A 93,070-nucleotide genomic window follows, 5' to 3' on the forward strand; every position below is an offset into this window, starting at 1 on the left:
TGCCGCTGTTATAGTCCAGTGCATTACCCGATAATGTCGTGATTGTTCCGTTATCATAGGTCAGTTGATCACCACTCAGGGTATCCACCGCGCCGCTGTTATAGTCCAGCGTGTTACCCGATAATGCCGTGATTGTTCCGTTATCATAGGTCAGTTGATCACCACTTAGGGTATTCACCGTGCCGCTGTTATAGTCCAGTGCATTACCCGATAAATCAGAAATTGCACCACTAATATAATCAAGAGTATCACCATTAATCGAAGTAACCGTTGCAACCCCAATAACCCCCCTCGAATAGTTAAAAAAATCCCCCCTCAGGGTATCCACCGTGCCACTGTTATAGTCCAGTGCATTACCCGATAATGTCGTGATTGTTCCGTTACCATAAATCAGTTGATTACCACTTAGCGTATCCACCGCGCCGCTGTTATAGTCCAGCGTGTTACCCGATAATGCCGTGATTGTTCCGTTACCATAGGTCAGCTGATCACCACTCAGGGTATCCACCTTGCCGCTGTTATAGTCCAGCGTACTTCCACTCAACGATGTAATATCACCAGTAGTCGCAGAAAGATTAGTAAAGTCACCAGCATTAGCCTCCAAGCGGTCAAAGCCGGTGATATCATTACCATTACCTACTATATTTCCGTTCATAGACAGGTTCGCATTCATACGAACCGTACCGGCATTCAAATTAAGTTGATTACCCGCATAAGTGATACTGTTATTGCCAAGATGAATTGATTCAGCTTCAACCCTGTCAATATTTGCCGTGGTAATTGTCGCATTTGTAATGGTTGCCTGATTAGCATCCATTTCATCGATATTGTTGAGATTGTTGTTATTTACATCGATGTTTGTACCAGGTGCTAACTGATTACAATCAGCACAACCGGCAACCGCTTTACGCGCAAGAAAGAATGACTGAATAGCTTCTCTTGATGGTGTTCCCATTTCAGTGCTAACGGTTTCACCATCAGCCGCCACGTTACCAAACGAAACTTTACCAGCGAGCATGTTTGCCAACTGATTCCGGTTAGTATCAATGCTAACAACCAAGTTATCGCCATTCGTCCCAATGACATAGTTAGTACCAAACGGTGATACACCTGAACCTGTGTAATAGCCTGTGGCAATCAGCTCGTTTACAGATGCAGGCCACGCACGATTTTCCATGTAATAACCATTCGCTGCCGCTTTGAGCTCTGAAATATCATTTTTGGCATCATCAGCTTGTGATATTGGTTGTTGCTGCTGAATTAACTGGGGACCATATGTGACCGCAAGGCCAGATAGAATTGTCAGCACAAGAATCAACTCTATAAGCGTAAAGCCCTGTGACTTTTTATTAATTTTCATAATCAAACTCCTGCTTAACACAATGGCGTACCAAAGGCTTCTCTATCCAACTGCTTACGAACCCCATCAGCTGTGCGGCTAAAGGTACTATTTGCCGTCCATGTAACTGTCGAACCGGCGACTGTTGCATTCTCTGAAAATCCAGCAACAAAACCGGCATCAGTGGCGTTATTAAAAACGACTGAAACCCGCAATAGCGGGTTCCTTGGTCTGATTCGGTCAATTACTAACTGGTAATTACCGCCCCAGGGATTATTGAACCCCCCGCCAACAAGGATTCCTTCAGCCCTCAATTGAGCTTCTGTGATGGCGGGGAAAACAGCTTCAGTGCAATGGCTATGGTAATACTGATTCATGGACTCAAGTAATAACTGTGCATCTTGATCTAACCGTTTTGCGGTAAAGACCCTGCCATTTACTTGACTAAACGAGCTTGCCCAAATCAACATTCCCGCACCGATAGCAATGGTGATAAATAGCTCTATTAACGTAAATCCACGAACCCGCTTCATGACATTAACCCTGGAATGTAACTGTCATAGTTGTACCGTTGAAATCGGCATTTACCGCAGATGTCGCATAGTCAGCGGCAAGTTGCGCCCCAATGTCAGCGTTTTGAATACCAGTAACTGTAACCGTGTAACGTGTAGCATCAGCTGCATCTACCGCGATAGTGTAGTTACCACCCCAAGGATTACGCGCTGTACCGTCAGCCATACGATCAGATACATAGCCTTGGTCATCCAAAACAGTCATTGAGATACCGGTAAACACGTTATTTCGTTGCTTATAAAGCGCTGCACCATTTTGGATTTCACTGATTTGTGTTCGCGTCTTGGCTGCATCACCAATACCAAACATTTGAGACAATTGAGGCCACATTGTAATTGTCAAACCGACAATCAAAATCAACACAATTGATAACTCGATTAGGGTAAAACCCTTTTGCTTTTTCATCATTTTCACCTTTCGGCTCCTTACTTATCGATATGACATATTAAATAGAGAAGATATAACGCCCATAAACGAGCTAATCACCATTAACAACGCAAGAGACATTATTACCCATAGAAAGAAAGCCACGAACTGACGGGTTCCGATAAGCGCCCGAACCGCTTCATCCCCGCTTCTATCCGCTGCAATCGATATTGCAGACTTCTTTCTATCCTGGTCCGGTGAATTTGCAGCGTTTCGCAAACGAAACATGAGGCGCTTACTCAACAAACCAGAATTCAGAGCTTCACCCAAATCACTTTCACCAAACTGCGTCTCGCGAATAATGTGATTAAGATGATGAACCATGTAGCCATTAGAATTACGTTTAAGCTCAGTCGCTGCTTTATGAAGGTTGTAGCGAGTCTCAACGAGAATCCCCAGCGTCTTCATCGTTTTCATGGCCGCAAAGTTTTTGTAAATATTCAAAGGGAAATACCCATCAAGAGACAGGCGCATTTTTGACGTGTTATTAGTGACAAAATGAAGCGCCGCCATAAACATCACCAAAAACGCCAGAAGCACATAAGGCCACATCACTTTCACCCACTCGCTAAAGCCAAGAACAAAACGAACAGGAAACGTCATTTTTTCCGGTGGCATTAGATCAGAGAATTGAGGCAACACGAACAAACCCATCACCATCATGAAAGCAAGAACCATCAAGAAATATGTCAACGGTTGTTTAACCGGTTTCCAAAACTCACCCTTCGCTCTTTTAATCTCAGCCTCTTGCTTCAGATACTCATTCACCACGCGAGTTAAGGCCTTAGAACCGGCTTGCTGCCCAGCATCAAAAAGCGTAACCACTTCAGGGTCAAACCAATCCACCATACCTTCACTGATAGACTGACCACGCTTCAACGCTTCATAAATAGAGGTCGCAGCATTCACTTCTTGCTGCAAGCGCTTATCACCCTTACCAGCCTCCATTATTGAGCGACACGCTTGACTAGGACTACACCCATCGTTTAACCAGCTAGAAAAGTCTTGCACAAACTCAAATTGACGTTGCTTGCTAAATCCCCACGTTCTGAAAAAACGCCTTACACGGTCCCAGGTCTGGTAATTTATGCCAGCGTACTCAAGTACGATTAACGCACCCCGCTTTGCAACATCTTGTATTTGCTCTTTAGACAGCGCCATAAAAGCCCCCTTAATCTCAATGAATCCATTGTAAAGCGCCTTTTTGAAGAATGAGCCGGAAAAACAGGGGTAACTTTCGGGGGGTTTTTTTTGAATCGCATTTTTGACGTAAAAATCGAGTCGTCACATAGACGTTTTTGACTATGCTCGATAGAAAAAAGGCCCTAAAAGGGCCTCTTGAAATTAGGCATGCCTAATTATTATTAAGCAGGCTCTAACCCGTTATTGACGAATTCAACACTTGGATATTTAACAGCGGTTTCTTCAGCAAAAAGATTAGTAACATGCTTAACAGCTTCATACGGGTCAATAATTCCCTGCTCTATCCGCATACGAGCTCGCGCAGCCATACCTTTCCAACCGTTATCCAATAGGTGCTTCTCAAGAGCTGCAAGGTCATGATTTGCAATATGTTCACGGCATTTGTCGTCAAACATGATTAACTCCGCAATAAGTACCCTTCCCTTAGTACCAGTACCACCGCAATGTTTACAGCCATGCTCACTTCTGACATATGAATTTGTGAAGCCCTCTACCGGCTTCTTGACTCTACACTTGGGACAAAGCGCCGGTATCAAACGTTGGGCAACGATGCAACGAAACAAGTTACGTTCAGCAAGCACTTTAGGGCTTACACCTTCATCAATCAAACGGCTTATACCACCAATCGCATCATTGGTATGAAGCGTTGAAACCATCAAGTGACCTGTAAGCGCCGACTTAATAACAATTTCAACAACTTCTTTAGAACGCATTTCACTGATACCGATAATATCAGGGTCTTGACGAAGGGCGTTTTTAAGGTGGTCAATAAAACCCTGCCCTTTGATTTCTGGAAACACCGGTTTTTGCACTGTATTTTTACGCTTAATTCGATACTCAACAGGATCTTCAAGTAACAGAATTTTCCGCTCATCATCTATCGTTTCATAGAGCGCGGCTAAAGTTGTAGACTTACCTGAACCCGTTGGGCCGGTAAGCAGAATTATCCCTGTAGGTGCTTCTGTAGACCGGGTAAGCATACTGCGAATATCACCGTCCATGCCAAGGTCAGAAATGGTCTTCTTAGCCTCCTGAGACGTTCTAATTACACGCATTACCGTGTGTGGTCCTTCAAGCGAGCCACTTTTAGAGGTACGAAGATTGATTTTTTCACGTTTAGGCTTCTGACCGCCTTTTGGATCAGGCACTTCAATATTCATATAGATTGAAACATCAGCCATTTCATTATCGTCTGTCACAGAGCGATAATCCGGTGACTTTGTATTCAGACCAGCGGCGATAATTGAGATAGCCTGCTCTCTTCCCAAGGGGGTACTTTGACTAAATAAACCATCAATACGAAATACAGCCTCCGCACGGTCTTCATAAACATAAAAATGAATATCAGACGTACCGGTTACTACCGCCTCAGTAACAATATTTTCCAAATCCTGCAAAGCCGCACTATGCGTTTCATCAGCTTCAGACTTTTCGCCTTTCCCTTTTTTTGAATTCGCGTCATGTAAGATGGCGTGAATATCTTTAGGGTGCGAATAAATTACAGACACATTACTAATTGAATGCTTCGACGATAAAAGCGTTTCGATATTTTGAATTTCCAAAGACTTTCTATCGTGAGCACGGCGCGTAGTCATAATCAACGCCGTTTTGTCAGTACCAGGAGGAATGATAACAGCAACAAAAACTGTATCTTCATCTTCTTGGTCGCCACTGCCCTCATACGCCATACAAACATCCAACAGAGGCTTGAAAAAGCGATATCCATTGTCTTTAAATGTGTTGTAGTTTAGCTGGGCAGCGCCAGAGATAACTTCTTTTACTGTAGCCATAATGCGCCCTTAATAAGCATAAAGCGTAACTTCATCAGAGCCTTTCATAAGGACCACTTCATTTGATGAAACGCTCTTCACATCGACTTTACCAAAAAGGGTATACCCTTCCTTAGCTGGCACGTTTCGGTCGCCATAAGCGAGCCGAGCAACATAGTCAGGGCCTTCTTTGATGATTGCCCTTAAAGCAAAATCAGCAAGGGTTATATCCTTTTTAATATCACTCAACTGGCTTACCTGTTGACTAACCGGTGCATTACCTTGATAGAGATTTTGACCAGCTTGAGTATCAACGGACCCTTTTTCTGCCTCTCTCGCAAGCTCGACATCAATTTGTCCACGTTTACGACTCCAAAGGTCTGCATCGTATTGAGCCTTTGCCTCTTCCGCACGTTCTTTTGCGCGACGAGCTCGTAGCTCTTGAATACGATAGGACTTCGCTTCAACAAGAAACGTGAACGCTTCTTCCTGGTTAGGGGAGTTAGCCACTATTTGTCGCGCAAGGGAATCAATGCTTTGAGAAATATGCCCCTTATCAGGCACTCTCACCACCGATTTAACTTGAGGCTTGGACTCTGTTGCTCTATTTGCTTCAGGGCTGTACTTCGACGTAGCAACGGCACTTCCAGCATTGCTATCATAAACCCGATAACCTATTGCAGTTGACAGAATGACCGCCGCACCTATCGCTAATACTTTGGTACGCTTGTTCATAATTTCTCTCCAAATACTGATATTTTTAAGCCGCCGGTAAAGCGCTCACTGTCGATGATGTATTGACCAGCATTAGGGTCTGCGCTATCACCACCGATGCTTACAGGCAGGTTTTTTGTAATTGCGCCCAAGGTCATCAAGTCTTCTTTGTATATGCCCCTGAACTGAAACATGAGTTCCCGTATCGTCCACTTTGTATCTGTACCTTTAGGCACGTCACGAATAAAAGTAAGTTCTGCCCCAGGAATATATTCATTCACCGCATCCCGAAGGAAATGATGCACCTCTTCAACGTTGTACATTTTCACTTGGCTATCATCTGTAGACGTGACGTTAGCGCCAAGGCCTAGCAAAACAATTTCATTGGGATCAATCATTACGTGAAGCCCGTTTTTGCCTGCAAAAGCTTTAAGCGTTTCAACATCGCCATTTTCAGTAGACATCATGCGGTAACTCACTTGGCCTTTCGTATGCGTAACCTTAGTGACTGTCCAACCAGGTAACGTCATTAAACCAACATGAGTGTTATAATCCTGCGCCATACGATTCAGCACTTGAATCACATCAGAGGACATTGCTTGATAGAACGAAGCATAGGGGTCTACAACCACTGTTTTTTCAACCGTATCGGTTGTTAGCGAAGCAAGTTGATTCACTCCCATGAGGACAATGCCAGCAATGCCTAAGTAAAGAAGCCAAGGCTTGCGACTCTTAATCTTTGACATCGCATCACGTTCAGCTAAAAAGGCAAACTCTTCAGTAGGTTCAAGCTTGTCAGTCAACGCCGCCGACAAATTTTCAATACGCCCACCAAAAATACGCTTTGCTTTTTCTAACACTCCATTTTCGAGGAACTGGTAGTTGATTAGCTTTACATTTTCAAGATTGGCTGAACCCATCATCGATTCGAGATCGGCTTTAATATTTTCTGCTTTACCTACTTTATCTCGCTTGATGTTACCCTCACGAACAATCACGATAATGTTATGTTCGTCGCTAGAACGCTCTACATACACAACATCGCTCATACCCGCTTTCAGGCAATATGAGTGAAACCGTGCAGCAAAATCATATCCATCGCGCTCAGACGTATAGGCAGCATGAAGAGAATCACCGGTTGAATAGACAGACAGATACCGAAAATCTAATTCCTTCGCCTTTTGACGAATTTTTTCTTCTCTGCCAGCACCTTTAAAGGTTGCCCTGAAGGGTTGAAATATCCAGCGATGGTCTTCTTTGGGGCTCGTATAAATTCGCATTCAAACCCCCTACTGAAACACAATTCTTGGCGTGATAAGAATCAGCGTTTCCTTCCGGCTCTTAGTACCGCCAAGCTCACCGCCTAACGCCACAAAACCGCCTGTAGAATTTTCTGTATATTGGTTTTTATTATCACTGCTACCAGAGATAAGCAGTGTTTGACCATCCTTTACGGCAAACTTCATAAACATATCTGAAAAGCTTGTCTCAGGGGCTTCAATGGCTTTATCGCCGCTTTCAATACGTCTAAACTTTCCGTTTGTGAGATCTGATAGGAACGTAGATAATTGAATCACAACTTTGTCGCCTACATAATTAGGCAGCATATAAATTGTGTCACCGGTTTTTAAAATACCAGGCATGAGATTGTCTTGAGAGCCTACATTCGCAGTAGCAGTACCACCACTTTGCGCCAAGTACGCAAACTCACCACCTTGGGAAAGTTTTGTTACCTGGTTATTCAAGCTAACAACTCGACGGCTTTTAACCGTTGTCACTGCACCATATTGGTCAAGCACATTAAGTAGCACCTGCGAACCGGCATATTTTCCCGTTTCCTGACTATAACCAAGAATTGTCGGAGCCAAATCGTTATCTACTAACGTATTGAAGGCAGTTTGAAGCCCGAACACTCCCCCAGTAGATAAGTCCTGCTTAATAACATTCCAGTTGATACCGCGCTGATCACCTTCATTTGAAGTGAATTCGATAATCTGAAAGTCAACAGCCACCATTTGAGTGATTTTATCGTTTCCACGCTTTAGGTAATCGGCTATTGCCGAGACATTATCAGGGTAGTCTTTCACCACTACAGTAGAAGTAGCTTGGTTAATGACATATTTTCCCTCTTCGCTTTTTAAAAGCTCAAGAGTGGACTTCATATCTTCCCAAATAGAAAGGCCTTCAGTGGAGAAATTAATATATTCGTCCGAACTCGAAAAGCCTGTATCCGAGACAACGGTGTTCATCCCGCCACCGCCGTTTTCATTAGCCGAACCGGTTGAATTCTCTTTAGCACCGAACAGGTATTCCGTTTGTCCAGCGATAAAGGAAACATCGAATTCTGCCGTTTTAAACTTACTCCACGTAAGCAAATCACCGTCAATCTCGTATGAATACTTTGTAGCGAAAGAAATTTTATCCAGCAAACCACCAATCGTACCTTTATGCACCAACGAGAATCTGCGGCCTTTATCCAGACTATCAAGGTAACGGATATTTACTCCTTCACGCGCAAGGACATCACGCATTACTTCTTCAAGCGTATAGTCAAGGTATGACCCTTCTGCTTTCTGAAAGAACCACTGAGGCTTATCCTGGTCGCGCTCTTTTAATTCAGGCACATAAAATTCATCTGAATACCGAACGTGGGGAAGTTCTTCTTCATTGATAGCGTGTTCATACGCTTTGGCTACAACAGCCTCACCTTCCTGTTTTACTTCTTTGAATGATGAGACAGAAGACGCACAACCAGCCAAAAATATAGCCGTGGCCGTGGCTGTAATGATACTGAGTTTAAGATTTTTCATTATTGCCCCCTACTACAGCTTTTTAATGATAACGCTGCCGTTACCCTTGAAGTCAGCAACTAACTTATAAGGCGCAAGAACAGCATTAATAACGTGATCTAATGAAGCTCCGGACAATGTGTGACTATTAGGCCACATAAAATTGTCAGAGGCTTGCCACTGAATGTCATCTGTAGAATCGATGAGACGGTGATGCATAAGTAATTCGACAACTTGAGGCTTCAACAAACCTTTGCGAAGACTAAAATCAACAGCGCCGGTTTCCGGAAAAAAGCGATAAGGACCAACTGTAACTACAGCTGGCGGTGCAGGCTTATCGCTATCTGCTACAACAGTGCGGGGTCTTGGTTGAGGCGTTTCATCATTTGACATTGAATAAACCTCAACACTATCACTGGCTTCAACGGGCGTAGCCGTAGGAATTTGCGCCACTGCAACAACTGGCTTTTGGTAAGCAACTGCCACTTTAGACGATACAGTGACCGCATCTTGATCCAAGAAATCCGAGGAACGGACAACACTATTTTGTGCAACAACCGGCAATGCAAAACCTAACGCCACGACAAGGCAGGCAACTTGCGAACATTTCATAATATTTTCCCAATTAAATCTTTTTTCCAAACCTTGACCAGTCGCTCACCGGCCACCACTTCATAGTCACAACCAGGCATTAACTCGCCTATCACGTCATCAAGAAGCAATGAAACTTCGATACGAGACGCAACTTTCTCAAGCGTAACTATCTGGATATCGTTAAGATGTACATCAGAAGGCTCAGGCTCTTCGCCAATGAGTTGCAAAGACCACCCAAGCGCTTCAAGCAAACTTGCTGTTTGCTGCATGCCGGTAGTACCTACAGGTTGCAAATGGCGCATAGTTGGTACGGCCATAAACAACCGCTCATCAGCTGAACGGTAAATACCATTAGAGCCATCTACCCACGAATAATCACCGCCATGCATATAGGCTTTTTCAAATGCCCCCCAATTTTCCGCATGATAGATACCAACACGGTCGCGTTGTTCAAAACGCTCTAATGGCTTTACAAGCACTCTGTAATCAGCATCAACGTCTACAGCATTTACAATGGAATAAAGACGCGACACAGCCAGAGTAAAATCTTCTTCTTCATTACCAGAGGCTACAACAACCACTACAGGGCGCTTTTTGTAACCGCCCAACACGCTGCTTAATCGCTCTGTGAGCGCGTATCGATTGTTAAATACAGATTGCCCCGCATCGAACTGTACAAATATGTCTGCGACTGGATGCACACGTTCTTGATGTACAGAGGAACACCCTGACACCAGTAAAAACGCTGCATAAACGCAGAGACTGAGCTTTTTAACTTGTTTCATGACTCCACCCGACTTTTTTTGATGAAGCCATTTTATTTGTGTCAACAAAAGTTTGCTGGGAAAAGCTAGGGGAACTTTCAGGGGGTTTTTCTGAAGACAAAAAAAAGCGGCCAATTTGACCGCCCTTTGCCCAAAAATTTTTAAAAATTAGGCATGCCTAATTTTGTTCTCGATAAATACCTCGCGCTTTATCAAGAGCCTTAGCTACCAGTTTCGCAGCGTCCGTCTCAGAAATACCATGCTCATCCATGTATTTACGGCGATCTGCTTTTTGGTGTGATTCACTCATTGCCAAAGCCAGAGTAAGGCTAGGCGGCACAGCCCTGAATATTTCAGCTAACCGACTACTTAGAACAACACCTTCGGTATAGCAGCGCTCTTGCTTCTTAGCACTGGCAAGCAAGTGTTTTTGTTCGTCGGTCAACTTTTTAAACCTCGCAACCTCTTCAACCTCTTGAGGCTCCAAGGCCAAACAAAGCCACCATTCAAACAGTGACAACATAACTTCTACTTCATTTGGGAAGTCACCCATATTTTGCGTTGCCAACCAAAGCCACGCACCTAATTTACGCCACATTTTAACAATTTTGACAACACCTGGCGCAAGCAATGGGTTTTTGGTTATCAAGTGGGCCTCATCCGTAAGGAAGATAATTGGCCGACCGGTTTCCTGATCACGCTCCGCAATATCGTTCACGTTATTCAGGATTGACATATAGCTAACGGCCAACTCAGCTTCAGTGTTATCTTTGACGAATTCAGCTAAGTCAATATGAGTAAAGTCACACTCCGGCCACAAGTCACCTTCACGGTTGAATATTTGCCCAGCTAAACCTTGCGTGAACTTACGCATTGCAGCGGCATACTCATAAAAGCGTGTTCGGATATCCTCTGGAACCGTATCATCTTGCGATACATTGTAGATATGCTCAGCAACGTCTTCCGTGATAACTTGATTACGACCTTCATCCCGACACGCTTTCGCAGCTTTAAGAATCGCTTCTCGAATTAACTGCTGATCACCTAACCGGATACCCTTGGCAATATCTTTGTTGCCACCTGAAACCATAATGCGTGTGATGATTTCCATTTCGCCCAGGTAATCCTTTTCATACTCCTGACCATCATCATCATCGTCTTCCTCGTAATCAGGGCTTAACTTCCCTGTCTCGAAGTCATTCATGACTTCTTCAACAACATCTATATCGGGTGTAACGGTCGTTCTACCGTATAGCTCTTGCTCTTTCTCTTCACGTTCAAGCGCTTTCAAAGCATTAGCAAATGGAGGTATGACCGTGTTTTCACCAGAACGCATTCTGACCTTGTGGGTTGATACCCCTGATTCTTTTAAATATTCACGTAACATACCGAACGAGTTACCGGCTTCAACAAGAAATACCCTTGCGTTATAAATAGACATCAAGAAAAGGAGCATGCCGGTTATCTGAGCCGATTTACCCGCCCCTGTAGGGCCAAACAGACATAAATGCGCGTTCTTGGCTCTATCCATAGGATTTAGCGGGTCAAAGCTCATCGGTTCACCGCCACGGTTAAACCACAGCAAACCTGGATTGCCAGTACCTTTACCCCGCCCCATGATAGGAGCAAGGTTAGCAATATGTTCTGTAAATACTAAACGTGAACGGCGGCGCTGCTGCTCTTTTGATGGATCGTAATTCATTGGCAGATTCTTAATGTAAGAATCAAGAATAATGGGATCATCAGCATCATCAAGCGCATTTAAACCCTCAAGTTGAAGAAGCGATATCACGTCAATTTGGTTTTGTCGTAATTGCTCTTCATCTTCACCACGGATATAAAAACACATTTCAACCGGATACATAGGGCTATCATTTGCCAATCTATGTTTAGCTTGCTCTACTTCAGCTTTAATACGATTGATTTTAGCGCTATCCCCTTTAGCCTTATCTTCAATTTTATCGATACGTTTTTCTATGACATCTGAAGGCGTAATAACGACTTTCATCGACATAACTGTGCCTTCAGGCATACGGTCGAAGAGTGCGGAAATATCCTTACCGTTTTCCTTTGGCGCTGACATAGCCCCAATTTTTGGTCTACGGCGAAGATTTTGAACTGTGATCACCTTATGAGGCAGGCCATCGAAATACCAGGTTCCCGATTCGTTGTCGCTTTCCGGTGGCCGGTGTAAAAGACTTTCAGCAAAGTCATGACCATATGGCAGATCTTCATTGTCGGTATACGGCAACTGCTCTAACAATTTATCTGTATCGCCGCCAGTGACTTCAGGGCGAGGATTAAACCAACGGAATAGCCACTCATAAAAGTTTTTACCATCAACGCGAAAGCACTTAACACCCGATTGCGTCAATGAACTTTCGACTTTTTGGCGTACTTCATTAAGCTCTTGAATGGGCGTTCTGCCTCTAGGTGGACTTCCGTTACTACCGTAACGACGATAAAACACCATTCGGTAGGTACGTACTGAACCACGCCAGTTAACCCCAGTTACAGTATCGTCGTGAAATAGGCCACCTTCTTTACATACATCTTTTAGATGTTGCTCCATAACAGGAAGATACTCTTTAAAAAGGGGACTTTCCGTTACTTGAGGGTTATCTTTGCGAATATTGGCGGCATACTCACGCACGGTTTTGGCAAAAAACGAGAGTGAAAGCACGTCACTTTGGTAAAATTCAACAACCCAAGGATTTTTTTCATGTTGGGGGAAAACTTCATTCAAAAACGATTTAAAGTTATCCCTGATACGTGCTAACTCGCTTAACATCACGCCTTCGGCATTTGTCGGAAATATATCGTAAACGGCTGCTACACTGCGCTCATCACTAAGTAAGAAACACTCATCTTCTGTGAGATATTCAATCCAAGGTAAACGGTCGGTAAAACTACGGCGAACAGAATACATTTTTTCCATATCGCCTTCAGTTACCATTTCTTCCGGTTCCCGATCATACAATTTGAAACTATCTGCAATCATGCTGGCAGACCGCTTCAGGTTACTACTGATTTTCTTAGCGAACATTAGCTACATCCCCCACTAAACCGTACTGTACTTTTTCATACATTGGAAAACGCACTGTGTAACCAGGAACAATAACACCAAGGCGAGTAGACCGATGCGGATAAATAAACATTTCCAATTCAGGATTTTGTAACCGACGATAAGCATACTCGCCTACGGCTTTGTAATTGATGTCATTTTCAAGAGGGCGGCTAATGCCTACAGCTCCCGCCCCTTGAGAAACATCAGCACCTTCACCGACCATGTGATTTTCATAATTTTGCTTCATCGTCGGCCCCTCTTTTGCCATTTCAAAAGGGGTTTTGCTCGCGCACCCAACGGTGTTAATCAAGAGCAGTAATAGGACTGTAATTTTCTTCATAACTGACCTTTCTGTTTGTCGGTATATAATCAATAGGTACGTCTTCAACGAACAATAAAGAAACCTTTTCACCTGGCGGGACGTAGATGGCTTCGTAGTAATTTTCATATCGCTCAGATAGCATTTCACCGGTCTTGTTCAGACCTCCTGAAGCAAAGCTTCCAGCTGCTAATTTACCCGCATCACCAGTAAGCCCTATGCTTGTGCTATTACCTGAAGAAGTAAGCGTTTGTTGTTGCTTTGCAATTGTTTCCGCATAATTTGAAAGGCCAGCCACTACACCTTGAGCTGTGATGTACTTACCCACATCATCTACTTGAACACCTTTGATACATGGATTTCCCCAACGGTCGCCAAGCTCAGCAATAGGCTTTTCATACGTGCCTTTCTGGTTATAAATCCGGCCATCTTCAAAATTAAATGTCACGCTAGTCACACGGCCCCTAACACAACTAAAAGCCATATCACCAGTACCTACCCCGCTTACGATTGCGTTTGCAACACCTGGCATCGTATGACCGTTTGCCATCAACGTATCGCCTGACAGCATCACTTGAAAACGGAATGGATCATGCGTTTGACCTTTACGCTCAATCCGACCAATTAATGCAGTGAGCGCCGTTGCATTATGAATAGAGCTATCAGAATGGATTGTGGCGTATGGAATCGGCTTCAATTCCTCTTCCAGCTTTGCTTTAGCTTCAGCTGCGCTATCTTTTACGTTATCCGCAAAGTCACCCGCCTTACGACTGAAAGCGCTACCGTTACCTAGAAGGCCATCAATAACACCATTACCTTCATTTGGTGTAAATCCAACCGGATAGGCCCACTGGATTTCTTCTGAGTTCTTGTTTTTACCCTGTGAAGTAGAGCCGGTATTCACTTCAAAAGCATCAGCGAACGGCATTTCATTATCAACATTACCGACACTATTAGGATTAACAGTATTTTCAGCGATGAATTTTTCTTTAATGGCCTTTGTTCTGTCATCGATAAGCTTTGAGACTTTATCCAACAACGCTTCTTCATCAACGGTGTCGCCGGTATTGTTCTTAGATGAGTCAATTATTTGTTGAAGATCATCTTTTGTAACTGCGTTATCAAGCGACTCTTTGATACGCTTTTGCTCCCCCTCAACAGTAGAAAGATATGCAGACATCGCGGCAATCGCCTCATTTTCAGTCTGCACCGGTTTACCAGTACCTTTCTCTGACTCTTTTGGTGATGTTTGAACATCTGATTCTTCTTTAGAATCGGTAGCCAAAAAGTAAATAGGAATGATCACCATTAAAGCAGCCAAACCTTTAACGATAGGGTTTTGCTTTATACGCATAACAACTCCCTACTTTGAATAGCGATATCAAAAGGCTTTTCACTCAATAGATATACCACTGTAAAGTCTTTTTTATGACCAGATGGCATAGCTGACTTGAACTGAGCAGTTGCAGAGTAAAAATCACCTCTAATACGACACGGTTCAAACGTTACAGCCTGTGTAGAAACGTTGATAAGTTTCAACGCTGTAACGTACAAGCCCCCACCGGTCCAACTTGCTAAAACTTCAGACTTGAACGCACCACCGCGATAGAGATTAGCCATTGCACGTTGTTTAACTACAACCCTACGAACACCAGGGGTAGGCTCAATAAGCTCAGCAGATGGCGCATACAAACTTTGGGAAGCGAACTGCACCAGATCCATAGGCGTTAATTTAGGCGCTTGAATTGGTAAACGGCTACCACCTACTACACCTTGCTCTGGTTCATTTTTTGATTCATTAATATGCACAATCAAATCATCACCAGCCTTAGCAGCCCCTTCCGACACTGAGGCCTGAAGGACATAAAAACGACCGCTATCTAAACCTTGCAGAGTAAGCTTTTCTGTAAACTCCGTAACCGGTGTTATATACAGCATGTTATCAATCAAGGAATGCTTGAACTGCTCAGCGTAACGCGCTTTTACTGCAAATCGCACTTTTTCAGGGAACGTAACCTTTCGCTCTTCATTTTCTTTGAGCTCAACGCCGATTTCTTGCCCTTGTTCCCACTTCACTCGTTCGGTGGCATACCCACCAAACGAGCAAAGAATAATGATGAAAGTTAACAGGAAACGAATCATGATTAATTTAACCTCTTCGGCTGACCCTTCATGCCATCGATAGCCAATCGCCAAGGATTTTTCTCTCTATCAACATCGTACTGAGTCACAATCAACGGGTAACGCATTACAGCATCACGGACAATCTTGCCACCAATAAGCTCGCGCTCAACGACATCAAGATAAACAATCCAGGTATTGTTTCCTAAAGGGACTACTTTACTGTCTGAGTAAGCTCCATACTCAGAGATACCACGCACTTTACGGCGGTTATCTGACTCTTTAACTTTCGCTAAATTCATCAGTTGTGGTCGATAGGAATCAGTAACAAAATAACCATATCTACGGATATTTGCCTCAAATTCAACAGCGCAATCTTGTTCACAACGATATAAATTTTGATAAAAGGTGTATGCGAACGCATAAACTTCATGTCGTTGAAACTCATTAACCTTAACCATTCCACCTCGCGATAAGTCTGGCGGAAAATGACACTCAAATTCTTTAGGAAGTGTCGCTAACAGCCAGTGAGCATGCAGAACCAATCCCAACAGGATTACTGCAAAGATTGTCAGGCCACGAATAACCTTATCCTTGCGGTCACTTTCTTTAATTGCTTTACTTTTCATATTCACTGTTTTGAAGCCCCTCTACTGCTTCGCCCCAAACTCCATTTGGTGCTTTCACAAATAAAATTAGGCTTAGCTAATTTCTTAGCCACAAGCCAAGCGTGAAGGTTATGTTCAACATAGCCAGAAGGCTTGCCGCGCCTTGCTTTTTCCATCCAACCAGCAAGGAAATAAACCACTATCATCGGGATAACAAAGACGAAAACGATCATAAGCATCGGAAAGCCACTTAACATTCCAAGTAAGACCCCAATAGGTGAACCTATAAAAAGGGATATTAAGAATACGCTTTTGATCTCTCCATCCGTCAGGCCCTTGAATACAACCGGCTCTTCATTAATGAAGTCGCCGGTAAAGCTATCTGTAAAATCGCTTTCGTCCAGTTTCATTAATCAACCCACGTATCAGCCAGGTTGAACAAAATGATACCCAACGTTAACAGTGCCAAGCCACCAACTACGTGACCAGCAAGGTCCATCCAGCTACCACGCTCATCAGATATATCGTTATATTTCTTCATAGCACCTTTGATGATGAGAATAGCGAACCACGCAGTCATACCGATAATGACAACTTGTACAAACTTCTCCATTAACCACATGAGCATTTCAGCGCCATCTTTATCATCCGATCCATCTGCAAAATCGTCTGTCGTTGGCATATCTGCGCGAACTTGCCACGCAAACGCCATCAATGTCCAAAAGGCTAATTTAGATTTCTCCGCCATCGCCATGAATACCTTAATAACTTTCATTGTTTACCTCTGTATTTGAAGTTAATTGATTACCGTAAAAACCCCAGTGGCGACCGCTACAGCGATGACCACATCAACCAAAACGTCAACCGCTTGCATATCACCTTCTATCAAGCGCGTGTAAGACCCTTTCAGGACCACTACGCAAAACAGACTGACTACAAACGTCAATATCCACTCAATGAATGCTTTCAACGTGTCAGCATCCATCCCAAAAGTATTACTGAATATTTCCATATTCTGCCTCTAAGGGCTTGAGCGCCTTTGGTTGACGAGAAGGCCCATTAATGTGTCTTTCAACTGCCTTTTGAACAGCGTCAAGATCACTTACAAGAGCCTCATAATTGAAAGCTTCTGTATCGTCGGCACGACGAAGCTCACTTATCTGAAGCACATCATGCTTCAAATATTTCAGCTCACTCGCAATTCTTGCCAACTCAGCCTTCTCCTTTTCAGTAGAGGCATTAGCCGAACCAGCAAAAACAGCGAGTAAAACCACTGAAACCATCAATATTTTTTTCATATTGCACCCCGCAAATATCACTTGAGGGCATTGTAAAGGGGTTTATTTCAGGATGTACTCGAAAAGCTAGGGGAACTTTCAGGGGGTTTTTTCTATACCGCTGCAGCATAGTCATTTTCGACTATGTTTTGTGGCCATCATAGACACATTTAACTATGTTCGATACAAAAAGCCCCCGTATTGGAGGCTTTTAAAATTAGGCATGCCTAATTTTGATTCGTTAGAAGTATTTCTTGTAGTTAGATGCCGTTAAATGTAATGCATAGCCGAACATTGCAGCAAACGGCACAACTATTAGCGCCGGATTAATACTGTTAGGCCATGACAGATAGATAACAAAACACAACACTACTGAAGGACTGATAAGCTTAGTTGAAAGCTCAAATTTGTCTGTACTTTCTCTACCAGCTCCCCATTTTCTCAAGTCACGTTGCACCAACCCCGTCACAAGCCCAACAACTGCAAATAGTATGTAGGCCGGTATCGAAAGGAAAAGAACGCAAAGCCGCAACAATACAACTTTGATTATCGTGTAAGCAGATACAAAGTAATTCCACGCCCACCCTTTTTCTTGATTTGACTTCCGAATGTAATCATCAATACCTATGGGGCGAAATATATAATCGTCCGTCCATGTAATGAGCTCACCCGCAACTTTCACAGGAGCAGATCCCATCAGACTATCTTTGAAATGCTGATTAACATACCCTGCTTCGGCTCTAAGCATGTTTCTTGAATGATCAACACCCATACCAGGTTGAAAATCAGCAAATGAACACACCGTCGTTCCTGGTCCGTCATCACAATGCCAAATTAACCCCCATTCAACCAGAATAGAAATAATCATTGTCACCATCACGGTAATTGGAAGCGCCATGACAAAAAGAACAATCTTGGTAAACACACCATGACGTTTTGTTTTGTCTGCCTGCCGTTGCTGTTCTGACTTAGCTTTAGCCATTATGCTGCTTCCTCCCACCAAAGTTCACCAGTGCGATAGCGCTCATTCATATCCGCGCATATATCGACAAGATTTTGTGGAAGCTCAATATCCCCCTTATCATCAAATAAAGGCAACCGTACTTTGAATAGCTGATTACCATTCTTCAGTACAAATGCGTGACCTTTAGGCAAGCTCGTAACATGGTAAGGCTCTACCATTGGCACTTTATCTTCAGATATACGATCTTGGTTTTGGTCATCGAAGCGCCCTACACCAGTGCCATCTTTCTTGCTTGCCCCCGAAACCAATGTGGCTTCTTTGACAGGTACTTTCGGCAATCGACTTGTAAGTAATGAAGCTGTTTCCTCGTTCTGCACCCTCATCATAATAGTGGTATTAAAGTTACCTATGATCTGCATTGATTTAGGGTTGCCGGTAGTGCTACCAAACTTCGCATCGATATCCTGTAATGTTTGGGTATACGCACATATCCGGACACCCGCCCCGCCAGATTGGTTAACCATCGGAACAAATTCATCACCAACCAAAGAATTGAATTCATCAGCGTGAAGGTAAATCTCAGGGAATTTAAGCTTTTTACTTCCATCAAGAGATGGTAAGCCAACGTCTTTACCGTGCTTGTACATAAGGCCTGCATTTGAAACAAGATCATTGAACATCGCATTACCTACGGCAGTAGCAACTTCCCTATCAGTCAAACCATCAAGGCCAATATATACGATACCTCTTCGCTGTATCACTTCACGCCAGCTCAGAATTGGGCGCGGATCTTCTTCATTGAAGTATTCAGGGCTAAGCAGCTTACCAATTTTATCCGTATTCATTTTGTCCAAGAACGGAAGCAAACTGGCAACCAGTTTTTCGTAGAATGACCTTTCATAGTTACTGGCAAGCAGCAGCTGGCGGCCCAGGTTATCTTTAGGCAAAAGTTCTTTCATCAGGTCGATGATTGCAACCGTAGTTTTGGTTTTACCTTTGCGCTCTACCATAGGGTGCTTATCACGTACCATTGCGGCACGTTCTTCGATTAGTGATTCAGGATCATCATCAACAGCAAGTAGGGCCTTTTTCGCGTACAGGTAAAGCAAATCCTCTAAGTCCTGAACGTAATGGTTGATGTTATCAATTGTGGGCCTTACACCAACATCAACTAAGGCGCGAGCTACTACATTAACGAAACGCCAGCTGAAAGCTTTGAATGCAGAAGAGTTACCTTCATCACCAAGTTGAGCAGTAGTTTTACCAGCAACTTCAGTAATGCGTTGGAACTCACCTACAGGGTTATATCTGCATGACGCTTCAGGATAACCAAGATGGAAAAAGTAAAAATCATCTTCTCTACCAGCTCGTTTCGCTTCCACGTACATCCTACGGAATAGCTCACCATCGCCTTTAGGGTCTATAACAATTACACAATTATTTCCACGTCGAATATCACCGGCCACCAAAACTTCTTCCAGCCGAGTTTTACCCACACGGGTCGTACCCAGCACAATCGCGTGACCATTTCGCTCGCCCAGGTCCCAGTACGTTTCATTTTCCTCATCAGCACCAACACCATGTATTGCAGCTGTACCGCCGATATCTGGATAAGGAGTCAGGTCAAGTAACTTTAAAGGATTGTAGGGAGATTGGTTTCTGAGTGCCTTCGCAATCATAGAAAGTCCAAATGTATTTTCCCAATTGACCTCTTTACGCCTTGCCCACTCATAACGTGCAGGCGGTTTAGTGTAATCCTCATTTTCCGGTTTGGTCGTGTCATAGAGGCGTTGAGTATGAATGGATTGCCATCGATACCCTTGTCCCAAAAAAGACTTCGACTTTGAAACAGGGAGATCAGCAGGTTTTATAGTGTAAGGTTTTAGTGTTTTGATATTCCTTTGGTATTTACTAAGGCGCAACGCATCATCTAAATACTTATAACCTATATAACTAAAGGCACTAGCACACGCATAGGATACCGGCTCTGTCATCATCCAATAATAAGGAGCAGCAACACTGAATCCAGCAGCGACACCCGATACCGTTGCCGCATTATATTCAGCAATTGGTCTTAATAAACGCTCGATAGGATAGTCATTACTCATTGCCAAACCCCCGTTGAAGTAACCAAAAATGGATAAGCGCCTACCTTCAGCTCTTTACCGATCCCATCACCAGAAGAAGGTACAAATTTCAAACCTGAAAACTCAGAAGAGAACGCCTGTAATTGTTGGAACGATTCAGCTTCAACAACATATATAGGAGCATTGAGCTCTGCTAACTTATCAAAACGAAAACGCAGCCATTTGATAGATAAAGGGTCGGTCCCAACAACAGCAAAGGGTTGAACTGTCTTAGCTTCTTGAAATTTGAAGCCCTTCATTACACCTGGCTGCATATTGCTTGGGACAAGAGGAAAGAACATTTCACGCGATATACTGCTTCTTGCTTCCTTCAGAAGCTTTGACGCTTTTTCGGCATCAACCTTTGAATCTCTGAAACTCAGATTAGTGTAATATTCTTCAGCAGGCTTAGTTTCACCAACCGTTGCCAATTCTGTTAACTGTGAGGCATTAACCGACGATATAGCGCTTAAAAACGCTAGAACGAAGAAAGTACCGCTGAAGCGTATTTCTTTGCTCTTACTTGATTTGAAGGCGAATGATAAGCGCCTATTGCGTATTCCCATGACTTACCTTTTTTTAAATCTTTTAGATGGTTAGCGGCATACTGAATGTTTGCCCTTGGGTCCATTAATTCGCCAACAGACGCGAATTCTTTTCCATGCCAATACCAGTTAATCTGACACATGCCTACGTCGAGCTTTACGGGTTCAGTCCCATCCATCAGTTCAAGTTCTGCATAAGCCACTGCGCTATGCTTAGTTTTAAACCACAACCCTTTTCCACCAATATTTAGTGTCCAAGGCCAAGGCTGACGCTTGCCGTTGTGATAACTTTGACTTTCGTGCGTACATACCGCTTTAATAATTTCGGTAGGTACGCCTGTCACATCAGACACCGATTCCAAAAGGTCATTAAAGCCTGCCATCGCTGGCTGCGACAGACTGAACATTAAGCAACAAACAACCTTCCGGAACATGCTAATCAAACTCCACAAATGGCACTTTTTTCACTTCCTTTTTCGCTGTATTCAACGTCACAACACGACTTTGATTAACATCAGCAGCGTTAAGGCCACTATCTGCTACACGAGCTTTAGCCCATTCAATGATCTGCTCCTTTGTTGGCTCCGCGACAAAGTGGATATCAAGACCAGAATATTTGCCCGATTTCAGTAATTCATACTGGCGCTGGTACGCTTCAACACATCCATCGCAATTAGCAATAGCAAGGTATAATTGCGCTCTAGGCTTGCTCTGAAAAAGTTCATCTAATGATGGTTGATTGTTTGCTGTACTGAATATGTCTGACATATTGGATTTAGCGACCGGCGCATTCATATTAGCCACCGCATAATGAGACGTTTCAGGTTTTTTGTACGCAAACCTTGGAACACCAGGAAAAGCGCGTTCCCATGCTTCATTTACCTCAAGTTGCCAGCTAATCACCTTGATATTGTTTTCAAACTGAATTTGAACCCACTTATCTGCGTAGCGCTGTTTATCTATTTCAGACTCACTTTCAAGCGCCAATGCGAGCAAAGGGTTTTTATCTAGATCAGGCGTAAAATAAGCGCGGGGAGATTTTAAGATCTGCTTATAACGCTCATACTCTTTTTCAGTTAGCTTCCACTGTTTTGCATGAACAATATCCGCCTTAGTTAATGAGCTTTCCGTTACCGAAGTATCCGTTTTTTTGATCGGGGCAGCCGACTCATTAGGCTGATTAGCAAACACGCCCACACTGACCACTAAAGCAATAGCAGAAACACTTAATCTGAACGCTGACATAAAGCCCCCTCTTGAAGATAAACCCGCTCAGAACGCTCAACGCTAAGATTTGCAACACGACGATATTCTTTCGCTGCATCACATTCAGGATACGGATTTGAAACTGAGGCCTGTAGAACATCAATACGATCATCTACAGCTAAAGTAGACTGTTGAGTATCGTAACTCGACGCACACCCACCCAAGGCCGCTACTGACAGCAAAATTAAACCAATACGCTTCATAGCATCACCTCTTTTCTATTGCCTTCAAAATGCTCAAATAGAGCTTTATGCTCAGAAATTTCAACTAATCGCCAACGGCCAACAATGCCACCCACACGAAGAAAACTTGTTTGGTCAGGTGCAACCTTTTGAGCAACGGTTAAGAAAACGTCATCACCCCATACGTTTTTGCTATAAACAACGATAGGAAATTCTTGAGACGCTTCTTTTACATCAACACCGATTTCTTTTAGCTGATTAGAAATACCTCCTAACCACCGCTGATTTTCCTTAACGTTATTCGTTAATGTTTCGTCATTTGCCTCGCGTCTAGCCACTTCCATTTCAAACTGCTTTAGCAAGGCATTTTGATTTTTCATCACCTTAATTAACGAATCTTGCTGTTTATTCAACTGACCAGCAATAGCACCAACCTCTTCAGCAAGCATAACCAGAGAGTCATTAATACCCTTTAACTGCTCAGGGGGGATATCAGCCTGAATGTCCTGTGTTTGCGTATCAGTGTTATTTGCTTCATTACCAGTCATCATTGAACTACCGGCTAATGCAGGATCATTAACTAAAAAGTCACTTCCTGAAGGGCTATCCATAACGTCATTTGAAATAACCGGCACAGGAGGCTCTTCTACAACCTGTGGTTCTTTTTCAAAAATACCTAAGTGGTTAATTGCGTATTGAATCCCAAAACCCGCAACCCCTAACAAGGCTACTAAACCAACCACAAAGCCAATAGGAGGCTTTTTATTGCCACCTTTGGGCTTCTCTTTGCTCGCACTTCCTTCGAGCTCCGGCAAACCGTCTGCAACGGTTTCTTCTTGTTGTTCAATATCTTTTTCAGTCATGGTTCACCAAACCTTTGTATTCATCTTTTAAATCAAATGTGTAAATGCGTCGAAGTGGGTCTTCAACAGGCACGTAATACTGCCCCACCAAAACTTGCAGAACCGTTCTCAGAGGCATTAGAGATAACTTGCGATGCACCTGTGGTAATGGGCGCTCAAGCGTAATACCAAGCGCCTCATCATTTGACTTATCAAGTGCCAGTACCCAACCAGAATTCATCAGCACAAAATTCACGGCATCACGCACTGTTTTTACACTTGGCGGGAACGACAATTGGATATTGACCGATAGCGGATCTATTTCTTTAGTTTCCGGTGTAGGTGTAATTAACGTATACCGGTCAGTAGCAACTTGTTCCGCATGCACTGAAGCGCTAAGAATTGCTATTCCAAACGCTATTGATGTAAGAACCCCATTTTTCATTATTTGATCTCCGAAAATACCTGGTGCAATTCACTGACCGCACCACGAACAAACTTGGCTTGAAATTCAACGAATTTATCAGTTGTAATTTGACCTTCTTTGATGGCCTGAAAACCACGTTCCCACAGCGCCGAATTTGCAGGCTCTTTCATTTGTTTAGGCACATGAACCATATATTTTTCAAACCAACGGGAAGGCTTTAATTTGCGTTTTTCTTCCATTAAAAGGCCTGATTTAATAAGGTCTTTGATTATTGCTGGGCGTGTAGCTACAGTACCAATTCCATCCTTATCACTAAGCAATTTTTTCAGTTCAGCGTCTTCGACTTCAGATGAAACATTTACCATCGCCTTCGCTAATGAGGACTGCGTATAACGTGACGGCTTTCTTGTGGTTTTCTCCACAATACGAGCTTCCTTAACGCCCACTTTTAAACCTCGGTTTAAAGCTGGCAATTCAGGTAAATCATCTTCATCTTCACCCTTTTCAATAGAACGCCAACCCATCGATTTAGGAATATTGCAAGTGGCTTTACAGGTGACATTGCCGAATTTGATACCTACATTCGTACTTTCGTATACATAATCCGGCATAAACTGAACGAGATAACGCTTTGCTACCATCAAGTAGACGGCTTTTTGCTTATCGGTCAAACGAGAAAAATTGAGCGCAGTTACCGTTGGTATGATTCCATAATGCACTTTAACTTTCTTATCATTCCACGCCTTTGTGCGGCGCTTCAAATCAAGCTTGTCAGAAAGTGTACTGAAGGCATCCAACTTAACCAGGTGCGTAACAGTTTCAGTAATATCTTCAGCTAGACCACTGGTTAAATAAGCAGTGTCCGTTCGCGGGTAAGTAGTGGCAGAATTTGGCTTATCATAAAGTGACTGAGCAATTTCTAACGCTTCATCCGGACTAATATTGTATTGTTCACAGGCCGATTGCAGGGATGTTAATTCAAAAGGCAAAGGAGGTTGCTGACTCTTATCCTCTTTCGTAAGGGAGTCAATCACCCCAACCTTTTGCGCCTTAATGTACTCCATCGCTTTTTCGGCATAGCTTCGCTCAAGCAACCGGCCATCAACTAAACCGCGCTCAGGGATTTCCCATGCTACCGTAAACTGATCACCACCCTGCGTATAAACATCTACTTCAACCTCGTAATACTTCACAGGCTTAAAGTTTTTAATCGCTTGCTCACGCAAATACACCAGCATTGCAGCTGGCGTTTTAACACGACCAACAGGGAATGCCTTTTTAAAGCCACCGGATGATTCAAGCTTTTGAACAACTAATGTCATAGCCATTGTAAGGTTCATGCCGACAACCCAATCTGCCATTGCTCGCGCTTGAGCAGAATGATACATCCACTCTGTTTCCCAACTAGGTAATGGATTAGAAAACGCTTTAGTTAAGGTTTTTTTGTCTGTAGAACCATAAAGCACTCTAAATACATCACCTTTGTATGAAGCGAATTTGAGAATGTTTCGAGCAATACACTCACCTTCTGGATCAGGGTCAGTAGCGATATAAACTTCTTTCGCCTTTTTCAATAACCCCTTAATAACACGCCACTGTGCTTTAGCTTTTACATCTAAAGCATATTTGTACTCTTCAGGCACTACCGGTAATTTATCGAAGGCCCATTTCTTTTTTAGCTCAGGCGTATAATGCTCAGGCGGTTGCAACTTAAATAGATGCCCTCTCGCCCAGGTAACAGCAACGTCACCATTTTGGTAATATCCCTGCTTCTTATGAACAGGTGACATCCCCAAAAACTTGGCAACGTCCTCACCCTGGCTAGGTTTTTCACAGAGATATAATTTCATTTCTGCACCACATAAAAAAAAACTGACACTACAATAGCGTCAGTTTCGATTAGATTCAGCGAAAAGCTAGGGGAACTTTCGGGGGGTTTTTCTTGAGCCTAATTAGGCATGCCTAATTTTGCTACATTTGCCCTCCCTTTAACCGCATCCAATATGCGTTGGTCAAACTCACCACTATGTTCCGCACGTTGGTAAAGCGACCACAATACATCGAAGCCATATCCAAATTTACGATGCGCCATAAGAAAACGCTCTAATTCAGGTATTTCTTGGTTAGCTATCCAAAAACAAATAAAATCTATGTAATCGTTTGGGGGAACCGTATTTGGCCGACCTTTAAGGGGAGCAACACCCAAACGGAAACGACGAGCTTTCACAGTATCTTCATTTTCCTCAGAAAAAAGAAAATACATAATACCGTTAGTCGCTTTCTTTGACACCAACATATCCTTAATTCCCTCTCTACGCTCATACCGCATATGGGAATAGGTACGTTCACGCATCTTATCTTTATTAAAAGCGAATTTAACACAACGGCGCTCAACCATCTGATTAGCTAACCATTCGAGTTTTCGCGCATCAGCGCGGGAAAGCATACGACGAACTTCAGGGTCAAATTTAATGATCCCATCCATATTCGCGCATGTAAAAGTATCAGCCAAAGAGTCGGCCATAAACATGACAAGCTCACGAACAACCTGACGATGACCATAAATACAGTCCATTTCAGTTGCTTCGCGGCAAATTGGGACCTGTTCAGACCCAATGTTTTTAAGAAGCGTTTTGAGCAACCGCTCATTCACTTCAAAAGTGACAGCGTTCGCCTTCACGTAGTTATTAGCAAGCTTCAATAAAGACGATGAAGTTCCTTGCCTAACAAAGTCGAACGTTTTTTCGTCATACCCAAAAACACCAACAAGAGGATGCTGACTATTATCCGCTTCGGATAGAAGAGCCAGCAGTATTTCCCTCACTAATAGAGGCGCACGTACTAGGTATGGAGTACGCGCAAATGCATGTGCGTCCATACTGCTTTCCCACATTAAATTGTAAAAACCCACTAACAATTATATACGCGGGTGATCAAATTGAACAGGAATTATCCACATTTTTAGTCAAAAAAATACGACAGTATTTGTCCTAATAACCTGTTTTAAGGACGCTTTTCAATACTTTAGTATTATTTCTCATACCTATATTAAGCAATTTCATCCCTTTTTACCACCCAAGCATACGTATTTGCATCCAGGGACTGAAAGGAAGAAGGTACTTGTACATTTAGCAACAATACATTCACAACTTCATCTTGTATCGATATCTCCCAAATGTCTCCACCCTCTTCATTTTCAACCCATGATTGTGACATTTCGAGATCTGTTAATACTTCCTCTGCCACCGTTTTGTATGCTGCCTCATTATCAAGATCGTAGTCACTGCGAACAAATTCCATCACGCCTTTATCTCGCTCAACAACAATCACCTTTTTATTGTCTCGCATTAAGACGTGAACACCATTTTGCGATGGAAACTCACTCACTTGTGCCAAGCACCATTTCAACAAATCAGTCGTGATAGATGACTCCGAACTGAACAGCAATGTCGATTCATCCTCATTTATCCCTGTATTGTCAACATTACTCGATGAATCACTAGGCTCAACGTCTGAAATTGGTACTTTACTCGTACCTTGTATTTCATTCGGGTCCAATTTATCTTCTCCGGTTTCAGCAAAATGATCAGGACCTGGCGACGATGTTGTTGCTGCAAGAAAAGCTGTAAATTCATCCAAAGCATCAGCAGACGAATTTACCGGCGCTTCCTCTTGGGTTGATGATTTACTTTCAACTGACGATACGACTTTTGGCGAGTTATCACTTATTGGTGCGACTTGATTATCAGTTGCGTCCTGCAACTCTAATGGCGCTTGATCAGTATTTTCCCCATCAGGTTCATTATCAAAAATAGACAAGTCTAAGCCATCATTACTTGATACTTCTTCAGAAGCTACAGGTTTGTTTTCCTCTGTTTGTTTAGACTGATTACTACTATCAAGTAGTTCATCTAGTGAAACACTATCGTCGCCACCACCGAGGCCACTAATCAGATCGTCTAACGAATCACTTTTCTCAGGGTCTTCATTTTCCACAGGCACAGATTCTGAAATCTCAACTTGAGGAATATTTTCAACAGACCGACCTATTGGCGCTGCTCGCATGTCGGCCAATATTCCTGAAAAAAGCCCTTTCTCACCATTACTATAAATCGAGTCGATCAAACCTTTCAAAACATCAGGCTTACTGTGTAACCACTTCCATCCAGTATCGTTCATCATCGCATTGAATATGGATATCGCGTAGACATAAGCGGGATAAAGGCGACTAACCTTAGACAATTTAATTTCACATTCTACTGGCACATTCATCCAGGGATAGAAGTGCGAACGCTCACCTTTTGTCTTTTTACCCTTAGAAATGGCAGTAAACTCAAAGGAATGGCAAAGCCTTGCCACATATAAAGATGAAAACGCAATCGACAAGCTGAACGTATGAAGATGCACTAAAAGCGGGTCATCCTGCACAGTCCCCTTACTTCTCCGGACCAAACGAACAAACTGATCAACATAATCAGAATACAGTTTACCTTTTTGTTTTTCATATACGCCTAAAGAGCGAGCAACAGAATCTATAATTGGGGAATATAAAGCCTCCCAATATTCATCTGATACCGCTATTATTTTTTTTAATGGAACTACATCTAATGCAGGCTCACGCTGCTTTCTGCTCCAAGGCCATCCCAGTTGCATAACTGCACCACCCATAATTGAAATTCATAAATTTTTTCGCTGTTATTCAAACAATCACTGGCTACTACATTTCCAGCATGCGCCCTGAAATCCTCAAAAGACTCCATCAGTGGTTCCCACACCTTACCAGTAGATTTACAAACAATGTTTTTATTCAAAACAGGTAGTCTGCATAACCAATTAAAGAATAACTCTTCAGTAATTAGAGCTGTTCGCGTCTGCTCTTTCATAAGTTGACAATGAACCTGCATTACAGGATCAAGAGATTCAACCACGTCAGCCACCCCCCGAAACCTCTGCTCTATTACAGACCACGCAGAAAGAAAAGGCCTCAACTCATCTGTTTGAGCAAGAATTTCTTCAATTTCAGAGAACAACTGGGCTCTAAGCCGTGTACTACTGGACATTTAAAACCCCACTTTGATAGTTAGTGGAGCAATTGAATCACACTTAGAGAAAAGGAGGGCGAAGAAAACACCCCCGATGTTCGAGGGGTTTTATTTGATAGGAGTAAAATTAGGCATGCCTAATTATTCTGCCAAGGGCGCTTTCGACTTCATTGGGGTTTAGGTTGCTCAGACCAGTTACTGACAATACATCATTTACTTCGTCGTCTGAAACATCTACCAATAGATAAACCAGTAATGCATCAAGCTCTTCATCACTATCGGGGACATACCCTTTCGACAAGACATAACGAACCATTGTTTTTACTGCCCATTGGGGGACAGACTCACCGCCCATCCAATTCCGCAAAGTACGTCCTGGCACAGCTCTATTGCGCTCTGAATAACCAAAACTCTTTGCTTTTTCAACTAAGCAAATACCCGCAGCCGAATCAGTAGGACCATGATATTTCAAGAACTCCGAGGCAAAGAAGCCCCGAAGTCCCATTGCGTTTTGCCAAGCGTTAGGATTGACCCTCATAACCTAACCCACAAAAATAAGAGAAAGCTCAGACACATCAACGCGAACGGCTGGCTCTTCGCTATTGTCATATTGAATCCAAGCAAACCCCTCTTCCTTGTCTGCACGATCTAATAACAACTTGGCGACCTTTGAATTATGCATAACATTGATTTCAGTCACGCGCTTTTTCTGAAATGGAGTTTCTTCAGATTCATCATCGTTAGATTCCGGTGCCTGAGACTTTTTATCAACTTTTTCCGACTGAACTTTATCAGCCGGTTCAACTCCATCCTGTTCGGTTTCTAGCTGAAACTCTTCTTCGAGAGCGTTCTCATCACCGGTCATTCCATCTGGTGTAGGGGTTTTTGAGTTAGGACGCTTTTCGTGTTCTTTACGCTCTTCAAGCGCAGCAATTTGGGCATCAATAGGCGTTTCCAGATCTTTAACTTTTAAAGATTTAGCCCAAGCTCTATTCAAACAGTTATTATCAATAGCAAATTGTAACAATTCCTTGGTCTTTTCAACGTCCTTTCTAGCAAACCTAACCAGCACAGCTAAAGTACTAATATCTCTACAAACTTTATCTTCATACAACTTATTGAGAAAGCTAAACTTTGGCTCTATTTCCATTTCATACATCATGATACTTTCGGCTACATATGGTTCTGATTTACCTAATGATTTAGCAATTTCCTTTTGTGTTTTACCTTCCTCTTTAAGCATTATGAATGACTTGCCTTCCTCTCTTACATCTAAAGGCCTACGAGCAATATTCTCCATTAACTGTAGGAAAATAGCTGAATCAATATCTTTCTTTACTACAAGTGCGGGAATAGTGTCTACGTCATCATAAAGATTTACAGCAAGCCAGCGACGACCACCCATTAACACTTTATGCCCTTTCTCATCTTTTTCTCTAACAACAATAGGTTGCCAAATACGGCCTTTTGTAACCTCAAATGTCGCTGTTATATCCGAAACACCTTCAGCAGTTAAGTTTTTATATCTAGGCTGTTCGGGATCTGGATAACATTGATCTTTTGGCATATCGTCAACATATTCAAATTCACCACCTTGAACACCACTAATGAGGTCCATGAAACCGCTAGTGTCTAAATTACCTTTATTCATAACCAATCCCCTTACTTAATTCTGTCGTTAATAGCGTCAATAGCGTTTCGGAATGCACGGCCTACAGTAGCGGCGTTACCGTTTGGAGGGCTAACCCAACACGCTCTACCAGCCATACGCGCCTCTTTGATACTCAGGGAATCCGGCAAATAATTTGGGATCAACAACTGCTTATAATCTCGTTCAATCTGAGCCAATATCTCAGCGTAAGGATTCTCACCTTTACGAGTAGTTGGCTTTTTAAAGAAGTTAATGTAAACACCGCCAATCTGTACACCGGCACGCAAACCAGTCTTAACAGCCTTGACAGTCTTCAATAATGAAATCAGACCTTCGTTTGAAAAATCATCAATAGTGACCGGCACAAAAATGTAATCAACGGTATTGATTGCGGCCAACTGAGTGACACCGAGCGATGGCGGCGTATCAATAAGAATGTAATCAACATCAATTTTATCAAGATGTTTCTTTGGATTGCCGATGAGACTTTTTGCCTCTCGCCCAGCAGCAAGCACATTTGCAATGCGCTCTTTATGCGCGGGAATAACGTGAAGGTTTTGGTGGATTGGAGATTGATACATAACAATATCATCTTGCTCCAAATCCGAGTTGAAGAGCTCAGCGGACGTAAAGCCGTTTTTTTCTACCCATTCAACCTCTTTGATTGAACCCAGTAAAAGCTTGCTCATATTGCGCTGGCCGTCGAAATCGACCACCAATACTCGATAACCTTGCTCAGCCAACCTGTATGCCTGGTTAAACTCAACTGTTGTTTTGCCTACTCCACCCTTTTCATTTGAGTGAACGCATGATTTAGCCACCTTCTTTAAGACAAAGGACGGCTTAACCGATGTAATAGTTTCCATAATTAACTCCTAGAGCGTGGGCTTTAAACCCGTTTTATAAACCATACAGTATGTATTGGTTAGACATACATTAACTGACTTTTAACTGGGATACAATACCCAAAACAAAAAAAACGAACGAACACTGTTCGTTTAGTGTTTGATGTTCGTTTGTTTATACTATAGACTCAAATTATCGATAGAGCGAGGGTGAAAATAATGAATGCAGATCTACAAGAGCGAGTAAGTCAGATATGTAATGACTTGTACGGCAAAGGGGAAAAAATAAGCGTAAGAGCTGTTTTATCTCTTCTTCCGGATGTAAGCAGTACCAGTACAATGCATAAGTACGTCAAAGCGTGGCGGGATGAGTTGCAAGCAAATCAGCAATCGCTAATGGAGCGACTTGGTTTTTCTGAAAAGTTTACTCAGTCTTTTTTAGAAGAATTCAGTCGGTTTAATACGGAAGCAGAAAAGCGGTGGCGAGAAGCTGCGGAACAAGCTAGGGAACAGGCCAGAGAAGCAATTGAAGATCTGGAACGTATTGAAAAGAAATACGATAAGCAGCAAGCATTACTTGAACAAAGCAAAAAGACAATCAATCAGCTTGAAGAACAAAGTCGAGAAAATAACAAAACACACCAACGAATTGAAACAGAACTTAGGGATCGTATTGTTCAACTCGATAAAGACAAATCGAATTTAGCCGAAACTAACGAAGCGCTACGCACTGAAATTGCTAAATCACAGCTTAAACTTGAAAATAATGAAACATACGTCACAGAAGTAAAAGAAAATCAGCGAAGAGTAACGCAAGAACTTCAAATTGCTAATCAGAAAATATCTGAGCAAGCGGCCACAATTGCTAAACTAGAAACTAATACCGAACGTGATGCAAAACAAATCGAAGATTTACGCAATAGTACGGTTGATTATCGCCGGTTAATGGAAGAAAGTGAAAAACGAGCTGGCAAACTTGAAGATAAAATTAGAGAACTAGAAACTCAGTTAACAACTGTTAGAAAGGGCTCTGAAGATAAAATTTCAGCGTTGAAAATAGATAATGAAAAACTAGCTAAAGATAATGCAGACAAAGAGCGCCGGTTAGTACAGCAAGATAAAGTAATAGATAAGTTAACCAATCAGACTGAATAATAATTTCAACTCCCCTATCGATATCTATTATGCCAGCTGCATCTGGCATAGTTATTTATGACTATGTTTCTGAAAGAGCCTGAATCATCGCGGCCATAACTGCTTGGCGCTCACCTATAGGCAACTTCTTTATTTTAGCTGCCCACCTATCCGCTTTCCTTTGAATTCTTTGCCTATCTGTAAAGTTTTTTCCCGCATACGTATGATAATGAACTTCCCCAGGAATAAAATTGCACCAAAGCTTTTCCGTTCGCACCCCTCCCCTGGACATTGCCTGAAAGGTATCGGACCACCACCCTGCACCGTCAACGAGAACAGAATCATATAAATCGCTAGGGTATCCAGAAAGAATGATATTAGCCGGTAATGACTGGATTAACTCAAGCAATGTAATGTGTTGGTCCTCAGTAAGCTCATGCTCATATCGAGCGTTACTGGTTCGCGTACTAGGTAAATAAGGAGGGTCTAAATAAAGACAAACGCGACCATTATTTTGAAAATCAAAATCACGTAAGAACTGAAAGGCACACATATGAACCAGTTCAGCGCTGGGATGATCTAAAGAAGAAAGGCAACGAGGGTTTAAATCAACTCCAATATCACGTTGAGCAGGCGCTTTGTGACGTAATACAGCACCAGTACCAAGGAAAGGCTCTATAAAAGTATCATGTGGCGGGATGAGTTGCACAATACGCTGATAAACACCGCTACCATTTTTAGCACCCAAGTAATTTTGCATAAGTAGAAACCCATATTACAATATAGCAACGAACATAGTCGGAACTGTCTATACAGTCAATAAAATTAGGCATGCCTAATTTTTCTAGATATAGAGCTATGACCTATGGACTTGTGAATTTACGCTACGCGCAACAGCCTTACCGTATGGACAAGCATATGGATAACTCATGGACGGACAAGCCGACCACAAGTTACCCACACGCATTGACCACACTCACGGCTTAATTCACGAATACCACAGGCCAAAAAGAAACTTAAATAATAATTTATGCCTCATAATTTATTAAATGTATGCTGATAAGAAATTCGGTTGGCTATTTCAGTAGCTAAGTTATTAGATTGTACCAATATAGAATCGTGTATAACTAACCCCTTACCCCAGTATGGCTTGAAAACATCTAGTTCCAGCATACGCAACTTCAAACTGAGTGAAGGAATATATTTATGAGCAAGACGTATACAAGTAAACACTTCAAAAAATGCGATATCAGAAAGAAGCGTATTTAATTTCCCATCATAGATATTGTTTAACTTAGACTCACTAGCACCATTCATCAAAGCAACAAGTCCTCTCTTAATAGATTTAACATTAAGACTGGATCTAGCAGACCAAGAATTAAAGTATTCAGGCATATTAAGAATAAAATGCATATAGGATTCTATAGGGTCAATGAAACAACCATAAGGAGTACCATTGTCATTTAGCGATTTAACTTTTGATTGAATCAAATCAAAGGACTCTCGTAATAACGTACAAAGCATTTGACCATGTGAAAATGTAAGATCTATTTCATACCAACCTTTGAAGAGCTCTTTTCGTATCCCTTTCTTCAATGTTTGAATATTAAGGTCTGAACCAGATTCTATAAGTCGGCCTGATTGAGTATCCAATCTGTAGCGTGATACAAACTCTTTATTGAGATCAGAAGGATTAGGTAAAACATCAAGTTCTGCCTTAAATCTATTCAAACGAAATACGCTAATATTGTATTTAAACGTAACATCTGGCGTAAACGTTGGAGTCTTTCGCGGGAAAGAAACCTTATGTACAGCTAATTGAACTTTTTCTTCCGAGCTATCGGGGCGGCTTTCATAACTCTCTTTAACTTCCTTCCAGTAACGTTTGATTGTGCTTAGTGAGTAATTGGAGCAAGAGCTGGCTACGCGCTCTTGTGTTGGTTTTGCGCCTGATAGAGCAACCTCTTCAAAAGCTTTCAAAATCTCACCTAAAGTTCGCTCCCGCTTTTTATTTGCTACATACAACGCAGCTTGACGTTGCTTTTCTTTTTGGTCCATGTCATGAGGCAATGACATAACACCTCTGTTCCCCTTGCTTCCTTGATATTTATTCCAGCTAAACGTAGCTATGCTTTTTGCAATAGCCTTCACCTGGCTTGAAGGCAAATCACTATCCTCTTTGAAGCCCTTACCTCTAAACTTATTCTCTAACTCACATTCAGCTAATACAGCTTTGTAAAAGCCTTCCATATCATTAGCCAGTCGATATCGCTGCACTTGGTTGTAAGCTGCGAATCGAACTTTGTGAAATAAACTAAGGTTACGAGATTCAGGGTTGGGGTTTTCTTTATCCCCTCGCTTATAAACGCTCCAATCAGGGGTAGCGAACTCCGCTAGTTCTTTTAACTTATATACTCTAGAGTGAATAAACTCAGTATTAAATGCAGGGTGGAAGGGATTCTTTGAGACTACATTATTGAAAGCGGCTCTATCAGCTCCTAGTTTTTTACACAATCCATAATACACAGCTTTGGCATATTGAATTGGTCCATCTTTTACAATTACATCACTATTGACTGTCTTTATTAAAACGTCATCAATCCGGTACAGTAAATGTACTTTCCTGTTATTTTTATTACGTATGATAACGTTAGGAATTGGAGTTTCTTCATTGTCCCATAAAGACTCATCTTCATGATCTATGTCAATTATAAACACCTTGTAATTGCATGGAGGATTTAATTGCACGTACTGACGCTTGAATGCGTCCCGCCTAGGAAGTTGAAATCCTGCGGTTTTGTTATCAGAGCAAAACGGCGCATAAGGAGCGTTATAATAAAGTTCTCGCCTTACCTCATGTTCATGTAAAAACTTTCTATTTAGCGCTTGCAATTCTACATACTCCCATAGAATAAAGGCAGCTAAATAGAGCTTTGACGCCCACTTTGTGCATTAAAACAGAATTGAGAAAGCTAACTCGACTTCTTACCAAATTAACGTAGCCGATAGCTGTGCGATATGAGCACTCATAAAGACGGCACACTTCCTTACCAATGCCCATCATCTGATTGAAATCAGTCGAAGGACGCTTCTGGTAATCCTGAAGCTGCCTAGTGCTTTTTAATAGACTATTCTCTGACATCACCACCCGATCCCTGCCACATTGACGGAATCGAGTAGTAACGTGGGTTTGCGCTTCCCATAATTTCCCTTTTTTTACTTATACTTACTTCTAGTTGCTTTTATTAGGCAAAAAGGTACTTGACCGGTTGGGGGGAAACGACTAATATTTGAGGTGCGAATTCAATATCTAGTGCTTCCAACCGTTACCGGTTTGTTGCTACTCGAACAAATAGCCTCGTTTCTACGAGGCTTTGTTTTTTCTAAATCATGCCGCTACTCCGGCAAACTTTTCATTATCAATCACGAAATTTTTAATCCCCAATTTTCTTGTTAGCTTCCATGCGCTTTCGATTGTTGAAAACGTTCTTGGTTCTGGCTTATTAACCATCGCCAAAAATGCGTCTATTTCACCGTTCTGGCTGCGTACACGCATTACTTGTTTCTTACCTTCAGGATCTGGCAGCAATGCAGCTTCCACAGCCAAATGCATGCGCGTTAGCTCCTGAATGCGTTCTTGACTAATTAATGGTTGCATCTGCATACCTGGCTCCTATGGAAATATCTCGCCCCTAAGTGTTGCAAGTTTTTTACATTCGATCAAGTTTTTTTGGGCAAAAAAACATTTTTGGATCTAAAAAAGTTTTCCTAGTGCTTTTTTTACCCTCTCCTGGTTAGTTAAACCATCGGTATCAGCATTCGCTATCAATCGGTCCACTTCATCTAACAGGGATTCAACCGCGCTATCGCTTACAGTCTCCACAATATCGCTATCTATTCCGACCCAATGACTTACAACGACAACACACTGAAAAACATCATGGTTGGTCGCTGGCCTATAGTTACTGTTGGCTGTTCCGGACATCAGGCCTCTCAATCTTGAACCCGTTAAATCAGGATGTATCTGTTTAGCCATTCTTATATAGTCACTACTTTTAAGACCTGTCAGGCTCCACAACCCTTTAATCAGTCGATTATTCTTATTTTCTTTTTCCATTTGTTACAAAAAAAGCCGCTATAAAATGCGGCCCTTTTTCTTATATATGCCCGTAGTTAATGTAGAGTGTGTAACATATCGTTGAACTGATCAACCAACTGCTGCACATCAACATCGCCATCAAAGGGACTATCTTTTAGCAATTGCTCGACAATTTGATTGTCGAACTGCTTGCCAGCCTGCTTCAATGTATTACACATTGATTCAAGCTGGCTTGCGGGGCCTGCTTCAAGATCAAACCACTGAAACGCTTGCCAGGTATTATGCATGAGCTTTCCCCCCATCGATGAGGGAAAACCGTAGTTTACGCTCTCGCACCAAAACTTGATGTTCGGGAAGTTCATTCACTACCTGAAATAAAGGCATACCAGTGTGTTCTTGCTGCAACTTCTTCACTTTCGCACCCAATCGGGCAGAAGCTTCCGCACAACGTTGTAGACTAAGCTTTTCAGCCTCTGAAGAAGCCTTATTTGCTCTGTCTGTAAAGTGCTTAGCGCCCAGTGAAATAGTATCCGCTAAAGACATTCTCTTGTTCATAGTGATTCCTCATTACGTATAACAGGCAGCTCGAAAGCGCCTTCTAATTAAATTGTTTGTTGTTGCTTAACGAATTGTACTAAACGGTCGTGTTTCTCAGTATCGGACTTTGGGAACTGAGTTAGTGAGCCATTAAGTGATGTGTGAAGTAGATAGACGTTATTATTTTGGTAGGCGACTCGATACCCTTGAGTATTCAGCCCCATCGCACAAACGCCCATACAAATTCCATCGTTAGCAACATCGCAAATACGGTTGCATGATTTCATTGCGTTCCTCGTTACGTGTTGAAGGCAGCTCATAGAGCGCCTGTTTTATTTGTGGCCGTGAAGCCAATTAGACACCTTAAATATATCACAGAAATATTAAAATGCACTAATGGCCATCATAGTCATTTTTAACTATGCTCGATAAAAAAATGCACCCAAAGGATGCATTTATTTTTAGGCAGCTTTTAACATATCGTTGTCGTTTGAAGCTTCAGAAGCCCACTTGCCAATCGCGAAGCCAACAGCCGTAAAGACTGGGTATGCAATGGACTGACCCAGTAGCTCATGCGCAATTGTCGAAGAGACACCTTTAATCAACCGTACCGGCACACCTTTCACCCCTGCATGCTCTGTAGGAGTAAATAGTCTAGTCAGTACACCGTCAGGATGTTTAACAAACGCATCCGTTGAACCGGCTTTATGGTACAAGCGACGAATTGTAGGCACAGATGATTCTGTACCATCCAATAAAGCTCGCTTAAAGCCCTTACCGGCCTTCTTGTCCCGAACCTCTTTGTCAACTAGGTACTGATAAGTTTTCCATCGAGAGTCATCTAGCGGCACATCTTCAAGTATTTCAGAAACACTATTGGGTTTTTGCTGTAAAGGTTTGACTAGCTCCATATTGAATTTAGGCATTCCTTTACTCGTAGCTATTACGCACATTCTGTCTCTATTCTCTAAGCAACCAAACTCATTGCCATTAAGAACATCAACCTCAAGTTCATAGCCCCAGGTTTCCAGCACAGACTTAATTACAGCCATACTTGTAGACGATAAGTAATCAGGCACATTTTCCAGAATTATTAACCCTGGTTGACACTGACCAATGAACTGCAAAGCGTGGAAAAAACAAGCACCGGCTGCATCGTGAAACTCTGCTGCTTTTATTTTGTTCTTACTTTTCCCTGCCTTAGAAGCTCCTGTGCATGGTATGCCAGCTATTAGAACATCCACTTTTGGCGGGTTCTTTAGCTCGACAAATTCAATTCCACTTTCGATAAGAATTGAATCTTCACGGAAAAGTTCTGGTTGATTCGCTACCATCGTATCCAGGTACTGACGTTCCTGTTCTACGATGAATTTTGTATAGCAGTTAATACCGGCCTTTGTTAAACCTTCATGTAGTGCAGCATCGATGATACCGCCCCCTGAAAATAACGAACCGATAGTAAGCGCCTCACCTTTTTTAACCTTACGATTAAAGCGGTCAACGCGCTCTGCTGTTTTACGATCAATACCATGAACCTCAATAGTAGCCACACCGTTCTTGACCACCACACGAAGAAGAACACCTACATCACCAAACATTTCACCAAGCTCATCATCTTTAATTTCAATAAGCGGGTAAATTCGGCCATTCCGGTCACGCTTGGAAACTGAAAATCGACCTTCAGGTACAACTTTCAGGACAGCGACTTTCTTTTCATGATCAAGTTGGATGTCTAGCTTTTGACCTATTTGGAAGCTACTACTTAGCTTACTTCCTTCAAGCCACACTCTAGGTACACCGCGATTTTCGCCAAGACGAGTATTAATTACTGTCAACATACATTCACCTCTTTACGTATTACGGGCAGCTGGGAAGCGCCCTTTTTAGTCATTTAATAATCAACACCAGGTTAGCAAAATTCCCCCTAATGTCTAGTATCTCGACGCACATACACCTATAATCAAAGTGATTTACGCCATTTTTGGCAACACAAAAACAGGCGCTCTATGAGCTGCCTTCAACACGTAAAGAGGAAACACTATGAATATACATAGCGCTATTGAGTTGATCGCATCTGCTGGCAATGGCATTGCTGCTGATTTCACTGAACTGAAACGTCTATACAAACGTGCAGCCTTAGCTTGTCATCCAGACCGAGTTAACAGCAATGAATCATCAGTATCAATGAAAACATTGAATGAAGCGTGGGATTTTGTATCCGGCAAGGTGGAGTTAGTAAACGACACACTTAACGGCACATCAAATAACGTTCGTACTGCTAAGGTCAACGACCCTATTGAGTCACACGAACTAACCCACTCTAACTTACCGGCCTTTGCGAGCCGTGAAACTCTACTCCGTGAAGCATTCATGATCATCGATGATGAAAAATGGAATAACTGGACGGATGTTCGCTTTAAAACGGTTTACTTTAGCAAGTACCAGGTGCGTGTACACACCTACAGTAGTTCAATCCACATAACAACTCTTGCCAATGCGCTTGAGGCCAGAAAGACTTGTGAGAAATACACAATTCACTGGAACGTAGGATCAGACGCTGAAGGTTACAGCCGCTTTCTTGAATGGGTTCGCAATATAAGCCAAACAGAGTGCATTACAGGTGTTATTGCTCATCTGTATATCGCAAACTATCAAGAACGCCGCGATGGTGTATTTGAAGCTGAATTGATGCCAGGGCTCACAGTAACGCGAAGAGAAGTAAAGTCAGGTCAGGTGTTCTCACCTTTCAAACTTCACAAACTCAAGCCTCTAACTGAGATACCTGAAAAGGTTCGTGCTTTACACTTAATCAAAATGCTCGCTAACGGCCAATACCGTCAACTGCATAGAAAAAGTTACCTTACTGATGATTATGCTTATGATGCCGCGAACAATCACGGTGCAAAAGTATATGAAAACCCCTTCCCTCTTCTGGCTGATCTCATCGAGGACCGCAGCGGAGGTTTCCACTTCTTTCATAGTGGTCATGGGGTTTACAGCTTTGGTGATCATATGAACGATAGCAAGTCTATCGTGCCGGTGATTGACAACCGTTTTCCAGCCGTAGATTTGATATCTACTAAGCTAAACGAACAAGCCTATCTCCAATAACAAGCAGGCCCTTTAAGGGCCTGTTTTTTTGCTCATTTTCAACCTTTTATTGCGGGCGGCTATTAAAGGGGACCAGGTAGCAGTTCGTATTGCTTATGCAAAGTACGTTTTTAAGTTCACCCTTTTTCTTATGCAAAGACACCAAAGCACTTTTATCTATGTTGCTTAACTCCACATTACCTTTGACAACATAGATGCCAGAAGTCGTCTCAACTTGAGTATAATCGCCGTCCAAGGTAGCACTAACAAACTCGCCAGCATCCCTGTCTTCTAATATTTTTAAACAGAAACCATTAACTTCACAGGTCGGGGCCGTAACAATCCACGCCAGAGCTTTAGAGCCTTCAAACATAAATTCTCTAGCGTCTTTGGTTTCGGCGCTATCTAAAAACCACGCGAGATAAACAATTCCAGCATTAATAAACAGAATAAAAGGAAGATACTTTATCACTCCCCGCATAGTTTCTTTAATTTCTGACATACTCTATTTACCTTTTATGCTCACTAGTCGATTTGCTGCAATTCGACAACAGCTTCTTTGGCGGCCATCATTACCGAATACTCTGTTTGCTGATATTCATTATCAAGCTCGCCACCCAAACCTTCGCACCATGTTTGATACTCTTCTTCAGCTACATCTTCACTAAATCCATTGGCTAAAAATTCAGATTTCCAGTGTTTGTACAACCATTCAAGCGCCATAGTTATTTTTCCAATCACTAAAATTTGTCGTACATAGCTTTATTAAGCGCAACTTCAGGAGTAAGTTTTGCGTGAAACCAATCTCTCCACTGGCCTTTCTTCTCCCAACTTTTATATTGCCGTTTTTCAGCTAAGATACGAACTTGATTGAACCAAATTAGAAACTTCACCTTTATCATCCTTTGTTTATTATTGCGTCTATTTTTCTTGTGGCTTAATCGCATAGTATTCCAACTAACCGTGTTCTGCTTCTGTAGCCCAGCAATAAAGTATAATACTGAGTAGAGCTTCAAGGTTTGTATTTTGGTTTATAAACTTGAAGCTGGGAAACAAAGATTCATACTAGACTTAGGTAGCAGCTTATATTCGCGCTCAATTCAAACAATAAAGTTTCATACTGAACCTGAAATATTTACCACCTTATCGAAATAAAAGTGGTAAAAAACCAAACAAACTGCCACTTTTACGAAACAAAACAGTGAAAAACTGAAACAAATTACCAGTTTTGTAGAACAAGCAGCAAGAACTGGTAAAGTTTTACTGCTGCAAATTGCCATCTAGCAGTATGAAACTATATTGCTTAGGATGATACTTTATTGTGCGGGGTGAAACTTTATTGTGCGGGGTGAAACTTTATTGTTCACCCACAGCTTCAAAAGCTGATTGTTCAGCGTGTAAACAACGTTACTAACCACAACAATACAAACTTCCACAATTCCATAAATACCCCCCATTAACCGCTCTTAACAACTTCAAAAGCCTCAATTATTTCGTTAATTGAACCATTTTCTAAATCTAATTTTTCTGGTTTACGCGTTTGTTGGATTTTACGTACCAGATCAACACCCAACAAAGAGTTGAAATTTTCTTCCTTGATTGTAAATTCATCAAACCAAAGAAATTCACAACAATTTATTGCATGACTGATAAATACCTCTCCTTTTTGGAACGCCTCATTACCGTACCCACCAATCAAAATTTGAACATCGGTACTTGTTCGTAAATAATCAAATAGCTCATTAGTCTCTATTGCGTTAGAGATAATATTAAGTGCATGTGGAACAACAATAATATTACTACCTTTAACAGAGGCCTTTTTAATGCTTTCTACAAGATTACCTGTTACAGAGCAATGAGCTATTTCGCATAAACTGTCTTTATTATTTCCAAGGAAGTTAATACAATCCTCTAAGCTATCGCCATTATCCAACCATATAATTTTACAATTACTTCTTAGTGCTTTAACTAATAAATATAAGCTCAACCCTGAACCTAAATCACCAAATGTTATTTCATATTTTTTTGGCATAAAGCCCCCTTTATTTAATAACGTCAATTTGTTCATGAACAATTTAACCTCTTTACATAGAGCAAAACGGTGTAAAAAAAAGTATTCCAATTTCAGACTAAGGTAAGTTTAATTCGTACTCATCATCTTCAAACCTTTTAATGTAACCATTTGCAAGCCCCAAAATATTGAATAATTCCAAATGCTCACTACCTAAAACATCTTTTAGCTGGTTAATACTAAACTTCTCGCTAAATTCAACATCTTTAATTGAAGCCTTCCAAGCGCTTCTAAATTTAGAATCTAAATCTGAGTCTGAGGATTTTGCAAACAACCGATGGTAAGTTATACCCTTAATCATAAAATTATGAGGGTTCTTATATTTAGTCTCATCTTCACCAGATTTACATCTGATGCACGAACACTCGCCAACTTCAAATGCACTTTCAAGCATTGCAACTAAGTCTGTTACTGGCTTTGACATATTTTCTCCAACTTTTATTCTAATTAGCTTTTGTGAGTAGCGCTTAATGAAACGCCACTGGCAAAAGCCTGTCATTCCAACTATTGTTTTTTATCTGGCAAGCCCTTTACAGCATCCAGATCCCTCACTTTTCCAGCGCTGGCAACACGAGATAATTGCCTTTCGGATAGCTCCCAACGCTTCGCTATATCTTCAAATCTCCAGCCTTTGGCGTTAGCTATCCGCTGAAATTCTGTAATCTTTCTACCCGTCATATATGTCTAGTATACCTTTCTAGCCTAACCTGTCAAATATGTCTAGTATCTGTTTATACCAAACAAGATGGCACTGGTAAATAACATTGGAATCCCCAGCAATTTACGTAATTTCCAACATGGCATCATTTTTAACCTATAAATTTTATAAGGCGCGTTCTTGTTGGGAATATTGGAATAGTCGGTTTTAGCGAAACTTGCCTATATGAAATATTTTCCTCATTACTATTATCACTATATTTAACTTTTTTATGAGCAAGCGTAATCGAGAAATTAGGCATGCCTAATCTGCCAGTTGCCAGCACTTACTAAATTGGCTAGTATTTAATCGTCTCCTGCCATGAATGGCAAAAAGCAAAACAGGCGCTTTCGAGCTGCCTTCAATACGTAATGAGGTAATACTATGACACCGAATAATCAACCGGTTAATCAAGCTGTCTCAATCGATACTCTGTTAGCTCTACGCTTAAACTTGAAAGGCAAAGTACCCGCCCCGACCGTTAAGCCAAAGCCAACTAAAAAACCTATCGATATATCACTTGAGAAGTACCAGGAAGCCGTAGATTTTTATACAGATCATCCCAACCAAGAAATGTATAAAAGTTACCTGGCTAGTTTATCCATTTGCAAAACGTTGAAAGAGGCCTTTGAGCTTTCTGACACAATTGCAAAGGAAACAACCAATGTCAGAAAAAAACGTCTGAAGGGTATGGAACGAGAAGAGTCCGTGAGCTCATTGCTAATGCAGCGAGTAACGGCACTTGAATCCATCCAACACGCCAAATCAAAACTGGCTGAACTCAAGCAGGAACGAGTAGAACTGAAGAAAAATAAAAAGCCCCATTAATGGGGCTTTTTTTGGCTATCAATCTTTATCTGAACGCATAAGCAAAATCGCTTTAATGATCAGAATGAACAGCGCTACCACTATGCAGACTATTCCGATACCCAGTATAAACACAGCTTTTACAATATTAGTGTCAGTTGTAGGTCCGAAAAGTAACGCACCTAAACCCAAAAATATCGCACCAACCGCGATGTCAATTAGTAAGCCGTGGGCAAACACTATCAACATCTTTTTGACGAGCCGAGGCCCATCACGTTGCTTCGCTTTCAAAGCGACCTCCTTACGTTTAACGGGCAGCTCGAAAGCGCCCTTTTTTTTCAAAATTACGTAGGTCCACAACTATCACCAAATGCACCAGCTGGTAACACCCAGTTGTCTACAATGATATTATGGGCAAACGTACCTCTATTCATAGCTATTTCTAGCCATTTTTTATCTACCTGATAAGGCGTACCCTTAGCAGCAACTTCCGCTAACGGAATTTGAACAACCTCTTTATCACTATTGCGTGAAAAGTGGATTGTCTTGCCGTATTTAGCTTCGACCGCTTCAATATTCTCAAACCGATTCGGCATGAACGTTTGAATGGTTGCTAACTGGTTTGCACTGGCAAAAATGCAAATAAGGCATGAGCATCGACCGAACCCCAAAATATATGCAGGATGAGGCAAAATGCGGTATTTCTTCATAAGATCCCACACTCGCTCTTCTTCCCAATCTTGTATGATTCGATAGTGATCCACGAAACGCTTTTTATTGCGTTTAATATCGAAAATCACTTTACCATCGCACCCTATTCGTTTTTGGCCCTGTGCGTCCTTCTGAGCAACTTTCGTCGCTGAGCTGGCATGTGGTTCAAAACTAGCGTAACGAGCCCTGCTAGGCGATTCTTCAGCACGCTCACCCGTTAAAACTAGGGTGCGTTTTCCTTCAAATCGCTTTTGATGGCTAATTACCTTTTTCCCCACGTCCACCTTGAGATATGCTGAACACCAACGTACTCTAAGGTCTGCACTCAGGGCTGGGAACTGTTTACGGGTTCCTAATTTATCGGAATCACCGCCGACCTTTTTGGTTTCACCTTCCGGAGTTTCAAAAAGAACAGCTGCTGTAGGTGCATTATCCCTTTCCATTTCCCGAAGAAAACCACCTTCCTTCCATGAAAAATACAACTTAACGCCCAAAGCTTTGCACAGCGCTTTGCAATATTCCTCAGTGCAAGGCCAGTCCATAAACTCAGGCCCTTCCCCATCAATTAAGTGATGGTGACATTCTATTTTTTCCCTGGGTATGCCTTGCTCAATGAGCTCAAGCAAACAAGCGACACTATCTTTACCACCGCTTAAAAATACCACGAAGGTGTCATAAGAATGTAAGTCCACACCGTCAGGCTTCTCGATTAGATAATCAAGATCTAGACTATACGCATTTCCAGATACGAACCTTATAGGCTCTTCACAATGAAGTGCTTCCATATTTTTCCTCATTACGTGTTGAAGGCAGCTCGAAAGCGCCTGTTTTGTTTGTAAGCTAATAAGCTAGTTACATTTAAGATACTACCGTATTTCACGCAAAAAAAAAGCGCCCCGAAGGACGCCTTTATTTTTACGCTGCTAAACCGTGTCGGCTTACCGCTTCTTCCATGCTCTTGGATAACTCAAGTTCGGCTACTTGTCGCAAGTAGGCTGCCGTCACCTTGACGCTATCGACCGTCTTAACCATTCGCCCAGCTACAACACAACGGTTATTCCAGTGTGATGCATCTTTGGCTGTAGGAACGCTCGCAATTTTGTCAATTGCCTCCTTAACAGTTTCTTCATCGCTTTCGCACATACCCGATAAGGCAAGCGCTACTGACTCCAAAAATACTGCGTGACCGGCCACATTATAATTTCTCAATTCTTCAGAACTGATCTCATTATTAATGACCTTTTGCCACAGTCGGATTTTTCCGGTCAATTCAGTTAATACCAAGTCGAAAAACTGATTCATTGAATCCAACTTTTCATCATCGATGTTAATGAATGACTTTTCTTTGACATTAAGAAGTTTTTCAACAAACTTCTTCCAATGCACCAGTGACCAAACCTTTTCAGATTTACCACCAATTGTTGTTTGCTCCTTATCAACCAATTCGTTAATTGCTGGATGGCGCTCTAAAGCGTCCAGAACGAATTTATTGAAAGGGTTACGCAAATCATACAGTGCATTTATCGCAGCGCTTGGCTTTGACAGGTTTGCATTCAAATCAGCGAAAATTTGCTTTGACCGCTCAAGTCCTTCATCATAATAAAACGTCACAGGCACGGTTTCGTCCCCTAGCGTTTTATCATATTTAATAAAGAATTCAGCGGCTTGACGGCGATGCTGACCATCATTTATAAGGAGCTTTGCAGTCAAAGGTATACGAATAACACCTAAACGATCTGCAAGTCCATTTACATTTAACGGGTCAAATACCATCGCTTCATTTACGCTAACAGTCAAACACGGAAGTACATAATCTTCACGATTATCGACTACGTATTGACCGATTTCATTGGCATGCTTAATGTTGACCTTTCTTTGAGCTCGAAGCTCTGCCGGAAGGCTTTCATCTGCAAACGTGAAAAACTTAACCAGATACTTAAATGGCACCTGGGCAATGTAAAATTCCTTTTTCGCCTGAATGCCTTTTACAGCAGGGAACGAATAGGTCATTTCACTCGCAGCGCTTTCAAAGCTTGAAACGATACTAGCTCGTTTAGCTTCTTCTTCTGCTTTTTGCTGAATACGCTTTTCATTTTCTTCAATGAGTTTTTGCGCCGGTTCAGAGAACTTATCGCACCACTCATCAAATTCCATATCGCGATTGTACTCATCAAGTGGGACCAGGTACTTACACGCCTCTTCAGCGCTTTCACCTGTTTTCATTTTCTCAATGATGTCTGCACACTTTCGTACTTCGCGTTGGCGGTTACATTCGACATAAGCATTCCATACTAACTCTACTGGCTTATCACCTACTTCTAACTTTTCATCAGTAGTAAGCTCAAAAGCCATTTGTGAAGAGCTTAACGCGCCCTTACTGGCTTTTTTTGCTTCACGATCAGCAGTGAAAGCGTCTTTATGACGGCCTTTTACTACACCAAAATCATGACCACACTTAGCCAGGTCAGCATTGAAATCAGTAACACATACACGATAGAACATAGTAATACTCATAATATTTCCTCTTTACGTATTGAAGGCAGCTCGAAAGCGCCTGTTTTATTTGTGGCCGATGGCCGATTAACCATTTCACTATATCAAATTTTGGACATAAAAAAAGCTTCCTAATGGAAGCTTATTTTCTATGCCAAATCTACACTTCAGACGAACCAACCCAGCAATCGTCCTTTTTATCCCCCAAATATGCATCCCAGCCAAATTGCAGGGTTAGATAATCGGTCATTAAGGATTCGCTGACGAGTTCCAGTGCGTCATAGGTCCACCCTTCATAGGGTGAATTCTGTCTTACCACTAAGTTACCGTCCAAATCATAGAGGTACAAATCTTTATATCTGTTTCCTTCTAGTAGACAAGGTTCACGTTCATTAATTGGTCGTGCAACAATCATATTTTCCTCTTTACGTGTTGAAGGCAGCTCGAAAGCGCCTAGTTTATTTGTGGCCGATGGCCGATTCAGAATCTTTAATATACCAGCGCTATTCGCATAAAAAAAGCGCCCTCAAGAGGCGCTTTCTGTTATATACACGTCACTACCTTGCAATAGTGCCTGAGTACAACCATCAGTAAATGGTGAATCATCATCACGACGAAAGAATGAACCCATTTTGTACGGATTATATGTAATCGCACATTCAGTTCCATCTAACGTCTGCACCATTTCCGATGCATCTACGATGATGCCTTGGCAAAAAGCGTGGACATTCTTGCGCTTTTCCCTCAAGACACGTTGCCTTGACTTCTCAGATACTACCAGTTGGCAATTTTCGAGTAATACCGAACGAGCATAGCCAATCACTTTACCTTTATCTTCACCTTCCATAGCCAGAATTGAATAGAACTCCGGTTTGTTTAGATTTCGATAAACCCTAACTCTCATTAGGCGGCGGCAAATACGATCTGCTTTACCCACTTTTGATTCAAACTGACCGTCATTAAACAGTGAATTGCGTAAACATTTTGGCTCGATGCTCGATGCTGCAAAATCACCTAACGGCAAATCCATAGTTGCTTGAAACATGATGCGCTCCTATACCACATTAGGCAGCAGCGCTGCGGTCTTCCCATTTAACACCATGCCCCTGTGCTACCAAGTTATTCAACCAACTGTGCAAAAACGAGTTTTGCGACTTTTTGGCTTTTACATTAACTTTGCCAGGAAGGGGGTATACTACCTCGTACATTGGAGGAAGACTCATTTCAAATGAGTAGGCTTCAACCATTTTGGTATCAGGGTAATAAAGGATTTCCATAATTGGGTCTGAGCATAAATCACCACATTGAACAAAGTAGTGTGCAATTGAAAAGCCAATACACTTTTGGTCGTTAAAACCATCAGTAAGCTCATTGCGCTCAACCACTAAGTCCATCACACCAGAAGAGATACTTTTGCGGTAAGAAGGGACCGTATTATCTTCCAGAATAATTCCAAGCTTTACCATTAGATCGTAGTTTTTCTCAAATACAGTTTTCATAACTTTCCTCTTTACGTATTGAAGGCAGCTCGAAAGCGCCTGTTTTGTTTGTGGCCTAAAGCCAATAATCACATTCAGTATATAGACCATCGACTAATAAATCATCTCTGAACAATAAAAAAGGCCGCTTAGCGGCCCTTATTTATTTGAGAAGGTTGAAACCAAAGTCAGCTAGGCGTTCAGTGAACTCGACATAAATGTCACTCTCACCGTCCCAGTCTTGTTTAACCTTGATATAGTCGGTGAACTTACCTTCAGCTTCTTCTTGAGTCGAAGCCATTACAAACTTCAATTCTTCTTCGCAATCACAAACCCTACCAACGACAACAAACACATGCTGTTGCAACTCATCATCACTTGCATCAACAAGCAATGGTGCTATAACCCTTTCCCATACAGGATAGACTTGTTCGCTTGTGATTCGCTCGTTATTGCCCTCAGCGAAACAAATTGTGTCATAGCCCCCATCGTAATTATCCTGTAACCAATCGCCAAGAGCGATTAAAAGCTTACGATTAGATGCTGGCATTACCTTTTTCATTTGCGCCCAGGTAACTACAAATCCAGATTCGCTAGGAATAATTTGGTTTTCAATGCCTTTAGCTGTTAAACATGATGACAGTTCATTAGCTTCATTTAGTGTTGTTTTGGTTTCAGTTTTAATTACTGCTTTCATGGTATTTCCTCTTTACGTGTTGAAGGCAGCTCGAAAGCGCCTGTTTTGATTGTGGCCGATGGCCTGTTTAGATGCATCAATATAACAAAGGTAGCCACTTAGTAAAAGCAGATCAAAAGTACGATACTATCCACAACCAAAAGTACGACACTGTGCGCCTGTGCCAAATCCCAAACAGATCAAAAGTACGATACTATCCACAACCAAAAGTACGATACTATCCATAACCAAAAGTACGACACTGTGCGCCTGTGCCAAATCCCAAACAGATCAAAAGTACGATACTATCCACAACCAAAAGTACGATACTATCCACAACTAAAAGTACGACACTGTGCGCCTGTGACAAATCCCAAACAGATCAAAAGTACGATACTATCCATAACCAAAAGTACGACACTGTGCGCCTGTGACAAATCCCAAACAGATCAAAAGTACGATACTATCCATAACCAAAAGTACGACACTGTGCGCCTGTGACAAATCCAAAAAAAACCCCGACGATGCGGGGTTTTTGTTACAGTATGAAGTCCATTGCAGTTTGTGACGTATTAGCCGTCAACTCAACAACTCTATCCTTGATCTTCTTCGATACAGAAAGTCGAAGAATTGCTTCGTCCACAGGAATGCCGGTTGTTGTTCTGAGCGAAAATAAGGCTTGAGCTCGTTTCGCATCACGGTTCAACCGATCAATACTTCCTTTGGCTATCCGGACAACACCACTTTCAAGTAAGTGCTTCAGCATAACAGTAGGGCATTTGTTCTCTAAATAACCCCCTTCAACCAAATCGGGATAAAAAGAGTCTACAAACATCATCGCCTTACTATTTTCTGTTACAACCTCGAAAGCGCTGCTTTCATCGTATTTAACAACTTGGTGTTTGATACCATCACGGTAATAAACTCTCGCTAAATGCTTGTACTCACCGTACAAACCTTCATCGTCAAGCCCAATACTGTTGTCCTGATCCATATAATCTTCAAGCGGAAAATACATATACACAGGGCTAAATGCAGCCTCTATCTTTTCCGTGTGAGGAATGGGATAACGCATACCATCCTCCACAATTTCATGCCATATTTTCAACGCCATACCAGGTTCAGGTTCCCCACCTTCTCTTGACCAGTGGTACTGAATAGCCAGTAATTCACGATAGTCAATTAAGTCAATGGGATGATAACCATGCTGGTCAAAAGCGTCTTGCTGAATAGTCAGCACATATCGCAAGAGATCCATCCGATATTCCATAGAATACTGGTTGATTCCAACTTTAATAAAACCGTCTTTCATTTCCCTGCCCAGTAATGATCGCTTGTTAAAGTCAAACAAGGTATTGATCATATAGGTGCGAAGGTCATTAAGGGGCTTCATGAAACCATATGTTTTAGGCGATACAGCTAATTGCGCCTCTAAACTACGGTCAGTTGGATTCATTGCACACAGTACACAACCGAATCGTGCGCCACACTCCTTATTGTTTTGAATACCAGCAAACAGATCACAGGTCCCACCGTTACCGGCGCTGTAATGCCGCTTCATAGCGTCAAAACGGTCGGAATAACTATCAATTTCACATTCATCAACAACCTTGAAAAGCTGCCAAACATCGTTTAATGACCAATCCTTGATGATGGCTTGCGTCCATCCAAGGCCTGTAGCCACAACCTTTGTAGCTGATTCATTTCTTTTCTTCAGGTTCATCGCCCTTACTGTTGATTCGCTATCTCTAGCGCCTGATATAGAAACAATCTTAGTGGTTTGATGTTTTTGTTGAAGTGATTTTAGAAAGCGCTCCATTGGCTTGATTTTCCAATCACTTGCACAATCTCTGCCAGATGCCGATGTTTGTGGCGTTCTAAGTAACTTGCCACGTCCCACATACTCAACCATAGGGTTGTTAGCCAGAGACGGTTTCAGCTCCTTGGTGATAATTGGCAAGCCGGTATCAGATGCGAATGTATTCAGGTCTTCGTGTAGATCCATCATGTATTCATGAAGAACCATATTATCCAACGTTGTATTGGTCGTGACGACATACAAAGGACCAACATTTGGGTTTATTGCGTGAGCTCTTTTTAAGCCCTCAACAACACAAATACTAGCTGCGCCGGAATCTTTACCACTCAGACCCAGAGATACTATCCAACCATCCAAGAAGAGCTTGGTAGCTCGCTCAACGGTTTCTTCATACATACTATGATTAATAGACATAGTGTTTCCTCTTTACGTGTTAAAGGCAGCTCGTAAGCGCCTGTTTTGTTTGTGGCCGATGGCCGGTTTAGAAACTCCAATATACCATGTACCAGGTATAAAAAAAGCTTCCCGAAGGAAGCTTGTTTATTTACACAATATCGCGCTTTGCCAATTCAGAACAAACATGCGTTCTTACCTTGGGGCTCAATATTTTGTGGCAACGTTCAACAATGTATAACTGCACCATTTGAAAGGCATAACCGCCATTACTTTCATCAAGACAATCCCATAAGGATTCGTTATCTTGGCAAGCCAAGACAACTTTGACATCGATGTTCATGTAACGAGCTAAGGCTTTAACTTCAGTTTCTTTTAGCGTACCTATATACCCTAAAAGATCCCCCAGGACTTCCGTTTCATCCCATACTGAAACATCGTCAATCCGAGAATGTGAACAACCATGTATTGCATGGCTAACCACATCATCCAGTATCTGACTTTGCATTTCAGTTAATAGTCGGCCTTTACCTATATGTTTTCGCAGTTGCGTAGCATCACAAGTAAATTCCGTTTTGGGCGACCGGTGTTTTGCCTCATGAACCAATGCTGTTTCAGAACATCCAAGAAAATGAACATTCGCAGGCTTCACCGTCGAAATGAAATCAAACACTTCAGAACGGCTTAGCGCTTCAGCGTTGGAAGGAAGGCCAACAACAAAATCCATATTCAGCATTGCTTTACACCGCGCATAATGTTCAGCGATAGACAAACGACCTTTTTGCATTGGAACCATCACCTTCACATTACGGCGAGTAATAAGCTCTATTTCGCGCTTATAGTCAGCCAATAAACGAAAGCTTTCATCTTGATCACCAACCACATCAGGAGCAACAACAATCAAGCCGGAAGGGTTAGCGCATTTTTCGATAATGTCATGGTATCTCTCAAACACTTCGTCAAAATCAATTGGCTTTGTATCTGGCTTTCGCAGACCGGCCATGAATGTCCGGAATGCCCCGCTATCAACAAATACTTCCCCCCCTTGAGAAACATATTCAGCAACTAGAGAACGAACCGGTGCAGACGCATCCATCACGCATATACCAATTGCCGAGCCAGCTTGAATGTATCCCAAAATATCAGATTTAGAACTTGCACCAGACCTATACGTAGTGATTTTTGCACCTGGCATAAAGTCATGAACAAGATCGTGTTGTTGCTTTGTGTATTGTTTATCACGCAGAACCTTTTCCCAGGGATAGACCTTAAATTCAGGAATAGCCCTAACAGGAGTTGGAACAGCACTATCAAACATTTCTATTTGCATATGTTTCCTCTTTACGTGTTGAAGGCAGCTCGAAAGCGCCTGTTTTCTTTGTGGCCGATGGCCTACTAGAACAGTATCAGCGTAGCAAAATTATCCCGCTGCAGCATAGTCGTTTTTGACTATATAGGTTGTGGCCATCATAGATATTCTTATCTATGCTCGATAAAAAAGGTCCCGAAGGACCTTTATCTTATTGAACGGTTATCCCCTTTTGTTTTAGTAACGTCCGGAAATAAAACCGCTGATTGTCTTTACACTCTGCAAGCACCGCGACCGTGTTTTGAACAGACCAGGGAACGTTAATATCGTCCAACCGGTTAGCCCAAAACCCGAAATCACTTTTCACTTTTTCGTGGTAGACACAAAAACAATGCGTATAAAACCCAAGTAAATTATCAAACTGCTGGCTGTTAATTAGCATTACTCGCCCCTTCAGTTTTGATAAATTCCTGCACCAAAGAAGGAATGTTAATAAGTTCCTTATTGATAGTACGAGCCTTGTTTTGACGATGTTCACATAGGTCTACTACATACCCTGCAAACGCCTCAAGCTTACTTTGAGTGGCAGCTATAAGATTTTTGGGTTCACCAAACATATCGAAGTAGGTACGAAGAACAGGAACATGCTCAGCATGCACTTCTTTCGACCAATCTACCGAGTAGTGAAATTCCCAACCAAGATCCGCAATACCCGTTTCAGTGTATTCGGCAGTTCCATTGTCAATGCTACCATGACACTCCCCCAATAACGCTTGGTCATTGGCAAGCTCTTCTGTGTCAGCCCAAACTAACTTGGTAACACTCTTTTCATATTCACCAGCACGAATTGTAAGTTTAACTACATATGCTTTAGACATATTACTTTCCTCTTTACGTCTTGAAGGCAGCTCGAAAGCGCCTGTTTTTGTTGTGGCCGGAGGCCGATATAGAAACTCCAATATACCATGTAACAGGAATAAAAAAAGCTTCCCGAAGGAAGCTTGTTGCTTTAAGTAAAAACCTGTAAATCTTTGTGTAGAAAAATAATTTTAGCTAATTACACACCTTGCTAACCTGAAGATTAGAAAATTAATTGATGAATAAGTAATAAAATCCAGCTGCTCCTACAGCAAACAAGAAACCTCTGCCAACCCAAACGAGCAAAACCACTAAACTAAACCCCAGCGTTTTAGCATCATTCTGTACTTCTTCAGGCATCGCACTAAAAGCATATAAAAAGAATGGAGGTAGAAACAATATAAATGAAATAGTTGCAACGTTTTTTCGGTATTCAGTTTGGTTATCAAAAAACTGGCTAAGAAATTCCCATCCAAAAACTTCAAACAAATAAGCAGGAAGCCAGAAAACAATTGCCATCAATAAAACAAATAGAACCATTCTTCCTATGAATATTAAAACGTTATTCGTTTCCTCACCTTTAAAATTATTAACCATAATTTTCTCTATAATTCTAGTTTTCGAATATTTAAATGTGAGCCAAAAGGCACTCACATTCTGGATATTTTATTGCCAACTCCTTTATCCTATCCATCGCCATATCTACCAAAAAGGTGTTATTAATATCTTCAGGTAAATTGTGAAGTGCTTCTGCAATTTCCTTTGCCATTTGCTGACCGTCATTATTACGGCCAGCCAAAGCACTCCTTATAAGGCAAAAACCCTGATTAGATAGTGCTATCACTTGCATTCTTTTACACCTATTCCAACTTAAAATAAGATGATTTTGGCGCGCCTGCGAAGACAAAATTTAGCGCCAAAACCAAATATAATTAAATCACTTTGTTTATTGTGAATTGATAATTTAAGAACAAGTTAAGTTATTTAACTTCCATGTGGGTTCACTATCTCCTGCAAATTCCATCGTGATATATTCCATTTCACAAACAAGATTCACCACCCTAGCTTTCACAATTGCTTTATCATCTGATGGATAGTTAATTGACTGAACTCGCGTATAAAATTGACCTAATAAAGCTCTGCTTAATTTTCCCAAATCAGAGCCTTGAGCCTTAAGGTCAACTTCAAATTGAGAAACTGGAATTTCTACCCCAATTACCTGTTCTATAAACTTGCTCTGCTCTTTATTAGTTTCTTCTGAGGGCATAACAAATGCCATTTCCCTCAATGTTTTTGATGTTTTACTAGCCAGTTCCCGATCAAAAGTTTCCTCTTTAGTGCAACCAGCTATAGCTAATGCTATCAAAGTAGTAAAAACTAATTTTTTCATTGGTTTGTGTTCCTAACGCGCTACGCTTATTTGCTGCCGCTGATTTTCAAACAAGTTTTCAATAAACGGCCAGCCGACATTTCAGGTTCGTATAATCGTTTGATTTCATCATCTGTTGCTTTACGAATTTCCAGTATGTGTGGAAAAGAAGAAAAACGTTCTATAATCAGTTCATCATCACCTTTTGGATCTAAAATTACTTGTTCTGAACCTTCTGTTTTTATGTAAATTGCCATAATTTATTTTTCCAAGCATTAACAATTTATAGTAACTGCTCGGTAGAAGACAGGTGTTCCCCTTAACATTTTCAATGTTTTTCTCATCAATATACTAGTAATTTCAACATCAAAATGCCCAGAGTACGTCTTACCAAACCTACGACCTTTTACTGGTATTTCTTTAACTAGAAAAAGCAACTTATGATCATGACTTAATCCTGTGCATTCCATTTTTCGCTCCTACGTTCCAATATCTTTATTTTTAAGTGAAATTGCTTTACCTAACTAAGATTTCTTAGTTGGCTGCGGTTGATATCTGTTAATTCGTTTAACCCTAATTAATAACTCAATGTATATACTGACGAAAAGTGAGACTAAACCCAAAACAATTACTGCTATAGAAAACCAAACTAGGGCCGTATTTTCGATTAACAAAGAGACTAATAAAATAAGAACAGCAATACTTAGAAATAGCCACTGGCTTCTTACATATCCCTTTGAATTTTTTGCGCCATTTTTCATCTTAACTCCCACCATTAATTTTCAACTTTTGATGAAATAAACAATGAAACAGCTGACGCAATCAAACCAAAAATTAAAAACATTAAATATTTTGACTCTTCCATTTCTTGGCTTCCAAGACTTAGAAAAAGGCCTAGACCACTAATAACAGTAAGCAAGCCGCTACTAATAAACATTGCGATTAGGCCAGCTTTTTGAATTTTATTAAATTTCATTTTACAAACTTCCTAATAACCTTTTACCGCTGATAAATCGCAGCTAACTCAGCCTCTTACATTTAAGGTTGCTTAGTTCCGGCAATTTCTAACGCTGCTTTATCGAACGTGTATATAGTCGATACTTTATCTTTATATAACTGACCATGCCTTTTAGCTTTGTTAACTATTAACGCATCCGGAAAGTCTGCTTGCTTAATCTTGCCACCTGATTTTATAGGTTTAGCATTGGTAAAATCTTTTAAAGCACCCCATACCGCCTGACCATCTTCAAACGTCAAATTTGGCTCAGCAAAAAGCGCATGAACCACATCAATAATTTGTTCTTTGCTCAGGGTGTAACGCTTACCTTTTAGTGTCCAGATCGTTTCTGTTAATACAACGTCAGTTACCAGAACAGGTTGATTGCCTAAAATCAATTTAGCCGCTTTATTGGCTTGCTTTTCATCGTCTTGCAACAAGTAGCGAAGCAATACATTTGTGTCTATCGCTATCATTTATCTAGCATACTCTCTAATGATTCTTGTTCGCTTACATCAGTATTAGCCGTTATTCCTTTAAGTAAGCCTTTTGCTGCGCCTGATTGTTTCTTAACAATTGAAATTACACCTTGTCTATCAACAAAGCTTTCAACATCATCACCCGCACTAATATGCGCTATTACACATTGGTCGATAGGCAGTGTGATTTGTCTTTTTGCACTTACTTTAGCCATAGAATCCTCTTTACTTTTTTATCTCAAGTAAAGATTAACACGTCTTTACCATATTTCAACAGGTAAAGATTAAATGTTTTATATTTATTTTTTATATCCAAGGTGAGGAACGGATTTACATAGATTATTCAATGCATTAGATAGTAGGCTGGCTGTACTTCTACGCCCTGAATAGCCGGATCGCTAGAGCCTTGCTAAATCCACAACTCTTAAACAGTTATCTGGTTATATTGGAAAAGTGATGAAGTGATTATGCAAAAAAAGCCTCATAATCTGAGGCTTTTTATTATCACTTTTTAACGAAATAAAAATCTCTACAAGCTATCATTTCATGAATAACCACTACATTACCGTTCAGGTCTGTATAGTCAAATTGCATTTCATGGCAGTCGTAATTAATATTCTTTTTCAACGAATTACTGACAATTAAATCATTAAACTCTTCTTCACTAGCTGTTCTAAAAAACTTTAGATTTACACTCATAATATTCCCTCTTTACGTGTTGAAGGCAGCCCGAAAGCGCCTGTTTTGTTTAAGCTAATTAAATCTAAACTTAGAACAAATAACAGCATTAATCAACACGCAAGACAATGTAGTAATTACCAGGTAGCAGGTATAAAAAAAGCTTCCCGAAGGAAGCTTGTTTATTACTATGCGGTTTCTCCTAACAAATCAAATTGCTCTACCGGCATGGCCGTAGGCTTTTCCTTTTCGTCCGGAACAAGCAAATCAGCACATTCTTTTATCGCGTAATGCAATTTAAGTTTTTGCTCCCACGCTCCCATGTAATACGCAGGCGTTCTGAACACCTTAGTAATATTCATCGTGAGTGTGTTACCGATACATATTTCAGCTGGAATATGCAAAAGCGTAAACTGAACATAAGCCATCATTGCAGCTACGGGATCAAGGTCAATCGCCTGCACCCAAAGGCGCTGTTGATAGTTAATCCCTCTTTCACGTAACGCTTGCGCGTATGCTATCACCATACCACCTGATCCCACGGCAGGCTCATGAAGCGTTATGACTGGTTTGTCTTCTATATCCGACACATTTAACTGTGCCATCAACAGGGACAACTCATAAGGGGTGAAAAACTGGCCGATCTGCGAACTGCCAAGTTCCAACTCCATAAACAATGAGCCAAGAAAGTCACAGGGCCTTTCTTCCAACCCCATGACGACATAACCCATCAGTTGCGCCATACGCTTCATATCTTCTTTATCGTACCGCTTAGCAATGCGTAAATAGTCTTCTTCAACCTCTTGGCTGTAAGCAACGGCATTGTGTAGCGCATACGCCTGACAAGTGATCACATCCCTAAATACTTCGTAGCGATGGTGATAACGTGCGGTTTCTTTGAATAGCTTGATAAAGGCCTGTTTATTTGCAGACATATTTTTCCTCTTTACGTATTGAAGGCAGCTCGAAAGCGCCCATTAAAATTAGGCATGCCTAATTTGGCATACCTGGTAAACGGGTTATATAGGTTGATATTCGTCTTTTAATGGACTCTGAGGCTCTTCGTAATCCTCACTCATAGTATGCAAGTACGTACCATTAAGATTTACACAGCAGACTTTAGTACCGTTTTCAAGTTGGTACACTGGTCTACCCCAATAGTCCTCATAAAGAAATGTCGCTGTTTGCCCGTTCTTTAACGTTAAATTATTCATGATAGTTCCTCTTTACGTGTTGAAGGCAGCTCGAAAGCGCCTGTTTTGTTTGTGGCCTATGGCCGATATAGAAACTCCAATATATCATGTACCAGGTATAAAAAAAGCCTCTAACGAGGCTTTGGCGGGAACATACTACTCAAACATAGTAATTAATAAGGTGTTCACTGACATACCCCACAGCCACCCCCGCAGCTGCAAAATAAAACACTTTAACTCTGAGCTTAACTTTAGGTCGCTCATCGACATAAACACCAACACACCCAAACATCATGCCAACGGATAAAGCCCCTGCACCAACAATGAAACAAATGATACGGTAATCTTCGATTAAGGTGAATTTAGTGCCTTCCGGCGCAAAAAGGAAAAGTGAAACTAAACAGGAACCAATAACAATGAAAATCAGTGACAGACTGAAATAGCCATTATCAAAAATTTCCGTCAACTTTCTCATCGATATATACATAGCTCCCCCTAATACATATTCCAGAACAGATCACCGGAACGCATTTTATCTGAGGCCTTCGGAGTGAATTCATCAGCAAGCACAGATACCATATCTTCATCCACATATAACGCTTTCAGATCATTGTGAACCATCACTTCAGCGAATGTTTTAAAGTCTGGATGTAAACCGGCACGTTCCCCCCAGGACACGACTGAACGACTGAAATACACCCATAAAATACTTCTATAGGCCTGCCCTTTCTCAAGGGCTGTATTAGCCTCAAATAATCGTGTATACGCCTCCTGCTTTGCTTTTGTTCTAGCCTTGTAGGAAGTCAGTATTGGGCCATGTTTTTTCTTCGCAAGAATGAGCCCACTGCAAATTTCGCCATGATCACTTAAAGGACCATAAAACTCACTACCACATTCATTGCACAACTCACCGGTCATTGTGTTTTACCGAAGCGATTTAACATAGCCTGACGATATCAAACTTAGCTCTAGTGACAGGGGATAAAACTACCCTCAATGAAAAGGGGTTTTTCAAAAAACAAAAAAGCTTCCCGTAGGAAGCTTTTATTCAGCCATGATGTACCCGCTCAGAGCGTTCAGCCAACCCCCACTTACCGCATCGAATACACTCTCCTGATGCATAGTTACAATCATTTTGAAAACCAAGCAAGGGCTCGAAGTCGTGTTCACCTCGATTACACTTCTTTTCACCGACACGTTTCTTATGCCAATTAATTAGCCTAAATACGATCAACGCAACAGAACAAAACACCATCACACCAATTGCAACCAAAAGAAGCTCAGGAACCATTTCTAAATACTCAAAAGTAACATCTAACATACATTTTCCTCTTTACGTTTAGGGGGCAGCTATAAGCGCCCAGTTTTATTTATCTATGGCCGAATACTCAACCAACTGCCCTTACTATATTATCACAAAACTTTTCACTCGATCTGGCATAGACATATTTTTCTATGCTTATTTATTTAAGATGCAATGTCACAGTTATTTATATTTTGTGATCTCCCCCTCTTCCCCTTATATTTGCTGGCTTTCAGGTATTTTTATTAGTTCCAGAACACATTTTTACCAACTCACGATGTCACATTAAGCTTGTTAACCTAGTTTTACGGACAGATAATGGTTTTATTGCCCATTTTGCCAGGTTTATAAACAATGCACTCAAAACACCTTGTTAGCGCATCCCCTAGCCTTCAAATTGCCGCTGACGGCCCCATTGTGGACATCAATTGGCATTACCTAATGAAAACCCGCGCTGAAGTGATCCAAGCGAACGATTCAATGCCTGCTTATTTGCTGATGCCTGAAATCACCGGCTTGATTGATAGTGAACTTAACGCGAATCGGCGCATGGCCTTTGAAATGATGTGGATGTTAGGGTGTCGGGTCAGTGAACTCTTATTACTCACCCCCAGGCATTTTGTGTTTAACGGACAGAGTAGCTATGTGAATATGCCAACGCTCAAACGCAGAACACCGGACCAAACCAAAAGGCGACGAAAGCGCCTAAACGATTTGGATACGCTGGGTAATTTGCCACTACGCCAGATCCCCATCACTGACGTTCAATTTGTGGCACGGCTTCAGTCCTACATGGTGACAGAACGTTTACCGGATAACCGGCGATTTTTTGGGATCACTAGACGGACAATCAATCGCTGGGTCGATGAAGCGGTATCGAACTACGAAGCGCAATATGGACCTTTTCAAGTTCACCTAAGCCCTCACGTTTTCAGGCACAGTTACGCTGTGAATGCCGTACTGCACTTCACACCGCTCAAAATATTGCAGGGATGGTTAGGCCATGCTTCACAGGCCAACACAGAAATATACACGAAGGTACTGTTTTCTGATTCGTTCGAGTTCGCCAAACGCATTGCATGGAGGCCAGTAATACAAGCGATAGATAAAACCCGTATAAAGCAACCAGAGCTTTTCTACACTGATATTTCAGACAGTTGATATCATCGAAATACATTGAATTAAAGAGTCTTAACATGAACATCGATCCTAAATCTAACATATGCGGCCATCCGGCTACCATCACTAGAGATGCGCTGCGTAGAATGGCACAAGTCACTGTCACACCCGCACAATTTAAAAAAATGCTCCAATACAATAAAAGATTAAGAATGGCGATATCGAAGCCTGAATTATTTTTATCAGAGTTGGCTAAAGCCGGATATCTTGAAGCTAACCAGGAAAAAAACGGGGAAGTATGTTACGAACTCAATACCAACGGCTATCAACTTGCCAATGCTTCAGCGCTGAAGCGCTTTACCCGCAAGCAGGCAAACAAAGAATTCAACTCATTAATAGAACGTGCATTGAGTATTGAAGAAAGTGGATATTATTTAGACCGAGTTTCAAGAATAACCGTCTTTGGCAGCTTCATTACAGACAGTGAAACCGTGGGCGATATTGACATTTGCGTCGAATTTGAAAGAAAGACTGAACTTCTAAATGGCGAAAATTACCATCAAGTCCAAAAGGCTCTAGTAGAAATAGACGAAAAACTTGGGCAAGGCTTTAGGCCCCAAACATTTTCTGAAACCATTTCCTACTCTGTAACCAAAGCGAAAAAATTTTTAAAAAACAGACGCCCGATTCTCAGTTTTCACTATATAGGCGAAATTGAAGAATCAGACTATCCGCGCAAAGTATTGTATGAAAAGCAGGATGACACAATTACTTATTACGACCCTCTTACCGGCAAAAAGGTACTTGAAAAAAAGGGTATTTAGTTACCCTTTTCCCAACCGTTTAACAACTTCTCTATTGGCGCATCAAACCAGTCATCGTTTTTCAATCCCGCTACACATTCCATAACGAAATATACAAACAGATTCGGCTGGTATAGCCATTCTCTTAGTACGGGGGGGAGCGTACCGCCCTCAACAACACTTTCTCCCAGCTTGTTATGTAGATAGCCACAGGCCTCGAAGGACTTAGCAACAGAGTCAGATTCTGCAAATTTCTTCTTATGCTGATTAAAAAAGCTATAGCCCCTGCAAACACTGTAGTTTTGAACAATCAACAAGCATAAATCTGTATACCTTTCTATCAACTCAATTTCACTTTCACTTGCGTACTCGTAGCTTGAAATAATCCGTTTAAGTTCCCCATTTATCTCTACTAAATAGTTAAACAAACTAGCCAACATCGCATACGTTACAAGCAACCGAAAAAGATAAGGTTTTTCTTTTGCTCTTTGACGCAAGATCTGCAAAGCCACCGTGTTCACCGCTTCCCTATGACTATTTGAATAATCAAACTTCCAATGCCATTTATCTTGTTCAACATCCACAATAGAACCAAAAGCAGTATCCATATTATCAAACCACTCAGCACGACCTTCATTATAGAAAGGCCTCCCGCTTCCCCTGGCTTGTCTGCGAGTAGTGCTCATCACCAAAAGCGCCAACTGACTATTACTTAACTTGTGTAACGGATTATTAGGCCAAGAATCGGTCCCAATTTTCATAGCAATGACATTTTCAACAAATTCGCCACCTTCGGTATTGTGAAATGCAAATGCTTTCATGCAAGCATCGCACGAACAATTAAGCCAATTTTCTTTTAGATTTAAACCTTTAAAGCTTTCTTTATGCTTACATGATGAACACCTGATATTCTCTATTCTAATTCGTTCTGATATTGGTGATTTAGGCTTTACCATTTTTACCAAGTAACCAACTTCGCTAATCATTTTTGAACCACAGTTAACACAAAACCGCCCTGGAACAACAACATCGGGGTACAAGCTTTTTATATGCTTATTGGGCAATTCCACTTTAAACTCTTCACTTAAAGCTCTTTTTGACTTAGCGCCTTGCCAGGACTTCACCAAAAAATCGGTTAACTCTAAATTAGTCAAACCGCTTATGCTTTCATCAACATTGATAAACTCAAATTCCATAACAACTCACCCCTTCATCCAAAAAAAATGGTGACGGTCTAAACCCAATTTTTTCACCCAATCTTAAACAAGCATATATACATTCAAGTTCATATTCAGAACCCTCCCCTTCGCTAAGCTTCGTTATAAACGCCGCCCAAAGTTCATCCATTCTTTGTTGAAGCATATAAACAAGCTCCATTAATTCATCAATATCCATTTCTTTGTGGATCATAATATTCCTCATTAACTGCTAGTAAGTGCTAGTAAGTAGAAGTAGCTAGTAGTAACTTTTCTCAGCCCTTAAACGAGAAAAAGACACTCAACGGTGTCTTTTAATTTACAGGGATAAAGTAATTTTTTATTTATCAAGGAAGTAGAACTCCCCTCTTATTTTCTTGAAACCCAATGATTCGTAGTAGGCTCCGAGGCTATTTCTAGCTTCTTCGTCATCTTTTTCAAAATGGTTAAACCCCATATTATTGTTCCATTGCACATCATCTTCAGAATCTGATGCCTCTAATTGCAATGGGAAAGACTGTAACAAAAAGAGATCTGTAGAATTGCAAAATCGATTTTTAATATCGTCTACCATTCTTCGGCCAAGCCCATAACCTCGATACTTAGCAACCACCTCAAGCCTAGATAATATTAATAAACTGGGGGGCGACAACAACTCTAAATTTTCTGTCTCAATTTCAAAATCCCCCCACTCATTTATAAATTGCATAAATCTGGCTGTTTCTGAATGAAGATCCAAAACGTCTTCCAAAGAAAAGTCTTGGTCCAAAAAGGCGACAGTATCAATTTGGTAAAACTTTACCTTGCCAATAACCTCACCTTCTTCATCTTCAATTTCCCCCTTAATAACAGATAATGCATCATCTTCAACCAACTCACCTTCAGGAGCTAAAACCCCTTTAATCTTATAACTCACATCGAAAGAAAGATTTGCCTTATCAATCATTATTATCGCCACCATCAATTAAAGAAACGTTATAGACACCGGCATCATTCATGCGCTCATGAAATACCTTGCCCAACCCTCCACTTACATGATGATTTCCCATTGATTCCATGAGCCAATCTTTAAATCGAGATAATGGTTCTGAATCTTCCGAGCCGTAAAACACAACATTTGTGGAGTGTACCGGCGCACCGACAACGAACTTCTTCTGTGCATGCTTTAAAATACCATCAGAAATATCACGTCCAATTTCCAAAGCAAAACACACAGAATATCGGTTTCCTCTGTGCTTTTCCTTTATTAATACACTTTTTATATCAACCACATAGCCCTGTTCGTGCCCTGAATCGGCAACGCAGACGAAGCAGAGCCCAATTAACTCATTTAAAATCCAAAGCTCATAGCAATCAGTATATTCAAAACTTACACTGCCATTCTCGGTATGCTGATCATGGAAACTCTGAAGCACTTTTTTAGATAAAAATGATTTGGTGATAGCAAATCGCTTACTATCACAAAGCTCACCAACATTTTCACTTTCCCCCCAAACTGCTACTAACTGGGAAGGTGCAACGTTTTTAATAGAGGGAACAGGCTTGCTAAGCATCCAATTTTCAATTTCGATACGACTAAAGCGCAATTCACCATCAACTTTTTCATGTGGCAACACCCCTTTAGAAACAAGCTTTTTAATATAACTTTCTGCCATATCCATAAAAGTAGCGCATTCAGTTACTGTGAATTTGGATTTTTCATTTAGCATATATTTTTCAACAGCCTGCGATAAAACTTCACTATTGTTATTCATTACATAACCTTACGTTCTTATATTATTAAACAACAATACCATCCATAAAATTTTTAACGCCAAAAAAGCTAGGGGATCTTTTAGGGGGTTTTTCTATTCCTCAATTTTTATCGCTATATTTTGTGGCTACCATAGATATTTTTAACTATGCTCGATACAAAACAGCCCCAAAATGGTCTTCAAAATTAGGCATGCCTAATTCTATAAACCTCTATTTTCTGACCACTTCACCAATTCATTCACTGCAAATTGTTTGTCAATATTCACGTCGATAAAGCTATCACCATCGATTTCCCCTAAATCAACTAGCGCCCACAGCAATTCAACAAAAGAATTTACTTTTTTGTTTTGATATCGCTTTGCTCTAGCCACCACTCGCTTTGCTTGGTGTCTCGCAATTTTTTGTTCTTTCGATGAGAATTTCATAATCACTTACCACCTCATTACGTTTCAAAATAGAAGCGATCAATATCTGGATATAACTGAAAGCAAAAAGCTTCATCTTGTCCCAGTGTAAGAACGTATAACGTACTCCCATCCACGGTTTTTTCTTCGCATTGACCACCACGGCCTACTACGTATTCCCTTGCTACCGATAAACCTTCATTAAAGGTCAGACGCTCTCCTTGAACGTTAGTAAGATACTGATCTAAAGACATTGGCATTCTCTAAAAGCAATGGTCGCTCAACAACGGGGATTTTTCCCTACGGGAAACCAGGGGATAAAGGGTGCATTCCCTGATGGACAAACAGCGTTCCGCCGTATTGACCACAGGCACTACACACCTTTTCCCACCTTAATCGCACGTTGTCACTCCCTAAGCTAATAACAAATTATTTATAAATAGGTTTTGTGATATGAACTCTAACCACGTCCGGAGAAGCCATGAACGCTTGTGGTAAATCACTAGGCTGCTGAGCAACAACCAGAACCTTCATATCATGCGACTTGGTTACGTTTATGAAGTTATTCCAGTCTGATTCTGCACAAAGTAATTGAGCCTCATCAATTACAAGCTCCCCTTTGGTCGCGATAGGAATTGCATTTGAAGTAATTGGCTTATCGTGAAGCATCGCTTTTCGGATAGCAGTTTCTTCCAGTAAAGAGTCAGGACAGATTTTATTTGCCAGAACGGATTTACCTACCCCACTGTCACCGGTTAGCGCTACAACCTTGCCATCTTTAAAAGCACGGTCGATAGCATGCTGTATCAGATGAAGGTCATAAGCCTCAATGCTTGACCAGTTAGCCGGTAAAGGGGCGTTTTTATTGCTGCTAGAGCCTTGATAACTTTGCATATGGATATCCTCTTTTCGATTAGGCATGCCTAATTTTTAAATTCAAGAGAAACCATATCAAAGTGAGTATCTTTAGGACGGTAAAAACAAGGGTAGGTTTTAGGGGGTTTTATTTCGCTCTTTGGTAATCCTCGCCTTGATCACCTTAACTATCCTTTTGGCCTCTTCAAGTTCCTCTTGGTATATAGATACATCAGCATCATCAATACCTTTAGATAGTTTATCTTCATACCATTTAACCGATTCCTGCTCACTCTGTAACGCATGTTTAAGCGCGGCCAGTTTGATTGTGTAAATGCCATAAGGCAAGCGCTCTCCCACCTTGAAACTTTGACGATATTGCTGAGAAATTGAGGATAACCAACCAAAATCACCGTTTTTCTTAGAACGCTTCCCCCAGGTTATATCCTTTACTTTCTCAGTAAGATTTACATACACATCATCGTTCCGGAAAGCCTGAGATAAAGCCCGACCATACCTTGTTTGGCTACCGCGCTTTTTTTGTATCGACCGAACAACCCATTCATTAACATCCAGTATTATTCGACCTTCCCACTCATGCCCCATTGCGCCGTACAACGCTGCGCCAACCTTAATTTTTGAAGCAGGGTAAATTTGTCTTTCCATACATATCACTCTAACAACAATTAAATTCGATTAACGAACATACACACCAAAGTATTTGAGCAATTCCGCCCCCCAAACACCAACCACAAAAATACTGATCACAAAAGACAACATAAACACCAGAACTGGTGCAAATACACCCCAAAAGAAATCATCTGCATTCTGCGGATTAAGCCCTTTACCAATATCTTTTAGCCAGTTAGGACCGTGGAATTTTCTTAAAAAAATGCATGTTAAGAATACTGGCACAATGAAGACAACCAATGCACTATGTACCATTTCAATAATATTCATAAATACTCTTACTTATTACCATTTACTAAGCCTGATCGAGCTTCTGCTTTTGAAGAAACCCACAGAGCGCATTCAAAGCATAAAATAGAAATTAAACCTCTTACCCAAATATTAATTGATTCAAATTCAAGCCAGAATATCAGAACCCATACACCAGAATTTACAGCAAGCATTAATACCTTTGTTACTTTTGAAAAATCATGCTTAGTTGCAGCAATCCGTATACAAGTTACAGATACACTAAGCACAAGCAGTAAACCTAACGCATAAACTAACATTTCACTCTCCTACTCTATATAGGCCAATTTAGCTGAATCTTGACCAGAAACACCGGCATGGATAGATACACCTGCCCCGTCACGCTTACCATTCAAATAGGCATCAATTGCACGTTTATCGTCCTTAGCTTGCCGTGCTTGATAGGTAGTGATATTTAAGTTTTTATCTTTCCAACTCTTGATCAGGCCTTTTTGTTCAATTGGCACAACAAGCGGCTGTACCTTTGAACTAACTTCTGAGATCCATCCTAAACAATACCAATCAGCTCGATTAGTCTTCGTGGCCTTCTTACAGTTTTTATGAAGGCCAGCAATGAACACCTTTCTATCTGTCATTAACTGACGGTATAGAACGTTGAAACAATACGAAGCAATTTCATCGTTTGGCATAATGCCAATGAACATTACAGCCCCTCTTCGCTTCCACGAAGCATGATCATATTCTTCGGTGAGAACATGAGTCACACCGAATGCGTCATCTACCGCCTTTAACAATTTCAGGACCCAGCCAGGAGGATTAAGTTTATCTACCAATGTCGTAGTTGAACCAACTTCACTCAACATGACATCACCAATTTCAAAGCCATGCTTACGCATCATTGCTTGAGCTCTTGATAAAGCTACAGCTGCCTCATTAGGATTGGGCGACTTAGCTAGGTTAAGCAGCTTCTTAATTTTTTCTAGGTATTTTTTTTGCTCATCAGTCATCACTAAGCCCCCCAGGTAACTACACGTTAGCCATTTGTCTAAAAAAGCGAACTTGACCATCTACCGATTTTTCTAATGAATTACGCGAACGAAACCCAAGCCATAAACCAAGCGCACCACCGATTAATAAAGACCACAACCCCATCCCAAACATTGGCTCAATAGACCAGCCGAATTGATTATTTAACAATCCTGGGCCAATAAAGAAGGCAAGCATAGAAACGCCAGAAACCCCCATAGCAGTTTGCTTCAACGTGTTAGTTAACTCAGTTTGAGTTGCACCATACACAATAGTCGCCTGACAGCCCGTACATACACGAACACCGAATTTTGATTGCGTGTCACAAAAAGGACACTGAACTGTATTATCAGTCATTTAATACTCCATAACGTCTCATTTATAAACCATACTATACAGCCTATAAAAGAAGTTTACCAAACTCATCAAAAAATGCCATAATTAATACATTATTTAGCCATCGGCTAATTGAAAAAAGAAGGGCGCTTTCGAGCTGACCGCAAGCCAGCATTTACATTGTCTCTTCCAGTGGGTTTTCAGTGGGCGTTTCCATAAGCGTCCAGCGGAAACCCACTGGTGACTTGGAGACAAAAATGGAAAATGTATTGGCAGTAATTGAATTAATCGGCGTATTGTTTAAGTGTGGCGTAATTGCCGGTGTAGGGTTCTACATACTAGGACGTTATCGTGCTTATCGCGAAGCGACTATGATCAGAAGAGCTTACAATAGAACAATACTTCGTACTTCAAAAAAAAGGGCTCATGCATGAGCCCTTTTTTTATCTAAATCGTTACCATTCAAACTAGGTAAGTATAAAGACAAGCTACTATATTCCCCTTAAAACCTTTATTTTGTACCCCTACCGTAAACTCTCTTATGGAAACTTTGGGGTCATCACCAATGATATATAAGCATGCTACGCCCTGAATTGGGTGGTGACATAGATGCTCGAAATAACCATAGTCCTTTTTACACCAGCGATTAAGATCACCTTCAACAAGCTTTTTTACTTCACCTTGTAGGTAATCCTCTATGTTTGGCCGGTGTTCTTCATCGATATCATCAAGCTTATACTGGCGTATGTACTCCACTGTTTTATTAAAATTATCAGACTCAAATCTGACCTTCACTTCACTCATTTGTAACTCTCTCGCTCATAGCGCCATATTCACTTATTTGTATTCCATTATTTTAAGCCAGGATTGCGTTGTTAGTAATTGTACCTCTGGCTAAACTTAGCAATAAATATACTACTAAATCATGAAAACAATATGGATTATAGAATTATTGTCCGTTTATTTAGATTTGACGAAGCCTTTTAGCCTAATTACGTGATCTAAATCAAGCAAAGTACCATCATCTAACTTGGCATGACTGACGTACTCGCATAGCAATTTGTATGCCGCTTCTGGACTATCGGAATAATGACGCAGTGCTTTAGTAAAATCCATAGTAATGGAACATACGAGTCTTTTACCTTCAGGCAGCTGAACATGCACTGGCTCCGCGCTGCATTTTTGGTCTACTGATGATTGATTCATGAAAGAGCCCTAACCTCTGACGGCTCAAACCACGCTAACATTTGCTCTTCAGATAAACTAGGAATGGGAATGTTTAGAGAATAGGAGCAATGCACTACCTCTTGTGCAACTGAACCTACAGCTTTTAAAGCTAATTGAGCTTCAACCAACTCTTCCCTGTCAGCTAGGCGTTCGGGTATATCCGGATATGACTTAGTAACAACTTCTGCTTGACGCTTTAACGCACTAAGCGCTTGCTTTAGTATCTGTACACGCTCTTGTTTCATCCCATTACTCTCCATCAATTGTATGAGATAAATTAGAACAGATATCTAGGGGGAACACGCCGGAAAAACCCCTGTTACTTATCAGGAGTTTTAGACATAAAAAAACCCAGTTAAAACTGGGTTATTTATCGACTAGCCAAAATGTGCGCGAGTCACTTCATATTTCATATTGCGAGCTTGGCGAAACTTATACCAAACATAAAGCAAAACAGAGATAGAAACGAAAGACGTGAACATAGACTGTATCATATCGATGATATACATAGGATTTCCTCTTTACGTGTTGAAGGCAGCTCGAAAGCGCCTGTTTTTTTCATGCTGTGAAAACAGCTATAAGAAACCTTAGTTTAGCCCCGACGATCCACCTGGTCAACACCTATAAAATTAGGCATGCCTAATTTTAAAATGAGGATGATGCGGCCCAATTGTTCTATGTAATTGAATGCTCTTTTGAAAAATCTGACAGCTGTTCAGGGGTTATACCCCACTTTGGTTCACCATTAACGTCATGCCAAAGAATATATGCCAGAAATTCTACCAACCCAGTCCGACTTAAACTTGCTTAGCTCTGATCTAGCCATGAAAGCAGATATACATCCTGCGAATAACTTCCCCACGCCACACCTATAGGTAAATCACCCCATTCAACCAACTCAGGACACAAAGAACGAATAGATTGAAACAAGGCCCTATACTCGCTGGTATATTCACCCGATGATTTTTCATACCCCGCACTGGCAAAATGTAAAGGGTTAAACTTTGACTTGTTCATAACAGTTTATCCTATATTTTTATATACGCTTAACGCATAGCATAAGGCTACCTATACCGCTCAAGGCGACAGTTATCCACAATTTCGGTGGAAAACCCCGTGCATAACTATCGATTAGTCCCGCCCTGAAAGGATTTCAAGAGCTCTCTACCTTTTTCCTCGCCATACGCAGCAACATAATCAGTTAGGTCCTTGTAATGATTTTGCTTTGCCACTTCATCAAACTGAGGAATGATCATGAACGTCTTCCCTGGTGTAGCTCTAAGTGTTGTTTCACAAACTTCTACACCCTTATTAGGGGCATCACCATACTGGTCATTGTCTGCCACCAGAATAATTGCAGAGTCTGGACACATTTCGCGTAGTACAGCAACAATGAGCGGAATATTATCAGCATACATTGCCGCAACGCTGTAGGCCTCTGTGAGCTTATATGACATCCCCGCATCAGCTGGGGCTTCCATAACGTAAATACCCTCTCCATTGATCGGTGGACGGCATGGAACAGGGAAGCATGCACCCGATGTATCCAATCCCTTACGAAACGTTTTAACACCCAATTCCGGATAAATACGTTGGATACCCTTGAATTTCCATTGCGCGAGCTCAACCAATTTCAATGCTGTAAATTGCCCAGTCAACTTCCCCATTGTGGTTTCACCAGTAAAGAGCTCAACCCACTGAAATAAATCAGCAACGCCTTTTTTAGCGAAGTATGGGCAAGGGGCTTGAAGCTTAGACAGCATTTTCAACCATCGAAAATCTTTATTTACAGCTTCAGCTTTTAAAGCCCTTTCCTCTTCTCTTCTCTTTTCTGCATTCTTCAGATACTCATTTCGTCGCGTATTATCCGGCTTTACTCTCGATACCCTGGACCCGCCCCGATATGAATCATATTCGTCCATCAAGGCTTTATAACCATCAAAAAGCACAGGTTCTGGAAAATGCTTACGGAAATTATTGAAGCGCACAGAAGGGTATTTAATGGTATAGCTCTCCCCATCCACCTCCCAGGTATGAGTATTTTCAAAACCAATAATTGAAATTCTGTTGTTATCTGCTTTTTCAAGACCAGTAACATCACGGCCTTTGATTACCTCACCAGACAACGTTACGTTAGCTCTTGAGTCATACCAATCAATTGACACTTCTTTCGCTGTATCAGCAATTTGTGAGGCGAACTTATCTAACATCAGGTAAGGATCATTGCGGTAGTAAGCCATTACAAAACCATAAAACCGACTATTGTGTTCGCTTTTTTGTTCGTTTGAATTAGGCATGCCTAATTTAACCTCACTTTTTAACTTGAAAAATATTCTCTAATTTTAAACTCTATGTCATTCAATCCCATTTCATAACCTTCATTGAAAGCTTCGGTAGATTCATCGGGATCGGTTACAGTCTTCTTACTTTCTTCATAGTTATCACCAATCTCTTTCAAAATAGCTAAAACTTGCTTCTCACTTATGACATTAAAATTCATAATTTCACCATATTACTTATTGTTTCGACCCTTCTTGGCGTACAATATAAGTCTCATATGCCTCTGGTCATTTACCAGAAAGAAAAAGAAGGGCGCTTTCGAGCTGACCGCAACCGGCCTCTGTGCCAAGGAGTATGTAAAAACCCTTATTTCATGGATGAAGCGGTGTGGCTGTTCCCACGGTCACACCGCAACCTACATTTACCCTTTTGCCCTCTTTTGTGAATGCGCCTCCAGATATTCCACGCACTCACCTTCCAAAAAATTTTCGTTCACCAGTGCGGTAACAATTTCATCTTCAGAAAAGGTATAACGCGACTTCAGGATCTTAATAGACTCCATAGCCTTTTCATGCTCATCGGCCAGCCGATGTTCATGGAACTCATCAATAATATCTTTAATCACTAAAACTGCTCCTAACGACTCAGGGGCAGAGTGAAAGCTAAATTTTATTTTTCGTTTAACTTTCTCTCTAACTTCAAAGGTTCAACAATGCCAAATGCTTGCAGCATTAAGCGCCAGGTACTGTAGTGAATGTGATATGCACGACCTTCACGTTCAGTAAGCTTGTTAATCTTGTCTGTATTAAAGATACGAAGTGAGTCCAAGAGCCTAAACCAAACATCTTGCGATATTTCCATTGGCTCTTTTTTCCATGCTTCATTATCCCTGGTTGCTAACGCAACCTTCATTTCTTGATTACCAAACTTCAATCGATGTGCGATTTCCATTGGATCAAGTGACAAGATATTCATAAAGGTTCGCAACTCTACAAACGTGGGCGCTCGCCAATTTTCAACACCGAATACACGTTCATCGATAGTGACATCGTGACTACGCGCTGACCGGTTGGTGGTGAAAAACTTTAACTTTGACTCTTCCACACCAAATTGCGCGGCCAGCTGCTCAGCTGTGTAGCCAGTCCATGCAATGAATTGTCGAAGAACTTTTGGTTTTGGAGGCTCAAACCCCTCACCTAATGGTAATAACGTCTCAGGAGGCAGCTTAGGGGCCTCTATATACTCATGTAGAGAACGAATACCGCCTTTATCCAATAAGTCCATCCACTGTTCATGTGTAACGTGGAATGGATTGGTAGGCTGCGCCTTGTGGCTATGCAACAAATGCTTTACCAATGGCTCTTCCATATCGAGAATTCGAGCGATAGCCGAATCTGACATACCTGAGCGAGTTGCAAGAACGCGCACTTCCGAGATATTAGGCTTTACCCATTCCTTAGCGTCATGGCTAAAGATACGAGAACGAAGGAAAGGCTTTTGAGGCTCAAGCTTTACTGGCGTTGCAACGCCAAAGCTTTCAAGCCATAAGCGCCAAGTTGTGTACTGGATACGTTTGCCTTTAACGTAGTTACGGTCTGTAAAATAAGTTCGTAGATGTTTGGGGCTCACATCGGCAAGCTGCGCGAGCTCATTGGTGGACCAACCCACAGCATTTTTGAACTCAGCCAGTTCCGCTGTTGTAGGCGCAACCCATCCATCACCAAACGGCTTCAATACGTCTGGATGCATAGAATTTTTCCTAACAATTTTTTGATACAAATTAGCAAGCACTTTCTGAGTGCCAGAAAGCAGTGAATTGAAATCTGCGATTAAGTCTTGATCTAAATATGGAGTTTGTAACATTTTCATTTCCTCTTTACGTGTAACAGGCAGAGGTAAAACCCTCGCCTTTTTTTAGAACCTAACAGCATTGGTTAGGCACTGAAACATTGGCACATTTTTTAACTGGTATCAACTTCTTTTTCACCAGGTCTTCCCCTGTGGATATTTTTTGCCGCGCAAAATAAGGAAGAGCGAGTTACCCACATACCCACACTAAATCTACGAGTAAAAGAAAGCTCTCCGATGCGCGTGGATATGCTGGATAACTCGCTCTCTCTTTACCTACGGCTTCATGTAACAAGTTCCATTACGCCTTTTGCGCTGCATGCCTGCGGCATGCGTGAACCTTAAAAACCATCGAGGTTTTACGGTTCATCGGCCTTGCTACGCAAGCCCGTCGCTCACCCGCCCGTAGGGAGGGGCATCACGAGCAATAGCCCCTCCTTTTTTGGCGGCCCAGCCGCTCTAGGTTGCGCTATCGCGCCAACCTAGAGCGGCTGGGTTCGTGAGCTTTAGCGCAAAAGGCGCACGGAAAAGCCATCGTGCTTTTCCTGAACGCATAAATACTTTTATAATTATAGCATGTTGCACGGTGTTTACGAACGGCATTTTTAAGGCTATCATGAACGCATAGTTTGAACGGTATATGTGAACGCTTATGAAACCAACTACAAAGGCCTCCAAAGACGTATTGGCAGTAGAGGCAGAAGAAATTTTAAAGTTAAAAGAAGACATCAAACAGAGGCGTAAGAAGCGTAATTTCTCGCGCTCAAAATTAAGGAAATACTTTGCTGAAGCAAAAAGATTAAAGGAAGAATTTGGGTTTTCCTTTGAAGATATCGCCCTGTGGTTGCGTCAATGTAAGCGAGTAAAAATGACAGCTGATGGAGTCAGATCGTCCTATCGTCGTATCGAAAAGGAACTCGAAAACGACCAATCTGAAGAGTAATTTCTATGGCAAAAAAATCTCTAAGACAGCAGGCAGCGGCAGTAATACGCTCAAAGACAGCCTTTAATACAGACAGTAAAAAAGGTGGTAATGCCGACTCAAAATCGGTCCCAGGTAATTATAAATCTTTGCAATCTTTACGCTCAGCTAACGAAACCGTATTGGCATTAGCTAAGATAGCAGAAGATATGAATGTACAGCGGATCAAGCAAATCACGCCAGATAACGCAGAACAATATTTAGGCTTAAAACGAGACAATTTTGCTTCGCAAAAGGCACTAGATAGGGACAGAAAGGCATTATCTATTGCGCTTGGTGTTGAAATTCCACGACTAAAAGCTGTTTCTGAACAGGTTTTAAGCTCACGCGCTTACAGCACTGAACAAATAAATAACGTCACCAAATCTATGACTGATAGAAATGCGCTGGCAGTAAAGATAGCGCACAATGCAGGCCTTAGAGCGCATGAGCTATTAACGCTTAAACGGGCAGATGAAGGTACAAAGACAACATCAAGAACATGGACAGAAGACAGGTTCGCTGGGCGGGATGGTACTGTTTATCTTGTGACAGGGAAGGGCGGTTTAACAAGAGAAGTGCTTATTTCAAATGACTTGGCTAAAGAGTTGGAAAGCAGAAGGCACGAACAACCACAAACGAAAATTGACAGAGGGATTAACTACCTTCAACGCTACGATATTGGTGGCGGTAACGCCCTGTCCTCTTCATTTACTCGCGCCAGTCAACGCGCATTAACATTTTCTCATGGCCTTCACGGTGTACGACATCGGTATGCTCAGGAACGTATTGATGAAATAAAGCTTAAATTCAATGTAGACCATGACAGTGCCAGGGACATCGTTGCTCAAGAGCTTGGGCATTTCCGTGGTGATATTACCGAAGTGTATTTACGTTAAGAAATTAGGCATGCCTAATTTTTGGAGCTAAACCAATGGACAGTTTTAATCCTCATAAAGATTCACCAGTCGCCAGCAATCTATACAGTTGGCGTATTGGAAATACAAGAAGTTGGGCAAAGGCCGTTTATGAGACAGATACAAAAGCATTAGAAGCAGCAAAAGGACATTGTAAAAATAGGCTTGGCGTAGGTAAGTATACGATACACATTGGTGTCACTAAAACTGAATCGGTTGATTGTGAGCCGATCATAAAACGATACAAACAACATTTAGAATATGGCTGGGATAACCCCGAACTATTCAGAGCGATGGCTATCCCCAAAGAACATTGGACACGGTTAACAAATGAAATTGCTCAATTGGTTACGGATAAGTTAGTTGAAGCTTCAGCGCTTAGCAGTAATACCCAAATATCGAAAGTAAAGCATCACTACTTTACAGTTTCGCCATCGGACATAGGGATCGAGCAAACAGGTATTGAAAGTCTGCTCAACCAGATTAAGACAGAGTATCGAACTTCCGCGACTGACTGGCACAAAGTCGATGGCCTGCAAACATTGTTGATTCAACAAGCGCAGCAGCTCATTGAGCAACATCAACACCCGTTTGTCATCAAGTCATTAATGGTTTGGCAGGGATACGAACGAACAAAATGTAGACTACATATAGTGTGTAACAGCTCAATAAAAGCTGGACGATTCTCGCGGAATGCTAACGATACACTATGCAAAAAATCCCCCTCACTCGTAGATGAAGCAGACAACACAAAATTACCATGTATTGCATGTTTAGAAAGGTTATTGAAATTATCATCTGAGGATGAAAAATAAAAACCCCGACTAAGCGGGGTTTATTTATTAGGCAGCTAATTTTTTATCAAGATTGATAAAGCGCTCTGCAATATCGGACAATTCGGCTTTATCAGAATCGACCAATTTATAATACTTGTCTCCAATTTGTCCTACCCATTGAACTAGGTCAAAACAAATACGCTCACTTACATGAAACACTTCAACGCCAGAAACTTTGTGCCAGCGACACGGTGGTAAGCATTCAAATAACCACCAATAATCTTCTGAACTGATCTCTTGCTCTTCCTTCATTTGTTCTTGTCGATAAAGGTTTATCCGAGCGTCATGCTCTTCTGGACCAATTACCTTCAAGCTAACTTCAGGGTTATTCTCAGCCTTATACTTTTCGTATTCAGGCCAAGTCATATCCAACAAATCTTTAGTCTTGTAAAGCGTACCGCTGTATGCGACACGTTCTACACCTTCAGGGTCTGTATAGATAATGCTTTCAGTTACATGAAATTTAGAGATAGGTGCGTTTGCGTCAACAATGTATTTAGTATTGCTCATGGGGTTTACCTCGTTACGTATTGAAGGCAGCTCGAAAGCGCCTGTTTTTGTTGTGGCCGGAGGCCGATATAGAAAATTCAGTATATCATTAGACAAAAAAAATGCACCTCGAAAGGTGCATCTTGTCTAGTCATTACTTGTTTCAAACGTATCGTGTGGTCTACCGCAAGCTTCTTCTAACTCTTCATCCGGAGTGATTAAAAGTCGGCGCAGAAGACCGGCGCGAAGCTCAGCGCCAGTAACATTATCACCGTCATTATCAGAAACAACTTCAAACGCGATATCAAACGCATGATTGAACAGGCCTTTACGATCAGTTGGCTTAGATACATTGTATGTAACTACATAATCGACTGACTGGCCGCAACGTTGTTTCTCATCGAGACGAGTAACATTGTGTGCTACACCAGCATCAACCAGGTACTTTTCAACATATTCAAAAAGCTTACCTTCAGCATAGGGATACCATGCTTCATTTCTGATACCTGCCAATGTTTTTTCAGTGAAGTGAAACATTTTGATGTTTGGCAAAACGATAATTGTCATTGCATTACGTACTGACATATTAAGTCCTCTTTACGTGTTGAAGGCAGCTCGAAAGCGCCTGTTTTTGTTGTGGCCGGAGGCCGATATAGAAAATCCAATATACCATGTACTAGATATAAAAAAACCCCAACATTGCGGGGTTTATTATTAACATTAACTGCTGGTATTTGAATTATACCTGCTCTGATTGTGATTCATCGGAACAAACCTTAACTTCAAACCAATCAACATATATATCTGGATGGCTCTGTAAAGCTTCATATATTTTTTCTTTAGCTTCCCGAATAGAGTCAACATTTTTAACCATAATACAACCATTTGTGGGGTGTAAATCTAACGTTTTCATAGAAAATCCTCTTTACGTGTTAAAGGCAGCTCGAAAGCGCCTGTTTTTGTTGTGGCCGAAGGCCGATATAGAAACTTTAGTATATCAACAGATATAAAAAATGCACCCCAAAGGTGCATTCATCTATTTCAGCCTAATGTGTTCGCCCCGACAATCTGGTTTCAACGTCCACAATACATGCTCTGTATTGCTTACCGCTACTTCCCATTCATCATCAATAACAAACAGATCAACATCGTCTTGATATCTCGAAGTGACTTTACCTTGAAAGTCACCCTTTGAGTTATATACCGGTAATCCAAAATACATAGGACACCTACAAGATTTGATATTGGAGTACATAAGGGTTACTGATCGCTTGCTTATACATTTCCTGCAATGCGTCTCTGGTGCATTCAAATACACGAACCACTTTTTTAGTCGGGCGCTGAATAACAATTTCCAGCATTCCTCGACCTGGCTTTGTTACCTCTGATACACCATCCAGCAACTGTATTCCATCACTGTCTGGACCGTCAGGGAAGGGGACGTAAGCATCACGTATTGCATCACCAACACGTTTAGCTACATCTTCACCACTATGTTCTTTGAAGATCTCAAGAACAGTCTTAAAGTCTCCACGCCACTGATTCGTACCAGTAAACATAGGTTCAAGCCCAAAGGTTTTGTAGATAGGTTTAAGTTTCTTATCACGTTGAAAACAAACTTCCTTCCACTTCGCATACTTCAACTGCTTCGCAAAAACATCACTGGGCATCCCCTCGATAGAGCCTAGAACCGTACCGCCATTTTTATTGTACAAAACGGTTTTAGTGCCACCGGTTATGCCGCGAAAATCATCACTCGTATGTTTCCAGATAAGATCGATATTCTCAGGGGTTTTTAATAGAACGTCAGTAGTCATACTGTTACCTCTTTACGTGTTGAAGGCAGCTCGAAAGCGCCTGTTTTGTTTGTGGCCGATGGCCGATTTAGAAACTTCAATATAGCACGAAAAGAGATAAAATGTAGGGGAGGGTACGCACATAAACCCGCGCCTACCCCCTGCATCATTATACTTTGTATATTATTTTACCGGCCTCGTTTACAATTTCATTTCTAGGTAACTTATCTACAATCACTCCTTTTATGTTGCCTGAAGGATTACCTGTTCTTAAAACATGACCAAACTTCTGCAAGGCAAAACCATCAGCTTCAGTCAACATTTCACATTTGATTTTTTTATCCGATATTAGATTCCCTAAATGATGTATAAACTCACCACATTCCAAGGAAAGCTTTAGCTCATCAGATAACTCGCATTCATTCGGAACTTCTAATTCATTTGATAGTTTTGGTCTAGGTGATACATTTATTTTGTTCTTGGCTAATTCCAAAAAGCCAGTAACGATACCAAGACAAGAAAAAACGATAGAACCTAAAACGATAGAACTTATTACTTCAGGGGTTCTTTCCAAATCCCAAGTCCCATTAAAAGATTCAGGCGATATCTCATAAAAAAGTAAAAATACATAAAAAAGAATTCCTGGACAAACAAGACCCAAAAGTAATACATGCTTGATGAATATCATTATTCCATTTTCTCGATTCATATTAGATAACCATTAGTTAAAATATTCATCTGATACTAACAAATGTAGCTAATAGCTTATCAATAAAACTAGGTATAATTTTAAAGGGTTTTTCACCTTTGAAAAGCTCAAGAAAAAAGCTTCCCGAAGGAAGCTTTATTATTACTTTGCTTTCAGAATGTTTAGCTCGATACCTTGCTGGGAAGCCACAGGGACCAACATGCTAAGCAGTATTTGTAGGTACTTCTCTCGCGTATCAAGGCGAAGTATCTGACGTTCTGCAATGCTGGTATAAGGCTCCATAACACTAAACAAAATACGTTTTGCTTCTCGCAAAGTTGACTCCGCTACCAAGAACGGGCAACACTCACCATCAGCTTTAAACCCCTTCAATGCCATTTCCCGTTTGTGATAATCGTAAAGCTCATTAGCTGCATTGTCTGAAGCTAAATAAAGATCATCCCAACGAGTTATGACTTTACCAACACTTTCGGTAATTCGGCCGCATTGACTGTCCTCAACGACTGGCTTGAACTTATCTAAAGCATCCTTCCGGATACCTTCAGATATAGGCGTAATCATTTCCAGAAAAGCGGTTGCACCTAAAACTGATATCAAAGCACTTGATACAGGCTTAGGCATTTCTTTTTGAATTGGGGCCATACGTTGTTGTAGTTCTGAAGTATTCATAAGTTTCCTCTTTACGTGTTAAAGGCAGCTCGAAAGCGCCTGTTTTATTTGTGGCCGATGGCCTAATTGAACACTTACAGCTTAGCAAATTTATCCTGCTGCAGCATAGTCATTTTCGACTATATAGGTTGTGGCCATCATAGATATTTTTATCTATACTCGATAAAAAAAGGTCCCGAAGGACCTTATTTATTCACCTGAACCAGCGTCAATTGCTTGCCCTGGTTCTATTTCAGAAGTGTTTACTTCCTCTGTTTCAATCATTTCTTTCATCAACTCTGGATCAGCGTCTGGATAAGATGAACAATGCTTTGCCCATCTATCAAGTAACGCCTGATTAGCTTCCGCTTCATCACAACCCAAACCAATAAATTGAAACGACCTTGTTTCTGCAATTTTAAGTAACATACTTACCCCTTTCGACAATGCTCAAGCGCTTCATGAAAATCTTCACAGCTACAAACACTGCCAATCTCTTCATGTGATACTTGGTACTCTTCCCACAATGGGTTATACCTTATGCTGTAACCATTACCGATCAAGAATTTATGTCCGGATTTTGAAAACGATTCAGCGGCAATTTGCCCTTTTTCCCAATAACTAGGCGCTCCTTGGGATAAAGGTGTACGTTTAATGTGTCCATTAAAATATGCACGATAACCATCTGAAAAACCATCCAGCTTACTAATCAAATTGATAGCTTCAGCTTCAGTAGCAAGCGCCCAGATCTCTTTAATCATTCTGGAACGCTTAGCCCCTCGAATACCTAATTCCTTGCAACGTATTTGATGATCCATAACGGCGTACATCGATACTGCAAAATCCTGTTCCAATGCAATCAAATCTGTCTCAATTTGCTGCAAACGAATTTCAGGGGTTATATTTTTAGGTATGGGGGAAACCAAACCTCCATATACAATATAAGAGTATTCGGTAAGCTCGCATAAAGCACCGGCCATTACACATCCATACAGCGCAGATAGAACCGCACTTCGAGATTGCATATCAGCCCCCTCAGAACGTGCTTTAGCTATAATCGCATCAACGTTATTAGCAAGTGTTATTGCATTCTGTCTCATACATTTTCCTCATTACGTGTTGAAGGCAGCTCATAGAGCGCCTATTTTCATTGTGGCCTGCTGGCCGATTAACCATTTCACTATACCAAATTAATTCACTATCGCACCAACTTCATGCCTGAATACGTGTGATTTCATTTTTTATGATCTCCTTGTCTCAATCAAGGCAAGTAAAGCGCTTTGTTCATAAAGTGCCAATGCAAGGCTTCGCGCTTACTCACCCGTTCAGATTCGCTTTGCTCACTTAGCTGCGGCTCCCGTTGAGCCATTTGCCTTTACTTCACTTCCAGCGCTATTTTAACAGCCGATTTCAACAAAAGGAGAATTAAAATGTTTACATCAGCACTCAAATTTACAGGCAAAATTTTCTTGGAGTCAGTTGACGAAGTTTTCTTTGGTAACACTGAAAATAAAAAAACAAATAGCCAGCTTGACCAACTCAATGATGGCTTTGGCAATATCATCGCTGACAACAACGATATGACGTGGCAAGAAGCTGAAACAGCTCAAAGTCTTGGTGAAATGTATGATACTTACTATTAAACAATGCACCTTCGGTAATAAAAAATGCACCCGAAGGTGCATGTATATTAAGCATTGTTAGCTTTCCAGTCATCAACGATTCTGCGTTGTTCTAACTCATCTTTCATGTTTTCAATAGCCCATTTTCTGAATTCCAACTTGGATTCTAAATAAACCCTGATAAACAGTTTCGGTAAGAATTTGCGATAGCGCCTTATCAAATTATCTCGTTTACTGACTCGTTTACTTTCATGATATGCATACCAATAAACAAGCTCATCAGCTTCACTAAACGGCACATACCAAAGACATATAGCCGTGACAAACAAGGCAGTAGAACTTACCTTGTTGCTATAATTTAACCACTTCATACATCACCCCTTGAATATTAAAATTAGGCATGCCTAATTAAAAAAGGACGCTAAGCGTCCTTTATTCGTTACCAATCGAAATGATTAGTTTTGGGGATTACCACCAAGTAAACCGGCAGCTTTTAAGCATTCGATTTCTTGTTTAGTAACGTGACCAACTAACTTTTCAGCTTGAACTTTCATCGCCTTGCGGTTCTGACCATCTTGTTGCCAAGACTCAACAACCAACTTACCTTCAATATCGACTTGATCGCCAGGATTAAAGGCATTTTTACATTGTTTGAGAAAGCGGTTAGTAACCTTAACATCGATAAACGACACTCGCTCAACCCATTGGTTATTGTTGTTTTTATCAAAGTAACCATCATCGTATGCGATGCTCATATTGCCAAAGTATTCACCTGGCTTTTGAGTTGATTCTTTGATGTCAACGAACGATACATTACCAGCGATAAGAACAAGATTTTGCTTAAAGTTTTTCATAGGATATTTCCTCTTTACGTGTTAAAGGCAGCTCGAAAGCGCCTGTTTTGTTTAAAAAAGTAGCATGTACATAGTAATACATGGTTACTTATTGTGCAAACACAAAGCCTCGAAAACCCGCCCTAAAAAAACGAACTTTTTGTCATTTTTGATTAACTTTTTCTATTGGCAAGTCTACGAGTTCTTGGAACTCTACATGGAAAGGGCAGCTCGAAAGCGCCCAATTTTTTACAAATTCGATTAGAAGGTTACACGCGCCAGTTCTTAAGAAAAACAGCTCAATATAATGAGCTGCGCGTGTAGGAACTACACGACTATCCTCTAAGGCTGTGTTCTGACTAGCAGATACACTGGATTATAAGCCTCCCAGGTCGCACCTGGTTGTACCATCGGTCAAAGCCTCCCAGGTAGGGGACGTTGCTATAGGCAACGAATCTCGGCGCGTGGCCTTTTTAAAACTGGATCAAATGAACGAAAGAGGGGGAGGGACGGCCTAATAAAAAACCTTGCCCATACTCACAACCTAGTTGCTCTGACATCTTACGCTGAGATTCTGTTTCAATCCCTTCAGCCAAGACGTAACACCCTTTCACATTTGCGATACTTACTAATGATTTTACAATGGTTTGTTTTATTTCGCTAGACTCTACACCGTTAATTAAGCTACGGTCGATTTTCACGCCATCAATATCCAATTTATCAATAGCGACCATGTTGCAAAATCCGGCACCAAAGTCATCTACAACGACTTTAGCGCCTAATTGTTTAAGCATATAAATAGAGCAATTCACTTGCTCATAATCTTCTATCTGAAAGTCTTCAGTTATTTCAATCTCGATACAAGATGCATCGAGATCACCACCTTGGGCCATATTGTAAAAGCACTGCAAAAATACACTTTTATCACCTTTCTCTAATTCATCAGGCGAAACATTAATTGCTAATTTCAATCCCTTACCGTGGCGCTTTTGTTCAACACTCACTTTGTTCAACATCACAGGCCATAGACGATTCCAGATAGTGCTTTTGTTGAGCCGGTCGATAAATCGACCTGGCCCAACAATTCCGCTAACCGGATGATTCAACCTGAGCAAGCATTCAAACCCTTTTAGTTTGTTTGAACCAAGTGCGAATTGCGGTTGATAGAAATACTGAAAGTGTTCAGCCAACCGCGCATCGATGTGTTTGCTTTTACGAGGCTCAACGAGTCGAGCCGAACGTATACCGGTCATTTGCCCATCTTCCCTTTGATGCCGCCCATAGCTTTACCACCCATACTTTTTCCCATTGACTTACCTTTATTGGCTGCATATGAACCACCTTTTTGACCCGCACTACCAGCACCGCCAGCCATTTTTTGGAATGCGCTATCAGCTCCGGCCATGCCTACCCACCCAAGCGCTGTAGAGAAAAGTAAAGGCGCATACAGGTACAGAGCCGATGCAATCCACTGTGACAACATTTGCGTGTTCACTTCATCAAAATCCACACCTAATGCTGTCATCATCGTGTCATCAATAAGTCGGGAAAGTTCCCAAAAGAACGGCCAAAACATCATTGACATTACAACACCGTGGAACAAACCTATGTACTTCCACTTAAATCCGGACATTAACATAGCAGGCAAATAAGAGATCACTATCACCATAATGATAAAGGGTTTTACCATTGGCATAGACAACTGAAGCATACTTGCACCGCTAAACTGCTCAATCGACTTACCAGCTACACCGATAGTTCCCATTGCCCTGAAAGCCCAGTCAGTAAAACCATCGTCGCCTTGAGTACCATAGTCCGTAGTTGACAGAGAATTAAGTTCAGACAACTTGATAGGAGTAAATAGAGATTGCATTACCACAACGTCTTTTTTGGCAATGAAAACATAACTTCTATTTTTCACACGGTTCAGCTGTGTTGTTAAGGTGTCGTATATTTCATCTTCTTTATCCCTTAACCACTCTTCAACGCCTGCGTAAAGCCTAGTTGAAAGGGCTTCATCTGCGACATAAGGCGTATTGATCACACCTTCCCCTAACCACCACTCTTTACACGTTGGAAAACCATAATCAGCGGGTAGCTGTTCACTTTCCGGTAACTCGTTGACTGAGTTTCCGTAACCTGGACGCGCTTTTCTTGAATAAAAGCCATCACCGTCATAATTGTCGTAATAACCTCTGTCCATGACCAGCTTTCGGCCCCCAGGCCAATTTTGCTCATCACTCAAACCCATATCCCAGTCTGACAGGTACTTACGTCTTGCTGGGTTATAACACCACTGAATAAACTCTTTGGTTTCGTTAAGCAGCGCCTCATCAGTTATACGCTGAGACAGCATACCATCTGAAAGTAAACGAATATCCGTAGAGCATGGCAAATCCTCTACCGCCCAATTTTTAATACCTTGAGACATGCGAAGCGCAACAGCAAACAACACCGGCAAACGAATTTCACGGCCACCAAGTTGAACCTCCATATTTTCAGCTACAAATTCAGCTTCCTCGCCCAAAATCTCAGTTGTAATAGTTCCAGTTCCGGTTGTATCTGACGTACATTGGCGAGAGTAATACTTAATGTCATCAAACTTGAGTCGAACCATTGGATAAAGCGCAAGCTCTAAAGCAAGCAGCATAAAGAAGAGCCCCATTGCAACTGTTCGTAATGAAGATTTAGTATTAAAGTCTTCCATTGATGATTCAGAGGCGCTTTTTACTGCACCAAATATCAGCGCAATCATCGGGATGTAAACCAAACCGGTCTGAGCAAAGATATCCCACAACACATCGTAGATATAAAATGCGAGTGAGATACCATAAGCATCTATCGTGCTATCAACTACCATGCGCCCCCCTTAAAACACCAAGCCTAACAACTCTACAAGCACTAACGTTCCAACAACGTAGGGATAGAGTGTTTTAAGATAAAACACTTGACGATGATTAAGGCTTTGAACACGGCCAAACCACCTTACAAGCTCTTTCCAATAAAAAATCAACAAAACCACAATAGACAGGCGCATAACTGTAAAATAATTGCCAGCACCGTCTATGCGTTTCCCAACTTCCAAAACAGCTTCTTTCTGTTCCATCAAAGAGACTGCAAGGTTAAGCAAAAAGCTAACCCCCAATGTGGCGAGCAACAAAATCCCACCACCAATCAACAGCCATTTGAATACTGCCTTTCTCTCAATATTCATTACTGACCTCGACCTGTCATTTTACGAATGGCATCTGCCATATCTTCACTTGGGGCAACGCCGTTATACTTTTCACGCCCCGCTTTTCTGTTAAGCAGTGTCACGGCAACCGATTGTTTAGTAGATGCTCTTAATTCTGCATCTTGGCGAAGCAAGTCCATTTCTTCACCAAGCTCTGTGATCCGTGAAGTAATGATTTTCACCGCATCGGGGTTTTGCGCCACATGCGCTTCCTTTAGGCCAGACAGCATAATTCGACGAGCAGCTATCAAGCGCTCAACCATATCAACGGTCGCGACCTCTTCAGCTAAACGTTCAACTAACGCGCCTTGATATAAAGATTCACTTTTTAAAGCTTCCATAACTTGTTGAGTTATTGCATAACCAGGTGCAGATATTTCTTTCAAAGTATCAGGGTCATAAACAGTGATAGGGGTATCAAGCAACACAAGCAGACGATCTTCAATACGCCTTTGCTCTTGTTCCATTTTTGCATAAACCCCAGTTCCAGGGGTTGTCTTTAACCGCTCACAATCAACACAAGTTCTAATTGTTGTTTCTCCAACAATATCAGTCACCCAGTCTGCGGCATCACCAGGGCTATCCCAGTATTTAACAAACCACGGCGCTCTATCGTTATCAGGGATGCTCGACCGACTTTTAACATCACGGTTTGCCAACAAATTAACACCCGCTTTTACTGTATCTGCAACCGTATCAATTGGTGGCTGGTGTTTACCAGCAGCTTTATCGCCCCCAACCCATTTAACACCGCCATCACCTTTATCTTTATCAACGTTTTCCTCTACCTGAACAACGTCATCTGATGCGGGATCTGAATCACCCCAATCTTCAAAGCCTGAGACTTCAACCCAGCTTCCAGGTGAACCACCCGTACCGTAGCCTTCGCGAATCATTTTATCGGTCATTTCTTCACAGGAAGCGACAGAAGCATTAAACAATTCACTTGCTTCAAGCTTACCTTGCTGGATGAACTCATACAGTTGCGGGTCAGATCGCGCAATTTCCATCATCGGCCAATTCGATATAGCACCGGTCACACTCGCTAACAGGTCATCACCCAACTTTTCAAGTTGGCCGGTCACGCCATTGAGGATATTGGTAACAGACAGTGACATATCAAAATCACCGCACATTGGCGTTTTCCAACGGACCCCAGCACCTACAGGTATATTTCTATTTCGGCGTTGCTTTATTTTGGCTTTACCACCAATTTCAAACACCAGTCTAGGATCTAATTTATCCTCTGCCGCTGAAGCTTTTGAAACCACAGCCCCATTAGTTAAAAAGAAGGCTGCTACGGCCAATGCAATAACACTTTTTTTCATCATTATCTTCCTGTTGAATCTGTATCAATGGAGAACAAGAACACCTGCCCTTTTTTTTCGCAGCATGTGTAAGGCCTCCATAACTGCCAAGCGTAATTACCATCGTCTGAACGTCTGTGCTGATATCCGTCATAAACGTATTCAGTCATGTTCGGCATGCCGGTATCAATTGTGCGGTCTTTCCGTGTAGAGTCTTCACCAAATATATGACATTGGCTTTCAGCTCTTGGATAGAGCATTTGCCATTTACCCTCTTTCGATGTCCACTCCTTCACTTGACCTGGAGGCCACCAACCATCCTTGCTATTCTTTTCACCAAGGAAGTTATATACATGAAGTGCGGAGCGGTCTGTAACTAAGTCAGCCGCTCGTTGAGCAAAGACAGCCGAAGCTTTATAGGTATCATTTTGCATCAGGCTACCAATGCGGGGATAGACGTTGCCAAACCGCCCTGTAAACAAAAACGTTTCATTCTGCCCATCATTGCGCTCACCAACTTCACGCATACCTGGAACAAACGTGGCAAGTTTAAGGAATTCTGTATAAGGGAATTTCCAAGAGTAATAATCGAGCGTAGACACATAGTAAGGCTGGAATGGCTGAACACCGCTTTCACAACCATAGTCGGTACTACCCAGCACTTCAGATATAGGTAACAAACCAGGACTACCAATGATGTCAACATGACGAGAAATGATTTTAGATGACTGTTTACGCTTATCCTTACCCTTATCTTTAGAGCGATCTTTAGCGGTTATGCGGTCAGCATTAGCCGGAGTGCTACCAGATTGCCCTAAAGATACAAGCTCAGAAACAAACGACATTTCACCCCACGGCGTTTCACCTGGCGTTTGATACACTTGCACAATAGCATCGGGATTGTAGTGCTTAACCTTAATGCTTGTTTCCACACTACAGCTAGGCGGGAAAGGCCTACACTTCAACCAAAAACAAACACCTGTTGGTCGCCATGCAACACAACTAAATGAAAGGCTTTCCTGTATTATTTCAACGCTATTGATATCTGCTTTAGCAGGCAAAGGCTTGAATGAAAAAACAAGCAGCGCGGGGGCCATCATAGACAACAAACGCTTATTCATGAGTGCCACCTTGCTTTTGATAAATTCGCAGGGCCTGATTCACATCAGTAGTTCCGTACACCACATAACGCTCATCAATGACTGTAGCAGGCAACTTATTCACCCCTAACCCATATGCTCTACCAACCCCCTGATAACCATCTACAATTGCTTGTATTTGTATTTTACCCTCTTCACTGTTTGCATACTGGCTCATGAAGGCAGCTGCATCGTCAAGGTTAGTAGGTAGCTTTTTACTGATTTCACCTTGCAGGCCAGCTGGCTTATCCAACTGATAATAAACGAGCTCTATTCCTGCCACTTCAACTTCAGAAACGTTACCGGCACTATAGTCATAGAAGACTTCGATTTTTTTAGGCCATGTATCGGAGAAACCACCTTTAGGCTGCGTACTGGCAACCGCGCTGGATGACGCAAGCGCCAGAACAAATAAAACGTGCTTCGATAGGTACAAAGGACACCCCCAAATATTTCTATAAGGGCATTGTCCAGTAATAAAAAAGGAAATGCTGAGAAAAACCCCAGTGACTTTTACAGGGTTTTTTTAGACAAAGAAAAACCCGCATAAAGCGGGCTTAACTTGAGCTTTAATTAGGCATGCCTAATTTCTAATAGTAAGTGTCGTACAACTCACCACGCGATTGTGCATCTTCCGCCTCTTGGCGAGTCATATGCTCACCATTGACGAACACGCCGCCGATACCGTCATCCAAACCGTCTAATTGGCGCTTATCTTCTGAAGTGTTGTCATCAGAGCCAATAAAAAAGCTAACCAAGAAGAACACTGCAACGGCCAGCACTCCTAAAAATCCTGCAATTCCCATAATGTCACTCCTTAGCTTTAAAGTTTTCCAAAGACTCAATAATTTCGTTGTATCTTTGTTTAACCCAGCTTTTCTTGATTGGTCCCCAGGAATGGAGTTGATACCCGCCAGTCTTTCGCGAACCAACGTACTCAACCTCAATCCCCATATCTCGTATACCATTAATATTAGTCTTAACTGTGTTTTTAGGCCAGTTAAGCAAGCCTACTATTTCGACTGTGGAGATTGGCCCTTGCTCATCTATGATGTATGCAAGAATCAACCTCCTATAGTAAGCACTTTCAAATAGATTTTTTATTTGCATTGAAACCACTGTTTCTGAATATCGCCATCAGACCCAATAGTAACATAAACCCAAAACCTGTGCTGCCGCCACTCTTTTCGCTACCAGTGTCCCCACCAGTATCACCGCCAGAGCTGGCATTATCATTGTCAGTCAATGTAATCGTAATGGTACTTATTGTAACCTCTACACCCGCACCCTCAAGGACAACATCAAATGAAGTATTACCAGCTTCATCATCAGAGTCATCCAGAATCTGAAGTGTTAGTGATTTTTCAGTTTCACCATCAGCGAATGTCAATTCTTGATCTAACGAAGTAAAGTCAGTACCAGCAACCGCACTACCAGCTACCGTGTAAACCCGAACAACAGCTGTTCCTTCAGAACCACCACTTCGAGTAACCGTAATCGTCACACTACCAGCAGCTTCAGAAACGCTAGTCGCTGACGCGCTTAACGCAAATGTACCAGCATCAGGCTCTACCGTATCATCATTATCAAAGATATCGACATTCACGCTCTTGACATCGTACTCAGCAGTTTCGCTAGGACTATTAATTTCAATAGTCAGACTTTCTTTCGTTTCTGCTTTTTGGTCATCAATAGTCACCAAAGTAACTGATTTTTCAACTTCACCTTCAGCAAATACAAGCTGTTCATTTAGAGCAACATAGTCAGACCCAGCAACTGCACTACCAGCTACCGCAGAGACATTAACAACCGCTTCACCAGTACCCCCAACGCGACTTACAACATAAAAACCTGAATCACCTTCATTCAACTCTGAAGGCCCAGCAACCGAGAACATGCCAGCTGTGCCAGTTTGAGCGCCATCAGCAACATTTACCGTTGCAGTAGCCACATCACCAACACTCAACTTATAAGCATATTTCATTGTTACTGAAAAAGACTCAGTGCTTTCGCTCTCACTGTCTTTTACCATTGGGTAGACCACTTCAGCAGTGGCCGCACCCGCTTCAAATTCTGCCAGTACATAAGCATCTACGAAATCAACACCCCATTCCGCAGTATCACTTTCAGCAAATAATTTAACCGATGCAGCTTGCGATAAGTCACCATCACGTTGCAATGTGATCACCACGCCATCTTCTTCATTGCCTGAAAAAGCAGTCTCAGCAAACGATACGACTCCCAACGCCTCAACACCTGCACGGCGCTGAGTAGTTGCCACAAAGTTTTCTTCCAGAACGCGAGCATTGTTAGCTGTATCTTCATTACCACAAACCTCACCACCGCTAGATAAGTCAGGCGAAGAATAATGATGCAGCGTTTTAGCAGCTGGCGAAGCCGAATACATGATTGTGTAATTACCACCACACATCGTTGCTCTCGCGTATTCTGGACCCACATACGCCTTAGCTTCTTCGTGGTTCATACCGATATTATGACCAACTTCGTGTGCAAACGTAGTGTATTGCTCAGGCGCAACATCATTGTCAAGCATGCTTGAATACTCACCGCCTATACCGGCAAGGCCTAACACTGTATCTTCAGGGCGTTGCTCACGAACATATACAACCAGATCGCCTTTCCATTTTTCCTGATAAGCCGTGTACTCAGGGCTTCCTTCATTCAATGCCGCCAGTGAGAAAAGGTAGTCAGCACCGTCTTGAACGATATTGCCATCACCATCAACAACATCTTGATAAGGAACATCATCTGACACCGATTCAACTGCGATGACATCAGACACAGACAGGCGGTAATTCAGACCGTGCGCGGCATAACTTTCGTTAGCGGTCGCAACCCAAGCTTCAATTCGCTTGTGCGCCTCGTATGCACCATATTTTGCGAAATAAGAAGGCTGATAGAACACAACAACATCAGCCACAGCAGCATTTCCAACAGCGGTCGTAGATGATACTGAATAACTTTGAACTGTGCTTTTTGTTGCCACCTTTGGCAAATATTGAACCGGACTTTCATTAACATGAAGCCCACGAATATCAGCGCCTGTTCCCGCCGTTGCAGAAGCAGCCATTACCGACAAACATACTGTGCTGATTAGTTTTTTCATTACGAATTCCCAAAATTAAAGCTCCCTTAGACTATACCGCTGCGGTATAGTTACGTCAAGGCTATTATTAGTTTTTTATATTCATTTTCTGATTTACCTGGTAACAACTCAGGTAAAACGATATCCATCATATAACGTCGAACATCAGTGGGAATGCGCTCTAGCGTGTACCCACGACCCTCCATTTTGGAGGGCCAGCTTTCGGTATATTTTGTGCCACAGTGGTTGTTTAATTCCTCTATGGCCGCTTTTTGTGTTTTTGTCTTTTTCTCAATTTCCAGCCATTGCAGGAAAAGGCCTTTTTCATTCATAATTTTTTACTCAAGAGTGTGGAATCTAACAGTCACGCTAAAGGCTCTTGTTTCACCAGTAGGCTTATGACGTACTGAAACGGCAGCCGAATAATTTTGGTCGCCAGTGCGAGGTCTGAAATCGAACTTACACGAATATGAAGTGCCGGTACAATCTCCGGACCAGGTAATATCCCAATCAGATAGCGTGTTAAACTGAAAATGCTCTCGACCTAAATACTCACCCACACTTAGAAGCGCAGTATAAGTATTATCAGGCCAACCATTAGCCATACACGAATTTTGTTTAGCTGTATCAAATGCAGCAGTATCAACAAAACAACCAGCTACAACGTTTCTGAATGGATCATTTGGCGTTGTATTTGTGTAAGAGACATTCACACTGTCTGAAGCCGTGCGACTTGTATAATGGCTATTAGTCACGATCAACTGAATGCTACCAGAGGCGCTTTCTTGTGGCCCTAACGAACTTGATACTCTGCATGATGGAGAAGCACTACCGCCTTTGGCAATAGTACCACCACTACATCCGGAAAAGCTCAGCCCACTCCCCGATGTCACCCAGCTATAAGAACAGCCCTGCCTACATCCCGAAATTGAACCAGTAGCAGTGCCAGAAAAGCTTGAACGTGCCGCAGCCGAATTACACGAAGAACAAGTTAGATTCACGCTAGGCGTTTGCGGAATGCAGTATTTAGTGACATCTACGCAGTTATCCAGCTTACTTCTTTGCTCAGTAATCAAAAGGTGATTGTTATTAACAGAGCTTTGAGAAGTGTAAAAGTCATTATTACTGGTGAATGAACCGCCATTAAATTGATTTGCTGTGACAGTGTTATAGTTCGCGCTTGTACCGCTTACGCTGGCAATGTTCCCCGAATTAATGTTAGCTGTAGTGACGTTAATACCTGAAGCGCTAAGCGCCCCCAGCACGGTCAGTTTTGATGCAGACGCATTACCTACAGACGAACTGTTAGATTCAATAATGTTAGTCTGAAGGCTATTATTCACCGTCAGGTTTGATGCAGATACAGACCCCACAGAAGCATCGCCAGAAACGCTACCAGAACCAACCTCAACATCAACTGAAGTAAACTCATTAGCACTAACATCAATACTATCAACATTAGCCAAGTTAGCATTAGCAGCCGTTAAATCAGTCACATCAGCTGAACCCGCTGTCAACTCTGTTATATTTGCCTTATTCGATGACAAATTACCAACTGAAGCAGTATCAGCATTAAACGAAACAACCCTAAGCGTATCCACTGTACCACTGTTATAGTCCAGCGTATTACCCGATAATGTCGTGATTGCTCCGTTACCATAGGTCAGCTGATCACCATTCAGGGTATCCACCGTGCCGCTGTTATAGTCCAGTGCATTACCCGATAATGTCGTGATTGTTCCGTTACCATAGGTCAGCTGATCACCACTTAGCGTATCCACCGTGCCGCTGTTATAGTCCAGCGTGTTACCCGATAATGCCGTGATTGTTCCCTTACCATAGGTCAGTTGATTACCGCTCAGGGTGTCCACCGTGCCGCTGTTATAGTCCAACGTGTTACCACTCAAGGTATCCACCGTGCCGCTGTTATAGTCCAACGTGTTACCACTCAAGCTGTCCACCGTGCCGCTGTTATAGTCCAGCGTGTTACCCGATAATGCCGTGATTGTTCCGTTACCATAGGTCAGCTGATCACCACTC

At 41.6% G+C, this 93,070-nt stretch carries 120 protein-coding genes and 1 pseudogene; 9 read left to right on the top strand and 112 right to left on the bottom strand.

The window, feature by feature from the left end:
* From HUS62_RS12575 to HUS62_RS12740, 34 genes are all read right to left on the bottom strand, one after another.
* The coding region (locus tag HUS62_RS12575) for a prepilin-type N-terminal cleavage/methylation domain-containing protein (protein ID WP_175079782.1) at positions 1-1,360 on the bottom strand (1,360 nt) is incomplete at its 3' end.
* A 14-nt stretch (positions 1,361-1,374) separates the two neighbouring features.
* Positions 1,375-1,872 (bottom strand): type II secretion system protein, encoded by a 498-nt coding sequence (locus HUS62_RS12580; protein ID WP_175079783.1) that lies wholly within the window; start codon positions 1,870-1,872, stop codon positions 1,375-1,377.
* A 4-nt stretch (positions 1,873-1,876) separates the two neighbouring features.
* A complete protein-coding gene (locus HUS62_RS12585; RefSeq protein WP_175079784.1) occupies positions 1,877-2,317 on the bottom strand; it encodes a prepilin-type N-terminal cleavage/methylation domain-containing protein in 441 nt (146 codons plus the stop codon).
* A 24-nt stretch (positions 2,318-2,341) separates the two neighbouring features.
* Positions 2,342-3,499 (bottom strand): hypothetical protein, encoded by a 1,158-nt coding sequence (locus tag HUS62_RS12590; protein ID WP_175079785.1) that lies wholly within the window; start codon positions 3,497-3,499, stop codon positions 2,342-2,344.
* 203 nt (positions 3,500-3,702) lie between these two features.
* Entirely contained in the window at positions 3,703-5,331 is a 1,629-nt protein-coding gene (locus HUS62_RS12595; protein ID WP_175079786.1) for a GspE/PulE family protein, read from the bottom strand.
* A gap of 9 nt (positions 5,332-5,340) precedes the next feature.
* Positions 5,341-6,045: a hypothetical protein gene (locus tag HUS62_RS12600; RefSeq protein WP_175079787.1), complete on the bottom strand. Its 705-nt coding sequence runs from the start codon at positions 6,043-6,045 to the stop codon at positions 5,341-5,343.
* Complete coding sequence (locus HUS62_RS12605) at positions 6,042-7,304, bottom strand: hypothetical protein (RefSeq protein ID WP_175079788.1); 1,263 nt, start codon at positions 7,302-7,304, stop codon at positions 6,042-6,044. Before HUS62_RS12605 ends, HUS62_RS12600 begins: the two co-directional genes overlap by 4 nt.
* A 9-nt stretch (positions 7,305-7,313) precedes the next feature.
* The gene (locus HUS62_RS12610) at positions 7,314-8,834 is read right to left on the bottom strand and encodes a hypothetical protein (protein WP_175079789.1); all 1,521 of its coding nucleotides are present in this window, start codon (positions 8,832-8,834) and stop codon (positions 7,314-7,316) included.
* Positions 8,835-8,846: 12 nt separating this feature from the next.
* Positions 8,847-9,425 (bottom strand): hypothetical protein, encoded by a 579-nt coding sequence (locus tag HUS62_RS12615; protein WP_175079790.1) that lies wholly within the window; start codon positions 9,423-9,425, stop codon positions 8,847-8,849.
* Complete coding sequence (locus HUS62_RS12620; protein ID WP_175079791.1) at positions 9,422-10,192, bottom strand: hypothetical protein; 771 nt, start codon at positions 10,190-10,192, stop codon at positions 9,422-9,424. Before HUS62_RS12620 ends, HUS62_RS12615 begins: the two co-directional genes overlap by 4 nt.
* 157 nt (positions 10,193-10,349) lie before the next feature.
* A complete protein-coding gene (locus tag HUS62_RS12625) occupies positions 10,350-13,172 on the bottom strand; it encodes a conjugative transfer ATPase (RefSeq protein WP_220095028.1) in 2,823 nt (940 codons plus the stop codon).
* Positions 13,173-13,206: 34 nt separating this feature from the next.
* A complete protein-coding gene (locus tag HUS62_RS12630; protein ID WP_175079793.1) occupies positions 13,207-13,578 on the bottom strand; it encodes a hypothetical protein in 372 nt (123 codons plus the stop codon).
* The gene (locus HUS62_RS12635; RefSeq protein ID WP_175079794.1) at positions 13,541-14,911 is read right to left on the bottom strand and encodes a hypothetical protein; all 1,371 of its coding nucleotides are present in this window, start codon (positions 14,909-14,911) and stop codon (positions 13,541-13,543) included. The genes HUS62_RS12630 and HUS62_RS12635 overlap by 38 nt, the downstream gene beginning before the upstream one ends.
* A complete protein-coding gene (locus HUS62_RS12640; RefSeq protein ID WP_175079795.1) occupies positions 14,902-15,699 on the bottom strand; it encodes a DUF3438 family protein in 798 nt (265 codons plus the stop codon). The genes HUS62_RS12635 and HUS62_RS12640 overlap by 10 nt, the downstream gene beginning before the upstream one ends.
* 2 nt (positions 15,700-15,701) lie before the next feature.
* Positions 15,702-16,307 (bottom strand): PFL_4703 family integrating conjugative element protein, encoded by a 606-nt coding sequence (locus HUS62_RS12645; protein WP_175079796.1) that lies wholly within the window; start codon positions 16,305-16,307, stop codon positions 15,702-15,704.
* Positions 16,308-16,309: 2 nt separating this feature from the next.
* A complete protein-coding gene (locus HUS62_RS12650) occupies positions 16,310-16,696 on the bottom strand; it encodes a TIGR03750 family conjugal transfer protein (protein ID WP_175079797.1) in 387 nt (128 codons plus the stop codon).
* Positions 16,696-17,061, bottom strand: coding sequence for a DUF2976 domain-containing protein (locus HUS62_RS12655; protein WP_175079798.1), 366 nt, complete (start codon positions 17,059-17,061; stop codon positions 16,696-16,698). The genes HUS62_RS12650 and HUS62_RS12655 overlap by 1 nt, the downstream gene beginning before the upstream one ends.
* A gap of 21 nt (positions 17,062-17,082) precedes the next feature.
* Entirely contained in the window at positions 17,083-17,298 is a 216-nt protein-coding gene (locus HUS62_RS12660) for a hypothetical protein (RefSeq protein WP_175079799.1), read from the bottom strand.
* Positions 17,282-17,584 carry an RAQPRD family integrative conjugative element protein gene (locus HUS62_RS12665; RefSeq protein WP_175079800.1) on the bottom strand — a complete coding sequence of 101 codons (303 nt, stop codon included), beginning with the start codon at positions 17,582-17,584 and terminating at the stop codon, positions 17,282-17,284. Before HUS62_RS12665 ends, HUS62_RS12660 begins: the two co-directional genes overlap by 17 nt.
* A 220-nt stretch (positions 17,585-17,804) precedes the next feature.
* A complete protein-coding gene (locus tag HUS62_RS12670) occupies positions 17,805-18,545 on the bottom strand; it encodes a TIGR03747 family integrating conjugative element membrane protein (protein ID WP_175079801.1) in 741 nt (246 codons plus the stop codon).
* Positions 18,545-20,635, bottom strand: coding sequence for a type IV conjugative transfer system coupling protein TraD (gene traD / locus HUS62_RS12675; RefSeq protein ID WP_175079802.1), 2,091 nt, complete (start codon positions 20,633-20,635; stop codon positions 18,545-18,547). The genes HUS62_RS12670 and traD overlap by 1 nt, the downstream gene beginning before the upstream one ends.
* Entirely contained in the window at positions 20,632-21,219 is a 588-nt protein-coding gene (locus HUS62_RS12680) for a PFL_4695 family integrating conjugative element protein (protein WP_175079803.1), read from the bottom strand. The genes traD and HUS62_RS12680 overlap by 4 nt, the downstream gene beginning before the upstream one ends.
* Positions 21,132-21,605 carry a transglycosylase SLT domain-containing protein gene (locus tag HUS62_RS12685; protein WP_175079804.1) on the bottom strand — a complete coding sequence of 158 codons (474 nt, stop codon included), beginning with the start codon at positions 21,603-21,605 and terminating at the stop codon, positions 21,132-21,134. The genes HUS62_RS12680 and HUS62_RS12685 overlap by 88 nt, the downstream gene beginning before the upstream one ends.
* Positions 21,606-21,633: 28 nt before the next feature.
* Positions 21,634-22,443 (bottom strand): hypothetical protein, encoded by an 810-nt coding sequence (locus HUS62_RS12690; RefSeq protein ID WP_175079805.1) that lies wholly within the window; start codon positions 22,441-22,443, stop codon positions 21,634-21,636.
* A complete protein-coding gene (locus tag HUS62_RS12695; RefSeq protein ID WP_175079806.1) occupies positions 22,425-22,667 on the bottom strand; it encodes a hypothetical protein in 243 nt (80 codons plus the stop codon). Before HUS62_RS12695 ends, HUS62_RS12690 begins: the two co-directional genes overlap by 19 nt.
* On the bottom strand, positions 22,664-23,509 hold the full coding sequence (locus HUS62_RS12700) for a hypothetical protein (RefSeq protein ID WP_175079807.1): 846 nt from the start codon (positions 23,507-23,509) through the stop codon (positions 22,664-22,666). The genes HUS62_RS12695 and HUS62_RS12700 overlap by 4 nt, the downstream gene beginning before the upstream one ends.
* Complete coding sequence (locus tag HUS62_RS12705; protein WP_175079808.1) at positions 23,502-23,933, bottom strand: hypothetical protein; 432 nt, start codon at positions 23,931-23,933, stop codon at positions 23,502-23,504. The genes HUS62_RS12700 and HUS62_RS12705 overlap by 8 nt, the downstream gene beginning before the upstream one ends.
* A complete protein-coding gene (locus HUS62_RS12710; protein ID WP_175079809.1) occupies positions 23,933-25,765 on the bottom strand; it encodes a DNA topoisomerase in 1,833 nt (610 codons plus the stop codon). Before HUS62_RS12710 ends, HUS62_RS12705 begins: the two co-directional genes overlap by 1 nt.
* Positions 25,766-25,863: 98 nt before the next feature.
* Positions 25,864-26,793 carry a hypothetical protein gene (locus HUS62_RS12715; RefSeq protein WP_175079810.1) on the bottom strand — a complete coding sequence of 310 codons (930 nt, stop codon included), beginning with the start codon at positions 26,791-26,793 and terminating at the stop codon, positions 25,864-25,866.
* 170 nt (positions 26,794-26,963) lie between these two features.
* Positions 26,964-28,583, bottom strand: coding sequence for a hypothetical protein (locus tag HUS62_RS12720; protein ID WP_175079811.1), 1,620 nt, complete (start codon positions 28,581-28,583; stop codon positions 26,964-26,966).
* Complete coding sequence (locus HUS62_RS12725; RefSeq protein ID WP_175079812.1) at positions 28,520-28,975, bottom strand: hypothetical protein; 456 nt, start codon at positions 28,973-28,975, stop codon at positions 28,520-28,522. The genes HUS62_RS12720 and HUS62_RS12725 overlap by 64 nt, the downstream gene beginning before the upstream one ends.
* A 109-nt stretch (positions 28,976-29,084) precedes the next feature.
* Positions 29,085-29,495, bottom strand: a complete 411-nt coding sequence (locus HUS62_RS12730) for a hypothetical protein (protein ID WP_175079813.1) — start codon at positions 29,493-29,495, stop codon at positions 29,085-29,087.
* Positions 29,496-29,498: 3 nt separating this feature from the next.
* On the bottom strand, positions 29,499-30,608 hold the full coding sequence (locus tag HUS62_RS12735) for a ParB/RepB/Spo0J family partition protein (protein ID WP_175079814.1): 1,110 nt from the start codon (positions 30,606-30,608) through the stop codon (positions 29,499-29,501).
* Positions 30,609-30,619: 11 nt separating this feature from the next.
* A complete protein-coding gene (locus HUS62_RS12740; RefSeq protein ID WP_175079815.1) occupies positions 30,620-31,474 on the bottom strand; it encodes a ParA family protein in 855 nt (284 codons plus the stop codon).
* A 198-nt stretch (positions 31,475-31,672) separates the two neighbouring features.
* Here HUS62_RS12740 and HUS62_RS12745 point away from each other — a divergent pair, with 198 nt between their 5' ends.
* Complete coding sequence (locus HUS62_RS12745) at positions 31,673-32,608, top strand: DNA-binding protein (protein WP_175079816.1); 936 nt, start codon at positions 31,673-31,675, stop codon at positions 32,606-32,608.
* 61 nt (positions 32,609-32,669) lie between these two features.
* Here HUS62_RS12745 and HUS62_RS12750 read toward each other — a convergent pair whose 3' ends face one another.
* The 8 genes from HUS62_RS12750 to HUS62_RS12785 all read right to left on the bottom strand — a co-directional run bounded on the left by HUS62_RS12750 (position 32,670) and on the right by HUS62_RS12785 (position 39,061).
* The gene (locus tag HUS62_RS12750; protein WP_175079817.1) at positions 32,670-33,347 is read right to left on the bottom strand and encodes a DNA adenine methylase; all 678 of its coding nucleotides are present in this window, start codon (positions 33,345-33,347) and stop codon (positions 32,670-32,672) included.
* A gap of 275 nt (positions 33,348-33,622) precedes the next feature.
* Positions 33,623-35,479: a replication initiation protein gene (locus HUS62_RS12755; RefSeq protein WP_175079818.1), complete on the bottom strand. Its 1,857-nt coding sequence runs from the start codon at positions 35,477-35,479 to the stop codon at positions 33,623-33,625.
* A 496-nt stretch (positions 35,480-35,975) separates the two neighbouring features.
* Positions 35,976-36,251, bottom strand: a complete 276-nt coding sequence (locus tag HUS62_RS12760; protein WP_175079819.1) for a hypothetical protein — start codon at positions 36,249-36,251, stop codon at positions 35,976-35,978.
* A 90-nt stretch (positions 36,252-36,341) separates the two neighbouring features.
* The gene (locus HUS62_RS12765; protein ID WP_175079820.1) at positions 36,342-36,704 is read right to left on the bottom strand and encodes a hypothetical protein; all 363 of its coding nucleotides are present in this window, start codon (positions 36,702-36,704) and stop codon (positions 36,342-36,344) included.
* Between the two features lie 56 nt (positions 36,705-36,760).
* The gene (locus HUS62_RS12770) at positions 36,761-36,973 is read right to left on the bottom strand and encodes a hypothetical protein (RefSeq protein ID WP_175079821.1); all 213 of its coding nucleotides are present in this window, start codon (positions 36,971-36,973) and stop codon (positions 36,761-36,763) included.
* Complete coding sequence (locus tag HUS62_RS12775) at positions 36,966-37,241, bottom strand: hypothetical protein (RefSeq protein WP_175079822.1); 276 nt, start codon at positions 37,239-37,241, stop codon at positions 36,966-36,968. The genes HUS62_RS12770 and HUS62_RS12775 overlap by 8 nt, the downstream gene beginning before the upstream one ends.
* 47 nt (positions 37,242-37,288) lie before the next feature.
* Entirely contained in the window at positions 37,289-37,510 is a 222-nt protein-coding gene (locus HUS62_RS12780) for a hypothetical protein (RefSeq protein ID WP_175079823.1), read from the bottom strand.
* A gap of 174 nt (positions 37,511-37,684) precedes the next feature.
* Entirely contained in the window at positions 37,685-39,061 is a 1,377-nt protein-coding gene (locus tag HUS62_RS12785; RefSeq protein WP_175079824.1) for a DNA cytosine methyltransferase, read from the bottom strand.
* A 202-nt stretch (positions 39,062-39,263) separates the two neighbouring features.
* Between HUS62_RS12785 and HUS62_RS12790 the strand changes: the two genes are divergently transcribed.
* Positions 39,264-40,334: a J domain-containing protein gene (locus HUS62_RS12790; protein ID WP_175079825.1), complete on the top strand. Its 1,071-nt coding sequence runs from the start codon at positions 39,264-39,266 to the stop codon at positions 40,332-40,334.
* Positions 40,335-40,380: 46 nt separating this feature from the next.
* On the opposite strand, the gene HUS62_RS12795 is transcribed toward HUS62_RS12790, so the two are convergent.
* From HUS62_RS12795 to HUS62_RS12820, 6 genes are all read right to left on the bottom strand, one after another.
* Positions 40,381-40,815, bottom strand: coding sequence for a hypothetical protein (locus HUS62_RS12795; RefSeq protein ID WP_175079826.1), 435 nt, complete (start codon positions 40,813-40,815; stop codon positions 40,381-40,383).
* A gap of 23 nt (positions 40,816-40,838) precedes the next feature.
* On the bottom strand, positions 40,839-41,036 hold the full coding sequence (locus tag HUS62_RS12800) for a hypothetical protein (protein ID WP_175079827.1): 198 nt from the start codon (positions 41,034-41,036) through the stop codon (positions 40,839-40,841).
* A gap of 17 nt (positions 41,037-41,053) precedes the next feature.
* The gene (locus tag HUS62_RS12805; RefSeq protein ID WP_175079828.1) at positions 41,054-41,206 is read right to left on the bottom strand and encodes a hypothetical protein; all 153 of its coding nucleotides are present in this window, start codon (positions 41,204-41,206) and stop codon (positions 41,054-41,056) included.
* A 563-nt stretch (positions 41,207-41,769) separates the two neighbouring features.
* Positions 41,770-42,381 (bottom strand): hypothetical protein, encoded by a 612-nt coding sequence (locus HUS62_RS12810; RefSeq protein WP_175079829.1) that lies wholly within the window; start codon positions 42,379-42,381, stop codon positions 41,770-41,772.
* Between the two features lie 61 nt (positions 42,382-42,442).
* Complete coding sequence (locus HUS62_RS12815; protein WP_175079830.1) at positions 42,443-42,808, bottom strand: hypothetical protein; 366 nt, start codon at positions 42,806-42,808, stop codon at positions 42,443-42,445.
* An 80-nt stretch (positions 42,809-42,888) separates the two neighbouring features.
* Positions 42,889-43,062 carry a hypothetical protein gene (locus HUS62_RS12820; protein WP_175079831.1) on the bottom strand — a complete coding sequence of 58 codons (174 nt, stop codon included), beginning with the start codon at positions 43,060-43,062 and terminating at the stop codon, positions 42,889-42,891.
* 403 nt (positions 43,063-43,465) lie between these two features.
* Here HUS62_RS12820 and HUS62_RS12825 point away from each other — a divergent pair, with 403 nt between their 5' ends.
* A complete protein-coding gene (locus HUS62_RS12825) occupies positions 43,466-43,909 on the top strand; it encodes a hypothetical protein (protein WP_175079832.1) in 444 nt (147 codons plus the stop codon).
* A gap of 18 nt (positions 43,910-43,927) precedes the next feature.
* Here HUS62_RS12825 and HUS62_RS12830 read toward each other — a convergent pair whose 3' ends face one another.
* From HUS62_RS12830 to HUS62_RS12940, 23 genes are all read right to left on the bottom strand, one after another.
* Entirely contained in the window at positions 43,928-44,179 is a 252-nt protein-coding gene (locus HUS62_RS12830; protein WP_175079833.1) for a hypothetical protein, read from the bottom strand.
* Between the two features lie 53 nt (positions 44,180-44,232).
* The gene (locus HUS62_RS12835) at positions 44,233-45,384 is read right to left on the bottom strand and encodes a phosphoadenosine phosphosulfate reductase family protein (RefSeq protein ID WP_175079834.1); all 1,152 of its coding nucleotides are present in this window, start codon (positions 45,382-45,384) and stop codon (positions 44,233-44,235) included.
* A 130-nt stretch (positions 45,385-45,514) separates the two neighbouring features.
* Positions 45,515-47,113 (bottom strand): DNA sulfur modification protein DndB, encoded by a 1,599-nt coding sequence (locus HUS62_RS12840; protein WP_175079835.1) that lies wholly within the window; start codon positions 47,111-47,113, stop codon positions 45,515-45,517.
* A gap of 139 nt (positions 47,114-47,252) precedes the next feature.
* Positions 47,253-47,507 (bottom strand): hypothetical protein, encoded by a 255-nt coding sequence (locus tag HUS62_RS12845; protein ID WP_175079836.1) that lies wholly within the window; start codon positions 47,505-47,507, stop codon positions 47,253-47,255.
* A gap of 111 nt (positions 47,508-47,618) precedes the next feature.
* Positions 47,619-48,137, bottom strand: coding sequence for a hypothetical protein (locus HUS62_RS12850; protein WP_175079837.1), 519 nt, complete (start codon positions 48,135-48,137; stop codon positions 47,619-47,621).
* A 19-nt stretch (positions 48,138-48,156) separates the two neighbouring features.
* Positions 48,157-48,591 carry a DUF6908 domain-containing protein gene (locus HUS62_RS12855; RefSeq protein WP_175079838.1) on the bottom strand — a complete coding sequence of 145 codons (435 nt, stop codon included), beginning with the start codon at positions 48,589-48,591 and terminating at the stop codon, positions 48,157-48,159.
* Between the two features lie 142 nt (positions 48,592-48,733).
* Complete coding sequence (locus HUS62_RS12860; protein ID WP_175079839.1) at positions 48,734-49,267, bottom strand: hypothetical protein; 534 nt, start codon at positions 49,265-49,267, stop codon at positions 48,734-48,736.
* Between the two features lie 517 nt (positions 49,268-49,784).
* Positions 49,785-51,479, bottom strand: coding sequence for a hypothetical protein (locus HUS62_RS12865; RefSeq protein ID WP_175079840.1), 1,695 nt, complete (start codon positions 51,477-51,479; stop codon positions 49,785-49,787).
* A 130-nt stretch (positions 51,480-51,609) separates the two neighbouring features.
* Entirely contained in the window at positions 51,610-52,788 is a 1,179-nt protein-coding gene (locus HUS62_RS12870) for a hypothetical protein (protein ID WP_175079841.1), read from the bottom strand.
* Between the two features lie 190 nt (positions 52,789-52,978).
* Complete coding sequence (locus HUS62_RS12875) at positions 52,979-53,209, bottom strand: hypothetical protein (RefSeq protein WP_175079842.1); 231 nt, start codon at positions 53,207-53,209, stop codon at positions 52,979-52,981.
* Positions 53,199-53,645 (bottom strand): hypothetical protein, encoded by a 447-nt coding sequence (locus HUS62_RS12880; protein ID WP_175079843.1) that lies wholly within the window; start codon positions 53,643-53,645, stop codon positions 53,199-53,201. The genes HUS62_RS12875 and HUS62_RS12880 overlap by 11 nt, the downstream gene beginning before the upstream one ends.
* Positions 53,646-53,856: 211 nt before the next feature.
* Complete coding sequence (locus HUS62_RS12885; protein ID WP_175079844.1) at positions 53,857-54,222, bottom strand: hypothetical protein; 366 nt, start codon at positions 54,220-54,222, stop codon at positions 53,857-53,859.
* A 31-nt stretch (positions 54,223-54,253) separates the two neighbouring features.
* A complete protein-coding gene (locus tag HUS62_RS12890) occupies positions 54,254-54,424 on the bottom strand; it encodes a hypothetical protein (RefSeq protein ID WP_175079845.1) in 171 nt (56 codons plus the stop codon).
* Positions 54,425-54,589: 165 nt separating this feature from the next.
* Entirely contained in the window at positions 54,590-55,015 is a 426-nt protein-coding gene (locus HUS62_RS12895) for a hypothetical protein (RefSeq protein ID WP_175079846.1), read from the bottom strand.
* A 26-nt stretch (positions 55,016-55,041) separates the two neighbouring features.
* Entirely contained in the window at positions 55,042-55,251 is a 210-nt protein-coding gene (locus HUS62_RS12900) for a hypothetical protein (protein WP_175079847.1), read from the bottom strand.
* A 518-nt stretch (positions 55,252-55,769) separates the two neighbouring features.
* The gene (locus HUS62_RS12905) at positions 55,770-55,970 is read right to left on the bottom strand and encodes a hypothetical protein (protein ID WP_175079848.1); all 201 of its coding nucleotides are present in this window, start codon (positions 55,968-55,970) and stop codon (positions 55,770-55,772) included.
* A 62-nt stretch (positions 55,971-56,032) separates the two neighbouring features.
* The gene (locus HUS62_RS12910; RefSeq protein WP_175079849.1) at positions 56,033-56,467 is read right to left on the bottom strand and encodes a PIN domain-containing protein; all 435 of its coding nucleotides are present in this window, start codon (positions 56,465-56,467) and stop codon (positions 56,033-56,035) included.
* Complete coding sequence (locus tag HUS62_RS12915; protein WP_175079850.1) at positions 56,464-56,685, bottom strand: AbrB family transcriptional regulator; 222 nt, start codon at positions 56,683-56,685, stop codon at positions 56,464-56,466. Before HUS62_RS12915 ends, HUS62_RS12910 begins: the two co-directional genes overlap by 4 nt.
* Positions 56,686-56,974: 289 nt before the next feature.
* On the bottom strand, positions 56,975-57,169 hold the full coding sequence (locus tag HUS62_RS12920; protein WP_175079851.1) for a hypothetical protein: 195 nt from the start codon (positions 57,167-57,169) through the stop codon (positions 56,975-56,977).
* Positions 57,170-57,336: 167 nt separating this feature from the next.
* Entirely contained in the window at positions 57,337-58,083 is a 747-nt protein-coding gene (locus tag HUS62_RS12925; RefSeq protein WP_175079852.1) for an N-6 DNA methylase, read from the bottom strand.
* A 418-nt stretch (positions 58,084-58,501) separates the two neighbouring features.
* Entirely contained in the window at positions 58,502-58,816 is a 315-nt protein-coding gene (locus HUS62_RS12930; RefSeq protein ID WP_175079853.1) for a hypothetical protein, read from the bottom strand.
* 20 nt (positions 58,817-58,836) lie between these two features.
* Positions 58,837-59,259, bottom strand: a complete 423-nt coding sequence (locus HUS62_RS12935; RefSeq protein ID WP_175079854.1) for a hypothetical protein — start codon at positions 59,257-59,259, stop codon at positions 58,837-58,839.
* Positions 59,260-59,389: 130 nt separating this feature from the next.
* Positions 59,390-59,662, bottom strand: a complete 273-nt coding sequence (locus HUS62_RS12940; RefSeq protein ID WP_175079855.1) for a hypothetical protein — start codon at positions 59,660-59,662, stop codon at positions 59,390-59,392.
* Between the two features lie 336 nt (positions 59,663-59,998).
* Between HUS62_RS12940 and HUS62_RS12945 the strand changes: the two genes are divergently transcribed.
* Together HUS62_RS12945 and HUS62_RS12950 are read left to right on the top strand one after the other, a co-directional pair.
* Complete coding sequence (locus HUS62_RS12945) at positions 59,999-60,805, top strand: site-specific integrase (RefSeq protein WP_175079856.1); 807 nt, start codon at positions 59,999-60,001, stop codon at positions 60,803-60,805.
* Between the two features lie 35 nt (positions 60,806-60,840).
* Complete coding sequence (locus tag HUS62_RS12950) at positions 60,841-61,587, top strand: hypothetical protein (protein WP_175079857.1); 747 nt, start codon at positions 60,841-60,843, stop codon at positions 61,585-61,587.
* On the opposite strand, the gene HUS62_RS12955 is transcribed toward HUS62_RS12950, so the two are convergent.
* The 20 genes from HUS62_RS12955 to HUS62_RS13050 all read right to left on the bottom strand — a co-directional run bounded on the left by HUS62_RS12955 (position 61,584) and on the right by HUS62_RS13050 (position 73,447).
* Positions 61,584-62,762: a hypothetical protein gene (locus HUS62_RS12955; RefSeq protein WP_175079858.1), complete on the bottom strand. Its 1,179-nt coding sequence runs from the start codon at positions 62,760-62,762 to the stop codon at positions 61,584-61,586. The two genes, HUS62_RS12950 and HUS62_RS12955, sit on opposite strands and share 4 nt — an antisense overlap.
* Positions 62,752-62,976 carry a hypothetical protein gene (locus tag HUS62_RS12960; RefSeq protein ID WP_175079859.1) on the bottom strand — a complete coding sequence of 75 codons (225 nt, stop codon included), beginning with the start codon at positions 62,974-62,976 and terminating at the stop codon, positions 62,752-62,754. The genes HUS62_RS12955 and HUS62_RS12960 overlap by 11 nt, the downstream gene beginning before the upstream one ends.
* Positions 62,977-63,102: 126 nt before the next feature.
* A complete protein-coding gene (locus HUS62_RS12965) occupies positions 63,103-63,708 on the bottom strand; it encodes a hypothetical protein (protein WP_175079860.1) in 606 nt (201 codons plus the stop codon).
* Entirely contained in the window at positions 63,701-64,516 is an 816-nt protein-coding gene (locus HUS62_RS12970; RefSeq protein WP_175079861.1) for a helix-turn-helix domain-containing protein, read from the bottom strand. The genes HUS62_RS12965 and HUS62_RS12970 overlap by 8 nt, the downstream gene beginning before the upstream one ends.
* A 201-nt stretch (positions 64,517-64,717) precedes the next feature.
* Complete coding sequence (locus tag HUS62_RS12975; RefSeq protein ID WP_175079862.1) at positions 64,718-64,942, bottom strand: hypothetical protein; 225 nt, start codon at positions 64,940-64,942, stop codon at positions 64,718-64,720.
* 17 nt (positions 64,943-64,959) lie between these two features.
* Entirely contained in the window at positions 64,960-65,175 is a 216-nt protein-coding gene (locus HUS62_RS12980) for a hypothetical protein (protein WP_175079863.1), read from the bottom strand.
* 175 nt (positions 65,176-65,350) lie between these two features.
* Entirely contained in the window at positions 65,351-65,815 is a 465-nt protein-coding gene (locus HUS62_RS12985; protein ID WP_175079864.1) for a hypothetical protein, read from the bottom strand.
* A 99-nt stretch (positions 65,816-65,914) separates the two neighbouring features.
* A complete protein-coding gene (locus tag HUS62_RS12990; protein ID WP_175079865.1) occupies positions 65,915-66,442 on the bottom strand; it encodes a hypothetical protein in 528 nt (175 codons plus the stop codon).
* Positions 66,443-66,472: 30 nt separating this feature from the next.
* Positions 66,473-66,736: a hypothetical protein gene (locus HUS62_RS12995; protein WP_175079866.1), complete on the bottom strand. Its 264-nt coding sequence runs from the start codon at positions 66,734-66,736 to the stop codon at positions 66,473-66,475.
* An 8-nt stretch (positions 66,737-66,744) separates the two neighbouring features.
* Positions 66,745-67,014: a hypothetical protein gene (locus tag HUS62_RS13000; protein WP_175079867.1), complete on the bottom strand. Its 270-nt coding sequence runs from the start codon at positions 67,012-67,014 to the stop codon at positions 66,745-66,747.
* 9 nt (positions 67,015-67,023) lie between these two features.
* Complete coding sequence (locus HUS62_RS13005) at positions 67,024-67,722, bottom strand: DUF2786 domain-containing protein (protein ID WP_175079868.1); 699 nt, start codon at positions 67,720-67,722, stop codon at positions 67,024-67,026.
* Positions 67,723-67,741: 19 nt separating this feature from the next.
* Positions 67,742-68,098: a hypothetical protein gene (locus HUS62_RS13010; RefSeq protein WP_175079869.1), complete on the bottom strand. Its 357-nt coding sequence runs from the start codon at positions 68,096-68,098 to the stop codon at positions 67,742-67,744.
* A gap of 441 nt (positions 68,099-68,539) precedes the next feature.
* Complete coding sequence (locus HUS62_RS13015) at positions 68,540-68,881, bottom strand: hypothetical protein (protein WP_175079870.1); 342 nt, start codon at positions 68,879-68,881, stop codon at positions 68,540-68,542.
* A gap of 156 nt (positions 68,882-69,037) precedes the next feature.
* Positions 69,038-69,283, bottom strand: a complete 246-nt coding sequence (locus HUS62_RS13020; protein WP_175079871.1) for a hypothetical protein — start codon at positions 69,281-69,283, stop codon at positions 69,038-69,040.
* The gene (locus HUS62_RS13025) at positions 69,280-69,549 is read right to left on the bottom strand and encodes a hypothetical protein (protein ID WP_175079872.1); all 270 of its coding nucleotides are present in this window, start codon (positions 69,547-69,549) and stop codon (positions 69,280-69,282) included. Before HUS62_RS13025 ends, HUS62_RS13020 begins: the two co-directional genes overlap by 4 nt.
* Before the next feature lie 562 nt (positions 69,550-70,111).
* The gene (locus tag HUS62_RS13030; RefSeq protein WP_175079873.1) at positions 70,112-70,321 is read right to left on the bottom strand and encodes a hypothetical protein; all 210 of its coding nucleotides are present in this window, start codon (positions 70,319-70,321) and stop codon (positions 70,112-70,114) included.
* A 107-nt stretch (positions 70,322-70,428) separates the two neighbouring features.
* Positions 70,429-71,601 (bottom strand): hypothetical protein, encoded by a 1,173-nt coding sequence (locus HUS62_RS13035; protein ID WP_175079874.1) that lies wholly within the window; start codon positions 71,599-71,601, stop codon positions 70,429-70,431.
* A 20-nt stretch (positions 71,602-71,621) separates the two neighbouring features.
* Positions 71,622-71,804 (bottom strand): hypothetical protein, encoded by a 183-nt coding sequence (locus HUS62_RS13040; RefSeq protein WP_175079875.1) that lies wholly within the window; start codon positions 71,802-71,804, stop codon positions 71,622-71,624.
* Between the two features lie 201 nt (positions 71,805-72,005).
* Positions 72,006-72,209, bottom strand: coding sequence for a hypothetical protein (locus HUS62_RS13045; protein WP_175079876.1), 204 nt, complete (start codon positions 72,207-72,209; stop codon positions 72,006-72,008).
* A 44-nt stretch (positions 72,210-72,253) separates the two neighbouring features.
* Positions 72,254-73,447 (bottom strand): hypothetical protein, encoded by a 1,194-nt coding sequence (locus HUS62_RS13050; RefSeq protein WP_175079877.1) that lies wholly within the window; start codon positions 73,445-73,447, stop codon positions 72,254-72,256.
* A gap of 637 nt (positions 73,448-74,084) precedes the next feature.
* On the opposite strand from HUS62_RS13050, the gene HUS62_RS13055 reads away from it, so the two are divergent.
* Genes HUS62_RS13055 through HUS62_RS13065 form a run of 3 tightly spaced genes read left to right on the top strand, consistent with a single transcriptional unit; the run spans position 74,085 to position 76,125 of the window.
* Entirely contained in the window at positions 74,085-74,375 is a 291-nt protein-coding gene (locus HUS62_RS13055; protein WP_175079878.1) for a hypothetical protein, read from the top strand.
* 5 nt (positions 74,376-74,380) lie between these two features.
* Positions 74,381-75,292, top strand: coding sequence for an integrase domain-containing protein (locus HUS62_RS13060; protein ID WP_175079879.1), 912 nt, complete (start codon positions 74,381-74,383; stop codon positions 75,290-75,292).
* Positions 75,293-75,327: 35 nt separating this feature from the next.
* On the top strand, positions 75,328-76,125 hold the full coding sequence (locus tag HUS62_RS13065) for a hypothetical protein (protein WP_175079880.1): 798 nt from the start codon (positions 75,328-75,330) through the stop codon (positions 76,123-76,125).
* A 27-nt stretch (positions 76,126-76,152) separates the two neighbouring features.
* Here the strand turns inward: HUS62_RS13065 and HUS62_RS13070 are convergent, their stop codons facing one another.
* The 8 genes from HUS62_RS13070 to HUS62_RS13105 all read right to left on the bottom strand — a co-directional run bounded on the left by HUS62_RS13070 (position 76,153) and on the right by HUS62_RS13105 (position 80,888).
* Positions 76,153-76,656 carry a hypothetical protein gene (locus HUS62_RS13070; RefSeq protein WP_175079881.1) on the bottom strand — a complete coding sequence of 168 codons (504 nt, stop codon included), beginning with the start codon at positions 76,654-76,656 and terminating at the stop codon, positions 76,153-76,155.
* A 126-nt stretch (positions 76,657-76,782) separates the two neighbouring features.
* On the bottom strand, positions 76,783-77,220 hold the full coding sequence (locus tag HUS62_RS13075) for a hypothetical protein (protein WP_175079882.1): 438 nt from the start codon (positions 77,218-77,220) through the stop codon (positions 76,783-76,785).
* Positions 77,221-77,374: 154 nt separating this feature from the next.
* Positions 77,375-77,548 (bottom strand): hypothetical protein, encoded by a 174-nt coding sequence (locus HUS62_RS13080; protein WP_175079883.1) that lies wholly within the window; start codon positions 77,546-77,548, stop codon positions 77,375-77,377.
* 316 nt (positions 77,549-77,864) lie between these two features.
* Entirely contained in the window at positions 77,865-78,452 is a 588-nt protein-coding gene (locus tag HUS62_RS13085; protein WP_175079884.1) for a hypothetical protein, read from the bottom strand.
* Between the two features lie 148 nt (positions 78,453-78,600).
* Positions 78,601-79,140, bottom strand: a complete 540-nt coding sequence (locus HUS62_RS13090; RefSeq protein ID WP_175079885.1) for a hypothetical protein — start codon at positions 79,138-79,140, stop codon at positions 78,601-78,603.
* A 141-nt stretch (positions 79,141-79,281) separates the two neighbouring features.
* Positions 79,282-79,809 (bottom strand): hypothetical protein, encoded by a 528-nt coding sequence (locus HUS62_RS13095; protein WP_175079886.1) that lies wholly within the window; start codon positions 79,807-79,809, stop codon positions 79,282-79,284.
* 189 nt (positions 79,810-79,998) lie between these two features.
* Entirely contained in the window at positions 79,999-80,217 is a 219-nt protein-coding gene (locus tag HUS62_RS13100; protein WP_175079887.1) for a hypothetical protein, read from the bottom strand.
* Between the two features lie 2 nt (positions 80,218-80,219).
* Positions 80,220-80,888: a hypothetical protein gene (locus HUS62_RS13105; protein WP_175079888.1), complete on the bottom strand. Its 669-nt coding sequence runs from the start codon at positions 80,886-80,888 to the stop codon at positions 80,220-80,222.
* Positions 80,889-81,218: 330 nt separating this feature from the next.
* Here HUS62_RS13105 and HUS62_RS13110 point away from each other — a divergent pair, with 330 nt between their 5' ends.
* Positions 81,219-81,431, top strand: a complete 213-nt coding sequence (locus HUS62_RS13110) for a hypothetical protein (RefSeq protein ID WP_175079889.1) — start codon at positions 81,219-81,221, stop codon at positions 81,429-81,431.
* 47 nt (positions 81,432-81,478) lie between these two features.
* On the opposite strand, the gene HUS62_RS13115 is transcribed toward HUS62_RS13110, so the two are convergent.
* From HUS62_RS13115 to HUS62_RS13175, 13 genes and pseudogenes are all read right to left on the bottom strand, one after another.
* Positions 81,479-81,781, bottom strand: a complete 303-nt coding sequence (locus HUS62_RS13115; protein WP_175079890.1) for a hypothetical protein — start codon at positions 81,779-81,781, stop codon at positions 81,479-81,481.
* 84 nt (positions 81,782-81,865) lie between these two features.
* Entirely contained in the window at positions 81,866-82,264 is a 399-nt protein-coding gene (locus HUS62_RS13120) for a single-stranded DNA-binding protein (RefSeq protein ID WP_175079891.1), read from the bottom strand.
* A gap of 452 nt (positions 82,265-82,716) precedes the next feature.
* Positions 82,717-83,496 (bottom strand): EAL domain-containing protein, encoded by a 780-nt coding sequence (locus tag HUS62_RS13125; RefSeq protein WP_175079892.1) that lies wholly within the window; start codon positions 83,494-83,496, stop codon positions 82,717-82,719.
* Entirely contained in the window at positions 83,493-85,103 is a 1,611-nt protein-coding gene (locus HUS62_RS13130; protein WP_175079893.1) for a conjugal transfer protein TraG N-terminal domain-containing protein, read from the bottom strand. The genes HUS62_RS13125 and HUS62_RS13130 overlap by 4 nt, the downstream gene beginning before the upstream one ends.
* A gap of 9 nt (positions 85,104-85,112) precedes the next feature.
* On the bottom strand, positions 85,113-85,457 hold the full coding sequence (locus HUS62_RS13135; RefSeq protein WP_175079894.1) for a hypothetical protein: 345 nt from the start codon (positions 85,455-85,457) through the stop codon (positions 85,113-85,115).
* Positions 85,457-86,809 carry an integrating conjugative element protein gene (locus HUS62_RS13140; protein WP_175079895.1) on the bottom strand — a complete coding sequence of 451 codons (1,353 nt, stop codon included), beginning with the start codon at positions 86,807-86,809 and terminating at the stop codon, positions 85,457-85,459. The genes HUS62_RS13135 and HUS62_RS13140 overlap by 1 nt, the downstream gene beginning before the upstream one ends.
* Entirely contained in the window at positions 86,809-87,885 is a 1,077-nt protein-coding gene (locus HUS62_RS13145; protein ID WP_175079896.1) for a TIGR03756 family integrating conjugative element protein, read from the bottom strand. Before HUS62_RS13145 ends, HUS62_RS13140 begins: the two co-directional genes overlap by 1 nt.
* Positions 87,886-87,898: 13 nt before the next feature.
* Positions 87,899-88,360: a TIGR03757 family integrating conjugative element protein gene (locus tag HUS62_RS13150; protein ID WP_175079897.1), complete on the bottom strand. Its 462-nt coding sequence runs from the start codon at positions 88,358-88,360 to the stop codon at positions 87,899-87,901.
* A gap of 154 nt (positions 88,361-88,514) precedes the next feature.
* Complete coding sequence (locus tag HUS62_RS13155; RefSeq protein WP_175079898.1) at positions 88,515-88,730, bottom strand: hypothetical protein; 216 nt, start codon at positions 88,728-88,730, stop codon at positions 88,515-88,517.
* 4 nt (positions 88,731-88,734) lie between these two features.
* Positions 88,735-89,034 (bottom strand): helix-turn-helix domain-containing protein, encoded by a 300-nt coding sequence (locus tag HUS62_RS23505; protein WP_175079899.1) that lies wholly within the window; start codon positions 89,032-89,034, stop codon positions 88,735-88,737.
* Complete coding sequence (locus HUS62_RS13165; protein ID WP_175079900.1) at positions 89,012-91,051, bottom strand: Calx-beta domain-containing protein; 2,040 nt, start codon at positions 91,049-91,051, stop codon at positions 89,012-89,014. Before HUS62_RS13165 ends, HUS62_RS23505 begins: the two co-directional genes overlap by 23 nt.
* Positions 91,052-91,101: 50 nt before the next feature.
* Positions 91,102-91,362 carry a hypothetical protein gene (locus HUS62_RS13170; RefSeq protein ID WP_175079901.1) on the bottom strand — a complete coding sequence of 87 codons (261 nt, stop codon included), beginning with the start codon at positions 91,360-91,362 and terminating at the stop codon, positions 91,102-91,104.
* A 6-nt stretch (positions 91,363-91,368) separates the two neighbouring features.
* Positions 91,369-93,070 (bottom strand): annotated as a pseudogene (locus tag HUS62_RS13175) (hypothetical protein); the annotation flags it as partial.

The organism is Pseudoalteromonas sp. 0303 (assembly GCF_013349995.1).
GTDB lineage: Bacteria > Pseudomonadota > Gammaproteobacteria > Enterobacterales > Alteromonadaceae > Pseudoalteromonas.

Coding starts and splice junctions, on each gene's coding strand:
- HUS62_RS12580 (WP_175079783.1), bottom strand. CDS start 1,872: ATGAAGCGGGTTCGTGGATTTACGTTAATAGAGCTATTTATCACCATT.
- HUS62_RS12585 (WP_175079784.1), bottom strand. CDS start 2,317: ATGAAAAAGCAAAAGGGTTTTACCCTAATCGAGTTATCAATTGTGTTG.
- HUS62_RS12590 (WP_175079785.1), bottom strand. CDS start 3,499: ATGGCGCTGTCTAAAGAGCAAATACAAGATGTTGCAAAGCGGGGTGCG.
- HUS62_RS12595 (WP_175079786.1), bottom strand. CDS start 5,331: ATGGCTACAGTAAAAGAAGTTATCTCTGGCGCTGCCCAGCTAAACTAC.
- HUS62_RS12600 (WP_175079787.1), bottom strand. CDS start 6,045: ATGAACAAGCGTACCAAAGTATTAGCGATAGGTGCGGCGGTCATTCTG.
- HUS62_RS12605 (WP_175079788.1), bottom strand. CDS start 7,304: ATGCGAATTTATACGAGCCCCAAAGAAGACCATCGCTGGATATTTCAA.
- HUS62_RS12610 (WP_175079789.1), bottom strand. CDS start 8,834: ATGAAAAATCTTAAACTCAGTATCATTACAGCCACGGCCACGGCTATA.
- HUS62_RS12615 (WP_175079790.1), bottom strand. CDS start 9,425: ATGAAATGTTCGCAAGTTGCCTGCCTTGTCGTGGCGTTAGGTTTTGCA.
- HUS62_RS12620 (WP_175079791.1), bottom strand. CDS start 10,192: ATGAAACAAGTTAAAAAGCTCAGTCTCTGCGTTTATGCAGCGTTTTTA.
- HUS62_RS12625 (WP_220095028.1), bottom strand. CDS start 13,172: ATGATTGCAGATAGTTTCAAATTGTATGATCGGGAACCGGAAGAAATG.
- HUS62_RS12630 (WP_175079793.1), bottom strand. CDS start 13,578: ATGAAGAAAATTACAGTCCTATTACTGCTCTTGATTAACACCGTTGGG.
- HUS62_RS12635 (WP_175079794.1), bottom strand. CDS start 14,911: ATGCGTATAAAGCAAAACCCTATCGTTAAAGGTTTGGCTGCTTTAATG.
- HUS62_RS12640 (WP_175079795.1), bottom strand. CDS start 15,699: ATGATTCGTTTCCTGTTAACTTTCATCATTATTCTTTGCTCGTTTGGT.
- HUS62_RS12645 (WP_175079796.1), bottom strand. CDS start 16,307: ATGAAAAGTAAAGCAATTAAAGAAAGTGACCGCAAGGATAAGGTTATT.
- HUS62_RS12650 (WP_175079797.1), bottom strand. CDS start 16,696: ATGAAACTGGACGAAAGCGATTTTACAGATAGCTTTACCGGCGACTTC.
- HUS62_RS12655 (WP_175079798.1), bottom strand. CDS start 17,061: ATGAAAGTTATTAAGGTATTCATGGCGATGGCGGAGAAATCTAAATTA.
- HUS62_RS12660 (WP_175079799.1), bottom strand. CDS start 17,298: ATGGAAATATTCAGTAATACTTTTGGGATGGATGCTGACACGTTGAAA.
- HUS62_RS12665 (WP_175079800.1), bottom strand. CDS start 17,584: ATGAAAAAAATATTGATGGTTTCAGTGGTTTTACTCGCTGTTTTTGCT.
- HUS62_RS12670 (WP_175079801.1), bottom strand. CDS start 18,545: ATGGCTAAAGCTAAGTCAGAACAGCAACGGCAGGCAGACAAAACAAAA.
- traD (WP_175079802.1), bottom strand. CDS start 20,635: ATGAGTAATGACTATCCTATCGAGCGTTTATTAAGACCAATTGCTGAA.
- HUS62_RS12680 (WP_175079803.1), bottom strand. CDS start 21,219: ATGGGAATACGCAATAGGCGCTTATCATTCGCCTTCAAATCAAGTAAG.
- HUS62_RS12685 (WP_175079804.1), bottom strand. CDS start 21,605: ATGTTCAGTCTGTCGCAGCCAGCGATGGCAGGCTTTAATGACCTTTTG.
- HUS62_RS12690 (WP_175079805.1), bottom strand. CDS start 22,443: ATGTCAGCGTTCAGATTAAGTGTTTCTGCTATTGCTTTAGTGGTCAGT.
- HUS62_RS12695 (WP_175079806.1), bottom strand. CDS start 22,667: ATGAAGCGTATTGGTTTAATTTTGCTGTCAGTAGCGGCCTTGGGTGGG.
- HUS62_RS12700 (WP_175079807.1), bottom strand. CDS start 23,509: ATGACTGAAAAAGATATTGAACAACAAGAAGAAACCGTTGCAGACGGT.
- HUS62_RS12705 (WP_175079808.1), bottom strand. CDS start 23,933: ATGAAAAATGGGGTTCTTACATCAATAGCGTTTGGAATAGCAATTCTT.
- HUS62_RS12710 (WP_175079809.1), bottom strand. CDS start 25,765: ATGAAATTATATCTCTGTGAAAAACCTAGCCAGGGTGAGGACGTTGCC.
- HUS62_RS12715 (WP_175079810.1), bottom strand. CDS start 26,793: ATGGACGCACATGCATTTGCGCGTACTCCATACCTAGTACGTGCGCCT.
- HUS62_RS12720 (WP_175079811.1), bottom strand. CDS start 28,583: ATGGGTGGTGCAGTTATGCAACTGGGATGGCCTTGGAGCAGAAAGCAG.
- HUS62_RS12725 (WP_175079812.1), bottom strand. CDS start 28,975: ATGTCCAGTAGTACACGGCTTAGAGCCCAGTTGTTCTCTGAAATTGAA.
- HUS62_RS12730 (WP_175079813.1), bottom strand. CDS start 29,495: ATGAGGGTCAATCCTAACGCTTGGCAAAACGCAATGGGACTTCGGGGC.
- HUS62_RS12735 (WP_175079814.1), bottom strand. CDS start 30,608: ATGAATAAAGGTAATTTAGACACTAGCGGTTTCATGGACCTCATTAGT.
- HUS62_RS12740 (WP_175079815.1), bottom strand. CDS start 31,474: ATGGAAACTATTACATCGGTTAAGCCGTCCTTTGTCTTAAAGAAGGTG.
- HUS62_RS12745 (WP_175079816.1), top strand. CDS start 31,673: ATGAATGCAGATCTACAAGAGCGAGTAAGTCAGATATGTAATGACTTG.
- HUS62_RS12750 (WP_175079817.1), bottom strand. CDS start 33,347: ATGCAAAATTACTTGGGTGCTAAAAATGGTAGCGGTGTTTATCAGCGT.
- HUS62_RS12760 (WP_175079819.1), bottom strand. CDS start 36,251: ATGCAGATGCAACCATTAATTAGTCAAGAACGCATTCAGGAGCTAACG.
- HUS62_RS12765 (WP_175079820.1), bottom strand. CDS start 36,704: ATGGAAAAAGAAAATAAGAATAATCGACTGATTAAAGGGTTGTGGAGC.
- HUS62_RS12770 (WP_175079821.1), bottom strand. CDS start 36,973: ATGCATAATACCTGGCAAGCGTTTCAGTGGTTTGATCTTGAAGCAGGC.
- HUS62_RS12775 (WP_175079822.1), bottom strand. CDS start 37,241: ATGAACAAGAGAATGTCTTTAGCGGATACTATTTCACTGGGCGCTAAG.
- HUS62_RS12780 (WP_175079823.1), bottom strand. CDS start 37,510: ATGAAATCATGCAACCGTATTTGCGATGTTGCTAACGATGGAATTTGT.
- HUS62_RS12785 (WP_175079824.1), bottom strand. CDS start 39,061: ATGTTGACAGTAATTAATACTCGTCTTGGCGAAAATCGCGGTGTACCT.
- HUS62_RS12790 (WP_175079825.1), top strand. CDS start 39,264: ATGAATATACATAGCGCTATTGAGTTGATCGCATCTGCTGGCAATGGC.
- HUS62_RS12795 (WP_175079826.1), bottom strand. CDS start 40,815: ATGTCAGAAATTAAAGAAACTATGCGGGGAGTGATAAAGTATCTTCCT.
- HUS62_RS12800 (WP_175079827.1), bottom strand. CDS start 41,036: ATGGCGCTTGAATGGTTGTACAAACACTGGAAATCTGAATTTTTAGCC.
- HUS62_RS12810 (WP_175079829.1), bottom strand. CDS start 42,381: ATGAACAAATTGACGTTATTAAATAAAGGGGGCTTTATGCCAAAAAAA.
- HUS62_RS12815 (WP_175079830.1), bottom strand. CDS start 42,808: ATGTCAAAGCCAGTAACAGACTTAGTTGCAATGCTTGAAAGTGCATTT.
- HUS62_RS12820 (WP_175079831.1), bottom strand. CDS start 43,062: ATGACGGGTAGAAAGATTACAGAATTTCAGCGGATAGCTAACGCCAAA.
- HUS62_RS12825 (WP_175079832.1), top strand. CDS start 43,466: ATGACACCGAATAATCAACCGGTTAATCAAGCTGTCTCAATCGATACT.
- HUS62_RS12835 (WP_175079834.1), bottom strand. CDS start 45,384: ATGGAAGCACTTCATTGTGAAGAGCCTATAAGGTTCGTATCTGGAAAT.
- HUS62_RS12840 (WP_175079835.1), bottom strand. CDS start 47,113: ATGAGTATTACTATGTTCTATCGTGTATGTGTTACTGATTTCAATGCT.
- HUS62_RS12845 (WP_175079836.1), bottom strand. CDS start 47,507: ATGATTGTTGCACGACCAATTAATGAACGTGAACCTTGTCTACTAGAA.
- HUS62_RS12850 (WP_175079837.1), bottom strand. CDS start 48,137: ATGTTTCAAGCAACTATGGATTTGCCGTTAGGTGATTTTGCAGCATCG.
- HUS62_RS12855 (WP_175079838.1), bottom strand. CDS start 48,591: ATGAAAACTGTATTTGAGAAAAACTACGATCTAATGGTAAAGCTTGGA.
- HUS62_RS12860 (WP_175079839.1), bottom strand. CDS start 49,267: ATGAAAGCAGTAATTAAAACTGAAACCAAAACAACACTAAATGAAGCT.
- HUS62_RS12865 (WP_175079840.1), bottom strand. CDS start 51,479: ATGTCTATTAATCATAGTATGTATGAAGAAACCGTTGAGCGAGCTACC.
- HUS62_RS12870 (WP_175079841.1), bottom strand. CDS start 52,788: ATGCAAATAGAAATGTTTGATAGTGCTGTTCCAACTCCTGTTAGGGCT.
- HUS62_RS12875 (WP_175079842.1), bottom strand. CDS start 53,209: ATGCTAATTAACAGCCAGCAGTTTGATAATTTACTTGGGTTTTATACG.
- HUS62_RS12880 (WP_175079843.1), bottom strand. CDS start 53,645: ATGTCTAAAGCATATGTAGTTAAACTTACAATTCGTGCTGGTGAATAT.
- HUS62_RS12885 (WP_175079844.1), bottom strand. CDS start 54,222: ATGGTTAATAATTTTAAAGGTGAGGAAACGAATAACGTTTTAATATTC.
- HUS62_RS12895 (WP_175079846.1), bottom strand. CDS start 55,015: ATGAAAAAATTAGTTTTTACTACTTTGATAGCATTAGCTATAGCTGGT.
- HUS62_RS12900 (WP_175079847.1), bottom strand. CDS start 55,251: ATGGCAATTTACATAAAAACAGAAGGTTCAGAACAAGTAATTTTAGAT.
- HUS62_RS12905 (WP_175079848.1), bottom strand. CDS start 55,970: ATGAAATTTAATAAAATTCAAAAAGCTGGCCTAATCGCAATGTTTATT.
- HUS62_RS12910 (WP_175079849.1), bottom strand. CDS start 56,467: ATGATAGCGATAGACACAAATGTATTGCTTCGCTACTTGTTGCAAGAC.
- HUS62_RS12915 (WP_175079850.1), bottom strand. CDS start 56,685: ATGGCTAAAGTAAGTGCAAAAAGACAAATCACACTGCCTATCGACCAA.
- HUS62_RS12920 (WP_175079851.1), bottom strand. CDS start 57,169: ATGAGTGTAAATCTAAAGTTTTTTAGAACAGCTAGTGAAGAAGAGTTT.
- HUS62_RS12925 (WP_175079852.1), bottom strand. CDS start 58,083: ATGTCTGCAAATAAACAGGCCTTTATCAAGCTATTCAAAGAAACCGCA.
- HUS62_RS12930 (WP_175079853.1), bottom strand. CDS start 58,816: ATGAGAAAGTTGACGGAAATTTTTGATAATGGCTATTTCAGTCTGTCA.
- HUS62_RS12935 (WP_175079854.1), bottom strand. CDS start 59,259: ATGACCGGTGAGTTGTGCAATGAATGTGGTAGTGAGTTTTATGGTCCT.
- HUS62_RS12940 (WP_175079855.1), bottom strand. CDS start 59,662: ATGTTAGATGTTACTTTTGAGTATTTAGAAATGGTTCCTGAGCTTCTT.
- HUS62_RS12945 (WP_175079856.1), top strand. CDS start 59,999: ATGCACTCAAAACACCTTGTTAGCGCATCCCCTAGCCTTCAAATTGCC.
- HUS62_RS12950 (WP_175079857.1), top strand. CDS start 60,841: ATGAACATCGATCCTAAATCTAACATATGCGGCCATCCGGCTACCATC.
- HUS62_RS12955 (WP_175079858.1), bottom strand. CDS start 62,762: ATGGAATTTGAGTTTATCAATGTTGATGAAAGCATAAGCGGTTTGACT.
- HUS62_RS12960 (WP_175079859.1), bottom strand. CDS start 62,976: ATGATCCACAAAGAAATGGATATTGATGAATTAATGGAGCTTGTTTAT.
- HUS62_RS12965 (WP_175079860.1), bottom strand. CDS start 63,708: ATGATTGATAAGGCAAATCTTTCTTTCGATGTGAGTTATAAGATTAAA.
- HUS62_RS12970 (WP_175079861.1), bottom strand. CDS start 64,516: ATGAATAACAATAGTGAAGTTTTATCGCAGGCTGTTGAAAAATATATG.
- HUS62_RS12975 (WP_175079862.1), bottom strand. CDS start 64,942: ATGAAATTCTCATCGAAAGAACAAAAAATTGCGAGACACCAAGCAAAG.
- HUS62_RS12980 (WP_175079863.1), bottom strand. CDS start 65,175: ATGTCTTTAGATCAGTATCTTACTAACGTTCAAGGAGAGCGTCTGACC.
- HUS62_RS12985 (WP_175079864.1), bottom strand. CDS start 65,815: ATGCAAAGTTATCAAGGCTCTAGCAGCAATAAAAACGCCCCTTTACCG.
- HUS62_RS12990 (WP_175079865.1), bottom strand. CDS start 66,442: ATGGAAAGACAAATTTACCCTGCTTCAAAAATTAAGGTTGGCGCAGCG.
- HUS62_RS12995 (WP_175079866.1), bottom strand. CDS start 66,736: ATGAATATTATTGAAATGGTACATAGTGCATTGGTTGTCTTCATTGTG.
- HUS62_RS13000 (WP_175079867.1), bottom strand. CDS start 67,014: ATGTTAGTTTATGCGTTAGGTTTACTGCTTGTGCTTAGTGTATCTGTA.
- HUS62_RS13005 (WP_175079868.1), bottom strand. CDS start 67,722: ATGACTGATGAGCAAAAAAAATACCTAGAAAAAATTAAGAAGCTGCTT.
- HUS62_RS13010 (WP_175079869.1), bottom strand. CDS start 68,098: ATGACTGATAATACAGTTCAGTGTCCTTTTTGTGACACGCAATCAAAA.
- HUS62_RS13015 (WP_175079870.1), bottom strand. CDS start 68,881: ATGAGTGAAGTGAAGGTCAGATTTGAGTCTGATAATTTTAATAAAACA.
- HUS62_RS13020 (WP_175079871.1), bottom strand. CDS start 69,283: ATGAATCAATCATCAGTAGACCAAAAATGCAGCGCGGAGCCAGTGCAT.
- HUS62_RS13025 (WP_175079872.1), bottom strand. CDS start 69,549: ATGAAACAAGAGCGTGTACAGATACTAAAGCAAGCGCTTAGTGCGTTA.
- HUS62_RS13030 (WP_175079873.1), bottom strand. CDS start 70,321: ATGAACAAGTCAAAGTTTAACCCTTTACATTTTGCCAGTGCGGGGTAT.
- HUS62_RS13035 (WP_175079874.1), bottom strand. CDS start 71,601: ATGCCTAATTCAAACGAACAAAAAAGCGAACACAATAGTCGGTTTTAT.
- HUS62_RS13040 (WP_175079875.1), bottom strand. CDS start 71,804: ATGAATTTTAATGTCATAAGTGAGAAGCAAGTTTTAGCTATTTTGAAA.
- HUS62_RS13050 (WP_175079877.1), bottom strand. CDS start 73,447: ATGTTACAAACTCCATATTTAGATCAAGACTTAATCGCAGATTTCAAT.
- HUS62_RS13055 (WP_175079878.1), top strand. CDS start 74,085: ATGAAACCAACTACAAAGGCCTCCAAAGACGTATTGGCAGTAGAGGCA.
- HUS62_RS13060 (WP_175079879.1), top strand. CDS start 74,381: ATGGCAAAAAAATCTCTAAGACAGCAGGCAGCGGCAGTAATACGCTCA.
- HUS62_RS13065 (WP_175079880.1), top strand. CDS start 75,328: ATGGACAGTTTTAATCCTCATAAAGATTCACCAGTCGCCAGCAATCTA.
- HUS62_RS13070 (WP_175079881.1), bottom strand. CDS start 76,656: ATGAGCAATACTAAATACATTGTTGACGCAAACGCACCTATCTCTAAA.
- HUS62_RS13075 (WP_175079882.1), bottom strand. CDS start 77,220: ATGTCAGTACGTAATGCAATGACAATTATCGTTTTGCCAAACATCAAA.
- HUS62_RS13080 (WP_175079883.1), bottom strand. CDS start 77,548: ATGAAAACGTTAGATTTACACCCCACAAATGGTTGTATTATGGTTAAA.
- HUS62_RS13085 (WP_175079884.1), bottom strand. CDS start 78,452: ATGACTACTGACGTTCTATTAAAAACCCCTGAGAATATCGATCTTATC.
- HUS62_RS13090 (WP_175079885.1), bottom strand. CDS start 79,140: ATGAATCGAGAAAATGGAATAATGATATTCATCAAGCATGTATTACTT.
- HUS62_RS13095 (WP_175079886.1), bottom strand. CDS start 79,809: ATGAATACTTCAGAACTACAACAACGTATGGCCCCAATTCAAAAAGAA.
- HUS62_RS13100 (WP_175079887.1), bottom strand. CDS start 80,217: ATGTTACTTAAAATTGCAGAAACAAGGTCGTTTCAATTTATTGGTTTG.
- HUS62_RS13105 (WP_175079888.1), bottom strand. CDS start 80,888: ATGAGACAGAATGCAATAACACTTGCTAATAACGTTGATGCGATTATA.
- HUS62_RS13110 (WP_175079889.1), top strand. CDS start 81,219: ATGTTTACATCAGCACTCAAATTTACAGGCAAAATTTTCTTGGAGTCA.
- HUS62_RS13115 (WP_175079890.1), bottom strand. CDS start 81,781: ATGAAGTGGTTAAATTATAGCAACAAGGTAAGTTCTACTGCCTTGTTT.
- HUS62_RS13120 (WP_175079891.1), bottom strand. CDS start 82,264: ATGAAAAACTTTAAGCAAAATCTTGTTCTTATCGCTGGTAATGTATCG.
- HUS62_RS13125 (WP_175079892.1), bottom strand. CDS start 83,496: ATGACCGGTATACGTTCGGCTCGACTCGTTGAGCCTCGTAAAAGCAAA.
- HUS62_RS13130 (WP_175079893.1), bottom strand. CDS start 85,103: ATGGTAGTTGATAGCACGATAGATGCTTATGGTATCTCACTCGCATTT.
- HUS62_RS13135 (WP_175079894.1), bottom strand. CDS start 85,457: ATGAATATTGAGAGAAAGGCAGTATTCAAATGGCTGTTGATTGGTGGT.
- HUS62_RS13140 (WP_175079895.1), bottom strand. CDS start 86,809: ATGATGAAAAAAAGTGTTATTGCATTGGCCGTAGCAGCCTTCTTTTTA.
- HUS62_RS13145 (WP_175079896.1), bottom strand. CDS start 87,885: ATGATGGCCCCCGCGCTGCTTGTTTTTTCATTCAAGCCTTTGCCTGCT.
- HUS62_RS13155 (WP_175079898.1), bottom strand. CDS start 88,730: ATGGGAATTGCAGGATTTTTAGGAGTGCTGGCCGTTGCAGTGTTCTTC.
- HUS62_RS23505 (WP_175079899.1), bottom strand. CDS start 89,034: ATGCAAATAAAAAATCTATTTGAAAGTGCTTACTATAGGAGGTTGATT.
- HUS62_RS13165 (WP_175079900.1), bottom strand. CDS start 91,051: ATGAAAAAACTAATCAGCACAGTATGTTTGTCGGTAATGGCTGCTTCT.
- HUS62_RS13170 (WP_175079901.1), bottom strand. CDS start 91,362: ATGAATGAAAAAGGCCTTTTCCTGCAATGGCTGGAAATTGAGAAAAAG.